The sequence below is a fragment of the Litorivita pollutaquae genome (assembly GCF_003205515.1).
In the GTDB taxonomy this organism is placed as follows: Bacteria; Pseudomonadota; Alphaproteobacteria; order Rhodobacterales; family Rhodobacteraceae; genus Litorivita; species Litorivita pollutaquae.
In genome coordinates, this window is the sequence record NZ_KZ826481.1 from 57,672 (window position 1) to 166,649 (window position 108,978).

At 59.1% G+C, this 108,978-nt stretch carries 91 protein-coding genes and 2 tRNA genes (1 of these 93 cut by a window edge); 51 read left to right on the forward strand and 42 right to left on the reverse strand.

Annotated elements, in window-relative coordinates; genetic code table 11:
* The 3 genes from DI396_RS00290 to DI396_RS00300 form a co-directional block, all read left to right on the forward strand.
* Window positions 1-280, forward strand: partial view of an endonuclease/exonuclease/phosphatase family protein gene (locus tag DI396_RS00290; RefSeq protein WP_110794187.1) — the final stretch only. Its footprint begins 419 nt before the window's first position; only the last 280 of its 699 coding nucleotides appear in the window; its start codon lies beyond the left edge, outside the window; its stop codon occupies window positions 278-280.
* A 171-nt stretch (window positions 281-451) separates the two neighbouring features.
* Complete coding sequence (locus tag DI396_RS00295; RefSeq protein WP_110794777.1) at window positions 452-1,735, forward strand: cation:proton antiporter; 1,284 nt, start codon at window positions 452-454, stop codon at window positions 1,733-1,735.
* Between the two features lie 2 nt (window positions 1,736-1,737).
* Window positions 1,738-2,532 (forward strand): alpha/beta fold hydrolase, encoded by a 795-nt coding sequence (locus tag DI396_RS00300; protein ID WP_235851686.1) that lies wholly within the window; start codon window positions 1,738-1,740, stop codon window positions 2,530-2,532.
* Between the two features lie 80 nt (window positions 2,533-2,612).
* On the opposite strand, the gene DI396_RS00305 is transcribed toward DI396_RS00300, so the two are convergent.
* Window positions 2,613-3,923 carry a DEAD/DEAH box helicase gene (locus DI396_RS00305; protein ID WP_110794779.1) on the reverse strand — a complete coding sequence of 437 codons (1,311 nt, stop codon included), beginning with the start codon at window positions 3,921-3,923 and terminating at the stop codon, window positions 2,613-2,615.
* A 641-nt stretch (window positions 3,924-4,564) separates the two neighbouring features.
* Here DI396_RS00305 and DI396_RS00310 point away from each other — a divergent pair.
* The 4 genes from DI396_RS00310 to DI396_RS00325 all read left to right on the forward strand — a co-directional run bounded on the left by DI396_RS00310 (window position 4,565) and on the right by DI396_RS00325 (window position 9,032).
* Window positions 4,565-4,975: a Fur family transcriptional regulator gene (locus DI396_RS00310; protein WP_110794188.1), complete on the forward strand. Its 411-nt coding sequence runs from the start codon at window positions 4,565-4,567 to the stop codon at window positions 4,973-4,975.
* A gap of 154 nt (window positions 4,976-5,129) precedes the next feature.
* Complete coding sequence (locus DI396_RS00315) at window positions 5,130-6,032, forward strand: DMT family transporter (protein ID WP_110794189.1); 903 nt, start codon at window positions 5,130-5,132, stop codon at window positions 6,030-6,032.
* Window positions 6,033-6,159: 127 nt separating this feature from the next.
* Window positions 6,160-7,437, forward strand: coding sequence for a phosphopyruvate hydratase (eno, locus tag DI396_RS00320; RefSeq protein WP_110794190.1), 1,278 nt, complete (start codon window positions 6,160-6,162; stop codon window positions 7,435-7,437).
* 248 nt (window positions 7,438-7,685) lie between these two features.
* Window positions 7,686-9,032: a sensor histidine kinase gene (locus DI396_RS00325; RefSeq protein WP_162617113.1), complete on the forward strand. Its 1,347-nt coding sequence runs from the start codon at window positions 7,686-7,688 to the stop codon at window positions 9,030-9,032.
* Between the two features lie 97 nt (window positions 9,033-9,129).
* Here the strand turns inward: DI396_RS00325 and pgi are convergent, their stop codons facing one another.
* Genes pgi through zwf form a run of 3 tightly spaced genes read right to left on the reverse strand, consistent with a single transcriptional unit; the run spans window position 9,130 to window position 12,931 of the window.
* A complete protein-coding gene (pgi, locus tag DI396_RS00330) occupies window positions 9,130-10,740 on the reverse strand; it encodes a glucose-6-phosphate isomerase (RefSeq protein ID WP_110794192.1) in 1,611 nt (536 codons plus the stop codon).
* A gap of 59 nt (window positions 10,741-10,799) precedes the next feature.
* Entirely contained in the window at window positions 10,800-11,471 is a 672-nt protein-coding gene (pgl, locus tag DI396_RS00335) for a 6-phosphogluconolactonase (RefSeq protein WP_110794193.1), read from the reverse strand.
* On the reverse strand, window positions 11,468-12,931 hold the full coding sequence (zwf, locus tag DI396_RS00340) for a glucose-6-phosphate dehydrogenase (RefSeq protein ID WP_110794194.1): 1,464 nt from the start codon (window positions 12,929-12,931) through the stop codon (window positions 11,468-11,470). The genes pgl and zwf overlap by 4 nt, the downstream gene beginning before the upstream one ends.
* Window positions 12,932-13,220: 289 nt before the next feature.
* Between zwf and DI396_RS00345 the strand changes: the two genes are divergently transcribed.
* On the forward strand, window positions 13,221-14,183 hold the full coding sequence (locus tag DI396_RS00345; RefSeq protein WP_407936286.1) for a radical SAM protein: 963 nt from the start codon (window positions 13,221-13,223) through the stop codon (window positions 14,181-14,183).
* A 106-nt stretch (window positions 14,184-14,289) separates the two neighbouring features.
* On the opposite strand, the gene DI396_RS00350 is transcribed toward DI396_RS00345, so the two are convergent.
* Entirely contained in the window at window positions 14,290-15,399 is a 1,110-nt protein-coding gene (locus DI396_RS00350) for an anhydro-N-acetylmuramic acid kinase (protein ID WP_235851687.1), read from the reverse strand.
* Between the two features lie 45 nt (window positions 15,400-15,444).
* On the opposite strand from DI396_RS00350, the gene tyrS reads away from it, so the two are divergent.
* Window positions 15,445-16,698: a tyrosine--tRNA ligase gene (gene tyrS, locus DI396_RS00355; RefSeq protein ID WP_110794196.1), complete on the forward strand. Its 1,254-nt coding sequence runs from the start codon at window positions 15,445-15,447 to the stop codon at window positions 16,696-16,698.
* Window positions 16,699-16,791: 93 nt separating this feature from the next.
* On the opposite strand, the gene aroB is transcribed toward tyrS, so the two are convergent.
* Complete coding sequence (gene aroB, locus DI396_RS00360; protein WP_110794781.1) at window positions 16,792-17,904, reverse strand: 3-dehydroquinate synthase; 1,113 nt, start codon at window positions 17,902-17,904, stop codon at window positions 16,792-16,794.
* Window positions 17,905-17,912: 8 nt separating this feature from the next.
* Entirely contained in the window at window positions 17,913-18,461 is a 549-nt protein-coding gene (locus DI396_RS00365; protein ID WP_110794197.1) for a shikimate kinase, read from the reverse strand.
* Window positions 18,462-18,582: 121 nt separating this feature from the next.
* Between DI396_RS00365 and DI396_RS16505 the strand changes: the two genes are divergently transcribed.
* From DI396_RS16505 to DI396_RS00375, 3 genes are read left to right on the forward strand one after another with little or no spacing between them, the layout of a single operon-like run.
* Window positions 18,583-18,732 carry a hypothetical protein gene (locus DI396_RS16505; RefSeq protein WP_204362764.1) on the forward strand — a complete coding sequence of 50 codons (150 nt, stop codon included), beginning with the start codon at window positions 18,583-18,585 and terminating at the stop codon, window positions 18,730-18,732.
* On the forward strand, window positions 18,722-20,296 hold the full coding sequence (locus DI396_RS00370) for a hypothetical protein (protein ID WP_235851688.1): 1,575 nt from the start codon (window positions 18,722-18,724) through the stop codon (window positions 20,294-20,296). Before DI396_RS16505 ends, DI396_RS00370 begins: the two co-directional genes overlap by 11 nt.
* A complete protein-coding gene (locus DI396_RS00375; protein ID WP_110794198.1) occupies window positions 20,293-21,225 on the forward strand; it encodes a site-specific tyrosine recombinase XerD in 933 nt (310 codons plus the stop codon). Before DI396_RS00370 ends, DI396_RS00375 begins: the two co-directional genes overlap by 4 nt.
* On the opposite strand, the gene DI396_RS00380 is transcribed toward DI396_RS00375, so the two are convergent.
* Window positions 21,204-22,016 (reverse strand): metallophosphoesterase family protein, encoded by an 813-nt coding sequence (locus DI396_RS00380; protein ID WP_110794199.1) that lies wholly within the window; start codon window positions 22,014-22,016, stop codon window positions 21,204-21,206. The two genes, DI396_RS00375 and DI396_RS00380, sit on opposite strands and share 22 nt — an antisense overlap.
* A 77-nt stretch (window positions 22,017-22,093) precedes the next feature.
* On the opposite strand from DI396_RS00380, the gene DI396_RS00385 reads away from it, so the two are divergent.
* On the forward strand, window positions 22,094-23,407 hold the full coding sequence (locus tag DI396_RS00385) for an HlyC/CorC family transporter (RefSeq protein WP_110794200.1): 1,314 nt from the start codon (window positions 22,094-22,096) through the stop codon (window positions 23,405-23,407).
* 25 nt (window positions 23,408-23,432) lie between these two features.
* On the forward strand, window positions 23,433-24,026 hold the full coding sequence (locus tag DI396_RS00390) for a nucleotidyltransferase family protein (protein ID WP_110794201.1): 594 nt from the start codon (window positions 23,433-23,435) through the stop codon (window positions 24,024-24,026).
* A 287-nt stretch (window positions 24,027-24,313) separates the two neighbouring features.
* On the opposite strand, the gene DI396_RS16650 is transcribed toward DI396_RS00390, so the two are convergent.
* From DI396_RS16650 to DI396_RS00405, 3 genes are all read right to left on the reverse strand, one after another.
* A complete protein-coding gene (locus tag DI396_RS16650; RefSeq protein ID WP_110794202.1) occupies window positions 24,314-29,794 on the reverse strand; it encodes a Hint domain-containing protein in 5,481 nt (1,826 codons plus the stop codon).
* 1,037 nt (window positions 29,795-30,831) lie between these two features.
* Window positions 30,832-30,915, reverse strand: a tRNA-Leu gene (locus DI396_RS00400).
* A gap of 113 nt (window positions 30,916-31,028) precedes the next feature.
* Window positions 31,029-32,282, reverse strand: coding sequence for a flavin-dependent oxidoreductase (locus DI396_RS00405; RefSeq protein WP_110794203.1), 1,254 nt, complete (start codon window positions 32,280-32,282; stop codon window positions 31,029-31,031).
* 291 nt (window positions 32,283-32,573) lie between these two features.
* Here DI396_RS00405 and DI396_RS00410 point away from each other — a divergent pair, with 291 nt between their 5' ends.
* Both DI396_RS00410 and DI396_RS00415 read left to right on the forward strand, forming a co-directional pair.
* A complete protein-coding gene (locus DI396_RS00410; protein WP_110794204.1) occupies window positions 32,574-33,152 on the forward strand; it encodes a YqaA family protein in 579 nt (192 codons plus the stop codon).
* 25 nt (window positions 33,153-33,177) lie between these two features.
* A complete protein-coding gene (locus DI396_RS00415; RefSeq protein ID WP_110794205.1) occupies window positions 33,178-33,648 on the forward strand; it encodes a disulfide bond formation protein B in 471 nt (156 codons plus the stop codon).
* Between the two features lie 117 nt (window positions 33,649-33,765).
* Here the strand turns inward: DI396_RS00415 and DI396_RS00420 are convergent, their stop codons facing one another.
* Complete coding sequence (locus tag DI396_RS00420) at window positions 33,766-34,032, reverse strand: EF-hand domain-containing protein (protein ID WP_235851689.1); 267 nt, start codon at window positions 34,030-34,032, stop codon at window positions 33,766-33,768.
* A 294-nt stretch (window positions 34,033-34,326) separates the two neighbouring features.
* On the opposite strand from DI396_RS00420, the gene DI396_RS16655 reads away from it, so the two are divergent.
* Window positions 34,327-34,926 (forward strand): RNA polymerase sigma factor, encoded by a 600-nt coding sequence (locus DI396_RS16655; protein ID WP_110794207.1) that lies wholly within the window; start codon window positions 34,327-34,329, stop codon window positions 34,924-34,926.
* 258 nt (window positions 34,927-35,184) lie between these two features.
* Here the strand turns inward: DI396_RS16655 and DI396_RS00435 are convergent, their stop codons facing one another.
* Window positions 35,185-38,877, reverse strand: coding sequence for a vitamin B12-dependent ribonucleotide reductase (locus tag DI396_RS00435; protein WP_110794208.1), 3,693 nt, complete (start codon window positions 38,875-38,877; stop codon window positions 35,185-35,187).
* A gap of 557 nt (window positions 38,878-39,434) precedes the next feature.
* On the opposite strand from DI396_RS00435, the gene DI396_RS00440 reads away from it, so the two are divergent.
* Complete coding sequence (locus tag DI396_RS00440; RefSeq protein ID WP_110794209.1) at window positions 39,435-39,929, forward strand: hypothetical protein; 495 nt, start codon at window positions 39,435-39,437, stop codon at window positions 39,927-39,929.
* Between the two features lie 36 nt (window positions 39,930-39,965).
* Here DI396_RS00440 and DI396_RS00445 read toward each other — a convergent pair.
* The 4 genes from DI396_RS00445 to pdxH form a co-directional block, all read right to left on the reverse strand.
* Window positions 39,966-40,042, reverse strand: a tRNA-Pro gene (locus DI396_RS00445).
* 55 nt (window positions 40,043-40,097) lie between these two features.
* Entirely contained in the window at window positions 40,098-40,583 is a 486-nt protein-coding gene (locus DI396_RS16660) for a DUF192 domain-containing protein (RefSeq protein WP_407936293.1), read from the reverse strand.
* A 115-nt stretch (window positions 40,584-40,698) separates the two neighbouring features.
* Entirely contained in the window at window positions 40,699-41,235 is a 537-nt protein-coding gene (locus DI396_RS00455) for a cold-shock protein (protein ID WP_110794211.1), read from the reverse strand.
* A gap of 116 nt (window positions 41,236-41,351) precedes the next feature.
* The gene (pdxH, locus tag DI396_RS00460; RefSeq protein ID WP_110794212.1) at window positions 41,352-41,957 is read right to left on the reverse strand and encodes a pyridoxamine 5'-phosphate oxidase; all 606 of its coding nucleotides are present in this window, start codon (window positions 41,955-41,957) and stop codon (window positions 41,352-41,354) included.
* Window positions 41,958-42,313: 356 nt separating this feature from the next.
* Between pdxH and fabI the strand changes: the two genes are divergently transcribed.
* The 6 genes from fabI (at window position 42,314) to trpE (ending at window position 49,125) form a co-directional block, all read left to right on the forward strand.
* Window positions 42,314-43,135, forward strand: a complete 822-nt coding sequence (gene fabI / locus DI396_RS00465; RefSeq protein ID WP_110794213.1) for an enoyl-ACP reductase FabI — start codon at window positions 42,314-42,316, stop codon at window positions 43,133-43,135.
* A 2-nt stretch (window positions 43,136-43,137) separates the two neighbouring features.
* The gene (locus DI396_RS00470; protein ID WP_110794214.1) at window positions 43,138-43,737 is read left to right on the forward strand and encodes a LysE family translocator; all 600 of its coding nucleotides are present in this window, start codon (window positions 43,138-43,140) and stop codon (window positions 43,735-43,737) included.
* A gap of 23 nt (window positions 43,738-43,760) precedes the next feature.
* Window positions 43,761-44,264, forward strand: coding sequence for a xanthine phosphoribosyltransferase (gpt, locus tag DI396_RS00475; RefSeq protein ID WP_110794215.1), 504 nt, complete (start codon window positions 43,761-43,763; stop codon window positions 44,262-44,264).
* A gap of 146 nt (window positions 44,265-44,410) precedes the next feature.
* On the forward strand, window positions 44,411-45,586 hold the full coding sequence (locus tag DI396_RS00480; RefSeq protein WP_110794216.1) for an aminotransferase: 1,176 nt from the start codon (window positions 44,411-44,413) through the stop codon (window positions 45,584-45,586).
* A gap of 93 nt (window positions 45,587-45,679) precedes the next feature.
* Window positions 45,680-47,524 (forward strand): SurA N-terminal domain-containing protein, encoded by a 1,845-nt coding sequence (locus DI396_RS00485; RefSeq protein ID WP_110794217.1) that lies wholly within the window; start codon window positions 45,680-45,682, stop codon window positions 47,522-47,524.
* An 89-nt stretch (window positions 47,525-47,613) separates the two neighbouring features.
* Window positions 47,614-49,125, forward strand: a complete 1,512-nt coding sequence (gene trpE, locus DI396_RS00490) for an anthranilate synthase component I (RefSeq protein ID WP_110794784.1) — start codon at window positions 47,614-47,616, stop codon at window positions 49,123-49,125.
* Between the two features lie 285 nt (window positions 49,126-49,410).
* Here trpE and DI396_RS00495 read toward each other — a convergent pair whose 3' ends face one another.
* Window positions 49,411-51,489 (reverse strand): divergent polysaccharide deacteylase family protein, encoded by a 2,079-nt coding sequence (locus DI396_RS00495; RefSeq protein ID WP_162617114.1) that lies wholly within the window; start codon window positions 51,487-51,489, stop codon window positions 49,411-49,413.
* 287 nt (window positions 51,490-51,776) lie between these two features.
* Here DI396_RS00495 and DI396_RS00500 point away from each other — a divergent pair, with 287 nt between their 5' ends.
* From DI396_RS00500 to lexA, 7 genes are all read left to right on the forward strand, one after another.
* Window positions 51,777-52,358 (forward strand): anthranilate synthase component II, encoded by a 582-nt coding sequence (locus tag DI396_RS00500; RefSeq protein WP_110794219.1) that lies wholly within the window; start codon window positions 51,777-51,779, stop codon window positions 52,356-52,358.
* Window positions 52,355-53,374, forward strand: a complete 1,020-nt coding sequence (trpD, locus tag DI396_RS00505) for an anthranilate phosphoribosyltransferase (protein ID WP_110794220.1) — start codon at window positions 52,355-52,357, stop codon at window positions 53,372-53,374. Before DI396_RS00500 ends, trpD begins: the two co-directional genes overlap by 4 nt.
* A 189-nt stretch (window positions 53,375-53,563) precedes the next feature.
* On the forward strand, window positions 53,564-54,379 hold the full coding sequence (trpC, locus tag DI396_RS00510; protein ID WP_110794221.1) for an indole-3-glycerol phosphate synthase TrpC: 816 nt from the start codon (window positions 53,564-53,566) through the stop codon (window positions 54,377-54,379).
* A gap of 17 nt (window positions 54,380-54,396) precedes the next feature.
* Window positions 54,397-54,888, forward strand: a complete 492-nt coding sequence (gene moaC / locus DI396_RS00515; protein ID WP_110794785.1) for a cyclic pyranopterin monophosphate synthase MoaC — start codon at window positions 54,397-54,399, stop codon at window positions 54,886-54,888.
* Entirely contained in the window at window positions 54,885-55,784 is a 900-nt protein-coding gene (locus DI396_RS00520; protein WP_110794222.1) for a GIY-YIG nuclease family protein, read from the forward strand. Before moaC ends, DI396_RS00520 begins: the two co-directional genes overlap by 4 nt.
* Window positions 55,781-56,956 (forward strand): molybdopterin molybdotransferase MoeA, encoded by a 1,176-nt coding sequence (locus tag DI396_RS00525; protein WP_110794223.1) that lies wholly within the window; start codon window positions 55,781-55,783, stop codon window positions 56,954-56,956. The genes DI396_RS00520 and DI396_RS00525 overlap by 4 nt, the downstream gene beginning before the upstream one ends.
* Window positions 56,957-57,090: 134 nt before the next feature.
* Window positions 57,091-57,789, forward strand: a complete 699-nt coding sequence (gene lexA / locus DI396_RS00530; protein ID WP_110794224.1) for a transcriptional repressor LexA — start codon at window positions 57,091-57,093, stop codon at window positions 57,787-57,789.
* A gap of 22 nt (window positions 57,790-57,811) precedes the next feature.
* On the opposite strand, the gene DI396_RS00535 is transcribed toward lexA, so the two are convergent.
* Complete coding sequence (locus DI396_RS00535; protein WP_110794225.1) at window positions 57,812-60,067, reverse strand: ComEC/Rec2 family competence protein; 2,256 nt, start codon at window positions 60,065-60,067, stop codon at window positions 57,812-57,814.
* Window positions 60,068-60,151: 84 nt separating this feature from the next.
* On the opposite strand from DI396_RS00535, the gene gltX reads away from it, so the two are divergent.
* From gltX to DI396_RS00550, 3 genes are all read left to right on the forward strand, one after another.
* A complete protein-coding gene (gene gltX / locus DI396_RS00540) occupies window positions 60,152-61,600 on the forward strand; it encodes a glutamate--tRNA ligase (RefSeq protein ID WP_110794226.1) in 1,449 nt (482 codons plus the stop codon).
* A 74-nt stretch (window positions 61,601-61,674) separates the two neighbouring features.
* The gene (gene gltA, locus DI396_RS00545; protein WP_110794227.1) at window positions 61,675-62,970 is read left to right on the forward strand and encodes a citrate synthase; all 1,296 of its coding nucleotides are present in this window, start codon (window positions 61,675-61,677) and stop codon (window positions 62,968-62,970) included.
* A 277-nt stretch (window positions 62,971-63,247) separates the two neighbouring features.
* On the forward strand, window positions 63,248-64,075 hold the full coding sequence (locus tag DI396_RS00550) for a calcium-binding protein (RefSeq protein ID WP_110794228.1): 828 nt from the start codon (window positions 63,248-63,250) through the stop codon (window positions 64,073-64,075).
* Window positions 64,076-64,454: 379 nt separating this feature from the next.
* Here DI396_RS00550 and DI396_RS00560 read toward each other — a convergent pair whose 3' ends face one another.
* The 10 genes from DI396_RS00560 to DI396_RS00605 form a co-directional block, all read right to left on the reverse strand.
* Window positions 64,455-65,231 (reverse strand): enoyl-CoA hydratase-related protein, encoded by a 777-nt coding sequence (locus DI396_RS00560; RefSeq protein WP_110794230.1) that lies wholly within the window; start codon window positions 65,229-65,231, stop codon window positions 64,455-64,457.
* A 71-nt stretch (window positions 65,232-65,302) separates the two neighbouring features.
* The gene (locus DI396_RS00565; RefSeq protein ID WP_110794231.1) at window positions 65,303-65,776 is read right to left on the reverse strand and encodes a cytochrome c-type biogenesis protein; all 474 of its coding nucleotides are present in this window, start codon (window positions 65,774-65,776) and stop codon (window positions 65,303-65,305) included.
* Window positions 65,773-67,746 carry a heme lyase CcmF/NrfE family subunit gene (locus tag DI396_RS00570; RefSeq protein ID WP_110794232.1) on the reverse strand — a complete coding sequence of 658 codons (1,974 nt, stop codon included), beginning with the start codon at window positions 67,744-67,746 and terminating at the stop codon, window positions 65,773-65,775. The genes DI396_RS00565 and DI396_RS00570 overlap by 4 nt, the downstream gene beginning before the upstream one ends.
* Before the next feature lie 127 nt (window positions 67,747-67,873).
* Complete coding sequence (locus DI396_RS00575) at window positions 67,874-68,455, reverse strand: holin family protein (RefSeq protein WP_110794233.1); 582 nt, start codon at window positions 68,453-68,455, stop codon at window positions 67,874-67,876.
* A complete protein-coding gene (locus DI396_RS00580) occupies window positions 68,446-69,069 on the reverse strand; it encodes a holin-associated N-acetylmuramidase (protein ID WP_110794234.1) in 624 nt (207 codons plus the stop codon). Before DI396_RS00580 ends, DI396_RS00575 begins: the two co-directional genes overlap by 10 nt.
* A 111-nt stretch (window positions 69,070-69,180) precedes the next feature.
* On the reverse strand, window positions 69,181-69,627 hold the full coding sequence (gene ccmE, locus DI396_RS00585) for a cytochrome c maturation protein CcmE (RefSeq protein ID WP_110794235.1): 447 nt from the start codon (window positions 69,625-69,627) through the stop codon (window positions 69,181-69,183).
* 27 nt (window positions 69,628-69,654) lie between these two features.
* Window positions 69,655-70,683 carry an N-acetyl-gamma-glutamyl-phosphate reductase gene (gene argC, locus DI396_RS00590; RefSeq protein WP_110794236.1) on the reverse strand — a complete coding sequence of 343 codons (1,029 nt, stop codon included), beginning with the start codon at window positions 70,681-70,683 and terminating at the stop codon, window positions 69,655-69,657.
* A gap of 63 nt (window positions 70,684-70,746) precedes the next feature.
* Entirely contained in the window at window positions 70,747-71,559 is an 813-nt protein-coding gene (locus tag DI396_RS00595; RefSeq protein WP_110794237.1) for a glutamate racemase, read from the reverse strand.
* Window positions 71,540-72,472: a lysophospholipid acyltransferase family protein gene (locus DI396_RS00600; RefSeq protein WP_110794238.1), complete on the reverse strand. Its 933-nt coding sequence runs from the start codon at window positions 72,470-72,472 to the stop codon at window positions 71,540-71,542. The genes DI396_RS00595 and DI396_RS00600 overlap by 20 nt, the downstream gene beginning before the upstream one ends.
* 81 nt (window positions 72,473-72,553) lie before the next feature.
* Window positions 72,554-75,979: an indolepyruvate ferredoxin oxidoreductase family protein gene (locus DI396_RS00605; RefSeq protein WP_110794239.1), complete on the reverse strand. Its 3,426-nt coding sequence runs from the start codon at window positions 75,977-75,979 to the stop codon at window positions 72,554-72,556.
* 284 nt (window positions 75,980-76,263) lie between these two features.
* Between DI396_RS00605 and DI396_RS00610 the strand changes: the two genes are divergently transcribed.
* From DI396_RS00610 to grxD, 5 genes are all read left to right on the forward strand, one after another.
* Entirely contained in the window at window positions 76,264-77,160 is an 897-nt protein-coding gene (locus tag DI396_RS00610; RefSeq protein ID WP_110794240.1) for a LysR family transcriptional regulator, read from the forward strand.
* Between the two features lie 310 nt (window positions 77,161-77,470).
* Window positions 77,471-79,633: a phosphoribosylformylglycinamidine synthase subunit PurL gene (purL, locus tag DI396_RS00615; protein ID WP_110794241.1), complete on the forward strand. Its 2,163-nt coding sequence runs from the start codon at window positions 77,471-77,473 to the stop codon at window positions 79,631-79,633.
* 95 nt (window positions 79,634-79,728) lie between these two features.
* Entirely contained in the window at window positions 79,729-80,193 is a 465-nt protein-coding gene (locus DI396_RS00620; RefSeq protein WP_110794242.1) for a hypothetical protein, read from the forward strand.
* Window positions 80,194-80,281: 88 nt separating this feature from the next.
* On the forward strand, window positions 80,282-80,518 hold the full coding sequence (locus DI396_RS00625; RefSeq protein ID WP_110794243.1) for a BolA/IbaG family iron-sulfur metabolism protein: 237 nt from the start codon (window positions 80,282-80,284) through the stop codon (window positions 80,516-80,518).
* 138 nt (window positions 80,519-80,656) lie between these two features.
* Window positions 80,657-81,019, forward strand: a complete 363-nt coding sequence (grxD, locus tag DI396_RS00630; protein WP_110794244.1) for a Grx4 family monothiol glutaredoxin — start codon at window positions 80,657-80,659, stop codon at window positions 81,017-81,019.
* Between the two features lie 126 nt (window positions 81,020-81,145).
* Here grxD and DI396_RS00635 read toward each other — a convergent pair whose 3' ends face one another.
* Both DI396_RS00635 and DI396_RS00640 read right to left on the reverse strand, forming a co-directional pair.
* Complete coding sequence (locus DI396_RS00635; protein WP_110794245.1) at window positions 81,146-81,541, reverse strand: cell division protein ZapA; 396 nt, start codon at window positions 81,539-81,541, stop codon at window positions 81,146-81,148.
* The gene (locus tag DI396_RS00640; protein WP_110794246.1) at window positions 81,541-82,080 is read right to left on the reverse strand and encodes a hypothetical protein; all 540 of its coding nucleotides are present in this window, start codon (window positions 82,078-82,080) and stop codon (window positions 81,541-81,543) included. Before DI396_RS00640 ends, DI396_RS00635 begins: the two co-directional genes overlap by 1 nt.
* Before the next feature lie 344 nt (window positions 82,081-82,424).
* On the opposite strand from DI396_RS00640, the gene tkt reads away from it, so the two are divergent.
* From tkt to DI396_RS00655, 3 genes are all read left to right on the forward strand, one after another.
* On the forward strand, window positions 82,425-84,440 hold the full coding sequence (tkt, locus tag DI396_RS00645; RefSeq protein ID WP_110794247.1) for a transketolase: 2,016 nt from the start codon (window positions 82,425-82,427) through the stop codon (window positions 84,438-84,440).
* A 106-nt stretch (window positions 84,441-84,546) separates the two neighbouring features.
* A complete protein-coding gene (locus tag DI396_RS00650) occupies window positions 84,547-85,263 on the forward strand; it encodes a DUF2161 domain-containing phosphodiesterase (protein ID WP_110794248.1) in 717 nt (238 codons plus the stop codon).
* Between the two features lie 127 nt (window positions 85,264-85,390).
* Entirely contained in the window at window positions 85,391-85,810 is a 420-nt protein-coding gene (locus tag DI396_RS00655; RefSeq protein ID WP_110794249.1) for a DUF7282 domain-containing protein, read from the forward strand.
* Between the two features lie 86 nt (window positions 85,811-85,896).
* On the opposite strand, the gene DI396_RS00660 is transcribed toward DI396_RS00655, so the two are convergent.
* Complete coding sequence (locus tag DI396_RS00660; RefSeq protein ID WP_110794250.1) at window positions 85,897-86,241, reverse strand: DMT family transporter; 345 nt, start codon at window positions 86,239-86,241, stop codon at window positions 85,897-85,899.
* Window positions 86,242-86,570: 329 nt separating this feature from the next.
* Between DI396_RS00660 and gap the strand changes: the two genes are divergently transcribed.
* From gap to DI396_RS00670, 3 genes are all read left to right on the forward strand, one after another.
* On the forward strand, window positions 86,571-87,572 hold the full coding sequence (gene gap, locus DI396_RS00665) for a type I glyceraldehyde-3-phosphate dehydrogenase (RefSeq protein WP_110794251.1): 1,002 nt from the start codon (window positions 86,571-86,573) through the stop codon (window positions 87,570-87,572).
* A 79-nt stretch (window positions 87,573-87,651) separates the two neighbouring features.
* Entirely contained in the window at window positions 87,652-87,795 is a 144-nt protein-coding gene (locus DI396_RS16530) for a hypothetical protein (RefSeq protein WP_204362765.1), read from the forward strand.
* Window positions 87,796-87,878: 83 nt separating this feature from the next.
* On the forward strand, window positions 87,879-88,862 hold the full coding sequence (locus DI396_RS00670) for an alpha/beta fold hydrolase (RefSeq protein WP_162617115.1): 984 nt from the start codon (window positions 87,879-87,881) through the stop codon (window positions 88,860-88,862).
* A gap of 61 nt (window positions 88,863-88,923) precedes the next feature.
* Here DI396_RS00670 and coaD read toward each other — a convergent pair whose 3' ends face one another.
* The 3 genes from coaD to DI396_RS00685 form a co-directional block, all read right to left on the reverse strand.
* Complete coding sequence (gene coaD, locus DI396_RS00675; RefSeq protein WP_110794253.1) at window positions 88,924-89,418, reverse strand: pantetheine-phosphate adenylyltransferase; 495 nt, start codon at window positions 89,416-89,418, stop codon at window positions 88,924-88,926.
* Between the two features lie 153 nt (window positions 89,419-89,571).
* Window positions 89,572-90,006 carry a CBS domain-containing protein gene (locus DI396_RS00680; protein ID WP_110794254.1) on the reverse strand — a complete coding sequence of 145 codons (435 nt, stop codon included), beginning with the start codon at window positions 90,004-90,006 and terminating at the stop codon, window positions 89,572-89,574.
* A 109-nt stretch (window positions 90,007-90,115) separates the two neighbouring features.
* On the reverse strand, window positions 90,116-91,033 hold the full coding sequence (locus DI396_RS00685) for a LysR family transcriptional regulator (RefSeq protein WP_110794786.1): 918 nt from the start codon (window positions 91,031-91,033) through the stop codon (window positions 90,116-90,118).
* Between the two features lie 138 nt (window positions 91,034-91,171).
* Here DI396_RS00685 and DI396_RS00690 point away from each other — a divergent pair, with 138 nt between their 5' ends.
* The 6 genes from DI396_RS00690 to DI396_RS00715 all read left to right on the forward strand — a co-directional run bounded on the left by DI396_RS00690 (window position 91,172) and on the right by DI396_RS00715 (window position 96,767).
* On the forward strand, window positions 91,172-92,671 hold the full coding sequence (locus DI396_RS00690) for a CoA-acylating methylmalonate-semialdehyde dehydrogenase (RefSeq protein ID WP_110794255.1): 1,500 nt from the start codon (window positions 91,172-91,174) through the stop codon (window positions 92,669-92,671).
* A gap of 160 nt (window positions 92,672-92,831) precedes the next feature.
* Window positions 92,832-93,242, forward strand: coding sequence for a hypothetical protein (locus tag DI396_RS00695; protein WP_162617116.1), 411 nt, complete (start codon window positions 92,832-92,834; stop codon window positions 93,240-93,242).
* 154 nt (window positions 93,243-93,396) lie between these two features.
* Window positions 93,397-94,542, forward strand: a complete 1,146-nt coding sequence (locus DI396_RS00700; RefSeq protein WP_110794257.1) for an acyl-CoA dehydrogenase family protein — start codon at window positions 93,397-93,399, stop codon at window positions 94,540-94,542.
* Window positions 94,542-95,573, forward strand: coding sequence for an enoyl-CoA hydratase/isomerase family protein (locus DI396_RS00705; RefSeq protein WP_110794258.1), 1,032 nt, complete (start codon window positions 94,542-94,544; stop codon window positions 95,571-95,573). Before DI396_RS00700 ends, DI396_RS00705 begins: the two co-directional genes overlap by 1 nt.
* Window positions 95,574-95,613: 40 nt before the next feature.
* Complete coding sequence (gene mmsB / locus DI396_RS00710; RefSeq protein ID WP_110794259.1) at window positions 95,614-96,486, forward strand: 3-hydroxyisobutyrate dehydrogenase; 873 nt, start codon at window positions 95,614-95,616, stop codon at window positions 96,484-96,486.
* Between the two features lie 80 nt (window positions 96,487-96,566).
* Window positions 96,567-96,767 (forward strand): YgaP family membrane protein, encoded by a 201-nt coding sequence (locus DI396_RS00715; protein ID WP_110794260.1) that lies wholly within the window; start codon window positions 96,567-96,569, stop codon window positions 96,765-96,767.
* Between the two features lie 47 nt (window positions 96,768-96,814).
* Here the strand turns inward: DI396_RS00715 and uvrA are convergent, their stop codons facing one another.
* From uvrA to DI396_RS00750, 7 genes are all read right to left on the reverse strand, one after another.
* On the reverse strand, window positions 96,815-99,730 hold the full coding sequence (gene uvrA / locus DI396_RS00720) for an excinuclease ABC subunit UvrA (protein WP_110794261.1): 2,916 nt from the start codon (window positions 99,728-99,730) through the stop codon (window positions 96,815-96,817).
* A 121-nt stretch (window positions 99,731-99,851) separates the two neighbouring features.
* A complete protein-coding gene (locus DI396_RS00725) occupies window positions 99,852-100,412 on the reverse strand; it encodes a class I SAM-dependent methyltransferase (RefSeq protein WP_235851690.1) in 561 nt (186 codons plus the stop codon).
* A 64-nt stretch (window positions 100,413-100,476) separates the two neighbouring features.
* The gene (lpdA, locus tag DI396_RS00730; protein ID WP_110794263.1) at window positions 100,477-101,868 is read right to left on the reverse strand and encodes a dihydrolipoyl dehydrogenase; all 1,392 of its coding nucleotides are present in this window, start codon (window positions 101,866-101,868) and stop codon (window positions 100,477-100,479) included.
* Between the two features lie 153 nt (window positions 101,869-102,021).
* Window positions 102,022-102,597 (reverse strand): DUF924 family protein, encoded by a 576-nt coding sequence (locus tag DI396_RS00735; protein ID WP_110794264.1) that lies wholly within the window; start codon window positions 102,595-102,597, stop codon window positions 102,022-102,024.
* A 147-nt stretch (window positions 102,598-102,744) separates the two neighbouring features.
* Entirely contained in the window at window positions 102,745-104,118 is a 1,374-nt protein-coding gene (locus DI396_RS00740) for an MFS transporter (RefSeq protein WP_328588327.1), read from the reverse strand.
* Between the two features lie 106 nt (window positions 104,119-104,224).
* Window positions 104,225-105,331 carry a tRNA preQ1(34) S-adenosylmethionine ribosyltransferase-isomerase QueA gene (gene queA / locus DI396_RS00745; RefSeq protein WP_110794787.1) on the reverse strand — a complete coding sequence of 369 codons (1,107 nt, stop codon included), beginning with the start codon at window positions 105,329-105,331 and terminating at the stop codon, window positions 104,225-104,227.
* 140 nt (window positions 105,332-105,471) lie between these two features.
* Window positions 105,472-108,978 (reverse strand): AsmA-like C-terminal region-containing protein (locus tag DI396_RS00750; RefSeq protein WP_204362766.1); only part of this gene is annotated, 3,507 nt, incomplete at its 5' end.

The following is a 108,978-nucleotide window of genomic DNA, read 5'->3' on the forward strand; positions in this document are numbered from 1 at the left end:
GGCGGTCGAACGACATTTACGCGAGCTGCCACCAATGCCGACAGTTCTGGCCGGGGATTGCAACGAGTGGGGATCGCTGCGCGCCCTGGACACCATGGCGCAGAGCCTGCGGTTTTTGCCAAGCAAGCCAAGTTTTCCGGCGCTGCGTCCGGTGGCGGCCCTGGATCGCTTTGGCCTGTCAGATGACCTAACCGCCAAAGATCAAGGCGTACACCGGGTGCGACCGGCACATATCGCATCGGACCATTTGCCCGTTTGGGTGGATCTGCAGCGTGGATAACACCGGTTCTTGCATATGCGGCCTCCGCCCACCCGCCGTAAAACGCGGCGCAGGATTTTATAGAAAATACAACGATGCACTATATAACATAGGGGCGACCTCGACCCTTTTGGTCGCATGGCGGAGGTATCCGCGCGGGATATCAGCCGCCGTAGGGAACAGGAAAACATCATGACGGTACTACAAATTGCTTCGGCGTTGATTGTGCTCGCGGGAGCCTTCGGGGCGATCAACTATCTGTTTTTGAAACTGCCCTCCGCAATCGGGGTTTTGGTCGTCGCCTTGCTGGCCTCGATAGTGTTGCTCGGTTTGGATATGTTATTTCCGGCGCTCAACATGGCCGATGAAATGCGCCGCACGGTGATGAGCGTGGATTTCTCAGATGCGCTTTTGGAGGGCATGTTGGGGCTTATGCTCTTTGCCGGGGCAATGCATGTCAAGCTGTCGGATCTACGCGCGCAATGGCGTGTCGTGGTATTGATGGCAACGCTGGGGGTCGGGTTGTCAACGGCGGTCGTGGGGTTCGGGTTTTCATGGTTGACGGGGATGCCCTTGGCGATTGCCTTGGTGTTCGGCGCGCTGATCTCGCCCACCGATCCGGTGGCGGTGTTGGGGGTTCTGCGCGAAGCGAACCTGCGCAAATCATTGGAAACAAAGATCGCGGGTGAGAGCCTTTTTAACGATGGCGTTGGCTATGTGGTGTTCTTGGTCTTGGTGGGCATCGCCTTTCCGTCGATCTCTGGCCATGGGGCCGATCCGGGCGCCGGGCACGGCAACGCAGAGGCCGCTATACTGACCGACGCGGCACTACTCTTCGTGAAAGAGGCGTTTGGCGGCGCGATTTTGGGCATTGCTTTGGGTTGGATGACCTTCCGCGTGATGCGACAGATCGACGATTACGCGCTTGAGGTGTTGATCACTCTCGGCCTTGCGTTTGGCGGATATGAACTGGCCGTGGCCTTGCATATTTCCGCCCCGATCATGGCGGTTTGCGCCGGGTTGCTGATCGGGGATGTGGGCAGCAAATACGGCATGAGCGACGAAACCCGGCGCTATGTTGATGGGTTCTGGAAGATGATCGACGAGATTTTGAACGCGGTTCTTTTCTTGATGATCGGGTTCGAGGTCTTCGCCGTTGCCTTCGAGTTTGATTTGATCGTTGCAGGCGCGGCCTCGATTGCATTGGCGTTGATTGGTCGGTTGACGGCAGTGGCGGTGCCAGTTTTGCTCCTGCAACCTTTCCGCGCGTTTTCTGGCGGGGTGATCCCGATCATGACATGGGGGGGATTGAAAGGCGGGATTTCCGTGGCCCTGGCGCTGTCTCTGCCCGAGGGTGAATGGAAACCTTTGATCCTGACCGCGACCTATATGGTTGTTATTTTTTCCATTATTATTCAGGGCTTAACAGTCACTAAACTGGCCAACCGCTATGGGCGCGAGCCGGATCTGATGTGATCATGGCTGGCTTTACACGGCGATTGGCGGCCTTTGGGGCGGCGGCGTTTGCGAGCATGACATTTGCGGCGCCAATGACGGCGCAGCAGGATCCTGCTGTGGCCAGTGTTGCGGCCAGTACTGTGGCTAGCGTTGCAGAAAATGCTACGGCGGACTGCGTGATTTTACTGCACGGTTTGGCGCGCTCCTCAAGCTCGATGAATGTGATGGAGCGGCGGCTTCGCCGCGCGGGTTTTACGGTGGTGAACGTCAACTACCCGTCAACAGACGCGCCGATCGCGTCCTTGGCCAAGGCCTATTTGCCACCTGCGATCGCGGGTTGCCGGGATGCGCCTCACATCCATTTTGTCACCCATTCGATGGGCGGGATCTTGCTGCGCCGATGGGCGGCAGAGCACGCGATACCAAAGGCCGGGCGCGCGGTGCTTTTGGGAGCACCAAACGGCGGATCAGAGATCGTCGACACATTCGGAGCGTGGGATCTCTTTGCAGTGATCAACGGTCCTGCGGGATTGGAGCTTGCGACGGGACCAAACGGAACGCCCGCGAAATTACCCGATGCCCTGCCGATGGATGCCTTGTTGATTGCCGGATCGATCTCGCTCAATCCGGTTTATTCGGCGCTGATCGAGGGCGACAATGATGGGAAGGTCTCGGTCACCTCGGCCTTTGCGATGAAGGCCAAGGAAAAGATCATCCTGCCGGTGTCCCATACGTGGATGATGATGAACGGCGAGGTGATCGATGCGACCCTGTCGTTTTTGAAAACTGGCGCATCGAACGTCAAACCACGTTAGAAATGCCGCGCACCCCATGAGCCGCAAAAGAAAAAGCGCAACCCGAAGGCTGCGCTTTTGTCTGCTGTGTCGCGGCAAGGTTAGGCTGCGGCACCGCCGCCATTGCCGCGATTTCCGCCGCCGCTGCGCCGACGGCGTTGGCCGCCCGGCTTGCCTGCGCCTTGGGGTTTCGCACCGCCAGCACCGCCGCCGCGCGGACCGCCGCGCCCACGGCCGCCGCCGCCGCCATTGCGGCCACGTCCACCACCACCTTTGGCTTTCGGCGGAATATCCATTGCCTCCCACGGACGACCCGAGGCCACCGGGATCGAGGTTTTCATCACCTTCTGGATCGCCTTCAATTCATCCATCTCATCGGGGGCGCAAAACGCGATGGCCGCGCCATCCGCACCGGCGCGCGCGGTGCGGCCAATCCGGTGAACATAGTTATCCGGCACATTGGGCAGGTCATAATTGTAAACGTGCCGCACATCGGGAATATCAAGCCCGCGCGCCGCCACATCCGTGGCCACAAGAACCTTGATCTTGCCTTCACGGAACGCCTGCAAAGCGCGCTCACGCTGGCCTTGGCTTTTGTTGCCGTGAATTGCGCCGGCGGCAAATCCGGCCTTTTCCAAGGTTTTCATCAGCTTTTCACAGCCATGTTTGGTGCGACCAAACACCAAAGCCAATTCACCACGGTGCTTGTCGATCAACTCGATCAAAAGGTTGGTTTTCTCGGATTTGGCGATGAAGTGCACCTCTTGGGTAACCTTATCGGCGGCCTTGCCGGGGGGGGACACCTGCACGCGCACCGGATCTTTGAGGTAACTTGAGGCCAGTTCGTTCATCTGTTTTGGCATCGTGGCCGAAAACAGCATGGTTTGACGTTCGGACGGCAGCAACGCGGCAATCTTGCGCAGCGAATGGATAAAGCCGAGGTCAAGCATCTGATCGGCCTCGTCGAGCACCAAAAAGCGCGCTTTGTCGAGGCGCAGGGCACGACGATCCAAAAGGTCGATCAAACGGCCCGGCGTGGCGATGAGCAAATCAACACCGCGTTCGAGGCGCTTGATTTGCGTGTTGATCGATTGCCCGCCGACGACCACGGCGACGCGAATGTGGCTTTTGCCGACAAGCCCCGCGAGGTTGTCGCGGATTTGGTTGGCCAATTCGCGGGTCGGTGCGAGGATCAAGCCGCGCACCGATTTGGGTTCGGGCCGGCCCCCTTCACGCAAAAGCATGGTAATCAGCGGCAAACCAAAGGCGGCGGTTTTACCGGTGCCGGTTTGGGCCAATCCCATCACGTCGCGCCCGTCGAGCGCATGCGGAATGGCGCGGGTTTGAATCGGCGTGGGTTCGGTAATGCCCAATTCGGTCAGGCGCTGCACTAATTTGACGGGCAAGCCCATCATTTCAAAGGGGTTGCCGCCGGTCTGCGGTTTGTCTTCATCATTGATATGGATGCTGTCACTGTTTTGATCGTGCATATCCGCATCATGTGTGTGTGTGTTGTCAGTCATATTTATCCTTGGCGCGCGGGTTTGCGCGCGAAAATCCAAAAGCGCCCCCAAGCGCGGAATGCGCCGGAGATCAGAGGGGTTGCGCATAGACTGACGATGGGCCGGATTGCCCCGCCGCCGCCGATACGCTTCGGACCCACGCGTGATTTTGGGATCAACACCGAATGCTCTACTGAACCGTGCCGCACGAGGTGCCCGTTTGGGCTGGCGGCGTCCGCTTTGGCGGTGGCATCTGCTCACGCGGCAGAAAGCATCGGATAGAGGGCATATGGCGCAGCGCGGGAGCAAAGTCAACTGCTGCGCTGCGGCACAGATGGCGGCGCGGTACAAGCCTCTGCCGATGCCCTGCGCACTTCGACGCGCACGCGGCGCGGTGCGGACTGCCCCTTAAGCGCGTCTGTAGCCCACATAAGACGCCGCCATATTCAGGCGCATGCGCCAATCACGCGGCGCGCGCTTTCCTATAAAACCCTCTGGTCTTGAGCGGACTGGCGCGTTATCTCTGCCGCATGTGACCTAAGAGACCGCCCATGCCCGACACCACGATCATCGACCGCTGCGAAACCGCCGGATTGCGCATGACCGGACAACGCCGAACCATTGCCACCGTTTTGGAAGCCGCGCATGATCATCCCGATGTCGAGGAGCTTTATGCCCGCGCCAGCGGCATTGACCCAAATATTTCTATTGCAACGGTGTATCGGACGGTAAAGCTGTTTGAAGAAACCGGCATTTTGGAAAAGGTCGATTTTGGCGACGGACGCGCGCGGTATGAAGATGCTGACCGCGATCACCACGACCATTTGATCGATTTGGAAACCGGCCGCGTAATCGAATTTGTCGATCCGGAGATTGAAGCCCTGCAAGAGAAAATCGCACGGCGGTTGGGCTATTCCCTCAAAGGGCACCGTTTGGAATTATACGGCACCAAATTGAAATAGCCCGCAGGATTTTGCCCGCCGCGGTGCAAGCGTCATTTTACCCGATGCGGCAAAAGTGGCGCAAAGACCAAGCCACCGTAGCTTTACGGGACTATCCTTTCACGCGCCGCGCTCCTACGGTCGGGGTCCCGACCCTACCCGAAAAGTACCTTTCATGGAAAACTCACGCGGCGCGATCATCATGGTGATGGCCATGCTCCTCTTTGCTCTGGAGGACCTGTTCATCAAAACCCTATCGGCGGATTTATCCATCGGTGTGATCCTTGTTGTGCTGGGTTTGGGCGGCGGCAGCGTGTTTGCCTTGGCGACCATATACCGGCGCGAACGGCTGTTGAGCCGGGTGTTTTTCAGCCGCGCGGTGATGCTGCGCAATATTGGCGAAATGATCGGCACCATGGGGTTTGTCACGGCGATTGCCCTGACGCCGCTGGCCTCGGCCTCGGCAATTTTGCAAGCCAATCCTTTGGTCGTCACCCTAGGCGCGGCATTGTTTTTGGGCGCCGAGGTTGGATGGCGACGCTGGCTGGCGATTTTGATCGGCTTTGGCGGCGTTTTGCTGATCGTGCAACCGGGGTTGGACGGGTTTGAACCGGCTTCGCTTTTTGCGGTGCAAGGCGTCATCGGGCTTGCGATCCGCGATCTGGCCACCCGCGCGGTGCCCAGTTCGGTCAGTTCGATGCAATTGTCGACCTATGGCTTTGTGTCGGTGGTGCCGGTGGGCGCCGCGATGATCGCTTTTGCTGATGGCCCGTCGGCCTTGCCGCAAGCCGCACATCTGGGCGCGCTCTGCGGCGCGATTGTCATGGGGGTATGCGGCTATTACGCCATCGTGGCCGCCATGCGGATCGGCGATATCGCCGTGGTCACACCCTTTCGGTATTCGCGGCTGATCTTTGCGATAATCATCGGATTTTTTGTCTTCGGCGAAGTGCCCGATATGTGGACGGTGATCGGCGGCGTGATCATTGTCGCCTCTGGCCTGTTTACCTTGATCCGCGAGGCGCGGCTGCGCAAACAGGCCCGCAAAGCCGCACAAAGAGCCCGATCACAGGGCTAATCCCGGCTTTTCCTCCCCATTGGCGCCGTTGGTAGCGCAAACCCCCTTCCCTGCCCCTTTTCCTTGTTACAAAGGGAGGTTAGAAGCGCGGCAACATAGTTTGCGATCATCCAAAGGGACCCGCCTCATGAGCATCATCATCGACATTCTCGCCCGCGAAATCCTCGACAGTCGGGGCAACCCCACCGTCGAAGTCGACGTGATTTTGGAAGACGGCACATTGGGCCGCGCGGCCGTGCCGTCGGGGGCCTCAACCGGTGCCTATGAGGCCGTCGAAAAGCGCGATGGTGACAAAGATCGCTACCTCGGCAAAGGCGTGTTGGAAGCCGTCGCCGCCGTCAATGGCGAGATCGCCGAAGCCCTCGTCGGGTTTGACGTGACCGAACAGGTTGCCATTGATCTGGCGATGCTCGAATTGGACGGCACCCCGAACAAGGCCCGCCTTGGCGCCAACGCGATCCTTGGCGTGTCGCTGGCCGTGGCCAAAGCCGCTGCCGATTACACGGCACAACCTTTGTTCCGCTATATCGGCGGCACTTCGGCGCGGGTTTTGCCGGTGCCAATGATGAATATCATCAACGGCGGCGAACATGCCGACAACCCCATCGACATCCAGGAATTCATGATCATGCCGGTTTCGGCCGCCAATGTGAAAGAGGCGATCCGCATGGGCGCCGAGGTGTTTCACACGCTGAAAAAGGAGCTCTCGGCAGCCGGCCACAACACCGGTATCGGCGATGAAGGCGGCTTTGCCCCGAATCTCGCCTCGACCCGTGATGCATTGGATTTCGTCATGAAAGCCATTGAAAAGGCGGGCTATACGCCGGGCAAAGACATCTACCTCGCGCTGGATTGCGCCGCGTCCGAATATTTCAAAGACGGCAAATATGAATTGAAGGGCGAAGGCAAATCGCTCAGCTCTGCCGAAAACGTCGATTACCTTGCCGCGCTCGTGAATGATTATCCGATCATCTCGATCGAAGACGGCTGCGACGAAGACGATTGGGACGGGTGGAAACTGCTCACCGAGAAAATCGGCGACAAAATTCAATTGGTCGGCGATGATTTGTTCGTGACCAACCCCGAACGTCTTGCTGACGGGATCGCCAAGGGCTGCGCCAACTCGATGTTGGTGAAGGTGAACCAGATCGGCACATTGACCGAAACGCTCAAGGCCGTCGATATGGCGCATCGCGCGCGCTATACCAACGTCATGTCGCACCGTTCGGGCGAAACCGAAGACGCCACGATTGCCGATTTGGCCGTCGCCACCAATTGCGGACAAATCAAAACCGGATCGCTGTCGCGCTCGGACCGTTTGGCCAAATATAACCAATTGATCCGTATCGAAGAATTGCTGGGCGAGACCGCCGAATACGCCGGCGCAACGATCCTCAAAGGATAAGCCGGAGTAAGGGGCATGCCGGGCCTATGCCCCGGCGCGCCGCGCCAACCATAACCCTCAAACGCGCCGTATCCCGTGGGGTGCCGGCGCGTTTTCCATATTTTGTCCTAGCATGGGGTGAATGCCACATTTTGCCGCAAGGCACACATCTATGGTGCAGACGTGGCGGATATCGCCGCGTGCCGTGGAAACTGCAAGACGCGATTTTTTATACCTGCTAATGTTGAGATATGATCAAGTTCCGCCGAATGAAGACCCCAAACAATGCGCCGGGTAAAAATGGCCCTGCTCTGCGCTATCGCGGTTTGTTGCCTTCGCATAGCTATGAAGTCGTGCACCGCTTCGCGTTGATTTTGCTCGCGGGGATCACGATTGGATGGGCAACCGCGTCTTACCTGCCGCTGTTGTGGTCCGCGCTTTATATCATCGTCAATGGCGCCTATCAGGCCAGTTTGGTGCGCAATCGCGCGACGAAGGGTGTCTTGCCCCTGTGGCGCCGGATTGTTGGTTTGCTGTCCGGCACCTCAATCTATATCGCAATGATCATCTACCTATGGCTTCATGAAAATTTTGTTCTGCAATTCGCGGCGACTTCGGGGTTGATCGGATATGGCCTGCACAGTCTCGCACGTCCGCAAAAAATCCTGTGGGTCACGATCGTCGACAGCCTCGCCATTGCTTCGATCTATATCTTCATGGTGCTGACCCTTATCATCACGTATCAGGACGGGCCCACATTGGCGGTCTTGGTGGCCTGCCTGTTTTCTGTCGTCACCTATTTCATCACATCGCAATGGCGCGCGTATAAGCGGTCACAAGCCATCGAAGTCGCAGAGCAAAGGTTGATGCGCAACCGCGAGATGGAGGCAGTGGGGCGGCTGACTGGCGCATTTGCGCATGATTTCAATAATATACTCACCGCAATGCGCGGCAATCTCGATCTATATGACGAGGTGACCGATCCGGTAGAAAAACACCGCATCATGCAAGAAGCACAGGCTGCCACCGCGCGGGCCGCCAATCTGACGCAGCAGCTTTTGACCTATAGCGGAAAGGCCATCTTGCGCCCGCAGCACATCGCCACCGGCGCCTTTGTGACCGATTTTGTCGCAATGATGGGGCGGAATTTGCCCGAAGAGATCGCTCTGCGTCTTGAGGTTTCCGACAATCCGCCGCCGCTGAAGGTGGACGTGCAGACCTTGGAAATGGTTTTGACCAATCTGGTGCGGAACGCCGCCGATGCGATTGTCGAACAATGTGACATCGACGGGCGCCCTATCGCGGGCGAAATCACCTTGTCTTGTGCACCAATGGCAATGCCAGCCAGCCGCGCCGCGCCCGCGGCTTCGGAAATTCGCGCCGGCAATTACCTGCGTCTGGCCTTGCTCGACACCGGGCCGGGTATTCCCGCCGATGTTTTGCCGCATATTTGTGAACCCTTCTACACCACCAAACCTCTGGGTCGGGGATCGGGGTTGGGTTTGGCCATGGCACAGGGGTTTGCCGAACAATCCGGCGGTGCGCTCAGGGTCAGCAACCCCTCGGAAGGCGGGGCATTGGTCGAGTTGTTCTTGCCGTTAACACGGGCGGAATGAAGTGCCGCCTTTGGGAAGGTCGCGCGCAGCACAATTTTCCCAAGGGTTTGTTTAACCTCAAGATTGAGCGCAATGCTTCCGGTTTCAGAGAAATAGCTTAACTGCGGTTAGACTGCACATATTCGATCAAAGCACGGGTCGATCCGTCTTTGTCGTCTGCGCCGGTCTCTCCTGCGAGAACCGGCCCCAACTTAGTGGCCAATTCCTTACCCAATTCGACCCCCCATTGGTCATAGGAATTAATCCCGAGGATTATACCTTCGACGAAAACGCGGTGCTCATAGAGCGCGATGATTTGACCCAAAGTGCGCGGCGTCAACTGCGGATAGATCAAGGTGGTCGAGGGCCGGTTGCCGGGGAACACCCGATGGCGGGCTTGCCGCTCCAATTCAGGGCCTGCCAAACCTTTTGCCGCCATACTGCTACGCGCTTCGTCCAAGGACCGACCGCGCATCAGGGCTTCGGATTGCGCCAGACAATTGGCCACCAAAAGCGCATGATGATGGGCCAAATCGGGTTCGTGCCCCTTGGCCGCAACCAGAAATTCACAGGGCACAGTGCGGGTGCCTTGGTGGATCAATTGGTAGAAGGCATGTTGCCCGTTGGTGCCCGGTTCGCCCCAAACAATCGGACCGCTATCACGGGCCAAATCCGCGCCATCCATCGACACGCGCTTGCCGTTGCTCTCCATTTCCAATTGCTGCAAATAGGCGGGAAGCCGCAGCAAACGCTGGTCATAGGGCAGAACCGCGCGGCTGGCGTGGCCCTGGATTTGGGCATGCCATATGCCGACCAAAGCCAACATCACCGGCACGTTATCGTGCAAAGGTACGGTGCAAAAATGTGCGTCCATCTCGGCCGCGCCTTGCAAGAACGCATCGAAATTATCGGCTCCGACGGCGAGCATGATCGACAATCCGATCGGCCCCCAAAGGGAATAGCGCCCGCCGACCCAATCTTCGAATCCGAACACACGGTTTTGGGCGATGCCCCACTCTTGTGTTGCCTCGGTGTTGGACGACAAGGCCGCGAATTGGGCTCCGGTATCAGTGACCTGTGTGGCCATCCATTTTCGCGCGGTTTCGGCATTGGTCATGGTCTCGATGGTGGTGAAGGTTTTCGATGCCACAATCACCAAGGTCGTTGTCGGGTCGAGATGTTGCAATGTGTCATGGATATGCGCCCCGTCGACATTCGAAACGAAATGCACCTTTGGCCCATCATGATACGGCGCCAAAGCCAGCACCGCCATGACCGGACCAAGGTCCGAACCGCCGATGCCGATATTGACCACATCGGTGATCGCGCCGCCCTGCCCCATGAATGCGCCGCTGCGCAGATCTTCCGCGAACCGCGCCATTGCGGCGCGGGTCTTGCGCACCCCGGGCATGACATCGACGCCGTCTACCAAAACTCTGGCCTCCGGCCCTGCGCGCAGCGCCGTATGCAGCACCGCGCGACCTTCGGTTTCGTTGATTTTCTCGCCACTGAACATGGCAGCACGCCGGGATTCGACACCGGCCTCGCGGGCAAGATCAAGCAAGGCGGCGCGGGTCTTTGTGTCAATTTGGGTTTTGGAATAATCAAACAGCATATCCCCGAACCGCGCCGAGAATTCTGCCGCACGCCCCTCCTGCGTAAACAGGTCAAGAATGCTCTGGCCTTGCGCCGTCTCGGCCAATGTCGAAAGCCTGTCCCAAGGGGTCATCGAAGTCTCCGTGATTATCACTTCAGTTAAAAAATCATTTTCGTCAGAATATTAAAAGATCAGGGCGCCCAATGCACGGTGGCGCCATCCAAAATCGCCGCGACCGGCGCATCTTGTGGGCGCATTTTCGCAGCGCGCTCGATTGCCGCGCGTTTTTGCGATCCGGTGATCACAATATGTATATTCATCGCCTCGGACAAAACCCGCGCCGAGAGGGTGATGCGCGGCTCCATCGCCCCCGGTGCACGCATCGGCAAAAGAATCGGTGCATCGCTACGCAACGCCTCTTCCAGAAGGTCGGCTTCGGGAAAGATGGAGGCCGTGTGCATATCGGCGCCCATGCCGAGCAACAGAACCGAAATCGGCAGCGCCGGCGCAATGCCCGCCTCGATCTGCGGCAAGACCTCTTCAGGGGTGTCGGCACGGGCATAAAGCGGAATATAGCGCGCCGCCGCCGCACGCCCGACAAGCAGGCGTTCGCGCAAAAGCCGGGTGTTGGAGCGCAGATGCACTTCAGGCACCCAACGCTCATCAGAGAGCATCACATCGACCCGACCCCAATCGAGATCGACGCTTGAAAGCGCATCGAACACCGGCCCCGGTGTGGTGCCGCCGGGCACCACCAACAGCACGCGCTCTCTTTGTTTCAAAGCTTGGCGCAACTCCCCTGCAAGGTTCTGCGCCAAATCAATCATCATCATTTCATCATCGGAATATTTTTTGAAATTCATGCTCTTATCTCCCGCCACCGGCGTCCGTCACGGTGCATCAACATCAAGGCGTCCTCGGGACCGGAGCTGCCGCTTTCGTAGGGTTCGGGCGCGTCGCCCCGCGCCTCCCATCCGTCAATAAGCGGATCGGTCCAGGCCCAGGCCGCTTCGACTTCGTCGCCGCGCATGAACAAGGTTTGATTGCCGCGCACCACATCCATAATCAGCCGCTCATAGGCATCGGGCACCTCTTCGGCGTCCGGCCCCAATGCTTCGGCAAAGGACATATCAAGTGGCACATCGATCAAACGCATGCCCCCCGGCCCCGGCTCCTTGATCGTGACCCCCAATTCCATGCCTTCATTGGGTTGCAACCGAATGGTCAAAATGTTGCGATGGCGGCCCGCTTCGGGGCCGAAAATCGAATGCGGCGTGTCTTTGAAGACCACGGCGATTTCCGAGGTCCGCCCGCGAAGCCGCTTGCCGGTGCGCAAATAAAACGGCGTGCCCTTCCAACGCCAATTGCTGATCGCAAGACGCATGGCGATGAAGCTTTCGGTTTTGGAGCGCGGGTTGTCAACATGCTCCAGATAACCGGGTTTTTCCGGATCATCGGGTTCAGCAAGATATTGACCGCGCACAATATCCTCGGGCGGCACCGGATCAAGCGCACGGATGACTTTGAGTTTCTCGTCGCGCACCGCATCCGGATCGAATTTCGCCGGTGGCTCCATCGCAATCAGGCACAGCAATTGCATCAAATGGTTCTGGATCATATCGCGCATCGCGCCCGAACGATCGTAATATTCGCCGCGCCCCCCGACACCGACGGTTTCGGCCACGGTGATCTGAATGTGATCGACATATTGCGCGTTCCATAGCGGTTCGAACAACATGTTTCCGAACCGCACCGCCATGAGATTTTGCACGGTTTCTTTACCAAGGTAGTGGTCGATGCGGTAAATCTGACCTTCATCGAAATGCAGCGCCAGCGTATGGTTGAGCGCCCGCGCCGTGGCCAGATCGCGGCCAAAGGGTTTTTCAACCACGATGCGGCTGTCGGCGTCGGCCATGCCATATTGATGCAACCGTTCGGCCAGATCGCCAAACAGGCTCGGCCCGACAGAGAAGTAAAACGCCCGCACCACGCCGATTTTCATCTTCGCGGCCAGCTCTTTCCATCCCTGCGTGCCGCGCGCATCGACGGTGACATAGCTTAGGGTTTCGCAAAACCCGTCTAAAGTGCCCTCTTCGCAGGATCGTCCGGTGCCAAATTCGCGCAGAGCCTCGCGGACAAAATTACGATATCCGTCATCGTCCATCTCGGATCGTGCCGCGCCGATGATCCGCGCGCCCGGTTCCATTTGCCCCGCGCAAAACCGCCGAAACAGGGCCGGCAAGATCTTGCGGCGCGCCAGATCCCCCGTTCCGCCAAAAATCACCAGATCAAATTCATCCACCGGAATAACACGCGAAACCATTTTGACATCCTGTTCTATGCTGCTCGGAAGCTGGCAAGGGACTTTGCCAGCACACAGCCGGAAGGGTTACGGGAGGCATTCGGCACGTATGTTAGCGCTAACCGATGCCAGTTGCCATTTCATACCCAGCGGGTTTGATAAAGTCTAGCACGGTTGCACCCGTTCACAATGGCGTGCTGCACTTTTACGGGGGGTTTATCCATGTGACCGGCTTCGTTAGCTTCATTGAAATCCAAGCCCCTGAAGATCCAGAGCAGAACGGAACACAGACCCGATGAAAGATCACGCCATGCAGACCAACAATCGGGCCATTCATGGCGCGGCCAATGACGGGAAATTCACAGATCCGGCCCTTACCGCCAAAGGCGAGGCGCGGGCGACCGTGGCGCTCGCGGGTGCAAAAACCTTGTGGTTCAACACCGGCACCCTGTGCAATATCACCTGCGCAAATTGCTATATCGATAGCTCTCCGACCAATGACGCGCTGGTCTATATGACTGCCGCCGAGGTGGCGGATTATCTGGATCAGGCCGCCGATCGCAACTGGCCGCTCGAAGAGGTGGCATTCACCGGCGGCGAGCCGTTCATGAACCCGCAGATCATCGAAATGATGCGCGAAGGGTTGTCGCGCGGATATCGGGTTCTTGTGCTGACCAATGCGATGCTGCCGATGATGCGCAAAGGCATGCGCGCGGGGCTTGAGGCGCTGCAGGCGGAATTTGGCGATCTTTTGACCTTGCGGATTTCATTGGATCATTGGCAGGAGGCCGCGCACGATAAAGAGCGCGGCAAAGGCGCCTTTGCGCGCAGCCTGAACGGTATGGATTGGCTCCGCGATCAGGGGATCAAGATGGCCGTTGCCGGGCGATCCGCATGGTTTGAAAGCGACGCCGAGGCCCGCAGCGGATATGCACAGGTTTTCGCAGAACGCGGCTATGACATCGAAACCGCAGATCCGGCGGCTTTGGTGCTTTTCCCTGAAATGGATATGACCGCCGAAGTGCCCGAGATCACCACGCAATGTTGGGGCATCCTTGGCAAATCACAATCGGAGGTGATGTGTTCCTCGTCGCGCATGGTGGTCAAACGCAAAGGCGCCGCGCGGCCTGCGGTTCTGGCCTGCACCCTGCTCGCCTATGAACCGGAGTTTGAATTGGGCGAGACATTGGCCGAGGCGGAGCGCGACGTCGCGCTCAACCATCCGCATTGTGCAAAATTTTGCGTATTGGGCGGCGCGGCTTGTTCGGTCTAACGCACATCGGCAGCCACCGCGCGCGTAGGCATTTCAGGAGCCTCCGGCGGGAATATTTAGGGAAAGCAGAAAGGGGGCGGCTCTTTAAAACCACTGCCCTTTCGTGTTAGGGACGGCTGATTTCGCCGCCGCCGACAAGAGCGCGCACCCCTGTCGTTGACGGCCCCGATGTCGGCAGGCCGCGCGCAACGCGCACCGCCAGATGGGCAAAGGCTTGGGCTTCGAGCATATCGCCGTCGAGTCCGACTTCTTCGACAGGCATCACGGGGCAATCGAGCGAGACCGCCAGCATTTGCATCAGCACCGGATTATGCCGCCCGCCGCCGGTGACGAGGACGCGGGCGGGCGGGATCGGGCAATGTTCCATCCCCCGGGCCACGGCGGCGGCGCAGATGCCGGTAAAGGTGGCGGCGGCGTCTTCATCGGACAGCTCGGCCACCAGATCCATCATGTCGGGAAAGGCGTTGCGATCCAGAGATTTCGGAGGGATGCGCGCAAAGTAAGGCTCGTCGAGCAGCAGCTCCAGCGCGCCCATCGCAACAGTGCCGCCGCGCGCCAATGCGCCGTTTTTGTCATAGGGCTTGCCAAACCGGCGCTGCATCAGATCGTTGATGGGGGCATTGGCGGGGCCGGTATCAAAAGCGAGGAGCGCGCCCGCGACTTCAGGGCCGGATTTGGCGGGGTCGACCCATGTGATGTTGCCGACGCCGCCGAGATTGAGGAAGCAAAGCGGTTCGGTGGCTTTGATATATTTGGCGCAGGCAAAGTGGAAATAGGGAGCCAGCGGCGCGCCTTCGCCGCCCAACTGCACATCGCAGGTGCGAAAATCCCAGACCACGGGCGTATTGAGCGCCGTGGCGAGAGCCGCGCCATCGCCGATTTGCAAGGTGCCGCGGCCGCGCGGGTCATGAGCGAGGGTTTGGCCATGAAAGCCGATGATCTGTGCGTCTTTGAAGCCGGTCAACAGATCAAGATGCGCTTGCATGATGATGTCCGTTGCGGCATCGACCTCCGGTCCGTCCCACTTTCCCAAAGCGGCGCGCAGGGTGCTGCGCTCGGCATCGGAATATGAACGATATGCCGTCTCGCCAAAGCTCTCTATCCGGCTGCCATCGGTGATTATCATCGCCGCGTCGACCCCGTCCAACGACGTGCCCGACATCGCTCCAAGCGCCGTGATTGCTCCGCCCTTCAACATGGTCTTTTCCTTTGCCATTTGCCCGCCTATACATGCCGCGCAAACACAAGCGGGACAAGAGCGATGACCTACCACCCCAAATCGGAATTCATGCGTGTGATGATCGAGCGCGGCTTTTTGGCCGATTGCACCGATTATCAAGGCCTCGACGAGGCGCTGATGAATGGGGTTGTGCCGGGATATATCGGGTTTGATGCCACGGCGAAATCATTGCACGTCGGGTCGTTGATCCAGATCATGACATTGCGTTGGCTGCAAAAAACCGGTCATCAACCGATCACCTTAATGGGCGGCGGCACCACAAAGGTGGGCGATCCGAGCTTTCGCGCCGACGAGCGCCCGCTTTTGACGCCTGCGCAGATCGACGACAATATCGACGGGATCAAAAAGGTTTTCGCCAAATACATCGAGTATTCTGATGCGCCCACCGGGGCGCTCATGCGCAACAATGCCGAATGGTTGGACGAACTCAATTACCTTGATTTCCTGCGCGACATCGGGCGGCATTTTTCAGTCAACCGGATGCTGTCGTTCGAAAGCGTGAAATCACGTTTGGACCGTGAGCAATCTTTGAGCTTCCTCGAGTTCAACTACATGATTTTGCAAGCCTATGACTTTCTTGAACTGAACCGCCGTTATGGCTGTTTGGTGCAGTTTGGCGGCTCGGATCAATGGGGCAATATCGTCAACGGCATCGATTTGACCCGCCGCGTGTTGGACCACGAGATTTACGGGCTGACCACACCTTTGCTTACCACATCGGATGGCAAAAAGATGGGGAAATCGGCCAATGGCGCGATCTGGCTCAACGCGGATATGCTCTCGCCCTATGAGTTCTGGCAATTCTGGCGCAACACCACGGATGCCGATGTTGGCCGGTTCTTGAAGCTTTATACAGAGTTGCCGATCGAGGAATGCGATCGCTTGGGCGCGCTGGAAGGCTCCGAGATCAACGAGGCCAAAGTGGTTTTGGCCAATGAAGTCACGACCCTATGCCATGGTGCAGAGGCGGCGGCGGCGGCCGAATCCACGGCCCGCGAAGTGTTTGAAAAAGGCGGCGTTGGCGATGATTTGCCCACCGTCACATTGAGCGCCGCAGATCTGGGCGATGGCATTTCCATCGTGCAACTCTTGGTGAAATCGGGTCTGGCAAAATCGGGTAAGGACGCCAAACGATTGATCGCAGAGAACGGCGCAAAGATCGACGATGCGCCTTTGACGGATGCCGGATTGATGGTTGATGCGGCAGCTTTGGCCACGCCGGTGAAATTGTCGGCGGGCAAGAAACGCCATGCTTTGGTAAAGCTTGACGGGTGATTTCGGGCACGGTGTCCGAACACGAGGGGGGGGTGTGATTGCGCCTGCCCCGGTTCGGGCGCGGGCCCGACTTGGCCGGCAATGGCGATGACGCTACCGTCCCTTTAGCGCCTCTGCCAAAATCTCGCGCACCAGGGCCGGATCAACATCCGCGCTGACAAAGCTGTCACCGATGCCGCGCGCCAAAATGAACCGCAACTGCCCATCCACAACCTTTTTGTCCTGTGCCATCAGTCCGAGCAAACCATCCGCATCCGGCAATTCGCCACTGATATCAGACAGATCCACCTTCATCTTCATCTCGCGCAGATGCGCGCGCAACCGGCTTGGGTCTTCTTGACTGCACAGGCCCATGCGCGCCGAAAGTTCAAATGCCAATGCACAACCGATTGCCACGCCCTCGCCGTGCAGCAAACGGTCGCCATATCCGGTCGCCGATTCCAACGCGTGGCAAAACGTGTGGCCAAGGTTGAGCAAGGCGCGCTCGCCCTGCTCTGTTTCGTCGCGTTGCACAATCCCGGCCTTCATCTGCACCGAGCGTTTCACCGCATAAATCCGCGCCGCCATGTCTCCGGCGGCAGCCTTGGGGGCGTTGGCCTCGAGCCACTCGAAAAACGCCGCGTCGCCCAACAGCCCGTATTTCACCACCTCGCCATAACCGGCAAGAAAATCCCGCTCGGTCAACGTGCCCAAAATGCCGGTATCGGCCAAAACCAGACTAGGTTGATGGAAGGCACCGATAAGGTTTTTGCCCTGCGGTGCGTTGATGCCGGTTTTGCCGCCCACTGAACTGTCGACCTGCGCGAGCAATGAGGTCGGGATTTGCACGAACCGCACGCCGCGCCGCAAAACCGCAGCCGCAAAGCCAACCAAATCGCCAATCACCCCGCCGCCAAAGGCCACCACGATATCGCCGCGCTCGACCTTTTGCTCCAATAGCCATTCGACCGTGCGGGTAAAATGCGGCCAGCTTTTGGTGCTTTCCCCCGCTGGCAACACCAATGAGACCATGTCGACGCCGCCAGCCCCGAGGCCTGCGCGCAGCGCCTCCAAATGCAACGCCGCCACATTTTCGTCGGACACCACCGCCACGCGCGGACGGCGCAACAGCGGCGCGATAAACGCGCCTGCGGCGTCAACAAGACCCGTGCCAATATGGATATCATAGGAGCGGTCGCCCAAATCCACATGCACCAGTTCGCGCAATTCCTCGGTCATTCGGTTGTCTCCAATACGTCATGGCGGGCGCTGATCGCGCGTAAAACACGGTTTGCCATTTCCTCGATCGAATAGGCCGCATCGGCATGCACTTCGATATCGGCCTGCGCATAGATCGGCACGCGGGCCTCGAAAATCTCGCTCAATGTGGCATAGGGATTGGCGGTGCGCAGCAAGGGGCGCGTTTGCTTGTGCCGCACCCGGCTCCAAAGCAAATCGAGATCGGCATTGAGCCAGACCGAAACTCCGCGCTCGGAGATCATTTCCCGATTGTTTTGGGCCAAAAACGCCCCGCCGCCGGTGGACAGGATACAGCGTCCGCCATCCAAAAGCCGCTCGATCACTTGAGTTTCTTTCTTGCGGAAGAACGCCTCTCCATCGCGGGCGAATATTTCGGCAATGCTCATATTGGCAGCGCGCTCGATCTCGGCATCGGAATCAATGAACGGCACGCCGAGCTTTGCGGCCAGAGCCTTGCCAACGGCGGTTTTACCCGCGCCCATCATCCCCACGAGAACAACGGTTTTTCTCAATTGCTCGCTCATGCCCTGCGCCGCAATCGGCGCTCCCCTGCCAAATTCCTCAATTTGCGCCTGAATGACGTGATCTTCGCCAAAAGGCCAGTTATAACTTGTTTAAAAGACGCAAAAAATGGGCAGGTCAATCATGTTTCGCATTCTCAAATACTTGTTCTTCTTGAGTTTCCTGGGCTTTATTGCCCTCATCGCCTATGCCTATCTCGCGCCGTTCTTCGGGGCTGATTTTGCCCCTGCGCCGACCGAGATTCGCACACCCGTGGTGCTTGATGCCAATTAGAACCCATTCATTGATCTGTTTGGCCGGTGCGGCTGCGGTGATCACCGCTGGGACATTTGGCGCCCCGGCGCAGGCCGAAACGCCCTTATCTGCGATTGACTGGCTCGGCGCGGCGCGCTTGCCGGTGGTGCACCCACCGCTTCTCGGCCCCGGGCAGCTCCCCCTTGCCGATGAGCCTCCGGTCAGCCATGACGCCACCGTGCCCGACGTATCGGTCGCCCCGCTTGATGCGCCAAAGCCCGACGCCGTGGGGCTGTTGCCAACCGCAATGACCGGGTTGCCACAAGACCTATGGCAAAACTCGACCAGCCATGCATTGGTCGCCTTGCTCCGCACCCAAAAGGCCCCGCGCCTTCCCGCCTTACAAGATTTGCTCTATACGTTGCTTCTGGCTGAAGCGAATGCGCCCGCAGACGCCGGCAACGACAGTGCGCTTTTACTGGCACGGATTGACGCCTTGATCGAATTTGGCGCCGTTGAACCTGCGGCGGCTTTGATCGACCGTGCCGGGGCGGATACCGCACCGCTGTTTGCACGGTGGTTCGATATTACGCTTTTGACCGGCGCCGAAGACGAAGCCTGTGCAGCGCTTTTGGCCCGTCCGGCGCTGTCGCCTTCTTATGCGGCGCAGGTGTTTTGCACCGCCCGGACCGGCGATTGGGAAACGGCAGCCCTCACTCTCGACACGGCGCGGGCTCTGAATTTGATTTCATCCAGCGACAGCAGACTTCTGGAGCAATTCCTTCACCCTGACACCACATCCGAGGGGCAGGATTTGCCACCACCGGCGCGGCCCTCGGCGCTGACCTACCGGCTCTTCGAAGCGGTCGGCGCGCCGCTGCCGACGGGCAACCTGCCGCGTGCGTTCGCCATGGGCGACCTGCGCGACACCTCGGGATGGAAATCGGAACTGGAAGCGGCCGAACGGCTGACCCGCAGCGGCGCTCTCGCCGCCAACCGGCTTCAGGGATATTATACCGCGCGCCAACCTGCCGCCTCGGGCGGGGTATGGGACCGCGTTGCAGCCTTTCAACGGTTCGATGCGGCCTTTGCCCGGCGCGATGTCTCGGATATCGCCAAGACCCTGCCCGATGTCTGGGCGGCCATGCGTGCAGCGCGGCTCGAAATTGCTTTTGCCGATCTCTACGGCGCCGAGCTTTATAAATTACCGCTCAGCGGGACGCCGCGCGCTTTGGCCTATCATATTGCGCTGTTGTCGCAAGACTATGAAACGGCGGCGCAATCTGCCCGCCCCGTGACCCGCGCCGACCGGTTTTTAACCACATTGGCCATGGGCACGCCGCGCGATCCCCATAGCCCCCGCGCCGAGGCCATCACCGCCGCCTTTGCCCCGCAGGCCCGCCCGCCCGCTGCGATCACATCCTTGTTGCGCCAACGGCGTCTTGGCGAAGCAATTTTGCGCGCGGTCAAGATTCTATCAGAGGCCAGCGGCGGCGACACCCAAGCCATCACCGAAGCGCTCGCCACCTTCCGCGCGGTCGGATTGGAAGCCACAGCGCGCCGCGCCGGATTGCAAATGATCCTGTTGGACCGGCAAGGATGAGCGCCGCATTGCATTGGATTTCCGCCTTTATCGAGGCGCAGGCCGCCGAATTGGGCGCGGCAGACAACACCCAATTGGCCTATGCCCGTGACCTCAAAGACTTCGCCGAATGGTGCGCGGCCCATGATCACGATTTGGCCGACCTGACCCGTCCGGTGATCGAAGAGTATCTGATTTATTGCGAAGCGCAGGGATTGGCGCAATCCACCCGCGCGCGGCGTCTTTCGTCGATCAAACAGCTCTATCGTTTCACCTATGAGGAACGGCTGCGCGGCGACAATCCGGCCTTGTTGATCAAAGGCCCGCCCAAGGCGCAGCGCCTTCCCAAAATATTATCAATTGAAGAGGTGGATGCGCTTTTGACGGCGGCCAAGAGCTACGGCAAAACGCCGCAATCCCGACTGCGCTGCACCGCTTTGATGGAGCTGCTCTATGCCACCGGGATGCGCGTGACCGAATTGGTGTCGCTACCGGTATCTGCCGCGCGCGGCGACCCGAGGATGCTTTTGGTACGCGGTAAGGGCGGCAAGGAACGCATGGTGCCGTTGTCGCCACCTGCACGGGAGGCCATGGTCGAATGGTTGGTCCTGCGCGACGCGATTGAAGACAGCGCACGGATTGAAAAAGGCACCCCTCCGTCAAAGTTCCTATTTCCGTCGCGGGGCAAGACCGGGCATTTGACCCGCGTGCGGTTCTATACGTTGATCAAGGAATTGGCCGTGCTGGGCGGGGTGGCGCCGGAAAAGGTCACACCGCACACATTGCGCCATGCCTTTGCCACGCATCTGCTGGCCAATGGTGCCGATTTGCGGGCGATCCAAACGCTATTGGGGCACGCCGATGTCGCCACCACGGAAATTTATACCCATGTCCTGGACGCACGGTTGAAGGAACTGGTGTTGGAGCATCATCCCCTGGCCAAGGAGTGAGTCCGGCGCAACGCGGCGGGCAATACATCCTCTGACGGCCACCATCCGGATGTGAGCGCCTGCGCATATCCCTCCGGCAGGCCTGCGGCCCGCATCTGCGCTGCGGCCGCCGGCGCATCATAGTCCAACCGATGAAACGACACCGCCCCTTGTTCCGAGAGCCGGACATATTCGGTTTGCGCCCGCCCATCATGGGGCGGCATGCCGATGACACCGGCGTTGATCCAGTGATGAGACCCAACCTGTTTTTCGAACCCGATACCGGAGTGGCCGCTGATTACGACATCAACGGGGCCAACCTCTTCCTCTATTATATTGATTTCATTTTTAAATTCTGCGTCCACAGTGGAACCCCAGATAAAGCGCGCCACATCCGTCGCAGCGCCATGCACCACCACATATCGCCGGGCCGCATGGGTAAACACCGCCCAATCCGGCAGATCCGCCATCCACGCACGGGCCTGCGCATCGATGGCGGCAGAGGCATAGCCGAACCAGTTCGCCGAAAGCAAATCACAGGCCGTACCGTCCTCAAATCCGCATCCGCAATCTGCCGCGCCGCTGGCCAATTGCCTCTCGCAGTTGCCCGCAATTACGCGCGCGCCTAGGGTGCGGACCACGTCAAGCGTGCCGCAGGGATCGGCACAATAGGCGACGACATCGCCGGTGCAAATATGATGCGCCGCATCGCAGGTTCGGGCGCGCAGGGCCTCGACCGCCTGACGATTGGAATATGGCCCCCCAAAAACCACCACCTCGCCGTTCAACCGGCCCCAATCCGCGATTTTCATGTTCTTCTCCCAACCGCGCCTTGAACGCAGGCGCGCCGCAGCCCATAACCAATGAAAGACTAACGGGAAAAGCAGTCATGGAACAGTCGTTCACGCAGCTCGACGCGGCGTTTTGGATCACATCTGCGGCAATTCTATTGCTGCTGGTATTGTCGGCGTTTTTCTCCGGTTCGGAGACCGCATTGACGGCGGCAAGCCGCGGGAAATTGCGTGCGCAGGCGGACAAGGGCTCCAAAGGGGCGGCGCGGGCACTCGACATCACCGATGACAACGAGCGGTTGATCGGTTCAGTGCTTTTGGGCAACAACCTTGTGAATATTCTGGCCACCTCTTTGGCCACCGCCATCTTCACCCGCGCGTTCGGCGAAAGCGGTGTAGCTTTGGCAACTTTGGTGATGACAATGTTGGTTTTGGTCTTTGCCGAAGTCTTGCCGAAAACCTATGCGATCACCAATGCCGAGGCTGCGGCGGCCGGGGTGTCGCCGGTCATCGCGGTTGTGATCCGGGTGTTTTCGCCGATTGTCAGCGCCGTGCGGCTTTTGGTGCGCGGGGTATTGCGGCTTTTCGGCGTGCAAATCGACCCCGACAGCCACATTCTGGCAGTGCGCGAGGAAATCGCAGGCGCGCTTTATCTGGGGCATTCCGAAGGCGTGGTCGAAAAAGAAGACCGGGATCGCATCCTTGGTGCATTGGATTTGGGCGAACGTGCGGTTGAGGAAATCATGCTTCACCGCAGCCAGATCGAAATGATCAACGCGCATAGCGAACCGGCGGAAATTCTGACGCAATGCCTCGAAAGCAGCCATACACGATTGCCGGTATTCAAAGACGAGCCGGACAATATTATCGGGGTGATCCACGCCAAGGATCTGTTGCGCGCGATGCACAAGCTTGCCTTGGCGCCCGCCGAAGGCAGCGGACCGCAGCCGATGGATGACTTCAAAATCGAACAAGTGGTGATGGAACCCTATTTCGTGCCCGAAACCACAACTCTGGACGACCAGATGCGGCAATTCCTGCGCCGGCGCACGCATTTCGCCATGGTTGTGGATGAATATGGATCGCTTCAGGGATTGATCACGCTTGAGGATATTTTGGAGGAGATCGTCGGCGAAATCACCGATGAGTTTGACGCCGATGTTGACCATCTGATCCGCAAAAGCGAGGACGGCCAGTTTTTGATCGACGGGGCAATGACCATCCGCGATTTGAATCGCGCCACGGATTGGGCTTTGCCCGATGACGAAGCCAACACTGTGGCGGGGTTGGTGATCCACGAGGCGCAAATGATCCCCACCGTGGGCCAAGTGTTCAGCTTTCACGGTTTCCGCTTTGAGGTTACGGCGCGCAAAGACAACCGGATCACGCGGTTGAAGATACGGCCCCTATGACAGCGGCGAGGCGGGATAAAACACCATGAGCGCCGCTGCCATCCTGATACTGGCGGCAGGCGCGTCGTCGCGGATGCGCGGCGGTGACAAGATAATGGAAGAGGTCGCAGGCGCGCCGTTGTTGACGGTATTGACCACGCGTGCCTTGGCGGCGGGATCGGAGGTCTTTGTCGCCCTGCCTTCTGCAGATCATCCGCGCGCGGCAGCTTTGAGCGGATTGGATGTCACGATCGTACCGGTTCCGGACGCAGCGGAGGGCATGGCGCGCTCGATCGCCTGCGGAGTCGCGGCCTTGCCGGTCGACACCTCGGGCGTGATGCTTTTACCCGCCGATATGCCCGAGCTCAGCCAAGCGGATTTGACCGCAATCCTGCGGGCCTTTGCCGGCGGGATGGCACGTCATGTGGTACGCGGTGCAGCGACAGATGGCACAGCGGGACATCCGGTGGTGTTTCCGGCGCGGTGTTTTGACGATCTATCTGCATTGCAAGGGGATCAGGGCGCGCGGTCCATCTTAAACGCGGAAACAGATATTTTGACCGTTGCCCTGCCCGCGCAGCACGCATTGACTGATCTGGACACGCCCGAAGAGTGGGCGGCATGGCGGGCAAAACAGTAGCCGCAGTTTTCACCCTGCGCACTGCCGGTGCTGCGGCGGGTGTTTGCACAGCATAGCGCGCCCGCAGCCCGTATAGGAATATATCCGACCACTGCGGCGCTCAAGCGGCGCGCCAAATCCTTGTCGCCCGCCCCCAAACGACGACACCCCGATGTCTGCTTCCGCACAGCCTGCGACAGCATCCATCGGGGCCCGCCGATACTCTGCCGCAGCGTGGCAGCGCCGCTGGCAGAATATTCAGTGGGGACCGATGGGTTAAAACCACCAGCCCCACGCTGCATATGCGATCACTTCAACAGAAGGCGCGCTTCGTGTTTCTTCAGCGAGCGACGGGCCGATTGATAGGCTTCGATGCCCTCTTGGCTGCGCAATTCGGGGAAGAGTTCGAAAATCTCGTTCCGCTGCGCATTGCCAAGACCGTCAAGCGTTTGCTCGCCGGGTTGGAAGCTTTCCGTCCATGCGCCGTTCGACAAGACAACCTCGTGGTGATCGAACATGAAGTGGATATAGGTCGTGCTCGACGCCTCCACCACGTCCACGCCGGCCATCCCGGTAAGGTGTTTCGCCGCCGCCAGAACCTCGCGCTCCTCAAAGTAGAGCGCCGTTTTGTCGTTGTTGACAAGCACACGGTGGTTCGGGCTGACCAGCATGTCGCGCTCAGGCAAGTTATTGCCCAGCGATCCGGCACGGATCAGAACCGGTTTGAGATGCGGCGCATGCTGTAACTCTTGCCCCGTGAGGCCGCGATTGCCGAGCCAACGGATCTCTTGGATACCGTTGTCGCGGGTGATGATCCGGTCACCAACCATCAACTCTTCGACCAGACGTTCGCCTTTTGGCGTGGCGATCACGGTGCCCGGTGTAAAGCAGGGGATGACATTCTCGATGTTCGCGAAGGTCATCGTGCCCGTCACCGTGCCCGACCCGTCGCGGAATTCGACCGTGCCGTTTTCCGAATTGGTTGGATCATAAACCACGTTGATCGATTGGCTCGGCGTGTTCAAACCACGCAGATCAAGCGTATCGTAGTCATCGCCGCCCTCATTGCCATCCACGACATCGCCGATGTTGCCACCAATGAAGGTATCGCGATCATCGCCGCCGGCCATATCGTCGGCGCCGTCACCGCCAATGAGGGTGTCGTTTCCGGCCCCACCCACCAGAGTATCTTCCTGATCGCCGCCATCGAGGTAATCATTGCCCTCGCCGCCGAGAATCAAATCTTCGTCGATGCCGCCGTCGATCACATCGTCACCGGCGCCGCCGACAAGCGTATCATCGTCGTCTTCGCCAAGGATCGTGTCGTTCCCGGCACCGCCATCGACGTAATCACGGCCATTTTCCGGCTGTGGATCGATATCGTCGGGCGCTTGCCCCCAGGCCAGCGTGCTATCGCCGGCGTTGATGAAATCATTCCCTTCGCCGCCGTAGATTTCGTCGGAGCCATGACCGCCGATGATGCTGTCGTCGCCGTCGCCGCCGTCGATATAATCATCATCGATGCCACCGTCGATGGTATCATTGCCGGTGCCGCCTTCGATGCTATCTGCATCATCGCCGGTCGAAATCAGATCGTTGCCCGCGCCGCCAAGGACCGTGTCCTTATTGTCGTCGGGATCGGGATCCGACGCATAGCCCGGCACCGGGAAGGGATCGTCATTCTCGTAATCCGAGAAGGTGTCGAACCCACCCTCGATGGTATCGTCGCCATCGCCGCCGTCGATGAAATCATTGCCGTGGAAGCCGTCGATGTAATCGTCACCCGCGCCGCCATAGACCACATCGTCGTCAATGCCGCTTTCGATCGAATCATGGCCTGTGCCGCCATAGATCGTGTCAGCATCATCGCCGGTGGTGATCGTATCGTTGCCTGCACCGCCATCAACAAAATCGCGGTCGTCATTGGGATCGGCATCCGGGCTATCGACAAACGGGAAGTAGTTGTCGATTTTCGGATCGTCATTGCCGGCGCGGATCACATCGTCGCCGTCATTGCCTTCCAAACTATCCGAGCCTTCATTGCCCGACATCGTATCGCTGCCGTCGCCGCCAAGGAGCGTGTCGTCGCCGACACCGCCAGCCATGCTGTCGTTGCCTTCATTGCCCTCGACGATATCGTCGCCTTCGCCGCCGCGCACTGTGTCATCGCCCAGACCGCCAATGACGGTGTCATTGCCTTCCTGACCACGGATCGAATCGTTGCCTTCGCCACCATCGATGCTGTCATCGCCGTCGTCGGCATAGATCACATCGTCGCCGCCTTCGCCGATGATGTCGTCATCGCCTTGGCCTGCATAAACGGTATCATTTCCATCGCCGGCTTGAATAATGTCGTCATTCGGACCTTCGCCCGGCAGAATTTCATCGTTGTTGTCGACCATGTCGCCTTCGGGGTCGCCGGTATAGGCAATATCGATCAAGTCATCGCCAATGGTGCCCGAAACAATGCCGTCAAGCGGTTGCTCGCCCACTGTGATGATGACGGTCGCGGTATCAGTTCCGCCCTGCCCGTCCGCAACGGTATATTCGACCGTCGCTTCGCCTTCGAAACCCGAAGTGGGATCAAAGGTGATCGTGCCGTCGGGGTTGATGGTGACATCGCCGTTCGGCGACGTCGCACCGGTGACGGTCAAAGGATCCCCGTCTACATCCGTGTCATTGCCGAGCACATCGACGACAACCGGCGTGTCGAAGGGCGTCTCGGCGCTATCGTCGATGGCAACTGGATCGTCGTTAACCGGCGCAACTGTCACGGTGACTTCGCCAGTATCTGTGCCGCCCTGCCCGTCATCAATCGTATAGGTGATCCTCGTTTCACCATTAAAGTCGGGCGCCGGCGCGAAGGTCAGCGTGCCATCGGGGTTGATGGTCACATCGCCGTTCGGCGACGTCGCACCGGTGACGGTCAGATCATCACCATCCGCATCGGTGTCATTGCCAAGCACATCGATGGTCACCGGTGTGTCCTCGTCGGTGCTGGCGCTATCGTCTTGCGCGACGGGGCCTGTGTTCTCCGGCAGGATCAGGTTCTCTATTTCGGTGAAGCTCATGGAGCCGGTGACTTGACCGCTGCCGTCAAGGAATTCGACGGTGCCTGAGGTGGAATTACCGTCTGCATCAACGGTTTGGTTGATCACGCGCAGCGGGCCGCTTTCCGACAGATCCAGCGTATCATTGTCATCGCCGCCGCTGCCGCCATCGACCACATCGCCCGCATCGCCGCCGATGAACATATCGGCGTCGTCATTACCGGACATGGTGTCGGCACCTTCGCCGCCAAGGATGGTATCGTCGCCTTCGTTGCCGATAATGACATCGTCGCCTTCGCCGCCATCGAGCACATCATTGCCCGGCGTGGCGATGCAGTCGTCGCCAGCGGCAATGGTGTTGAATGCCACATCGGTGACCCAGATCTTTTGATCGGTGATTTCGCCGTTGTCGTAATCGATCTCGATGCGGGACACGGGACCTGCCACTTCGACAAGAACAGATCCTGTGGCATCGGTCGGATTGAGCAGGCCGGAATCCACATCCAGACCGGTCACAGTGTTGCCGCTGACCAATTGATTGCCCGAGGGGGTCAAGGTCACATCGACCTCGTTGCCCGCCGCGTCATAGCCGCGGATCGTTACGATATCGAGATGCGGGTCGGTCAGGTTGCCCAAATCCACATCATTGAGACGGAAGGTCACATCGGTGGCCCCATCGGCATAAAGCGCATCGGTGGCGTTGAATGTCAGGCTGGTGGTCGAGGTGTTGTCCACGCCGCCTTCGCCGCCACAGCCATAGAGCTCGATACCGCCGTTGCCGGTCATCGGTTCGCCCGCCGCAACATATTGCGCATCGGAACTGGTAGAGATGGTCGCGCCGGTGTCTTGGGCCGTAAAGCCAACCGTGACATTCACGCCGCCCGCATCAATCACCGTGCCATCCGCAACGCTGCCGACGCTGGTCCAATCGAGGATCTTCGCATCCACCGTGCCAACAGGGCCGGTGGGCACCTCGCCGTCCCCCACCAAGGTATCATTGCCCGCGCCGCCGATCAGCAGGTCATCGCCCGCCTCGCCATAAAGCGCATCGTCCCCGTCGCCGCCGTCGAGCGTGTCATTGCCCGTGGCGCAATCATCGCCCGCATCCTCCACCGGCACATCGAAATAGACATCGGTGATATGGATTTCGCTGTCGCTGAACCCGGTCTGATTGTGGGTGATGACCAGATTGGCCACGGGACCCGCGATATTTACAAGAATCGAATGATCCGGATCGGTATTCGCGCCGGAGCCACCATTGCTGTTGGCGGTCTCATCCCCGCCCGCGCCGTCTTCATCGGTCAGGGTCACGCCGGCACCGGCGGTGATGTTCACATCAAGCAGGTTGCCTGCGGCATCATAGGCTTTGATGACGACTTCGCTGTCATGGTCGATGTCATTGACGCGGAAGGAAATATCACTGACCGGCGCGGAGAACCCAAGCGCGTAATCGACGCATTCGTTGCGCAGGTTCAGCGTCGAGCTGAGCGACGAAGTGCCATCAATGGTCTGACCGTCTGTATCGATCGAATGCACTTTTTGCTGGTCGGTCGAAAAGGTGGTTTCAGGGAAGTAATGGCTGCCGGCCACCGAGAAGGTTACATCAACATTGCCGGTATTTTGGGTGAAACCGCTTAGAGTGTCGCCGTTATCGATGGCACCGAAGGACAGTAAACCGGTATCCGGCGCCAGATCCCATTCAAAACTTTCACGGACCGATGCACCCGCATCGCCGGACGGTCCGGGCAAGTTGCTATCGCCATAGATTACGTCATCGCCTGCGCCGCCCGAAACGGAATCGTCGCCGTCGCCTGCGTACACCTCATCGTCGCCTTCGACGGCCAGCACCGTGTCATTGCCATCGCCTGCGGTGACGATATCGTCCTGGGGGGCTTCGCCCGGCAACAGAGCATCATTGTTGTCGATCATGTCGCCATTGGGATCGCCGGTATAAGCCACATCGATCAGGTCATCGCCTTCGGTGCCTTCAACGATCCCGTCGTTGCCGTTAACCACATCCTTGTCGAACACTGCGACATAATTGATATCGCCTTTGAAAAAATGGTCGTATTGGCCATCATTATATTCACGTGCACCAAAGGTGAAATTTTCATCGTCATCATCGCCAATGGCCATATCAAGGCCAGTGGTTGCGAAGTCTTGAGAGAAGGATGTGCCGTCAGTGACATTTTCAACGACGAATGTGCCGCCGGTGGTCGCATCCCAGGAATAGGCCACGCGCACATCATCGCCTGCATCAAAGAAATGGTCGGCGGTGGAGAGCGACACCACTTCACCATTCGAATAATGCATGGCTTCGACGGCGCCATCATTGGTCACCTGAATGTTGAAATAGCCTTCGGTATCGCGGTCACACCATTCCCCACGGTTGACCAATGTATCAGGGCTGGTGCCGACATGGGAGGTTTGGGTGAACTCGACCATGATCGTTCCGGCGTCTGCGTCAAAGGGGGCGTCTGCGCCGCGCACTTCGAAACGGTCGTCGTATCCGTCAAGGCGCAGCGCGCCATCAGAGATTGTCGCGCCGCAGTGGAGATCGCCATTTTGGGCAATATCATCGGCCAACCCGGTGTCGAGCGTTTCAGCCCCCCCCGTAAAATCCCACAGACCGATTAAATTATCTGCATTCGGGGCATCAAAATCATTGTCAGACGTATCTACAGGATCACCGCCACCGTGATGTGTGCCATGATTGTGCCAAAGCCACCAAAAAGTCATTGCTCTCTCCATTCCCAAGACGCAAATCGCGTCAAGGACACCCCAAAAAGTGGGGGTCTAAAATCTTACCCTGACGCGTTTTGACGGCCGAACAACCGCATGAAATTCACGCCTTTGCGCCGGGATGGGGAGAGAAGCACGCACCAATATGGCGCGCGAAAAAGACCGACGACAGCCGCACAGCTGACAGTCACTCTTCAATTAAATGTGGTCCACCTGCCGTTTGGCAGGAGAATGCGGACGCACACTTCAATCCCCATGCAGCAGCGCATGGATCAATGGTGCGGCCGCCCCCGTGGCCTAGAATTTGTACCCCCCAGTTGGGCACCTACTCTTTTACCCGAGCCTTTATCCCGCGACAAAGGGGAAAATCTTACGATGGTGAGCGGTGCCTTCATCTTCGTTACCAATTCTCTACCGTTTGGGAGGGTAAACCCGCCCAATTGACCCGCTTTTGTTTCGACGCCTGCCCCCTAGGGGAGTCACAAAATTCCTTGAAAACAGTGTTTAAGATCATGTTAACCATGCACAGAGGGCGTGCCGCTTTGGCGTCCATTGTTTCACCTTGAGAAACAGAACAGCACAGGCATGCGCCGCCTTGAAATCTTCACAATTGGTTAAGGAAGAGGCACCCAATATTTCCATATTGGAACCAAAGCCGCAATTGCCGCAGGATTTTGCCGAATTTGTGGAATGTCTCCGGCAATTTACCGAATCAATTTTATCAAAATTTGACGGCAGGCAAGTTCAGCGGGCTTGATACGCCCCACAACCTCCGCTTGACAGAGGTGCGAAAAAGCTCCCCTAGCGTGCAGCAACCGGAGCCTGACGACGCGGCTAATCTTGCACAGGCCCGCCTTGCCATGCCGGAGATCCGGCAAATCCGATCCGTCTCATGCGAAAGAAATCAATTGAAAGAAAAGCGCGCCACATTCGACCTCGGCGGGCGCGGTGCCGATGCGCTTCGGCGCGGTTTGCGGCGCTTCCGGCCGCTCCGCAACAAATGGAAAATCCAAAATGCATACAAAACAGGCTGCTGGTACCCAAGGCCGGACTCGAACCGGCACGCCTCGCGGCGGGGGATTTTGAATCCCCTGCGTCTACCATTCCGCCACTTGGGCAGCCTGCGGGGGGTTTAGCGTGCTCGGCGCACGGCGAAAAGAGCAAAAATGCTCAAACGGCCGGATTTATGCACAAAATGTAACAAACTGCCGTGCCGTCACCTGTGCCCGTGCTAAATCGGGATCAACGGGCCGCGTGCATTCAACCCCGCCACATCCATTCCGGCCAGTTTTTTATAGGTGCCCGCAACCTCTTCTAACTCGGCACGGCTCATCACATCATCAACCGCGCCGAAGCCCTGCGGGGCTTTATGCGCGACGATATCCAACACTTTATCAGGGCCATCGCCGCGATTTGCCAAAATCAGCGCATTCACCGCCTGGCGGCGCAGCTCCTCATAGCGCAGCAATGCCTGCGGCCCCCGCCCAGAATCGCGCAGCTCGCGCGCCAAAACGCGCGCATCCAAAACCGCCTGACTCGCGCCATTCGATCCGATCGGATACATGGCATGGGCCGCATCGCCCAAAAGGGTCACCCGCCCTTGGCTCCATTTTGGTAAGGGGTGGCGGTCCACCATCGGATATTCCCATATCCCCTCGGCCTCGCGGATGAGAGACGGCACATCCAGCCAATCAAACACCATCCCCTCAAAACCATCAATGAAATCGGATGCATCGCCACTGCGATTCCAGTCCTGTTCGCGCCAATCATAACTCGCGGGCATTTGCCGGTCCGCGATCCAGTTGATCAAACAGGTGCAATCGCCAAAATCCTGAATCGGATAGCAGACGAATTTCGCCGCCCGTTGTCCGATCACCGCCATGGTCCGGCCAGAGGCGTAATTGGGCGCGCGGGTCACGCCACGCCACATCATCACCCCGCCCCAATGGGCCGCGCCTTCATCGGGGTATAGCTTGGCCCGGGCCACTGAATTGATCCCGTCTGCCGCCACAAGGACCGAACCGGCAATCCGCCCCCTGCTGACACCGGTGTCGCGATCCTCAAGCTCGATTTCGATGCCGTCGGATGTCTCGCGCCATTCTTTCAGCGCCGCTCCCATGATCACCGCCTGCCCGCCTGCGCGTGCAACCAATGTATCATAAAGCATCATTTGCAATTTGCCGCGGTGGATCGAATATTGCGGCCATTTGTAACCGGCCAACATACCGCGCGGCTCGCGCCAGATTTCACCGCCTTGGGCGCTGTAATACCCCACCTCTTCGGTGCGCAACCCGAGCGCGTCGATTTCAGCCTCAAGGCCCAAGTCATATATTTCGCGCACCGCATGGGGTTGCAAATTGATCCCGACACCCATCGGACGCAGCGCAGGCACGGCTTCGAAAATTCGGAACGGAACGCCCAATTGATGCAGCGAGTGGCCCAATACCAACCCGCCAATGCCGGCCCCTGCGATCAATACGGTCATAACATTTACCCCTAAACCAGCACACTTGCGGCCTCTTATAAGGGCAAGGCGCACTAACTAATTAACTCAGACAACCATTCATCACAAGATATTTGCCCCAATTGAACCCCTGCTGCAACGGTCGTTGTATGATCGCGCGCCGGAAAACCCGAGCGGCTCAGCTCTTGACCTTGCCCCCTCGCCTGTGCGCTAAGAACATAAACCGTGCAGAGCGCTGCGCGCCGCGCCGGATGCAGAGCCCGTCGCGTCATGGGCCACTGACGAGCATACAACACGATAGGACACAACCGGATGATCAGGCGGCTCTATGATTGGACGCTCACAATGGCCGACCACCGCCATGCGCTTTGGGTCTTGGCCTTTGTGGCGTTTATAGAAAGTTCGGTGTTTCCGATCCCGCCGGATGTGATCATGATCCCGATGATTTTGGCCGCGCCGCATCGGGCGTGGATTATCGCAGGCGTGGCCTTGGTGGCGTCGGTTCTGGGCGGGGTGTTGGGATATGCCATTGGCGCCTTCGCCTATGACAGTATCGGCCAGCCGATCCTTGCCGCCATGGGCAAAGCAGAAGCGATGGAGGCCTTCAACACCCGTTTCAATGATGTCGGCTTCTGGGCGGTTCTGGCTGCCGGGGTCACGCCCTTTCCCTATAAGGTTATCACCATCATGTCAGGGTGGACAGCGATGCCTTTTGCGACGTTTATGGCAACTTCGGTTCTGGCACGGGGGATGCGGTTTTTTATTGTCGCGGCGCTGCTGTACAAATTCGGCGCGCCGATCCGCGACTTTATCGAAAAGCGTTTAGGGATGATGTTCACGCTCTTCATGGCAGCGTTGATCGGCGGTTTCTATGTGCTGAAATTCCTCTGATCCGGTGCAACTCGGGAGATCATCGATGTTAAGCTTAAACCGCAAGCAATTGATTATACTGGCCGCCGGCGGATCTGCCCTTTTGATGGTCGCGGCGCTCGGGTTTCAATATATCGGGGGCATGGCCCCGTGCAAACTTTGCATCTGGCAACGCTATCCGCATATCGCGGCGATTGCCATCGGAGCGTTTGCGATGATGATACCGGGCCGCGCCTTGCCGGCTTTGGGCGCTTTGGCGGCGCTCGGCACGGCGGCGGTGGGGCTCTATCATACGGGCGTCGAACGCGCATGGTGGGAGGGGCCATCGACATGCACCTCCTCGGGCGCGGCGGGAAAATCTGCCAGCGAGCTTTTCGATCAAATCATGGCCGCGCCCCTTGTGCGCTGCGATGAGGTGCCTTGGGAAATGTTTGGCCTGTCGATGGCCAGCTGGAACATGCTCGCGGCGTTGGGATTGGCCGCCATCTGGGGAATGGCCGTGAAAGCATCGCGTTAAGATCGACACTTAACACCTTGATATAAAACAACCCCGCGCACCAATGGTGCACGGGGCTGCGTCGGGACCGGGAGGCATCTGGGGGATTGTGAGCCGGCCCCTATGCCTGCGGCCGGGTTATTCGGCGGGCTTCGGCAGAATGCCGGCCTCTTGTGCCGCAACCATTTCGTCATCATCCAATGCGCCGTCTTTGTTCTCATCCGCCGCCGAGAAGCTTTCGGCCGTTACATCGCCATAGACGGCTTGCACTTCATCAAGGGTCATCACGCCGTCGCCGTTGGCGTCGATCTCGGCGGCCTCTTGCGCCATGGCGGGCAATGTCATGGCGCCCATAGCGGCAAGAGCAAGAGCGGTCAGGCGGGTGGTTTCGATCAGATTTTTCATTTGGTTTTCCTTACAAAATTGAACAGATGCCCGCCGCCATCCGGGGCGGGCAAAGGCGCCATTTGGCCGCCTTCACCCTTGCAGGACGCAGGCCGGTGCATTTGCGTCCCGCTGCCGGATGCGCTTTCCACAAATTTGCGACGCGCCGCCGATCCGGAGCCTGCCAATTGGCGAATTGCCGCCGAAAACCGCCTGTTTTCATCGACTTGCCGTGAGCGGCGGAAACACCCCATCTGGTCGAGGCGCTGCAATTGGACCATCTATTGGCCAGTGGCACACCCGGAGGACCAAGACATGACAGCCGTGATTTCAAAACCGATAGACACATCACCGGATTCTCTAACCGCCCCCTGCGCCGGTGCCGAAGCACCGTCCACGGTGCGTAACCTGCCCGCCGAACTGGCGGCGATTATTCCCGATCTGGAACGGTTGGCACGTCACCTGGCCGGCTCGCCGGATCTGGCACAAGAGGTGGTGCAGGACACCGCCTTGCGCATATGGGCGCGGATGCGCAGCGGGGCAGAGATCGACGATCTGGGCCCCTATGCAAGGAGTGCGCTGCGCAACGGCCTACGCAGCCGTGGCCGCCTACGCCGTCCCCACGAGGCCGGCAGCGAAATCAACCCTGATATGATCCCCTGCCCGCCTACGGCGTTTCGCACGCTGGCCTGCGCCGAGGTGCGTGCGGCGATGGCCCGCCTGCCCCGCGAACAAGCCGAAGTCTTGCGGTTGGTGGCAGAAGGCGAAAGCAGCCCGGCGGCATTGGCAGCAAAGCTGGGGGTGCCCAAAAATACGGTGATGTCACGTTTGGCGCGCGGGCGCATCGCGCTGCGGCGCGCCTTGGATTTGCCGCCCGATGCCCCGGTGACGGCGCTGTTCGCCGAAGAAGATTGATCGCCGCGCGCCCTAAGCCAGCAGCCAAAGCCGCACAGCCCGAGCCGGCAGGTCACAGATCCGGATCCGCCGCACGGCGTCGCGGTCACGCAGATCGGCGCAGCCGGTCTTGCGGAGTGAACCCATAGGTCAAACAAAGATGGGGGGCCAAAAGGCCCCCCAGTTTCGCCGTTCAAGCTCAATCGTTGTTACCGCTCGGAATTGTTTTTGCCTGCGGCCTGAACGTCGTGGGGGCGAACGCATCCGCCCCGCAAACCCTTAAGAGCAACCAGAGGTTCCTCCGCAGGTATTACATTTCATGCAAGTGCCGTTGCGCACGAGGGTATAGTTGCCGCAATCGCCGCAGGCCTCGCCCTCATATCCTTGCATCTTTGCCTTGGCGCGTGCATCCATTTGCCCGCCTGCGGAAGCGACCGTGCCCGTTGATACGGCCGTGGCGCCCATGGCCGCACCACCACCAGACACACCGCCGGTTTCCGGCACCAGAGCGTTGAGTGCGGCCACCGGATCGCCGGTGGCATCCAAAGCCGTGGCGCCCATGTGTTGCCCGCCCTGCAGCACCACCAATTCTTGCGGCATGCGCTTGCGCAAATAGCCGGTCGACGAGATTTGCTTGAGCACTTCGAGCGAGCGCGAGGCGGCATCTTCGCTCATCTCTTTGACGTTGCTCACGCCCTCTTCCTCACCGCGGCCCAGATCATCAAAGGCCGCGCCTTGCGGTTTAACATGGGCCAAATCGGTGCGATCCAAATAGGAAACCGCCAGTTCGCGGAAGATATAGTCGAGGATCGAGGTGGCGTTTTTGATGCTGTCGTTGCCTTGCACCATACCGGCAGGTTCGAATTTGGTGAAGGTAAAGGCATCGACAAATTCTTCGAGCGGCACCCCGTATTGCAGCCCCACCGACACGGCGATGGCGAAGTTATTCATCATCGCGCGGAAACCCGCGCCTTCTTTGTGCATGTCGATAAAGATCTCGCCCAATTGGCCGCCTTCATATTCGCCGGTGCGCAAATAGACTTTGTGCCCGCCGATGACCGCCTTTTGGGTGTAGCCCTTGCGCCGTTCGGGTAGCTTCTCACGGCCCCGTGCGACTTCTTTGACGATCACCTTCTCGACAATCTTCTCGGCCAGAACCGCAGCTTTTTCCTGGATCGAGCCATTTTCCAACACCTCGAGCGCCTCGTCGTCGTCCTCGACCAACGCGGCGGCCAAAGGTTGGCTCAATTTCGATCCGTCACGGTAAAGCGCATTGGCCTTGATGCCCAAAGACCAGCTCAGCTCATAGGCTTTTTGGCAATCCTCAATCGTGGCGTCATTGGCCATGTTGATGGTTTTCGAGATCGCCCCCGAGATAAAGGATTGCGCGGCGGCCATCATGGTGATGTGGCTGTTGACCGACAAATACCGCGTGCCTTTTTTCCCGCACGGATTGGCGCAATCAAAGATACCGTAATGTTCGGTTTTCAAATGCGGCGCGCCCTCAAGCGTCATCGTGCCGCAGACATGGTCATTGGCCGCATCTACATCGGATTTGCTAAAGCCCAGATGCGCCAGCAAATCAAAGCCCGCATCGTTCAATTTGGCTTCGGGAATGCCCAGAACATTGGTGCAGAACTCCGCGCCAAGGGTCCATTGGTTGAACACAAACCGGATGTCAAAAGCGGTGGCGAGGGCGGCTTCGACCTTTTCGATCTCATTCGCGCCGAACCCGTGCCCGATCAGCGAGGTGTGATTGATCCCCGGCGCATTGCCCAAAGAACCATGACCCACCGCATAGGAAATGATTTCCTCGATATGCGCCGACCCGTAGCCAAGCTTTTCAAGCGCCGCAGGCACCGATTGGTTGATGATCTTGAAATATCCGCCACCGGCGAGCTTCTTGAACTTCACCAAAGCGAAATCCGGCTCGATGCCCGTGGTGTCGCAATCCATCACCAAACCGATGGTTCCGGTCGGGGCAATCACCGACACCTGCGCATTGCGGTATCCGTGTTCGACGCCCAATTCCAATGCTTCGTCCCATGCCGACATGGCCAGATCGACAAGCCGCGCATCGGGGCAATTGGCGTGATCCAGTGCAACAGGTTTGATGTCGAGGCTGTCATAACCATCCGTCGCGCCATAGGCGGCATTGCGGTGGTTACGAATAACGCGCAGCATATGTTTGGCGTTCTTATTGTATTTCGGGAAGGCTCCCAATTCACCGGCCATTTCAGCCGAGGTGGCATATGACACACCGGTCATGATCGCGGTCAAAGCCCCGCAAAGCGCCCGGCCCTCGTCGCTGTCATAGCTGTAGCCCATGTTCATCAAGAGGCCGCCGATATTGGCATAGCCCAGCCCAAGCGTGCGGAAATCATACGACCGCTGTGCAATGGCTTTGGACGGGAATTGCGCCATCAACACCGAGATTTCCAAGGTCACCGTCCACAAACGCGTGGCGTGCATGTAATCTTCAGCTTGGAATTCGCCATCCTTGAGGAAGGTCAGCAGGTTCATCGAGGCCAAGTTGCAAGCCGTATCATCGAGGAACATATATTCCGAGCAGGGGTTCGAGCCGCGGATTTCGCCATCTTCGGGGCACGTGTGCCATGCGTTGACGGTGTCGTGGTATTGGATGCCCGGATCGGCGCAGGCCCATGCGGCATGGCCGATGTCTTCCCACAAATCGCGCGCTTTGATGGTCTTGGCGACCGATCCATCGGTGCGGCGGATCAATTCCCAATCGCCATCACTTTCAACCGCTTTGAGGAAAGCATCGGTGACGCGCACCGAGTTGTTGGAATTCTGGCCGGAGACAGAGGCATAGGCCTCGCTGTCCCAATCCGTGTCATAGGTCGGGAATTCGATCGCGCCATAGCCTTGCTTGGCATAATCGAGCACGCGCTTGACGTATGTTTCGGGGATGCACACTTTTTTCGCGCCGCGAATGGCGTCTTTGAGCTGCGGGTTTTTCTTCGGATCGACGCTGTCTTCGGTCGATCCGTCCCAGGCTTTGATGGCATCAAAGATCAGGTTGAGCTTTTGCTCGTGCATCTTCGATCCGGCAACGATCGAGGCGACCTTCTGCTCTTCTTTGACCTTCCAGTTGATGTATTCTTGGATGTCGGGGTGATCCGCATCGACAATCACCATTTTTGCCGCGCGGCGCGTGGTGCCACCCGATTTGATCGCGCCCGCCGCGCGGTCACCGATTTTCAAGAACCCCATAAGGCCCGATGATTTGCCGCCCCCCGACAGGCTTTCACCGTCCGCACGCAGGGACGAGAAATTGGTGCCGGTGCCAGAGCCGTATTTGAACAGGCGCGCCTCGCGCACCCAAAGATCCATGATGCCGCCATCGCCCACAAGGTCATCAGAGACCGATTGAATAAAGCAGGCATGCGGTTGCGGGTGCTCGTAGGAAGATTTCGATTTGGTCAATTTTTTGGTTTCGAAATCAACGTAGTAATGGCCCTGCGCCGGACCGTCGATGCCATATGCCCAATGCAGGCCGGTGTTGAACCACTGCGGCGAATTGGGCGCGGCCTTTTGCGTGGCCAGCATGAACCGCATTTCGTCGAAATAGGTTTTGGCGTCTTCTTCGGTGGTGAAGTAACCACCCTTCCATCCCCAATAAGCCCATGCACCGGCAAGACGGTCGAAGACTTGCTTTGAGGAAATTTCGCCGCCCATTTCGGCGCCGGCATCCGGCTCGGACCGCCACAGGAATTCCGGCACGCCGCTCTCTTTGACCTTGCGCAACCGGCTCGGCACGCCAGCTTTACGGAAATATTTTTGGGCAATCACATCAGAGGCGACCTGACTCCAGGACGCGGGCACTTCGACACCGTCAAGTTTGAAGACAACCGATCCATCCGGATTTCGGATTTCCGAAACCGTTTTAACAAAATCCAGCCCCGCGTAGGCATCTGTTCCGGCTTTGGTAAATTTTCTTTCGATCTTCATTCTATGTGCCGCCTCATCTTCAGCAAGTTCCCATTCCCCGCAAAACACAGCGCATCAAATACGCCCGCGTTCTGCTGCTGCCGTTCGGAAACTGTACGCAAAAGAAATCCGCCCTGACGCCATCCAAAGATGACATCAGATACAAGCCAGCCAGTGCCGGTTGTCTGTGAATACTCTGTCCCAGTTCGCTCTGCGTCGCCACTACATATTGTGGTCCGTCGATCAGCTAGCCACAAGGTGGCGTATATTGGTCTAGGCATCAATGTATTTTTTACCCTCTGCAGGCAAAAAACCCCATTGACCCGGCGATCCCAAGGGGGCGCTTTTTTGCTGTGGTGATTCATCCCCGCGATTACCCCCTGATTTATCCACATAGGCGCGTGCAACCACAGGTGGCGAAATCCTGTTGTATCCCGCAGGCTTATGCGGCACGCTTCACCGATCAGGTGAAGTTTTGCGCTGGCGGCCGGCAAGCGTTCTGTCCATTCGCATCCAGCGGCGCAAAAATAATCACGCCACGCCGCGCGGCGTCCCAAACATGGAAATTATGACCTCTCATGCCCCTGCGCCGATTCTTTGTGCTATTGCTGCTGCCTTTTGCCGCCGCCTGTGTCGAAACCACTGGCGGCACACATGACAGCACACAACATGTAGGGAGAAGCTGGGTAGACAGCACCGGCATGCCAACCCTACGGGCCCATTACGACCGCTTTCCCACCGGTCTTGCTCTGGCGGCGCGCGCCGCATGCGGCGATCCGGCAGAGACCTTCATTACACACAGCGACTTATGGTTCGAATGCCAATCGCTCATGCCGCCGGAACCTACGGCGGGGTTGATCCTGAAATATGATGGCACCATGGACGATTTGCCCAAGCTGGTGATCTCCTTCCGGTTTTCCCCCACCTCCACCGGCGGGTTGACCTTGCACCAGCAAAACTACGCTTTGGTCCCGCAACGCGGCGGCGGCGCCGTCCGCATTGCGCAGCCCAGTGCGCGGATTGACGCAACAATGCGCGCCTTGATCCGCAAAAGCGGCGGCACCCCGATTTAAAACCGGAGCATTACGTTGGTGGGTTGGGAGATTTTATGGTCGGGACGGTAAGATTCGAACTTACGACCCCCTGTACCCAAAACAGGTGCGCTACCAGGCTGCGCTACGCCCCGATCCATAGAGGCACCGTCTAGACGCTTGCGGCGGGATTGAAAAGCGCAAATCGACCTATTCGCAGGGCCAAAGTGCATGATTTTTTGCAAAAGCAGGGTGACGCATCTCGGCACCGGCTTCGATCCCCAATAATCCGGCCAATCCACCGTTTATTTCAAGCACCGCACGAATGCCGCGCCCCCCGTCAATCGGGGTCAAGTCATGGGGAATCGCATTGGCATGCACGGATTTGACCACGCCCCGCGCATCCAGAAAAATCATATCGAGCGGTATCAACGTGTTTTTCATCCAAAACACGGCATGGGTATCGGTGGGGTAGACAAACAACATGCCGGCGCTTTTGGGCATGGCCTCACGGTCCATCAATCCACGCGCCCGCTCTGCTTCGGTTTGCGCCAATTCAACGGAAAAGCGGGCGGTGCCGAACGCGCCGCGCAGATAGGCGGTTTCACTGTCACAGCTCTGGGCCACCTCGGCATGGGCCGGCGCGGGAAACAACGCCAAAGACAAAGGAACTGCCGCTGCAATCGCCACGGCCAGCGCCGCCAAAAAGGCGATCAGCGGCACGGCACGGTGCGGTTTACGGCGGGCCTTCGGGTACAGGCGGGCCCTAAGTGTTTCCACGCCCGCGCCGTCCCGAAGCCGCCGCATCCCCTTAAGCCTCGGCTTTTTTCAACGCAGCTTCCCAAGCACAGACCTCGGCGGCCATACGACCGCGTTTGCCGTCAATCACGCGAATGGCCAAGGCTTCGCCCGGCTGCAGATCGGCGAGGCCGGATCGGCGCAAGACCTCGATATGGACAAAGACATCCTCGTCCCGTCCAAAAACATTGGCAAACCCGAATCCTTTGGCTTTACCAAACCATTTGACACGGGCTGGCTCCAATGGCGCGTTTCGGATCACTTCGGGATCAATATCGTCAAAATCCGCAAGGCTGCCGCCTTCGATTCCCTCAGGAGGATCAATACGCAAAACCTCGACCGCCTGAACGCCGCGCTCGGTATCTTGGGCGAGAATCGCAATGCGGGCATCATCGGCAACGGAGCTTTGTCCGAAATTCCGAAGCACGTTTGCATGAAGCAAAATATCGGGTCCGCCTTCATCGGCGATTACAAAACCAAATCCCTTTACGGGATCAAACCATTTCACCTGACCGTCTATCTTGCGAGTGCTATTTTCTTGTTCTGTCACTTTCGCTACCCACCGGTTCTTGCTCTACAGGCGCTGCCACTAGCACCTAATTTTCGCCAAAACACAAGCCAAAACCCCTCGAAAAACAACGCCTTGCATTTCACGTCACGTGGAATTCACGGGTTCAGGCGGGTGATTTTCCACCTATCCGCGAGTGTATTTCGGCGCCACACGAAACGGTCGTGTAATCGGAATGCACCATCTGCCCAGAATTCAATCTCAACGGGGGCGATTCGGAAACCTCCCCAAAAGGATGGACGTGTCGGCGCATTGCCGTGCTGCAGCGTGACCTTCGTCAGCTTTGCCATCAGGCTCGCACGGCTCTCAAGTGGCTGGCTTTGTTGCGACGCCCAGGCCCCCAAACGGCTTTTGAGCGACCGAGAGGCATAATAGTCGTCGGCCTTTGGCCCATCTTCGCGGGACACGTGCCCGCGCACGCGGATCTGTCGGCGCAGACTTTTCCAATGCATCACAAAAGCCGCCTTTTCGGTCGCGGCGATTTCGTTGCCTTTGGCGCTGCCGTAATTGGTGTAGAAGACAAACGCATCCTCTTCGATCTCTTTGAGCAAAACCATCCGCGCATTGGGCATGCCGCTTGCGTCCACCGTAGCCAAAGCGATGGCGTTGGGGTCATTCACCTCGGTGGCCTCGGCTTGCGCGAGCCACCTGCGGGCAATCACGAACGGGTCATCCCCGGCAAAAATTTCACTGCGGTCAGTCATACAGATTCCAATTCCATTACGCCTTCGTTGCCTCACAGGCCCCAAAATGCGGTATCTATTGCCACAAGCCGAACCTCGGGGCGGCGTGCCGCATGTTGAAGCGGGTTTACGCCATCCTCGGCGCGCGGATTGCGCAGTTATAGGGCAAGAACTGAGGCTTGTCCGGTGATAGGCTAAAACCAGCCGAAAGGTTCACTCATACGCCCATAAAAGGGATCCCCCACACCAGAGCAATCCCCCGCCCCGCAGATAATATGCAGGCCGCATGTGCCGTTATATGCCATCGCGCAGACTTGATGCGCCAGCCCTGATCGCCTAAACCGAGGGGCACGTTGCAAATTGGTGGAAGGGAAACTATGCCAAATCAACTTATGGCAGGCAAACGCGGCCTTATCATGGGGCTTGCCAACGATAAATCTATCGCTTGGGGAATCGCGCAGGCCTTGGCCGATGCGGGCGCCGAATTGGCTTTCACCTATATGGGAGATGCGTTCAAAAAACGCGTCGCCCCCATGGCCGAATCCATCGGCGTAACGCAATTGTTCGATTGCGATGTCTCGGACATGGCTTCGGTCGATGCGGCCTTTGCCGAGATTGAAAAAGAATGGGGCAAAATTGATTTTCTGGTCCATGCCATCGGTTTCTCGGAAAAGAGCGAATTGCGCGGCCGTTATGTCGACACCAGTCGCGACAACTTCCTGATGACCATGGACATCAGTTGCTACAGCTTCACCGCCGTGGCGCAGCGCGCTGAAAAACTGATGAGCGACGGTGGATCGATGCTCACCCTAACCTATTACGGCGCCGAACAAGTCATGCCCCATTACAATGTCATGGGCGTGGCCAAGGCGGCGCTTGAGGCGTCGGTAAAATATCTCGCCGAGGATCTGGGCAAGGACGGCATTCGCGTCAATGCGATCTCCGCCGGTCCGATCAAAACGCTGGCCGCCTCCGGCATTGGCGATTTCCGCTACATCCTGAAATGGAACGAGCTGAATTCGCCGCTGCGCCGTAATGTGACGCAAGAAGAGGTCGGCAAATCCGCGCTGTACCTTCTGTCCGATCTGGGATCAGGCGTGACCGGCGAGAACCTGCATGTAGATGCGGGCTATCACGTCGTCGGGATGAAGGCCGTCGATGCGCCCGACATCGACGTGGTCACCGGCCGCAAGGACTAGCCATGATCGACGCCGCATCGCTCATTGCCTTTAATCTGGCCCTTCTGGGGGCGCTGGCCTCTCCCGGGCCGGCGGTCATGGCGATGTTGCGGGCGGCGTTATCAGACGGGCGGCGCGCCGGGTTCCTGTGCGGGCTTGGCCTGACGATCGGCGCTGTCAGCTGGAGCCTCTTGGCCGTTCTTGGCCTGACGGCTCTGTTTGCCGTCGCGCCTTGGGCTTTTGTCACGCTGAAACTGGCGGGGGCGGCCTATTTGATTTGGCTGGCGGTGTCGCTGTGGCGCAATGCCCGCACCCCGGCCAATTTCGATGCGCCGGCGGGGGTGAATGGGCTGAAACTGGGGTTGCTGACCAATTTCGCCAACCCAAAGGCCGTGGTCTTTGTCGCGGCGATCTTCACCACTGTCTTCCCCGCCATGCCCACAGGCATCGACGCGGTGCTGGTGCTGGCCAACCACTTTGTGTTGGAACTCCTGTTTTATTCGATCGTGACCTTGGGGTTAACCATTCCGGCCATCCGGCACCTCTATCTGAAATCCAAATCCGTGGTTGACCGCGCTGCGGCGGCGACGCTGGGCGTCATGGCCCTGCGCATCGCAAGCTGACCGCCTCTATTAAGGACCCTCAAATGACCGAATTCCTGCCCCATGAAAAAGGTTTCCATGTCAGTTGGGACCAGATCCACCGTGACAGCCGCGCGCTGGCGTGGCGCCTTGACGGTCATGGCCCCGATGACGGCGCGTGGAAGGCCGTGGTGGCCATCACCCGCGGCGGCATGGCACCGGCGATGATCGTGGCGCGCGAATTGGATATCCGCACCGTCGATACGATCTCGGTGAAATCCTACGACAACCAAGATCGCACCGAGGCTGTGGTGCTCAAATCCCCCGACGCCGCGATGATGGGCGATGGTAGCGGTATCCTCGTCGTCGATGACCTCGTGGACAGCGGCAAGACGCTGGAATTGGTCCGCAGCCTCTATCCCAAAGCGCATTTTGCCACCGTTTACGCCAAACCCTCCGGCCGCCCGCAGGTCGATACCTTTATCACCGAAGTCAGCCAAGACACGTGGATCTTCTTCCCTTGGGACATGGCGCTGCAATATGTGCAACCCTATCGCGGCAAGGATTGAGCCGCTCGGGTTTCTTTGAGGTCGGAGCCTCCGGCGGGGATATTTACGGAAAATAGAAAGTCGCGCGGCGCTGCTTTCTGCTTTCTTCAAATATCCTCGCCGAAGGCATAAAGTTCTTTTAGACTGCGTCGCAGGAGCCCCGCCCCATGCCATTTTCCAGCACCTCTGCCACTTTTGCGCCGCCCGTCATGGAAGCGCGCCGATGGCTTGACGGCGTGGATTTCCCTGCTGATCGCCCGTTGATCAACGTCAGTCAGGCCGCCCCGGTCGAGCCGCCGCATCCGGACCTGCGCGCCGCAATTGCGGATGCGGCGCTGCATAATGATACGGTGCATCTATATGGTCCGGTCTTAGGGTTGCCGGAGCTTCGCGCCGAAGTCGCAGTTTCGGTCGGCCGGACCTATGACGGTGCGGTCTCGGCGGCACAGGTGGCGATCACCTCAGGCTGCAATCAGGCCTTTGCCGCCACGATTGACGCGCTTTGCGGAGCGGGCGACGAGGTTATTTTGCCAACGCCATGGTATTTCAACCACAAAATGTGGCTTGATATGTCGGGTGTGCGGGCCGTGCCATTGGCCACCGACACGGGGCTCATCCCCGATGTCGCGGATGCGGCGGTTTTGATCACGCCGCGCACCCGGGCCATCGTTTTGGTGACGCCAAACAATCCGGGCGGCGTGGAATACCCTCCCGCGCTTATCGCGGCATTTGCCGCCCTCGCGCGGGCGCGCGGGATCAAGTTGATCGTCGATGAGACCTACCGCGATTTTCATTCCCAATCGGGCGCGCCGCATGATCTGTTTGCCGATCCCGATTGGGCCGATGTGCTGATCCAACTTTATTCGTTTTCCAAGGCATACCGGTTGACCGGTCACCGGGTCGGCGCGATGGTGGCGGCTAAGGAGACCTTAGCCGAGGTAGAGAAATTTCTCGATACGGTTGCGATTTGCCCCAATCAATTGGGCCAACATGCCGCGCTTTGGGGGATGCGCCATCTGGGCGATTGGCTCGCAGGAGAACGCGCCGAGATTCTCGCGCGGCGCGCGGCCATTGAGGTGGGGTTTGCGCCTTTGGCAGCGCAGGGGTGGCGGTTGATGGGCGCGGGGGCCTATTTTGCCTATGTCGCGCATCCCTTTGAGATGCCCTCACATGAATTGGCGCCGCGATTGGTACGCGAGGCGGGAATATTGATGCTGCCGGGCACGATGTTCACCCCCGAAGGCGACCCCGCCGGCGCGCGGCAATTGCGCATCGCCTTTGCCAACATCGATGCGGCCGGCATTGATGATATGTATCGCCGCCTCGAGGCGCTTGCGCTCTAACCGTGCGCCGCGCGCATCGCCCCTTGCCCCCTTGCGCGCCACGGCTTACACATTCGCCAGCGAATTCAAGACAACCCACGAAGGGGATGCGCAATGGCGAGCAGCGGCGGCACAACGAAAACTCTGGTTTGGATCCTGATGGGCCTGTTGATCCTTGGGCTGGGCGGCTTTGGCGCCACCAACCTGTCGAGCGGTGTGCGCTCTATTGGCAGCGTCGGATCACAAGAAATCAGCGTCGATGATTATGCCCGCGCGTTGCAACGCGAATTGCGCGGCATTCAGGCGCAAACCGGCGCGCCGGTCACCTTTTCCCAAGCGCAGGCCGCCGGTTTGGACCAGCGTATTCTGTCGCAACTGGTCAACAGCGCCGCGATGGATGACGAGACCATGCGCATGGGCCTGTCCATTGGCGATGCAAACCTAAGCAAGCAAATTTTCGACATCCCCAGTTTTCAAGGTGTTGATGGCAATTTTGACCGCGAGGGCTATGCCTATGCTCTGCGCAATGCCGGATTGACCGAGGCGGAATTCGAAGAAGACCTGCGCCAAGAAACCGCCCGCACATTGGTGCAAGGCGCGGTGATCAGCGGCGTTTCGGTGCCCGCCGCCCATGTCGATGCATTGGTTGATTTTGTCGGGGCACGGCGCGATTTCACTTGGGCAAAGTTGACGCAGAAGAACTTAACCGAACCGACCCCTCCCCCCACGGCGGATGAATTGCGCAGCTATCATCAAAGCCACCTGCCCGATTTCACCTTGCCGGAAATGAAGCGCATCACCTATGCGTGGATCACACCGGACATGATTTTGGACACGGTTGAGGTCGACGAAGCGGCCTTGGCGGCGCTGTATGACGAGCGTAAGGCCGAGTTCAACACCGAAGAACGCCGTTTGGTCGAACGTCTGGCCTTTGCCGATGAGGCCGCCGCCGAGGCCGCGAAAGCCGCGATAGAGACCGGCGACAAAAGCTTTGAAGATCTCGTGAGCGATCGCGGATTGGAATTGACCGATGTCGATATGGGCGATGTCGCACGCGGCGATTTAGGCGCAGCAGCAGATGCGGTCTTTGGCTCGGATGTCGGACAAATCACCGGACCGTTCACCACATCGCTCGGGCCGGCCCTCTATCGCGTGAACGCAATTTTGCCCGCAGAGGCAAACAGCTTTGACGAGGTCAAAGACAGGCTGCGCGATGAATTGGCGCTCGACCGGGCCCGCCGCGTGATCGAAGCGCAAGCGGAAGCCATCGATGATATGCTGGCCGGCGGCGCAACGCTTGAGGACGTCGCCAAGGAAACCGAATTGGTTTTGGCGCAGGTCGATTGGCACGCCGAGAGCGGCGACGACATTGCCGCCTATCCGGAATTTGACGCCGCAGCAGAGGCGATCACTGCGGACGATTTCCCCGAAGTGGCGGAATTGGAAGACGGTGGAATTTACGCCATGCGCCTCGAAGAAATTCTGGCGCCGCGCGCGCAAACCCTCGATGAGGTGCGCGACGCGGTGGCCGCCGCATGGGAAGCGGCAGAAACCGAATCCCGTTTGCGTGCACAAGCCGAAGCCTTGCTGCCACAGCTTGAAAATGGCGTGGATTTCGCCGGTGTCGGATTGACCGCGACAGTGGAAACCGATGTGTTGCGCAACGGGTTTATACCCGGCACGCCGGAGGATTATCTTGAGCAGGTCTTTGACATGGCGCTCGGCGATATCCTGATTACCAATGCCTTTGGCGGGGTGATCATCACGCGATTGGATGCGCAAAACGGCCCGGATATGGACAATGGCGATGTTGCCGCTCTGGCCGCCTCTTTGCGCGAACAGGCCCAAGCCGCCGTGGCACAAGACATCTACGAGGCCTATATTCGCGACATTCGTTCGCGGGTGGATGTGAACCTCAACACCCAAGCGGTGAATGCGGTCAACGCTTCGCTGCAATAACCCATTGCGGCGCGGCCTGCCCGCGCCGCCACATGATCTGCCTTGGCGCGCCGCGCGCGAAGGCGGCCCAAGACAAAGACCGGATCACGATGGAACTGACTCCTTCTTACGACGCGTTTGCCGAACGGTTTGACGCCGGTGAAAATCAAATCGTCTATACCCGCCTTGCGGCTGATCTCGATACACCGGTGACCTTGATGCTCAAGCTGACCGGCGCGGGCAAGGATACCTTCATGCTCGACAGCGTGACGGGTGGGGAAATTCGCGGGCGGTATTCGATCATCGGGATGAAGCCGGACCTGGTCTGGCAATGTCACGGCACATCGGCGCGAATCAATCGCGCGGCCCGGTTTGATGCCAACGCATGGGTGGATGAGGCCGCCGATCCGCTGACCTCGCTGCGCGCCCTGATTGCCGAAAGCCGGATCGATATTCCCGAAGATCTGCCCGCCGCCTCTGCGGGGGTTTTTGGATATCTGGGATACGACATGATCCGTTTGGTGGAACATCTGCCCGATCTGAACCCCGACCCGCTTGGATTGCCCGATGCGGTGATGATGCGCCCCTCGGTGATCGCCATCCTGGACGGCGCCAAAAGCGAGGTGATCATCGTCTCGCCGGCCTATGTGGGTGCCGGTCAATCGGCGCGCGCGGCCTATGCACAGGCCGCCGAACGGGTTTCGGATGCGGTGCGTGATCTGGAACGCGCCCTGCCCCATCATGCGCGCGATCTGGGCGAGGCGCATGAGGATGCCGAACCGGTGTCGAATTTCTCAAAACCTGCCTATTTGGAGGCGGTCGAGAAAGCCAAGGAATACATCCGCGCCGGCGATATTTTCCAGGTTGTGCCTTCACAGCGTTGGACGCAGAATTTTTCGCAGCCGCCCTTTGCCCTATACCGCAGCCTGCGCCGCACCAATCCTTCGCCCTTCATGTTCTATTTCAATTTCGGCGGCTTTCAGGTGATCGGCGCCAGCCCCGAAATATTGGTCCGCGTGTTTGGCAAAGAGGTGACCATCCGCCCGATCGCCGGTACCCGCCCGCGCGGGGCCACGCCGGAGGAAGACCGTGCCTTGGAAGCGGATCTTTTGGCCGACAAAAAGGAATTGGCCGAACACCTGATGCTGCTCGATCTGGGCCGCAATGACACCGGGCGGGTGTCGAAAATCGGCACGGTGCATCCCACCGAGAAATTCACCATCGAACGCTATAGCCATGTCATGCATATCGTCTCCAATGTGGTCGGTGAATTGGCCGACGATCAGGATGCGCTTTCAGCGCTGCTCGCCGGTCTGCCCGCCGGCACGGTGTCGGGCGCGCCAAAGGTCCGCGCGATGGAGATCATCGACGAGTTGGAGCCGGAAAAGCGCGGCGTTTACGGCGGCGGTGTCGGATATTTCAGCGGCAATGGCGATATGGATATTTGCATCGCCCTGCGCACCGCGATCGTGAAGGATCAAAAGCTCTATATTCAAGCTGGCGGCGGCGTGGTCTATGACAGCGATCCGGAGGCCGAATACCAAGAGACCGTGCATAAATCCAACGCCATCCGCCGCGCCGCCGCCGATGCCGCGCGGTTCACCGGCAATGGCAATGGTTAAGGCGCATAAGTATTCCCGATAGGGCGACGCCGGCCGGTCACAGCCCCAAGAAGTCATTTGAATGGACCGCATAGGCCTTGCCGGCCTCGCCCCTATATGAGCCCGCCGCTGCGCCGGTCACCGCAGCGCAGGGTGCCATGCGCAATCTGACAGCCGGCAGGCGGCGTTATGCTCGCCCCGCCATAATGGCATCCCTCTGCCTGTCATGTTGCGCGATGCGCCAAAACAGGCGGCTAAAACGGGTTGGTATGATGCGACGGACCGACGTGAGCAACAGTAGGGCTCTCATTCAGGTGCGGCGGCTTTCAATATCCCCGAGATGGGCGCAAGCGCCACCCGTTCCGCGCGGTCGGCCTGTCCCCATATATGCAGCGCCGAAATCGTATCGGCCCGCAACCGGCCAATCATCACCACGCCTTCGCCGTCTTGCGCGGCATGGAACGCCGCATGATCGAGAAAACGGCGGATCACCCGCGGGCCTTGCCCCTCGGCATCGACATCCCGGAACACCGTGGTCGTCGGCACGCCCTCATCCGCAGCGATTTTCACACCTGAATTCAACCCCTTGGATTCCAAGATCAACCCATGCCCGGTGGCCGACAGGATCGAGGCCAGTTGCAGGCTCATATCGCGGTTGCCTTGCAATCCATTGCCAATGCCCTCAATCACCGCGACTGCCTGTGGCACCCGGCGCAGCAACGCGGACATGGCGACCTCGGTATCGGCGGCGGTCGACGCTGGCGGAAGGTCGGTCAGGGCCAAGACCTCATATCCGGCATTGCGATAGCCCTCTGCGGCCTGTGCCGCGCCGTCCCATGCGGTGTCGATGGCGATGGAAATCGGGTATGGGAAATGGCCAAGCGCCTTTTGTCCCATGCCGTTTCGACCAAGGCCGGTTTTGCCATCGTCGATCAACACAATCGACATCAAGGGTTTGCCTTCGGGGTTTTCAAATGGTTCGGCATAGCGCTGCCAACGCGGGATATCGGCGTTCTGGGCCGTCTCATCCTGCGGCGCTGTGGTCGCATTCGGCAAGGCGGATTTGCCTGCACCGACAGCGTTACGCTGTGTGATCAATGAGCTGCCGCCGCCGAGGGTGCCGGCCGGTTTGCCAATTTTCGGCCGCAGCGCCGCGACGACATCGCCGCCGGTCCCGGAGAGGCCGCCGCCCGCTGCCGCCCCTGATTCTGCCGCGCCTTCTGCAGGCTGGGGCGCCGCATCTGCGGCTTCGGCGCGGGTCACGGGATCATCTGTGCGCGGTAAGCTGGAAACTTTGGGCAGGGCGGCGGCGCGTCCTGTCCCATCTGCGGTCTGCGCCTTTGGCGCAGTGCCCGCAGCGGGGTCAAGCCGGGGGCTGAGCGCGGCGTCAGCCTCCGCAGCGCGATCGGGCACCGCCGATCGGGACTGTGCCTCCGGCTCTTGATCCGCATCGGATTCAGGCTGCGCATCAAGATCCCCCGCCCCCGTTTGCGCGCCTGCGGCGGCGGGCGATTGGGGGGCATCGGTCATGGCTTGCGGCGCGCGGTCGGCGGCTGCGTTATCTGGTTTTGCACCCTGCTCGCCCGTGGTTTTATTGGCCTCGGATGCACCGGCACCGGTACCGGGACTGGAGGTCGTAGGTGTTCCAACCGGTGTTTCAATTTGCGACAAATCGCCAGCGGGAAAAGCGCTTTGCGGCGCGTCGGCTTTCGGGGCAGCAGGCTGCGCAGGATTGGTCGAGATCGACAGATCGCCTTCAACCGGCGGCGCAGGCGGGGCGGCGGCTTGCGGGCTGGGATAGACTGGCGCTTCGCCTTCGACTGCATTCGCGGGACTGTTGCCTGCGCTTGGCGGCACCTCCTCCGGTGCGTTGGGCGCGCGCGCAGCAGAACCGACCTGCGGCACGGCAGCCGGTGCGGTATCAACACGGGCCGAGGCCGAAGAATCGGAAACCGGCAGATTTAAATTAGGGGCACTGCCGCCCTGAGGGGCGGCATCAACCGATGGCAGCGCCGTGCCAGTTCCGGTTCCGGTCCGCTCACCGAGCGAGCCCTGCCCGGCGGACTGCCGATTCGAGCCGGTTGGTGCGGTGTTGGAGGAAGTTTGCGCCGCATCTTGACCGGCGGTCTGATCCGGATCCGCATTCTCAAAGGTGGTGCGCGCATCGCCTTGCGCACCGTCCGGCGCGCCGGTCTGCCCTTCATCGTCAGATGCCGGTTCGGATGAGGTGTCGGATGTTGGAGCGAGAGCCTGCGCGGGCGCATTTTGCACGTCTGCGGGCCGATCCGCAGTTGGCCCAACGGGGCCAAAAGCCACCGACAGACCCGCCGCAGCCAAAACCGATACCACCGCGCCGAGACTGACACCTGAGAGAAATCCTCGCACTACCGTTCCTCGCCTTTTGTCCTCACCCGCCGCCTTGGCAAACCGCCTGCGACATATCATTGTTACCAAGCGATGACAGCATTGAACACCGCCGCCGGATTGTGCGGCGCATCTGTGCCATGATCCACTCGGCGAGGCCCACTATACGAACCCGCTGCACGAAATTGAGCAACAGTTCCGACCGATCTCGTCCCCTGCCCCTCTTGACGCTCCGGCGTAAGCCTGAACAAGTATAACGCGACATTAAGGCGGGCCTCCAGCCCCGACAATCCGCAAAGTGGGACAAGATGCTGCTCCTGATCGATAATTACGACAGTTTCACCTATAACCTCGTGCATTATTTGGGCGAATTGGGCACCGAAGTGGTGGTCAAACGCAATGATGCCATCGATGTGCAAGAGGCGATGGCCATGAAACCGGCGGGGATTTTGCTATCTCCGGGGCCGAAAGATCCGGCGCAGGCCGGAATTTGCCTTGCGCTGACCCATGCAGCGGCGGACACGGCGACGCCTCTGATGGGGGTGTGCCTTGGGCATCAAACCATTGGCGAGGCCTTTGGTGGCAAGGTGGTGCGCCACAGTGAAATCGTCCATGGCAAGATCGGCCATATCAAACATGGCGGCGCGGGGGTGTTTGCCGGTTTGCCCTCGCCGTTTGATGCCACGCGCTATCATTCGCTTGTGGTTGACCGGGCCACGTTGCCCGATTGTCTGGATGTAACAGCGGAATTGGACGACGGCACGATCATGGGGTTGCAACATAAAACATTGCCGATCCACGGCGTGCAATTCCACCCCGAAAGCATCGCCTCCGAGCATGGGCACAGGTTGCTGCAAAACTTCACCGATCTGTTGCAGGTGGCGGCATGAGCGATATTCTCAAACCATTGATCGGCACCGCCGCCGATCGCCCCCTAACCCGCGCCGAGGCCGAGACGGCCTTTGGGGAATTGTTTGCCGGCACGGCAACACCCAGCCAGATCGGCGGGCTGCTCATGGCGCTGCGCACACGCGGCGAAACGGTCGATGAATTCGCGGCCGCAGCGGCCGTCATGCGGGCCAATTGTGTGCCCGTGCGGGCCCCCGACGGCGCGATGGACATCGTCGGCACCGGCGGCGACGGCAAGCATACGCTGAACATCTCGACAGCGGCGGCCTTTGTTGTGGCCGGTGCCGGCGTGCCGGTGGCCAAACATGGCAACCGGAATTTGAGCTCGAAATCCGGCGCATCGGATGCTTTGGGCGCGATGGGTGTCAATGTCATGGTCGGGGCGGATGTGGTGGAAACCGCGTTGGACGAGATCGGCATCGCCTTTATGATGGCGCCCATGCACCATCCGGCGAACAAACATGTGATGCCGACGCGGACGGAATTGGGCACCCGGACGATTTTCAACATTCTGGGGCCTTTGACCAATCCGGCAGGGGTCAAATTCCAACTGACCGGCGCGTTTTCGCGCGATTTGATCCGGCCGATGGCCGACGTCTTGCGGCAACTGGGCAGCACCCGCGCATGGTTGGTGCATGGATCGGACGGCACCGACGAATTGGCGATCTCCGGCATCTCTTGGGTCGCGGCCTTGGAGGCGGATGGCACCATCCGCGAGGTGGAAGTGCATCCCGAAGATTTCGGCCTTCCGGTGCACCCGTTCGAGGACATCATCGGCGGCACGCCGGAAGAAAATGGCAAAGCCTTTGCGGGGCTTTTGGCGGGCGAGAAATCCGCCTACCGCGATGCGGTTTTGCTCAATGCGGCGGCGGCATTGACCGTGCAGGGCGCGGCGCGCGATATAAAAGAAGGCGTGGCCATGGCGGCGCAGAGCATCGACAGCGGCGCGGCGCGAGCCAAGATCGAGGGGCTGGCGCGGATCACTTCGGCGGCGTGAGCGCGGCGCGGCGTAGGAGCCGCGCGGGCCGGAAATCGCGGGATCGCTTGGGGCGCAGCTGCGCCTCCGGCGGGGATATTTTGGGAAAATAGAAAGCGCGGCACGACACAGATCAGCACGGCCCTTTTATCGCCATCAAAGGCGAAGGTCGGGCTTTCCTTTGCGGGCGCTGCGCGCTAGGTCTTGAACATGACACAGACAATTCTTGATAAGATCAAAGCCTATAAGCTTGAGGAAGTGGCGGCGGACAAAGCCGCAAAGCCGTTGGAAGCCATCGAAGCCGAGGCGCAGGGCGCATCGCCGGTGCGCGGATTTTCCGACCGGCTGTTTGAGGCCTCCCGCACCGGATACGGATTGATTGCCGAGGTGAAGAAAGCCTCGCCCTCGAAGGGGTTGATCCGGGCGGATTTTGATCCGGCCGCGATTGCAGCGGCCTATGCGGCCGGGGGGGCGGCGTGCCTGTCGGTTTTGACCGATACGCCGAGCTTTCAGGGCGCAAAAGAGTATTTGGTCGCAGCGCGCGAGGCATGTGATTTGCCGGTTTTGCGCAAGGATTTCATGTATGACACCTATCAAGTGGCCGAGGCGCGGGCGCTTGGTGCCGATTGTATTTTGATCATCATGGCCAGCGTATCGGATGCGCAGGCCCAAGAGTTGGAAGATGCGGCGACCACTTGGGGCATGGATGCGCTTTTGGAGGTGCATAATGCCGAAGAGTTGGAACGGGCCAGCCGGTTGTCTTCGCGGTTGATCGGGATCAACAACCGGAACCTGAACACATTCGAGACCTCTTTGGACACCACGCGGACCCTTTCAAAATTGGTGCCTGCGGAGCGGATGATCGTCTGTGAAAGCGGATTGTCGGGCCCAGAGGATTTGTCGGACATGGCCATGTATGGCGCCCGCGCATTCCTCATCGGCGAAAGCTTGATGCGGCAAGAGGATGTCGAGATGGCCACGCGCAATCTGCTCGCCAATCCGCTTAGCCCGTCGGGTATGATGTGACGGAAAGCGATCAGGCCATGACCGACACCCATGCCAGCGGGCTGACCCATTTTGACGGTAAGGGCGATGCCCATATGGTCGATGTATCGGACAAGCCGGTGACCGCGCGGGTGGCGGTGGCGACCGGCCATGTCACCATGGCGCAGGGCACATTCGAGATCATCAAAGACGGCCGCGCCAAGAAGGGCGATGTTTTGGGTGTGGCGCGATTGGCCGGGATCATGGGGGCGAAATTGACGCCGACATTGATCCCGCTTTGCCATCCCTTGCCGGTGACCAAAGTGGCGGTAGAGCTGTCTTTGGACCCTGCCCTGCCGGGCGTGCGCATCGAAGCCACGGTCAAGACCACCGGTCAGACCGGCGTTGAGATGGAAGCCTTAACCGCCGTCAGCACGGCGGCGCTCACGGTTTATGACATGGCGAAGGCCGTGGACAAAGAAATGGTGATTGGCGGCATTCGCGTATTGCTCAAGGACGGCGGCAAATCGGGACGGTTCGAGGCATCATGAGCACAAAGGGCCGGTCGCTTCAGCTATTTTTTATCGACGGGCGGCCCGACGGGATGCTAACCGCCGAAGTGTTCAATTGGACCGGCCATGTGTTGCGCAGCCCGCGCACGCAGTTGCGCGAGACCTTGGCGCGGCGCGAGGCGCAGCACACCGGCGTTTATGTGTTGATCGGCGAAAAAGACGGCGCACCGATGGCTTATATCGGCGAGGCCGAAGAATTGGCCGCGCGGCTGCGCGATCATGCGGCGAAAAAGGATTGGTGGGAGACGGCGGTTTTGATCACATCGGCGGCGGACAACCTGCATAAGGCGCATGTGAAATACCTTGAATCGCGGCTTGTCGAGATCGCCAAAAAGGTCAATGCCTCGGCGTTGGAGAATGCCAATATTCCGCCGCGCAGCAGTCTGACCGAAGCAGATCGCGCCAATATGGAATCCTATCTGGATACCTTGCAAATGGTGTTGCCCGCCATTCGGGTGGATCTGTTTTTGGACAAAACGCGGGTCACGAAACCAATGCGCGCGCCTGCGGGCACCGAGCCGGTTTTCGAGCTGCGCTCCGAAAAGATGGGGTATCATGCAACGGCGCAATTGGTTGAGGGCGAAATGGTGGTGCAAGCCGGATCGATCGTCGCCCGTGTCTGGCGCGGAAAGAACAAGACCCCGCTAAAATCCCAACACCTCTTAAACGAACTTATTGAGAGCGGTATCATTTCCGTGTCAGAAAAAACGGGGCGGATCATCAAAGACTATGCCTTCTCAAGCCCGAGCCAAGCGGCAGAAGTCGTTGTGGGCCGCTCCGCCAATGGCCGAACGGAATGGAAATTGATGGGCACCCAAAAAACCTATGCCAAATGGGAAGAGGACACTTTAGGAGAAACCGAGGCCCTGCAATGATATCCGTCCCCGAAGCGCTCGATCTGCTTTTTGCTCTCGCCAAACCGCTTGGCCATGACATTGTGCCTCTGCGCGCGGCCAATGGTCGGGTATTGGCCAATGATGTGACGGCGACGCGCACGCAGCCGCCCTTTGCCGCATCGGCAATGGATGGCTATGCGGTGATCAAGGAAGAGGCCGTGCCGGATGCGACATTCAAGGTGATCGGCGAATCGGCCGCCGGACACGGGTGGCGCGGCGATGTGCGATCCGGCGAAGCGGTGCGGATTTTCACCGGCGCCCCCGTGCCCGAAGGCGCGACACGGGTGATTTTGCAAGAAGACGTGATGCGCATTTCCAACGAGATCACCCTCACCGGCGATATCGGCAGCGGCGACAATATCCGCGCCGCCGGCGGGGATTTCAAAGCGGGCGATGTGATCAAGGCCCCCCGGCGGATTGGTCCTGCGGATGTGGCGTTGATGGCGTCGATGAATATCGCCGAGGTGCCGGTGATGCGCCGCCCCGATGTGGCGTTGATTTCCACCGGCGATGAATTGGTGATGCCCGGCGAAACGCCCGGACCGGACCAAATCATCGCGTCCAACACATTCGGTCTTTATGCGATGTTGCAAGACCTTGGCGCGATGCCGCGGCTTTTGCCGATTGCACAGGACACCCCGGCATCTTTGGAAATGTGTTTCGATCTGGCCAAAGGTGCGGATCTGGTTGTGACGGTGGGCGGCGCTTCGGTTGGTGATCATGATATCGTCGGCACGGTTGCGGCCTCGCTTGGCATGGAACAAAGTTTTTACAAGGTGGCGATGCGCCCCGGAAAACCATTGATGGCGGGGCGGATGGCGGATGGCGCTTTGATGCTTGGCCTGCCGGGAAATCCGGTGTCGGCGATGGTTTGCGGCACGGTGTTCTTGGCGCCGATGGTGCGGGTGATGATGGGGTTGCCGCCGGCACCGGCGCCGCGCCGCCGCGCCCGTTTGGCCGCCGATATGCCCGCCGGAGGACCGCGCGAACATTACCTGCGCGCGAAAGTCGACGGCGACGAGATTACCCCCTTCAACCGCCAAGACAGCGCCCTGTTGGGTGTGTTGGCCGAAGCCAATGCGCTTTTGGTCCAGCCCCCGAATTCGCCCGCATTGCCGGCCGGAACGCATGTGGATTACATCCCCCTGTGATCGCCCTGCTCTCAACTTTGGCACCGGTCAAAACCGTTCCGCTCTTAATGTATGTGAACAAAAGTTGACACAAAAAGAGAACAAGGGTAGAACGAACCGCAAAACACAGGCGATTTTATGATGAGGATGTGCAGATGCTGACGAAGAAACAGCTCGATCTACTGGAGTTTATCCAAAAACGGCTGCAACGCGACGGCGTCCCGCCCAGCTTTGACGAAATGAAAGAGGCGCTTGATCTGCGCTCGAAATCGGGCATTCACCGGCTTATTACAGCGCTGGAAGAACGCGGGTTCATCCGGCGTTTGGCCCACCGGGCGCGGGCAATCGAGATTGTGAAACTGCCCGAAAGCCTTGGCGGTGCGCCCGCCGGTTTTACCCCGCAAGTGATCGAAGGCGACCGACCCAACGGGCCGCGCCCTTCGGATGCGCAAACGCTCGAAGCGGTATATGCGATGGAATTGCCGGTGATGGGGCGTATCGCGGCCGGTGTGCCGATCGAGGCCATTTCCGAAGTCTCGCACCGCGTGGCCGTGCCTGCGGGGATGATTTCGGGTGCGTCGGATCATTATGCGCTTGAGGTTCACGGCGATTCGATGATCGACGCGGGCATCAATGACGGCGATGTCGTGGTGATCCGCGAAACCAAAGTCGCCGCAGATGGTGATATCGTCGTGGCCTTGATCGAAGGGGCCGAAGCAACGCTCAAACGGTTTTACCGCAAGGGCAATGCCATCGCTCTGGAGGCGGCAAACCCTGCCTATGAAACCCGCGTATTCCCTTCGGATAAAATCGATGTGCAGGGCCGTCTTGTCGGATTGATCCGCACATATTGAGAGGCCGCTTGCGCCTGCGCGACTATGGCTCAAGGCGGGCAGTCCGCGCGGTTTTTCCTTTTTGGTGACGTGGCGCGACCTTAGGCGGCGGCGGGCGCCATAAACGCGCACCGATCCGGGATCCGGCGGTGAGCATTCTCAACCCCGCCTCATTTTGATAAAACGCCACTGCGCCGCTGGCTGACAACATCTTTGGCGTCAGGATCAAACAAGGGCTTTGCGCCGTGAACAAGGTGCCCGCCGTCAGCGACATCAATAGCGCGGCGGGCTTGGGCGGTTGAGCCGCAGGTGACATTGGCGGCCGGGCTGCGGTGGGCACCGGCAACGCGCGCTCGGGGTTCCGGTTCATCACCACAATCTCGCCCGCCCCGCATCCGGTAAAACCGGTCACTTGCGCCTTACCGCGCAGATGACGAATGCGCAGCCCCGCGACCTGCAGCGCGCCGCCGAACTCTTGCCCTTGCCAACGTGCGGCGGCCGCTTGCTGATCCTGTACATCGCCGTCATTCTCAAGCCAGTTTTGTGCGGTAAATCCAGCCACTTGATCACGGCTGAGGGCGCGGCCCTGCGCCGTCATGACCCCGACCAATGCCCCGTCGCGGGCAATCAACACCGCCGGACGCGCCGCCATGTTCCAGATCGCCAAGGCAACCAGCATCGGCACAATTCCCATAACACGCGCCCGCCCCTGCCAGAGCACGACGAACAGCCCGCCAAGCGCCAGCAACGGTAAGACTGCGGCAGGGGGCGCGGCGATCTGCCCAACCGCGCCGTCCAATCCGGCCACCCAATGCGCCACCATGAGGATCCAGCGCAGGCCAAGCCCCATGACCCAAAGCGCAGGGGCCTCCAACCCGAAGGGCATCAACGCCGCCGCCGCCACAGCAGCCGGCATCACCACGGCCCCCATCAACGGCACAGAAACCAAATTCGCCAGCAAACCGAAATACGAGACCTGGTTGAAATGCGCCGCAGAAAATGGCGCGGTCGCCAGTCCGGCCACGGCAGAAGAGATGAACACCGCCACCGGCACCGAGACCCATCGCGGCACAGCCCCTGCCCTGCCACGCAGGGCAGCAAAAACCGCAACCAGGGCAGTCGTCGCGGCAAATGACATTTGAAACCCCGGTTCGGTCAATCCTTCGGGGCGCAGTATTAGGATCACCAGAGCCGCCAAAGCCACCGCGCGCAACGACAGCGCACGGCGCTCGACCATCACCGCAACCAAAGCCACGGCAACCATGACAAAGGCGCGATCGGTCGCAATATTTCCCCCCGATAAGGCCAAATACCCCGCCGCCCCGGTTAATGCGATCACCGCCGCGCATTTTTTCACCGGCAGACGCAGCGCCAGCCATGGCACGAGACAAAGCCCCAATCGCGCCGCCCCCAAGAGCACCCCCGCCAAAAGCCCCATATGCAGACCGGAAATCGCCAAGAGATGCGCCAGATTGGAGCGCCGCAGATCGGTCAGGGTTGGTTCGGGCATGGCGGCACGGTCACCGGTCATAATTGCGGCTGCAAATCCGCCCGCCTCTCCGGGCAGCCGCGCCCGCACCCGCGCGGAGATCGCCAGACGCAGTGCCGTCACATTTTGCCACCCCTCAGACGGTGCCAATAAAACCACGGGGTTGCGGGTATACCCCACTGCGCCCAAGCTGCGAAACCACGCGTGGCGCCGGAAATCGAATCCCTCTGGCTCGGTCGGCCCGGGAGCGGCAGAAAGATGACCGGTCGTTAAAATCGTCTGGCCGACCTTTGGCGCGAATTGCGGCGCTGGACCGTGCAACGTCACGCGAATCCGCGCCGGCGTGCGATCCGGTGGCAGATTACGCAACACTGCCTGCCCGAGCGTCAGGCGCATGGCGCCGCTACTGGATCTGTCGATGTCAGAGATTTTCCCTTCAATCGGGCCGTAGTACCGCCAATCCATCACCGGTGATGCCACTACATGCGCGCGTAGGCCTGCGGAGCAAAACCCCGCCGCACCCAATGCCATCGCCATGCAAAGCACGCCGACCGCCGCGCCTTGACCGCTGCGCGCGTTGTGCCGGTATTGGACGGTCGCCCCCAAAGCACCTACAGCCACCGCCGACAGCGCCAGCAAATAGTGCCCGACCGCCGGTTCGCGCGCAAAGAGGAAATACCCGCCGATCCCGAGCGCAAAACAGACCGGAACCCAGCCGAACAGTGCCCCGCGTTGGCGGGCAATGGCCTCGTCTATGATCCCGGCAAAACGCAGCCGCTTTCTCCCCTTTGGCCAACGGCGCGCGGGCACGCGGGGCGCTTGTTCTCCTCGCAGCGGGCCGATAGATATGCGGCAAAGCTATTGCTCCTTAGATTACCGAAAGGTTAACCTCCTGTGTCCACATCCGATGCCCCTCTCGCTCACGCCCCCGTTGTCACCCGCTTTGCGCCTTCTCCGACAGGGTATTTGCATATTGGTGGCGCCCGTACCGCGTTGTTCAACTGGCTTTATGCGCGCGGGCGTGGTGGTAAGTTCCTGCTCAGGATTGAAGACACCGACCGCGCCCGATCGACACCCGAAGCCACGGATGCGATTTTGCAAGGTCTGGCGTGGCTCGGGCTTGACCATGACGGCGAGGTGATCAGCCAGTTTGACCGCGCCGACCGGCACCGCGCCGTGGCCTTGGAATTACTCGACAAAGGCTCGGCATATAAATGTTTCTCCACTCAAGAAGAGATCGAAACCTTTCGCGAAGCGGCGCGGGACGAGGGGAAATCCACCCTATTCCAGAGCCCGTGGCGCGATGCCGATGCCGCAACCCATCCCGATGCCCCCTATGTGATCCGGCTCAAGACCGAAACAAGCGGCACAACTGTGATCCGCGACGAGGTCCAAGGCGATGTCACGATCCGAAATGACCAGTTGGATGACATGGTGTTGTTACGTTCTGATGGCAGCCCTGTGTATATGTTGGCGGTGGTGGTCGATGATTATGATATGGGCGTGACACATGTGATCCGGGGCGATGACCATCTCAACAATGCGGCGCGGCAAATGGGGATTTACAAGGCCATGGGATGGGATCTGCCGACCTATGCGCATATTCCGTTGATCCACGGACCGGACGGTAAAAAATTGAGCAAGCGCCACGGCGCGCTCGGTGCACATGAATATCAGGCGATGGGGTATCCCGCCGCGGGTATGCGCAATTATCTGGCCCGCCTCGGGTGGAGCCACGGCGATGATGAATTCTTCACTGATGCGCAGGCCCTCGCATGGTTCGATCTTGATGGGATTGGCAAATCTCCGGCGCGTCTGGACTTCAAAAAGCTGGAAAATATCTGTGGGCAACAGATCGCGGCGGCGGATGATGCTGCACTGCTGCATGAGCTTGAAGCGTTTTTGCACGCAACAGGGGCCCCTTCTTTGAGCACCGCAAAAAAACAGCTCTGGCTTGCGGGGATGTACTGCCTCAAGGCACGGGCCAAGACATTCCCGGAACTGATTGATAAGGCCGCATTTATAATGGCAGATCGGCCCATTCAGCCCGAAGAGAAAGCCGCGAAAAACCTCGATTCAGTATCCCGTGGTATACTGAGAGAATTGACGCCGCATCTGCAAAATGTTAGCTGGTCCCGTGACGATCTTGAAGCGGCGCTGAACGGGTTTTGCGAAGCCCGCGAGATCAAGTTTGGTAAGCTTGCCGGCCCGATGCGGGCCGCGCTTGCCGGACGGGCCGCAACACCAAGTGTGTTCGATATGATGCTGGTTCTGGAACGCGAGGAAAGCCTTGCCCGTCTGGACGATGCAGCCAGAATGGCGTCCGAGAAAGAGCAGGGTTAACCTCCTCTATAGGCGCCATGACTTACGAACCTGATTGCGGTCCGCGCGTCAGGTCTTACAGGAAGGGAATAATAATGGCAGAATCGACGAAATCAGCAACGCTGACTATTGATGGGAAAAGCTACGAGCTTCCGATCTTCTCCCCCACTGCGGGCCCCGATGTCATTGACATCCGCAAGCTCTACGCCGAGGCGGATGTGTTCACCTACGATCCCGGCTTCACTTCGACCGCGTCCTGTGACAGCACCATCACCTTTATCGATGGCGGCAAAGGCGAATTGTTGCACCGTGGCTATCCGATCGACCAATTGGCCGAAAAATCCCACTACCTCGAAGTCTGCTACCTGCTGCTCTACGGCGAATTGCCCACGGCAGCCCAATTGGAAGATTTCGAATCGCGCGTGACCCATCACACGATGGTGCATGAGCAAATGCATAAATTCTATTCCGGCTTCCGCCGCGATGCGCATCCGATGGCCATCATGGTCGGCGTTGTTGGCGCGATGTCCGCGTTTTATCACGACAGCACCGATATTTCCGACCCATGGCAGCGCGAAGTTGCCTCGATCCGCATGATCGCCAAAATGCCGACGATTGCCGCCATGGCGTTCAAATATACCATCGGTCAACCCTTCGTATATCCGCGCAATGATCTGGATTACGCCTCCAATTTCCTGCGCATGTGCTTTGCGGTTCCGGCGCAAGAATATGAGGTGAACCCGATCCTCAGCCGCGCGATGGACCGTATCTTTACGCTGCATGCCGATCACGAACAAAACGCCTCGACCTCGACCGTGCGTTTGGCATCGTCCTCGGGCGCAAACCCCTTTGCCTCGATCGCAGCCGGCATTGCATGTCTTTGGGGACCGGCGCATGGCGGCGCGAACCAGGCTTGCCTCGAAATGCTGCAAGAAATCGGCACCGTGGATCGCATTCCCGAATTCATCGCCCGCGCCAAAGACAAAGACGACCCCTTCCGTTTGATGGGATTTGGTCACCGCGTTTACAAAAACTTCGACCCGCGTGCGACCGTGATGAAGCAATCGGCCGATGAGGTGCTTGACCTTTTGGGCGTTGAGGACAACCCGATTTTGCAGGTCGCCAAAGAGCTTGAGAAACAGGCCCTGAACGATCCCTACTTCGCGGATAAGAAATTGTTCCCGAATGTCGATTTCTATTCCGGCATCATTCTCGAGGCCATGGGTTTCCCAACCTCGATGTTCACCCCGATTTTTGCGCTGTCGCGCACCGTGGGTTGGATTTCGCAGTGGAAAGAAATGATCTCGGATCCGACAATGAAAATCGGTCGTCCGCGCCAGCTTTACACAGGCGAAACCCAACGCAATTACGTCGAGGTTGAAGACCGCTAAACGCGCTGATGCGTTTGCCTCCCGCGAATCATGCGCGCCCAAGCCACCGGTTTGGGCGCGCTTTTTGTTGGGCGGTTGAAAGATAGGCGAAATCGCCCGTCGCATCCTCACCCATCACCGCAGCCTTTATCCGATTGTCGCCTTTCTGCGGACAATACCGGCGATTACCTATGATTGCCTCGCACTTATAGCCCTCCTTCCAATCTTCGCTTTGTGGTCTCCCCCCGCGCCATTATATTAACAAAATATTAACACATTTTTCTTTTTGGGGGTTCTTATGCTTGCTCTGCTTTATCTTGGTCCGTGGGTGATTACTGCGGGTCTTCTTGCCGCGTTCGGCGTGTTTGATGACGATGATGACACCGCAGACTCCGACCCCGAAGAGGACACCATCGTCGGCACCGACGGCGATGACGAACTGACCGGATCAGAGGTCAATGACGAGGTGATCGCCAAAAGCGGCAACGATGAGATCTGGACCTTTGCTGGCGACGATACCGTCTATGCCGAAGAGGGTAACGACACGATCATCGGCGGCGAGGGCGACGATTCCCTGCGCGGCGGTGACGGGGCGGACTTCATTTATGATGTGGAGGGTGCCGATACGATTGTTGCCGGTGCGGGCGAGGATACGGTCTATTCCGCCGCCATGGCCGACGGGTTCACCGAAGAGGAAACCGACAGCTATCTTGCCGATGACAGCGCCACCTTTGACGCGCTGATCGGCGCGCATTTCACCGGCGCGGATTTTGCACGGGATCCGGATTCGAACGACGGTGACGTGATCAAATTGGGCCGCGGGGATGATGCGGTCGTGGCCGGTGCAAATGACACGGTGACCGGTGGCGCAGGCGCAGATGCCTTCGGCATCTTCATGCCCGATGACGCGGTCGAGGACGGATATGTCACTGTCACCGATTACGACAAGGATGAGGATATTCTCGTGGTTTGGGGCGATGCCAGCGACGTGACCTTGGCCGAGGGCGACGATGGCGGCACCGAAGTGCGCGTCGACGGCGCTTTGGTGGCCTTCCTTGAAGGGGTGGATTTCACCACCCTCAGCGCCAGCGATATCGTCTTCGCCGGTTTTGACGCGCGTCCGTAAATCCCCCTGCATGACATATGGGGCGGGCGCTGTGATGGAATATCGCCCTGCCCGCTTTTTCGCCCCTTGTGGCTCAGCGCTGCCCAATGACGCGGGCGCGCGCGGCGGCGGTGAGCTGGCCGCGCCACGGGCGATAAATCTTGCCCCTTGGATTTTGGTGGGCACAACTACGCTGCATCAGACCGGCCAGCGGCGCGCGCTTTTGCCCCGCTGTCCCCCATGGCGGTGTCATCGCAGCCCTTGGCATCGGTTGTGCCTCATGAGCACCGCCCAGACCCAATGCACAAACATGGGGCTTAAAAGCCCCTTCCTTTAAGCTAGACCGCCGCCCGATTTCAGGCGGCGCTCTTGGCATGGCATCACTCGGGGAAGGACGCGCTTAACGGCCCTGATATTTCGCGGGGCGCTTTTCAAAAAAGGCAACAACGCCTTCTTTGAAATCATGCGTCATACTACAAGTGCCTTGCCGGCGGCCTTCGTCGGCCAATTGCGCGTCCAATGTGTTGTCCCATGTGCCGCGAATCGAAGCTTTGATATGCCCATAGGCGAGGGTCGGCCCCGCCGCCAGCGTTCTGGCACGTTTCATCCAATGCTCTTCGAAGGCCACGTCGTCCACGGCTTCCCAAATCATTCCCCAATCCGAGGCTTGCTGCGCGCTGATCGGTTCCGCGAACAAGGCCGCGCCCATGGCTTTGGGCATGCCCATCGACCGCGGCAACCAATAGGTGCCACCTGCATCAGGAATAAGGCCGATGCGGCTAAAGGCTTGGAGAAAATAGGCGCTTTGGGTTGCGATCACCACATCTGCCGAAAGCGCTAGGTTGGCCCCCGCCCCGGCCGCCACGCCATTGACCGCCGCAATCGTCGGAATCGGACAATCGGTGATCGCCTTGAGCATCGGCAAATATTCTTCGCGCAGGGTGCGTTCAAAATCAATCGAGGCGGCATCTCCGACGTCGGATAGATCCTGCCCCGAGCAAAACGCCGGTCCCGTTCCAGTGATCACCAAGGCCCGCGCCTCTTTGCCGCCCATCGTCACCGCAGCGGTAATCTCGGCGCGCATTTGCGACGTCATCGCATTCATCGTATCGGGGCGCGCAAAACGGATCACTGCAACCGCATCCGTCACATCATATTTAAGAGTCTCGAATTCCATGGCTATCCCTCGCGTAGTATGTTGCGGTCATCCAACAACATCCCCGCAGACAAGGAAAGCGCAACGAGGCGTCACTCGTCCATAATCTCGCGCAACCGCGCATCCTCTTCCGCGCTCAATCCGGCGGTTTCGCTCTCTGGCGCCCGGGCCCGCGCGCGCAGATAAAAACCACCCATGCCCAAGGCCAGCAAAAGCATCAGGGGACCGGCTTGCCACAAAAGCCAATTGCTGCCCGTGGCGGTCGGGTTGAGCAGCACATATTCGCCGTAGCGCCCGACGATGAAATCCACCGCTTCGGCGTTGCTGTCCCCCGCCACCAACCGTTCGCGCACCAAAAGACGCAGATCACGGGCCAATTCGGCGTTGCTGTCGTCGATGCTTTCATTGCGGCAGACAAGGCACCGAAGCCCCTTGGAAATCTCGCGGGCACGGGCCTCCAAGGCGGGATCGGACAGGATTTCATCAGGCTGCACCGCTTGCGCCACCGGCGCCATCGCCAAAAGCGGCAGCGCCGCAAGCAACATTATGCGTATGAAACGGATCATTCGGCAGGCACCCCCGTGGCCGTGGCCCTGCGCGCCCCTGCGGCGACACGGAATCGCCTGTCGCTCAGGCTGAGCGCCCCGCCAAAGGCCATCAAGATGGCACCGCCCCAAATCCAATTGGCCAAGGGTTTGTAATAGCTGCGCACGGCCCAGCCACCGCCCTCTTGCGGATCGCCGATCACCACATAGATGTCGCGTAAAAATCCCCCGTCAATCGCCGCCTCTGTGGTGGGCATTTTCGCCACCGGATAGATGCGTTTTTCGGGGTGCAGCGTGGAAATCACCCGGCCGTTTTTGGACAGGGTGAAATCCCCCATGGTCGAGCGATAGTTCGGCCCCTGCACGCTTTCGACACCATTGAGCACCAGATCATAGCCCGCAATTGAAAAAGGTTCTCCGGTTTGTACAACACGGATGTCTTCGGCTTCCCATGCAGTCAATCCGGCGATGCCGGTGATCACAATGCCAAGCCCCGCATGCGCCACTGCCTTGCCCCAATCGGCACGCGGCAGGCGCAGCATCCGGCGCAAACGCTCAGCAAATCCGCCCCGCCCCGTGCGCGACAAAAGATCGACGGCCGCACCAGAGACCAGCCAGGCGCCAAGGAACAATCCCACCGGCCCCACAGCCGAGCGACCTGTCTGCAACGCAAAGGCCAATGCGCCCACCGCCAGAGCCAAAACAAACGCCCCCCGCAAGCTACGCAAGGCTTTGCCGATCCGCGCCCGTTTCCAAGGCAACATCGCCCCGATAGGCAAAATCAATCCCAACACCACCATGAAAGGCGTGAAGGACGTGTTGAAAAACGGCGCCCCTACCGACAGTTTGCGGTCAAACATCAACTCAGAAACCAAGGGCCAAATCGTGCCAACAAAGACCACAAAGGCCGCCACGCCGAGCAAGATATTGTTGAGCAATAGCGCGCTTTCGCGGCTGACCATGGCAAAGACACCTTTGGCCTCCATCGTGCCGGCACGGGCGGCAAATAAGGTCAGTGCCCCGCCCATGAATCCCGCAAGGATCAACAACAAGAACACACCGCGTTCGGGATCCGAGGCAAAGGCATGCACCGAAGTGATCACGCCCGAGCGCGTGATAAAGGCCCCGATCAGCGAGAAGCCAAAGGCAATGATCGCCAATAAGATCGTCCAGCTTTTCAGGCTTTCACGTTTCTCGACAACGATGGCCGAATGCAGCAGTGCAGCCGCGATAAGCCATGGCATGAATGAGGCGTTTTCTACCGGATCCCAAAACCAGAACCCGCCCCAGCCCAATTCATAATAGGCCCACCAAGAACCAAGCCCGATCCCGATGGTCAGGAAAATCCAGGCCGCCAAGGTCCACGGCCGCACCCAACGCCCCCATGCCGCATCCACGCGCCCTTCGATCAAGGCGGCGACGGCAAAGGAAAACGTCATCGAAAGCCCGACATAGCCAAGGTAGAGAAACGGCGGATGGAAGGCGAGGCCGGGATCTTGCAGCAGCGGGTTGAGATCCTGACCGTCAAAGGGCGGCGTGACCAGCCGCAGGAACGGATTTGATGTGAATAAAGAAAAGGCAAAGAATGCAGCGGCAATGAGGCTTTGCACGGCGAGAACCCGCGCGCGCAAGGTCGGCGGCAGATTGCCGCCAAACACCGCCGCCGCCGCACCAAAGGCCGTCACAATCAACACCCACAACAACATTGAACCTTCATGGTTGCCCCAAACACCGCTGAATTTATAGAGCAGCGGTTTGGCCGAATGCGAATTGAGGACCACCAAGCGCAGGCTGAAATCGGAGGTCACAAAGGCATGGGTCAGTGCGGCGAACGCGGCCAGTGTTAAAAGGAACTGCGCGATCGCGGCAGGTTCGGACATCGCCATCCAACCTTGCCACCGTTTATGCGCGCCAATCAGCGGAACGATCGCGCCAAAGAGCGCGGTGAGAAATGCGAGGATAAGGGCGAAGTGGCCAAGTTCTGTAATCATGGCCCGCTTATACGCCGCCGCAGCCCCCCGCGCCAATCACATTCGCAACGCGGGGCGGATCACATTGTCGCGGGTGCGGGGGGCCTGCCGGCCACGGGAGAGGGCCGGTCGCGCAAGGCTATGGCCGCTATGGACCTGCAAGATCCTTCTGCCACGCGTCCAATGCGGCGTTCTCGTCTGTTGTAATCACCGCCATTGAGACCGTTGCATCAGCGCCGGTGTCACCCGCGCCCGGACGGATCTCTGACATTTGTCCGAGGGTGGAGAGGTTCTCCATCACAACTGGTGCCATAGCCGTTGTTGCGGCGATTGAGCGTTGGAACTGCTGCCCTTTTACCTGATATCGAGCCCCGAAATAAAACGACACGATGGCACCCAACAGCCACCAAAGTGGCTCCGGCACCAAAGCGACCCCCTGCATCCGGCTGGCGAACCAGATCGGATCAACCATAGCAGAGACAAACAGCCCCAGAGTGCCAAGCGCCAACATCGGGCGCGGCAAGCGGTTAAGCGCATCCATCAACCGGTCAAACCGGCTTGCGCCCGCACCGGAAAATTCCGCGCCGAACTGTCGCAAGACAGTCCCTTGTAACTCGGCCTCGCGCCGTGCGGCGGCCTCGCGGTTCTCGACGAAGACACCGGCGGTTTCACGAATGACATTACGCCCCCCGCCGAACAGCCCCTCAAACATACGTCCAATCAACCCCATGATGCCACGCGCTCCTGAAATTCTGCAGGTGAAAGATGATAGCGCGGGGCGATGAAGTCTTCGGCGCGGCGAATCCACCCGCCTTTACCCCCTGCCCGCGTGATCACATATTTGCGGCTTGCGGCGCGGTGGTCGGCAAGGCGGAAATAATAATTGCGCCGCGCAATCCCATAAGCATCGGCCAGATGCTGCGGTGCTTGAGCCTGCGCGATTTTGGCCGCACGGATCGTTTGAGGGCCGATCACCCCGTCGACCGAAACCTGCTGCCCCATTTGCCGCAAGAGCTGTTGCAGGATTCGCACCGCATTACTGCCGGCGTTGACATACATGTCGAATACGCTGGCCTGAATCGACACAGGCAGGGCATCGATGCGCGGACGGTGGAAATAATGATCTACGAAAATCTGCTCGGCGCGGGCGCGGGTCATCGCCCGCACATCGGCCACCGAAACCACACCATCACCGGTTAAATCCAATCCCAGCCGCCGCATCGTGTGGATCGTCACGCCATATTTGGTCGCGCCGCCCGGGTCATCGGGATCGTTCACAAAGCCGCCTTCACGGGCGACAATTTCTTTTGCAATCTGCGCGACAGTCTGCTCGACAGGGGCCATCTTGCGTGCCTTTCGTGTCAGGGAAATTCCTGATCGAAGGCTCGGACAAAATGGTTAACGCCGCCCCATCAGGGCGCGCGCGCAGAGGTGTGGCACCGGCGGCTTAACTGTTCAGCTGCCGTTCGGTTCTTGGTAGACGCCTTGATCTTTCAACGCATCCACGACCTCTTTGGGCATGTAATCCTCATCATGTTTAGCAAGGATTTCAGTGGCTTCAAAGATTCCATTGATGTAGTTTCCGGTGCCGATCATGCCTTGGTTCTCGGCAAAAAGATCGGGCAGCACCCCGCGAAACGTGACGGGGATCGACGCGCCGCCATCGGTCACATTGAACCGGATCACCTCGCCTTGGCCCCGCTCCAAGGTGCCCTCTTCGACAAGTCCGCCGATGCGAAAAACCTCACGCGGTTGCGGCGGCTCGGCGATCACTTCACTGGGGGAGCGAAAGAAATTTATACCGTCTCTCATCGCATAGCCGATAAGCCCCGTGGCCAAGAGCAAAGCCAGAGTGGTGATGATCAAGACCTGCCCGCGGCGTTTTTTCTTGAGACCCTTCATGGTGTTCTCCTAAATCTCCGGCTCGGCTCACGGATAGACCGGCGCGAGCATCAGCCCTGCCGTTTCGTCCTCGCCGAGCATCAGATTGGCATTTTGCATGGCTTGGCCCGAGGAGCCTTTGCACAGATTGTCGAGCGTACCGACGACAATCGCGCGCCCCGGCCGGCGGTCCGCCACAACCCCGATATAGCACAGATTCGTCGCCCGCACGTCCTTCATCGCAGGCACCTGTCCGAGCGGCAAAACATGGATGAACGGCTCGTCCGCATAGGCGGCGACCAAAGCATCCTGCACCGCCTGCGCATCGCCTTTGACATAGCCGGTGGCGAGGATGCCGCGGCTGGCGGGGATTAAATGCGGGGTGAATTGCACCTCGACGGGGCGGCCCGCAATCAGGGAAAACTCCTGATCAAATTCGCCCAAATGCCGATGGGTGCCGCCAACCGAATAGGCGGTGGCGTTTTCAGTCATTTCGGCGGTAAGCAGCAATTCCTTGGCCGAGCGTCCGGCGCCCGATGCCCCGACTTTGAGATCCAAGATGATTTCGTCGAGATCAATCACACCAGCACCGATCAAGGGCCGCAAGATGAATTGCCCGGTGGCAGCATTGCATCCCGTGCCCGCCACCAAACGCGCGGATTTGATGTCCTCGCGGTAAAACTCGGTCAGGCCATAAACCGCCTCTTGTTGCATTTCAGGCGCCGCATGATCATTGCCATACCACTTTTTATACGCCGCCGGATCGCGCAACCGGAAGTCCGCCGAAAGATCGACGATCTTCAAGGTCTCGGGCAATGTGCGGATCACCTCTTGCGAGGTTTTATGCGGCAAGGCGCAAAAACACAGGTCAATCGCAGAGAAATCAATCTCCTCGATCGTCACCAGATCCGGCAGGTTCAAATGACGCAGATGCGGGTAGACATCCGACATTTTCATCCCTGCTTTGGAATTGGCGGCCAACGCGGCCACCTCCATTGTCGGATGCGTGGCGATCAACCGGACCAATTCGGCGCCGGTATAACCGGACGCGCCCAGAATGGCGATTTTATGGGTCATGGTGACCTCTTTCTCAAAGGGCCGCAGGGCGCAATGCCGCGTTGCGGGAAGTATTTCACAAGATCAAGCGGTTTGAAATTCGACTTTTCGTCGCAATATCTGCGTGGCTTGGCTCGACACTTTGCGTGGATCACCTGTGGTCAGGAATAGGTTGTCCTGCCCCGCGCCGATCATCTTGGGGTGCCGATCAAGATAATCCGCAAGGCTTTCGGCAACAAGATCAGCCTGTGAATAAACCGTCACCTCGGGACCGAGCGCCTCTTGGAAGGCGTCTTGCATCAACGGATAATGCGTGCAGCCAAGGATCGCGGCTTGCGGGTTCGGCAATTTGCGTTTGAGCGCATCAACGTGGCTGCGCACCAAGGCTTCGGCGAGAATGATATCGCCGTCCTCGATTGCATCCACCAAACCGCCGCAGGCCTGTCCTTCGACATCGACGCCAATGGCACGAAACGCCAATTCGCGTTGAAACGCGCGGCTCGCAACCGTGGCCGGGGTGGCAAACAACGCTACATTGCCCACGGCGACCTCGCGGGGCGGGGAATTGTCGCCCCATTTGCGTTCGGTCAGGGCCTCGATCAGCGGCACAAACACGCCAAGCACCCGTTTGTCAGAGGGCACCCAGCTTTCCTGCATCCGGCGCAGGGCGGCGGCGCTGGCGGTGTTGCAGGCAAGGATCACCAGATCACACCCCGCATCCCACATCCGTTCCACCGCAGCCGTCGTCAGGTTGAAAATATCATCGGGCGTGCGCACACCATAGGGGGCATGAGCACTGTCGCCGAAATAAACAAACGGCACATCGGGCAACCGTTTGGCCGCCGCATCCAGAACGGTCAAACCGCCCAAACCACTGTCAAAAACGCCTACGGCCATTGCTGCCCCGCCTGTTCCAAACCCGCTCTGCCGAGGGTTTCGGCGCGCGGTGTTTCGCTTCGAATTCATGGCCATAGTCAAAATTGGCATATGGCTCTGGCGACAGCTCATACGTCGATCTGCGCAAGAAATCCATCATTGCTTTGCCGTTGGCACGCCGCGCCACCAATTCCTTGCGCGGCAGAGGTTTTCCGATCACTACGCGCAGCGGTCCATCGACACGGGTGCGAAATTCACGGATCAAAAGCCCCATACGCAAGGACGGATGCAGATGGCTGGCAATCTGAAAAAGGCGCGAGGTATGACCGTCAAAGTAAACCGGCACCACGGCGGCGTCGGATTTTGCGATCATCTTGGCGGTAAAACTGCGCCACAGCGGATCCATCGGCACCCCAAAAGGGCGCGCGGCGGTCGACACGGTGCCACCGGGAAAGACGCCGATCGCACCGCCCTGCCCCAAATACCGCAGGGCTTCGGCCCGAGTGGAGATATTTTGCGCCAAAGCCGCGCGATTGTCGTCAAAACGGATCGGCAAGATGACGCGGTCGAGATCGCGCGCCTTGCGAAACACCGCATTGGCCAGGATACGGAAATCACCACGCCGTGTGGCCAACAAATGCCCCAACATCAACCCGTCGAGGATGCCATAAGGATGGTTTGAAACGGTGATCAAGGGACCGGTTTTCGGCAAGTTATCAAGGCTGCCGCCGATCACCTCGAGCGAGACACCGTAGCGCTCTTTCATTACCGTCCAAAAGCAGGCACCAGCCGCGACATCAATGTCATATCCCGCCGCGCGGCGAATCAATCCAAAGCGCCCTGAAGCCGCCTCCATCGCGCGAATGACGGCACGGCCACCGCGCGTTTCCGCGCTATGGGCGTAGGAGATATCACGGGCGACATGACGATTCATGGCGCGGTTCTAGGCTTTGGCGCGCCCCAAGGGAAGGAGGATTGCGCCTCCTCCCCGTGGGGCACACTCGCCCCTAGCGCCCTATTCGGCGGCTTTGGCCTGCTCCGATCCGCCACTGCGGATCGCCGCCAACAATTCCTCACGGCGCTTGGCGGCTTTGGCTTCATTGGCCTGTTTGACCGGACCGAAGCCCCGAATTTGCAAAGGCAGTTCTGCCAAGGCCACGGCGGGCTCCTTGATCCGGGGGTTGTAGGTGTCGAACAAGGCCCTCATATCGGCCTCATATTGCGCAATCAAAGCCCGCTCCATTTTGCGCTCTTGCGTGCGCCCGAACGGATCCAAAGCCGTGCCGCGCAGGCGTTTCATATGCGCCAGAATCCACAAAGGACGCCGCATCCATGCACCGAAGCTGCGCTTTTGCGGACGCCCGTCAGTGCCCTCTTTGGCAAGAACCGGCGGGGCAAGATGGTAGGTCATTTTGAACGCCCCCTCAAACTCTGCCTCGGCCTTTTTGCGGGTATCGATCAACAGCCGTGCAACCTCGTATTCATCCTTATAGGACAAGAGCTTATGATAGCCCAATGCCACCGCTTCACGCAGATCATCAGGCGCCGCTTCAACGAATTTCTTATACCGTTTGGCCAATCCGCGTCCCTGATAGTCAATCAAATGTTTGCGGCGATATTCGATCCGCTCATCCAAGGTTTTCGGAAGCGCCACAACGGTCGGCTGCATCACTTTTTCGGCGGCTTGCGGATGCACCACGGCCCAGCGGCCCACTTCAAACGCCCGCAGGTTTTGATCCACCGCCGCACCATTGAGGGTGATCGCTTCGGCAATCGAGGATTTATCAAGAGGGATCAAACCCTTCTGCCATGCCGCGCCGAAAATGATCATGTTGGAAAAGATGCTATCGCCCAATGTGGCGCGGGCCAGTTCAGAGGCATCAAACAATGTCACCCGGTCTTTCATCCGCGCCGTCAGCGCCAATTCCAATTGCTCGGCGGGCAACTTGAACTCTGTATCGCGGGTGAAATCGCCGGTGATGATCTGGTGATTATTGACCACCGCACCGGTGCGCCCCATCGCCGTAAGGCCAAGGGTTTTGCTGCCTGCCGACACGACCAGATCGCCGCCGATCAGCGCATCACATTCGCCCGTGGCGACGCGAATGGCGCTGATATCGGCGGGGGTATTGGCGATACGGCAATGGATATGCACCGCGCCGCCTTTCTGCGCGAGGCCCGCCATTTCCATCATGCCGGCGCCTTTGCCCGCGATCTGTGCCGCTTGGGCCAGAACCGCGCCGATGGTAACGACGCCGGTGCCGCCGACGCCGGTGATCACAACGTTATGGGTGCCGTGGATTTCGGGCAATGTCGGTTCGGGCAGAACCGGCAGGTCCAAAGGTTTGGCCGCGCCTTTGCCTTGTCCGCCTTTGCGCGGCGTGGCCCCTTCTAAGGTGACAAAACTGGGGCAGAAGCCTTTGACGCAAGAGAAATCTTTGTTGCAGGAGCTTTGATCAATCGCGCGCTTGCGGCCCAATTCGGTTTCCTTGGGCACGATCGAGACACAGTTCGATTGCACCCCGCAATCGCCGCACCCCTCACAGACATCGGTATTGATAAACACCCGTTTGTCCGGATCAGGGAAGGTGCCGCGACGGCGGCGGCGGCGTTTTTCGGCGGCGCAGGTTTGCACATAAACAATGACCGAAACACCTTCGCATTCGCGCATCTTGCGTTGCACATCGTCAAGATCGGCGCGCTCATGGCGGGTGACGTCGCGCGGGAAACGGTCAAGGTCGACGTCTTCCTTTTCATCATAGACCAGCGCGACATTTTGCACCCCCATCGCCACCAGTTCATGGGCAATGCGATCGGCAGTCAACCCGCCCTCATTCGCTTGTCCGCCGGTCATGGCAACGGCATCGTTGAACAAGATTTTATAGGTGATGTTGGTGCCCGCAGCCAAAGCCGCGCGGATCGCCTGCACACCGGAATGGTTATAGGTGCCGTCGCCCATGTTTTGGAACACATGTTTGGTGTTGGAAAACGGGGCTTCGCCGATCCAATTGGCCCCTTCGGCGCCCATATGGGTGTTGCCCATGGTGTCGCGCTCCATCCATTGCACCATATAATGGCACCCGATGCCCGCATAGGCGCGGCTGCCGTCGGGGACTTTGGTCGATGTATTATGCGGACAGCCCGAACAGAAATACGGCAAACGCGCCGCCAGCTCGGGGGCGTTATCGGCGCGCTTGGCCTCGGCGATTTTGACAAGCCCGGCTTTGACGCTATCGGTCTCGCGGCCCTCTTCGATAAAGATTTCTCCAAGCTTTTCGGCAATCAGGATCGGCCCGATTGCGCCCTGCACCGGAAACAGCACCTCGTCCTGCCGCTCGCCCTTGCGCCAGCCGTAAACACGGCGGCCACGACGGTCGTCGAAAATCGCCTCTTTCACCTGCACTTCGATGAGCTTGCGTTTCTCTTCAACCACGATGATCAAATCGAGCCCCTCGGCCCAATCATGAAAACCGCGCATGTTCAGGGGCCACACCTGACCGATCTTGTAGGTGGTGATGCCAAGGCGTTCGGCCTCTGCCTCGTCGATGCCCAACATGGACAGCGCATGCATCAAATCCAGCCAGTTCTTGCCCGCCGCGACAAGGCCGATTTTCGCGCCGGCTTTGCCCCAAACCCGTTTGTCAATTTTATTGGCGTGGGCAAAGGCTTCGGCGGCATGGCGTTTGTAATCAATCAGCCGTGCTTCTTGTTCGGTGGGCGTGTCAACGATGCGGATATTGACCCCGCCAGCAGGCATTGTGAAATCAGAGGGGGTGACGAGCTGCATGCGGTTCGGATCGCCGTCGACGACCGCAGTCGCCTCGACCGTGTCTTTCATGGTTTTCAGGCCAACCCACAGGCCGGAATACCGGCTCAGCGCCCAGCCGTAGATGCCGTAATCAAGAATTTCCTGCACGCCGGCGGGGCTGACGATCGGCATATAGGCGTCCATGAGCGCAAATTCGGATTGATGCAGCACCGTCGAGCTTTCGCCGGTGTGATCATCACCCATGGCCATCAACACGCCGCCAAGGGGGCTGGTGCCGGCCATATTGGCGTGACGCATGACGTCGCCGGACCGGTCCACGCCCGGCCCTTTGCCATACCAAAGGCCGAAAACCCCATCGAATTTACCATCCCCGCGAAGTTCGGCCTGCTGCGCGCCCCAGATCGCGGTGGCGGCAAGATCCTCGTTCAGTCCCTCTTCGAAGAGGATGTCGGCAGCGGCCAATTCTTTGCCCGCCCGTTGCATTTGCAAATCGACCGCGCCGAGCGGCGATCCGCGATAGCCGGTGACATATCCGGCGGTGTTATGCCCCGCCGCCCGGTCGCGCGCCTTTTGCATCAGCATCAGCCGCACCAAAGCCTGCGTGCCATTGAGCAGCACAGGGCTTTTCTCAAGATCGAATTTGTCCCTCAAAGATACTGTCTGCTTACCCATAGCGCGTCTCCCTTCGCTGGATTGGCTGATGTTGCGGTGCGCCCTCCTCCAGGGTGTGCACAGCATTTGTATATATCGATAGCGCCCGGTTTTCCGGCATCCGCCGTTGGTCGCGCTCATCAACTAGGTTATTGATGAAGTATAGTCCGATATTAGGTCACAACATTTGACCTAACAAGGGTATTTTTCACCTAATCCGTTGCAAACACTTCACAGCCACGATTAAAGCCCCATTAGAATGAAATTTCGTATATACGGTTACCCGTCGAACAAAGGTTGCGCGGATGGATTGGGATAAACTTAGAATATTTCACGCGGTTGCGGACGCCGGTAGCTTGACCCATGCGGGGGATCGGTTGCACTTGTCTCAATCGGCGGTCAGCCGTCAGGTGCGCGCCCTCGAAGAGCAGCTCAACGCGACGCTTTTCCATCGCCATGCGCGCGGACTGATTCTCACCGAACAGGGTGAATTGTTGTTTGATGCGACCCGCGCGATGATCAAACGGCTCGACACCGCCACGGCGCGGATTCGCGACAGCGAAGAAGAAGCCTTCGGAGAATTGCGCGTGACCACAACGACAGGGTTCGGCTCGCTGTGGCTGGTACCGCGACTGTCGGCGCTTTATAATAAATACCCCGAGCTCAAAATCGACCTGATGCTTGAAGAACGGGTGTTGAATTTGCCGATGCGCGAGGCCGATGTCGCGATCCGCATGAAAGAACCGTCACAGGCCGATTTGATCCGCAAACGACTTATGAGTGTACGCATGTGCCTCTTTGCCTCACGTACCTATCTTGCACGATGCAGCGTGCCCCCCTCGCTCGAAAATTTGGCCGAGCACCGGTTGATTTGCCAAAACCCTTCTTCGGCACAGGTCGGCGCAGGCGCAGCATTGGTGCAAGAGTTGATGGGCCATGATGTTCCCTCTGTGCTCACGGTAAATAACTATTTCGGGGTTATGCAAGGTGTTCTGAGCAATCTGGGCATCGGGGTCTTGCCCGATTATCTGGCACAGGATTTCCATGACCTCATCCGGATCATGCCAGAGGTCGAATCGAGCGAAGTTCCGGTTTTCCTCGCCTACCCCGAGGAGTTGCGCCATTCCAAACGCATTGCCGCGTTCCGTGACTTTGTTCAGGACGAGATCATAGCATATAGAAAACAACTTCGGGAACAATGAGTTAGCTAGGTTTCGCGGACCGCTATGCGCAGGACGCATAGCGGCCATCCAGCACCTGCGGCATTATGGTCCTTGAACGGCGCGCGCCATCTCCCTAAATCGAGCGGGACGGTGATGATTATCACCTTCAACCTCCCTGTTGGACTACGGCCGAGCTTATAGCTCGGCCTTTTTTTTGGCGAGTCCCCCGCCCCGCCGCGCCGCAATGCTCTACCCCCTTCCCCCTTTGGCTTTCATCCCTTAAAGAGACGCCAGAATTACCACGCGCGCGCGGGATATGCTGCGCCGACGCCTTAAGGGGACACCGCCAATGCAAGATCCGAGCATCACCGAAGACCTGATCGCATCCCATGGGCTAAGCCCCGATGAATATGCGCTGATCCTCGAGATCATTGGCCGCACGCCAAGCTTTACCGAATTGGGCATTTTCTCGGCGATGTGGAACGAGCATTGCTCTTATAAATCCTCGAAAAAATGGCTGCGCACCTTGCCCACCGAAGGCCCGCAAGTCATTTGCGGCCCCGGCGAAAACGCCGGCATCGTTGATATTGGTGATGGCCAATGCGTGGTGTTCAAAATGGAAAGCCACAATCACCCGTCATACATCGAACCCTACCAAGGCGCCGCCACCGGCGTGGGCGGGATTTTGCGCGACGTCTTCACCATGGGTGCCCGCCCGGTGGCGGCGATGAACTCGCTGAGCTTTGGCGAAACCTCGCATCCGAAAACCCGCCAATTGGTCAACGGTGTGGTCGAAGGCGTTGGCGGTTATGGCAACTGTTTCGGCGTGCCGACCGTCGGCGGCGAGGTTCGCTTTGATCCCGCCTATAACGGCAACTGCCTTGTGAACGCTTTTGCGGCGGGCATCGCCGATACGGACGCGATTTTCTACTCGGCGGCCTCGGGCATCGGCATGCCGGTGGTGTACCTTGGCGCGAAAACCGGGCGCGATGGCGTCGGCGGCGCGACGATGGCTTCGGCGGAATTCGATGATACCATCGAAGAAAAACGCCCCACCGTTCAAGTCGGCGACCCTTTCACCGAAAAACGCTTGATGGAAGCGACATTGGAGCTGATGCAAACCGGCGCGGTGATCTCGATTCAGGATATGGGCGCGGCGGGCTTGACCTGCTCTGCTGTGGAAATGGGCGACAAGGGCGATCTTGGCGTGCGTCTCGACCTTGAAAAAGTCCCATGCCGCGAAGAAAACATGACCGCTTACGAGATGATGCTGTCGGAGAGCCAGGAACGCATGTTGATGGTTCTGCGCCCCGAAAAAGAAGCCGTGGCCAAAGCAGTATTCGACAAATGGGATCTCGATTTTGCCATCGTTGGCGAAACCATCGCCGAAGACCGGTTCCTCATCATGCACAACGGCGAATGCAAAGCCGATCTGCCGCTCAAAGCCTTGTCCGGCAATGCGCCCGAATATGACCGGCCCTATAGCGCCCCCGCCGCGCCCGAGGCCTTGGCCGATGTGCCGCAAATCGACGCTATCGACGGGCTGCGCGGTTTGATTTCCTCGCCCAATTACGCGTCGAAAGAATGGGTTTATGCGCAATATGACACGATGGTCATGGCCGACACCGCCCGCACCCCCAGCATCGGCGCAGGCATGATCCGTGTGCATGGCACCGATAAACTTCTGGCCTTCACCTCGGATGTGACGCCGCGCTATGTCAAAGCCAACCCGTTCGAAGGCGGCAAACAGGCGGTGGCCGAAGCCTATCGCAACCTCTGTGCCGTTGGCGCGACGCCTTTGGCAACGACGGACAACCTGAACTTCGGCAACCCCGAAAAACCCGAAATCATGGGGCAATTTGTTTTTGCGATCAAAGGCATAGGCGAAGCCGTGGCGGCCTTGGACATGCCCATCGTATCGGGCAACGTCTCGCTTTATAATGAGACCGACGGATCGGGCATCCTGCCCACCCCGACCATTGGCGCGGTGGGCATTGTCGCCCACGCAGATGAGGCCATTTTGGGCGAGGCGCGCGACGGTCATGTGGCCTTGCTCGTCGGTGAAAGCGGCACACATTTGGGGCAATCTGCCTTGTTGGCCGAAGTGTTCAACCGCATCGACGGCGATGCGCCACATGTGGATCTGGACGCCGAAAAGCGCAACGGCACATTCATCCGCGCCAACCACGCGATGATCAAATCCTGCACCGATATCTCGGACGGCGGCCTTGCTTTGGCGGCTTTCGAGATGGCCGAAAAGGCCGGCGTTGGCGTGCATCTGAACAGCGACGACACGGCGGTTTTGTTCGGGGAGGACCAAGGACGTTACTTGATCGCCTGCAACTTCGACCAAGCCGAAGCCTTGATGCTCGCCGCCGGTCAGGCCGGTGTGCCGATTGAAACGGTGGGGAAATTCACCTCTGACAGCGTCAAATTCGGCGCTTCCGAGGCCCCGTTGGCCGAGTTGAGCACGCTGTTCCGCAGCGCGTTTAGCGACGCGGTCAACGGTTGAGGCCGCAGGGCGCGCGGATGCAACGCCCTGCGCACGCCCCTGCTGCGGATGATGACTTTCAGCCCGACTGCGCCCAATGCGCAGGGCTGTGCTGTATGGCGTTGTCCTTTGATGCGGGCGATGCCTTTGCCATCGACAAAGAGGCAGGCGTGCCCTGCCCGAACCTTGATATTGATCACCGCTGCACCATCCACAACACACTGACAAAAGACGGATTTTCGGGATGCGTCGCCTTTGATTGCCTTGGCGCGGGACAACGGGTTAGCCGCGATATCTTTGACGCGAAAAGCTGGCAGGACCATCCTGCCTTGCTGCGCCCGATGATCGACGCGCTGCGCCAAATGCGACAAGTGCAAAGCATGCGCCAATTGCTCACCAGCGCCGCAGCGCTACCGTTGAGCGCGCCCCAAGAGGCGATGCGCCAAAACCTGCTCTTTCGGATTGCTCCGGCCTTGACCGATGCCGCCGCACTTGGGGAAATCGAAACCGGCCCGCTGCCCGCCGCAGTTGGGGATTTTTTACAAACGCTGCGGCCAGCGGCGGCGGGGCTGCGTAAGTAGGCGCAGCGCGCTTTACATAGGCAAACCCCCTCTTGCGCCGGTCCGCCGCGCCGCCTACATCTTGGAAGACTGCAAAAGGAGACCGCCCATGGCCATTACCGCCGCCGAAATTGAAAGCCTCATCCGCGAGAGCTTTCCCGACGCCAAAATCAATGTGTTTGGCGACGACGGTCAACATTTCGCCGCCGAGGTCATAGACGAGAGCTTTCGCGGGAAGAACCGTGTGCAACAACAACGCGCAGTTTACGCCGCGCTCAAAGGTCGGATGGACGGCCCTGCGGGCGCGTTACACGCGTTGGCGCTGACCACCAAAGCACCGGAATAATGCAGGGGATTTTGTCCTTTTTAAACGACATCTGGCCGGTTCTATTTGCTTTGGCACTGGTCGGGATCATCACATATGGCGCGCTGATGCCTTATATCAGGGCCGAACGCCGCCGCCTCGAATCTATGGAGCAAGACAATGACAGACGCAAAAACCCAGATTAGCGAAACCGTGAAAGCCAATGATGTGGTGCTGTTCATGAAGGGCACCAAAGAGATGCCGCAATGCGGATTTTCCAGCCGCGTCGCAGGTGTTTTGAACTTCATGGGTGTGGAATTTTCCGATGTGAATGTTCTGGCCGATGAGGCGCTCCGTCAGGGTATCAAAGATTACTCCGACTGGCCCACCATCCCACAGCTTTATGTCAAAGGCGAATTCGTCGGCGGATGCGACATCATTACCGAAATGACCTTGTCCGGCGAATTGGACACATTGTTCGAAACCGAAGGCGTTGGATTTGATAAGGAAGCGGCGGATAAAATCCGCGAAGCCAACGGTTAATCCCGACGCGTTCACAATATAAAACGGGGCTGGCACTGTTGCCGGCCCCGTTTTTATTTGCATCCGCGTGACCGGTTATTCGCACTGGCGCGACGACCCCGTAGGTGCGGGCGGGCGCGGCGCGGATCAGGACGCGGCGCGTTCCTCGACAGAGGCGGCCAAGGATTCAGCACGGGCGGCTATTTCGGCCAATGTATCGGTCACCTCTTGCGGCACCACCGGCACTTCGATGCGTTCGGGCGCCGGTGCGGGCGCGGCGCGCAGCTGTGCCAGTTCCGCATCGCGTTCGGCCAACAGATCCTGCGCCGCGCGCAATTGATCCTCTAGCCCCGCAGTTTTATCCGCCAGCATCAAGCCGGACATCAATAACATGCGCGGTTCCGGCAGGCGGCCGATTTGTTGACCAAGCGTCGTTGCCTCTGCGTCCAAAATACGCGAGGCGGAGATCAGGTAATGCTCCTCGCCCTCTTGACAGGCCACTTCGAACAGGCGGCCACCGATTTGAATTTCCACTTCTGGCATTAGGCGTCCTCTCCAAATTCTGTCGCGCGTTCAATGGCTTCGCCCAGATCCGGCGCGACGATGGCTCCGGCGATCAAGGGCTCCAGTTGACCCAAAATCGCCGCCACCTCTGCGCTATCGGCCGCGCGGGCGGCGCGCAGGGCTTCCAATTCGCCGAGCATGGATTTGTTGATCAAATGCGGCTCTGCAACCCCGGCCTGATTGGCGTCACGCAGGGCCTGATTGTTGTCACGCAACATCGCATTGACCTTGCGCAACCGTTGCAGCTCGCTGTCGAGTTGCTCCATCTGCGCCCGCTGCTGCCCCTGCACCTCTGCTGCGGCCTCTCCTGCACGTTCTTGTTTCTCATGCAGAGATTTAAGCCGTTCTTGCAACTGCGCATTGACCAGCTTCTCGTCTTCAAGCTGTTGGCGCAACGCCTCTACTTCACCGGTATCCGGTTCAGCAACAGGCGCGGCGACGTTCAATCCCTCCACTCCCGTGCCGATCCGCTCCAACGCTGCGGTGATCCGGCGGTGTAGCTCTTCGATCTGACTCATGTCATTCACCTGTTCTGCCCGTATTGGCCATTTGGGGCCGTTTCCAACCCGTCTCGCCCGCATCCCCTCGGGCGGCTATTCATTGCGGATCACGGCCCAAGCCGCACCGTCTTTGCAAGAGGCAGCCGCGCCGCCGCCCCCCAGCCAGAAGCCATCTGCCGCTGTGGGCCTGGCCCGATTTTGGCGCGAATCGCTTCGTTACGCCCATTCTGCGGCAGGTTGGGCCTCGGGTCTAGCTTTCGCCGCCCCTTTTACGCCAATGGGTTAGACGGCGCGCTTGATCTTCGCGGGGGGGATGCTAAGAGCCATTGTTAACGCTCACGCCACTTAAAAGGACTTGCCCCTTGGACATTGCTGCTCTGCGCTCTGCGAACCCCGACCACTGGATGAAGGCTGCCGCGATCCGCGCCTTGACCCTTGATGCGATTGCCGCCGCCAATTCCGGCCATTCCGGCATGCCGATGGGCATGGCCGATGTGGCAACGGTTCTGTTTGAAAAGCACCTGAAGTTTGATGCGAAAAACCCGCTGTGGCCGGATCGTGACCGGTTTATTTTGTCGGCGGGTCATGGCTCGATGCTGATTTATGCGCTGCTCCACCTGACCGGATACGAACAGGTGACCTTGGACGAAATCAAGAACTTCCGCCAGATGGGCGCAAAAACCGCCGGTCACCCCGAGAATTTCTTGCTCGACGGCGTAGAGGTCACAACCGGCCCGCTTGGCCAAGGCATCTCGACCGCCGTGGGCTTTGCCATGGCCGAAGAAATGCAGCGCGCTCAATATGGTAAGAAAATCGTCGATCACCACACTTACGTGATCGCTGGCGACGGCTGCCTGATGGAAGGCATCAGCCAAGAGGCCTTGGGCCTTGCGGGGCGGCACGAACTGTCGAAATTGATCGTCTTTTGGGACAACAACAACATCACCATCGACGGCACCGTCGAATTGTCGGACCGCACCAATCAGGTGCAGCGTTTCAAAGCCTCCGGTTGGCATGTGCAAGAGATCGACGGGCATAACCCCGCCGAAATCGACGCCGCGATCATCGCCGCCAAAAAGGCCGGCAAACCCTCGATGATCGCCTGCAAGACCCATATCGCATTGGGCTCCTCGGCGCAGGATACATCCAAAGGCCACGGCGCGCTGACCGATCCCAAATTGATCGCCGATACCAAGGCGCTTTATGGATGGACCGCAGGCCCCTTCGAGGTGCCCGCCGAGATCAAAGCGCAATGGGAAGCCATCGGCGCACGCGGCGCGGCGGACCGCACCGATTGGGAGGCACGGTTTGCCTCGATTTCCGAACGCAAGCAGGCCGAATTCGACCGCGTCTATGCCGGCGACGCGCCGAAAAAACTATCGGCCACGATCAAGGCGTTGAAAAAGCAGATTTCGGATGAGGCGCCAAAGGTTGCAACGCGCAAATCGTCGGAAATGGTGCTTGAAGTCATCAATCCGGTGATGAGCGAAACCGTCGGCGGATCGGCGGATTTGACCGGATCAAACAACACCAAGACCGGCGATCTTGGCGTGTTTGACCCCGAAAACCGCGAAGGCCGCTACGTCTATTGGGGCATCCGCGAACACGGTATGGCGGCGGCGATGAACGGTATGGCGTTGCATGGGGGCCTGCGGCCCTATGGCGGCACGTTCATGTGCTTTACCGATTATGCGCGCCCCGCGATGCGCCTTGCCGCATTGAGCAAAATCCCGACGGTTTTCGTGATGACCCACGACAGCATCGGCCTTGGCGAAGACGGCCCGACACACCAACCGGTCGAACATCTCGCGATCAGCCGCGCCACGCCGAACACCTATGTGTTCCGCCCTTGCGATACGGTCGAAACCGCCGAAGCATGGGAAATTGCATTGACCGCCAAGGAAACACCATCCGTTTTGTCGCTCACACGGCAAAGTCTGCCGACGTTGCGCACCGAGCACAAGGTCAAAAACCTGACCGCACAGGGCGCCTATGTTTTGGCCGATGCCGAAGGCAAACGTCAGGTGATTTTGTTGGCCACCGGATCCGAGGTCGAGATCGCCATGGCCGCGCGCGATAAATTGCAGGCCGAAGGCATCGGCACGCGGGTCGTTTCGATGCCCTGCTGGGAGCTTTTTGCCGCGCAAGACGAAGCCTATCGCAAACGGGTTCTTCCCGGCGGTGCGGTGCGGGTCGCAGTCGAGGCCGCCACGCGGTTTGGTTGGGATCAATGGCTCTGCGGCGAGCGCGGCAAATATGCCAAAGCCGGTTTCGTCGGCATGGACAGCTTTGGCGCCTCTGCCCCTGCGGACCAGCTTTACGAAAAATTCGGCATCACGGCGGAAAATGTCGCGGCAACGGCCAAAGGGTTGCTTTAACCCCCGCCCGATCCGCACAGGTCACATATGACGCAAAGGCTCCGCTCCGGCGGGGCCTTTTTCTTTGGCGCTGTTCCCCCGTAGATCGGGGCGTTACTATGCCCCCATGAGCCGCAAGACCCCGATCAAAGCCAACACCGGCCCCGCCAGACCTGCCAACCCAGCCAAACCGCGCGAGGAAGATCTTTATGCGCCGGTTAAATCCTTGCTCGAGGGCCAGGGATATGAGGTCAAAGGAGAGATCGGCGCGGTGGATGTCATGGCCATGCGCGGGGATGATCCGCCGGTGATCGTCGAACTCAAGACCGGATTCTCGCTAACCCTCTTCCACCAAGGCATTGACCGCCAAGCCGTCACAGATCACGTTTATATCGCAGTGCCCTATTTGGGCACGAAGCAATTTTTGGGTGCGCTGAAAAGCAATCTCAAACTGTGCCGTCGGCTTGGGCTTGGGCTGATCACGGTCCGTTTGCGCGACGGGCATACGCAAATCCACCTTGATCCCGGCCCGTATCAGCCCCGCATTTCAAAACCCAAGCAGACGAGGTTGCTCAAGGAATTTGCCAAACTGGAGGGCGACCCCAACACCGGCGGGCAAGTGCGCCGGGGGATCATGACCGCCTACCGGCAAGATGCGATGCGGCTGCAAGTGCATCTGGCACAGTGTGGCCCGATGAAAGCCGCCGATCTCGCCAAGGCCACTGGCATCGCGCGGGCGCAAAAAATCATGGCGGATAATCATTACGGTTGGTTCGAGAGGGTCAGCCGCGGCATCTATGGCCTGTCGCCTCGGGGATCTGCGGCTAACCCTCAAGATAATTAGGATTATAATGACATTATATCAAACACTTAGGTGAAATCACGCTCCCGTGAAGAAACTTATGTCGATGACGGGGTGTTGTCTCCTCGAAGGCCAGCAAGACCGCTGGTTCAGACTAAGGAGACCTATTATGAAGACGTTTACAATGACTCTCGCCGCCGCTGCCACCGCCGCTACAGGTGCATTTGCCGATGCCCACATGGGCGCAGCAATGATCGAAGCGGGCAATCAAAGCCTCGCCGGGAACGGCACGGTTCGGGCCGATAAAGTCGTGACACCTGTCGACGGATGGTTGGTCATTCACCGCGTCGATGACGGCAAGCCCGGCCCCGTGATCGGCCATTCGAAACTCGATGCGGGCGACAACATGGCCGTCTCGACCCAGCTCCTCATGGAAACCGTGCCGGGGGAAGAATTGATGTTGATGATCCATACCGAGGACGGCGGCCTGGAACAGAACGTGTTCGAATACACGCTGGGATCCAGCAAGGACGTGCCATTGGTGATTAACGAAATGCCGGTGATGACCACGGTCACAGTGACCCAATAATATGTGAACCACAAACATGTGGATCATCGCGCATCAGCTTGATCGCGCTTCGTTTGGCCCGCAGCATCGCTGCGGGCCATTCGTGTTCAATGGGCGACGGAGGCCGAAAACAAGTGGATCACAGCTACCCCGCCAAGGATCATTGCCATTCCTATGATCGCGGCGATATCAAGGGTTTGCTTGAAAACTATGAGTCCCATAAGAGCGACGAGGACGATCCCCATGCCGCTCCAGATCGCATAAACGATGCCAAGCGGCATGCTGCGCAGCGCCAGCGACATGAAGTAGAACATCCCGCCATAACACAGCGCCATCAACACCGTCGGAACGGCGCGGGTGAACTGCTGACTTTGTTGCAGTAATGTGGTGCCGACCACTTCGAGAAAAATCGCAATGCTGAGGGCAATATAGGCCGGAAGGGCGAGGGTCATAGCGGGGTCCTAGGTCTGGAAGTCTGGTCTGGTCTGGTTGTCGCTGCGCCATGCGGCTCTGTCAATCATTGCGCAGGATCCGCAGCGATTAACCGATTCTTAAATGCGGCCGCCTTCCGTTGGTAAAAGACGGGCTGCACCGATGTTAGCGCAACCCCGCTAACATTCTTGTGGAACGCCAGAACGCGGGCAAAGATGTTGGTCGCTAACAGGCCACAGTTAACGCTAACACAATGGAAAATAATGAAAAAACGTGAAAGACTGCTTTCGCAACCAGGGCGGGCCACCTATATCACCGCCAACCCCAAACCCGATCAGGAGACCACCGCATGACCATCACCGTCGGTATCAACGGATTTGGCCGCATTGGCCGCTGCACCCTCGCCCATATCGCCCAAAGCGGGCGCAACGACGTGCAAGTGGTCAAAGTGAACGCCACTGGCCCGCTGGAAACCGCCGCGCATCTGATGCGCTACGACAGCGTGCATGGCCGCTTCGGACACGACATCAAGATCGGCGAAGGCACGATGGATTTGGGTCGCGGTCCGATGCAAATGTTTTCCACCTACGACATGGACGAATTGGATTGGTCGGGGTGCGACGTGGTCATGGAATGCACCGGCAACTTCAACGATGGCCTGAAAGCAAACAAACATTTCGAGCGCGGTGCCAAAAAGGTTCTGCTCTCCGCCCCCGGGAAAAACGTCGATAAAACCATCGTCTACGGTGTGAACCACCGCGATTTGGCGGCCAATGACAATATGGTGTCGAACGGGTCTTGCACCACCAATTGCCTCGCGCCTCTGGCCAAGGTGCTCAACGATGCGATTGGCATCGAAAGCGGCATCATGACCACGATTCACAGCTATACCGGCGATCAACCGACGCTCGACCGTCGCCATAACGATCTTTATCGTGCCCGCGCCGCCGCCATGTCGATGATCCCGACCTCGACCGGTGCCGCCAAGGCGCTCGGCGAGGTTCTGCCCGAATTGGCCGGTAAACTGGACGGCACATCGATCCGCGTGCCGACCCCGAATGTTTCGGCCGTGGACCTGACCTTTATCGCCGCCAAGGATGTTACAGCCGGTGACGTCAACGAGGTGGTGCGCGAAGCCGCCGCCGGTCATATGGGCGCGGTTTTGGGTTATGATCCCGAACCCAAGGTGTCGATCGATTTCTGTCACACCGAGCAAAGCTCGATCTTTGCCCCCGACCAAACCAAGGTCACCGGAAAACGTTTGGTGCGGGTTCTGGCATGGTACGACAACGAATGGGGGTTCTCGTGCCGCATGGCCGATGTCGCCGCAGCGATGGGCCGCCTGATCTAAATGAAGCCTCACTTGATTTGCAAGGCCTCCTCGGGTAACCCCTTGGAGGCCTTCTTGTTTATGCGCGTGCGGCAGATCCATGACCAATAAAATCGCTATCGGGCTTGGCCTGTCGATCCTTGGCTTGATCGCGTTGGACCATTTTTTGGCCGATGGGTTCAATACGCTGTTCTTGCTGCGCAAGCTGGCCGATCTCATCGAATGGCTGGCCTTCTGGCGCTAGGGTACGCGCCGTGGCCTCAATCGCCCCGCAAGTCCTAGTACTGATCTACACTGCGCCCTCATTACCCGCCAAGGAGTAAAAATGTGACCGTTTTCTGGATTACTCTCTCGCTCGTGGGTGTGGCCGCCCTGTTTGTTCTGAACGGCGCACGGCAAACCCATGCCTTGATGATCAAGGTGCGCGCCATCAATCCGATGCAGGGCAAAACCGTGACGATTTCAACCGGCCAACTGCACTATGTCGAACGCGGCACGGGCCCTTCAATTTTGCTCATTCACGGGCTGGGCGGTCAGCAGGGGAATTTTGATCTGGGTATGATTGATGCATTGGCCAAAGATTATCGCGTGGTGGCGATGGATCGCCCGGGCATGGGCTATTCCGAGCGCCCCGAAGATATGGCCGCAAACCTGCGCGCACAGGCTGATTATGCTGTTGAGGTGATTGATGTTTTAGGGCTTGGGAAACCTTTGGTCGTCGGGCATTCCTTGGGCGGAGGTACGGCGCTGGCCTTGGCGCTGGATCATCCGCAAAAAACCCGTGGCCTCGCCCTACTGGCACCAGTGACCCGCGCGGTTGACAGCGCGCCGGAAGCGTTCAAAGCGCTTGGCATTAAAAACCGCGCACTGCGATGGCTGGTATCAGAAACTTTGGCCGCCCCTGCCAGCGTGAAAAACAGCGCCAAAACCATGGATTTGATCTTTGGCCCCGATGCGGTGCCCGAAGAATACACGCGCAACGGCGGTCTTTTGGGGCTGCGTCCGGTCTGTTTTCGCAACACCTGCCGCGATTTTCAGCATGTGCAAGATGACCTCCCCGAAATGGAGGCCCGATATGACGAGATCAAAGTACCGGTCGCTCTGCTTTTTGGCACCGCAGATCGGGTTTTGGACCATACCGAGCACGGGGTTCACCTTTGTGCAATGCACCCGCATTTCTCGCTCGATCTGATAGAGGGCGCGGGCCATATGTTACCCACGGTCTATCCCGAAGCCTGTGCGGATTTCGTGCGTAAAATCGATGCCTTAACGACGGTGCCGACCGGCGCAAACCAGTCGACAGATAGATAATGCATGGCGCAAACGCCCGCTCGATCCCAGGCGGACCGACAAGCCACAGGTCAGATCACAGCTATTTTTCGAGCTTTTCCAACAATTTATCACGCACAGCCGCAGGAACGAATTTGCTCACATCACCGTCGAGCCGCGCAATTTCTTTGACCAGCTTCGAGGCAATCGCTTGATGTCGGGCTTCGGCCATGAGAAAGACGGTTTCGACCGAGCTGTCGAGGGCACGGTTCATGCCGACCATCTGAAATTCATATTCGAAATCCGCAACAGCCCGCAGCCCGCGCACAATCACATTCGCACCCACATCATGGGCGCAATGGATCAATAGGTTTTCAAAAGGATGGGCGACGATTTCGGTGCCGGTCCGTTCGGCAATTTCCGCAATCACCGGCTGGATCATTGTCACGCGCTCTTCAAGGCTGAAAAGCGGGCCTTTGTCGCGGTTGATCGCAACGCCAATGACCAAACGGTCGACCAAAGCCGCCGCGCGGGAAATAATGTCAATATGTCCGTTGGTTATCGGATCGAATGTGCCAGGATAAAGGCCGATGCGCATAGAAGCACTCCCATAGGAAAGGTGGCTTCACGCAACATTATTGCGCGAAAGAATGCAAGCAGGTTTGTTCGTTTTTTCTGCACTGCGCAGATATGACATCGCAAAACCGGTCAGGACAGGGCGGACGCCTGCCATATCGGCGGTTGGACGCGCCTAATGGCCCATGATCATGCCTTCGAGGGCGTTCCGTTCCATCGCCAATTCTTGCAGCCGGGCCTTGACCACATCGCCGATGGTGACGATACCGACCAGTTGCCCGCCTTCGACCACCGGCACGTGGCGAAACCGTCCTGTCGTCATCCGCTCCAACACATCATCAGAGCTTTCATCGCGGCTACAGGTGATGGGGTTGCGGGTCATCATTTGTTCGGCGGCTTCATTCAAACAAGCCGCCCCGCGCAACGCAAGACTGCGCACGATGTCGCGTTCTGACAAAATGCCGTCGGCGCTCATGCCATCTTTGGACACCACCACGCCGCCAATGCGCCGCTCCGCAAGGATTTGGCTGACCTCGGTGATCGTGGTTTCGGGGGTCACCGTGATCACCCCATCGTCGCCCTTGGATTTAAGAATTTGATGCACCAGCATGATATTCCTCCCTTGCCTTGCTTCTTCCAGCCTCATCCGGCTGCGACATTCTGTCAAGTGCGGGCTTGGGGTCGTCATGATTTATGCGATTGCTCTGCCCCGTTTCCGCTCAACTGAAGGCCGGTTGCCCTGCGACCTCCGCCTCAAGGCGCGCAACTTCGCGGCGCAGCCCCTCGGTCAGCGCCACCGCGAACCGGTTGAGCCGCTCCAACCGGCGATCATCCGCATGACGGATCAAATAGAATGCCCGGGTCAAAGACAGATCCTCGGTAAGAATACGCCGCATCCCCTGCCCCGCCGGCAGGGCGAAATCATGCATCACGCCAATGCCGCCACCCTGACGCACCCAATTGAATTGCACCGACACGGAATTCGAGGCCAATTGCGCCCGGGAGATCCCGATTTCTCCGAGGTAATCAAGCTCTTTATCGAAAATCAGGTCGGGGATATATCCGACCATCCGGTGGGTTTTGAGATCCGAAATAGTCTGGATCGGCGGGTGTTGCGCCAAGTAATGCTCCGAGGCGGCCAGATGCAATTTATAGTCAGAGATTTTCTGCACCGTGAGGCGGCCTGCGCTTGGCGGGCTGACGCCGATGGCCATATCGGCCTCGCGCTTCGACAGGTTAAACACACGCGGCAACGCGACGATTTGCACCTCAAGGTCGGGGTTTTCGGCGGTGATCTGCGCGCAGACCTGCGGCAGCAGAAAGTTTGCCGCCCCGTCCGGGGCGCCGATGCGAATCTGGCCGGACAATTCCCCCGCCTGTCCGGCCACGGCTTCGATGCCCGCGACCATCGATTGTTCGGCGCGCTCGGCGTGCTCCAACAGCCGTTGGCCGGTGTCGGTCAACGCATAGCCCTGCGGTGATTTGACAAAAAGCGCCGCACCCACGGTGAATTCCAACCGCGCGATACGCCGGCCGACGGTTGCGGCATCCACCCGCAATACCCGCCCCGCCCCCGATAGGCTTTCCGCCCGTGCGGCGGCGAGAAATACCCGCATATCATCCCAGTGCAGCCCCATTCGGATCTCCCAATCAAGCCATCCCGTCAGGCCGCCCAACTTTGCATTCTTGCAAAACCTATTTGGAATATTTCATCCTTTACACCGAAAATTGCAAGCCTATCCTGCGCCCACCCCGTCAACTTTGGAGGACATTCCATGCAAGAGCTTACACATTACGTCAACGGCCAGCACGTCAAAGGCACATCCGGGCGCTTCACCGATGTGATGAACCCCGCCACCGGCGAAGTTCAGGCCAAAGTACCATTGGCGACCAAAGCCGAGATGGACGAGATCATCGCCAAGGCCGCCGAAGCCCAGGTCGCATGGGGCGCCACCAACCCGCAGCGTCGCGCGCGGGTGATGATGAAATTCGGCGCATTGATTAACGAGAATATGGATGAATTGGCCGAATTGGTCAGCCGCGAACATGGTAAAACCCTACCCGATGCGCGCGGCGACGTGCAGCGCGGGCTTGAGGTTGTCGAAGTTTGCATGGGCGCGCCTGCGATGCTCAAAGGCGAATTCATGGACAATGGCGGCCCCGGCATCGATCTTTATTCCATGCGTCAGGCCTTGGGCGTTGTCGCCGGCATCACGCCGTTCAACTTCCCCGCCATGATCCCCTTGTGGAAAATGGCACCGGCCCTGTCGTGCGGCAATGCGATGATCCTGAAACCCTCCGAGCGTTGCCCGTCGACCTCGCTGCGGCTCGCGGAATTGCTGACCGAAGCGGGATTGCCCGATGGCGTTTTGCAGGTCGTCAATGGCGACAAAGAGGTCGTCGATGCGATCCTCGACAATGAAACTATCCAAGCGGTTGGCTTTGTCGGATCGACCCCGATCGCACAATATATCTATGGCCGCGCCGCGACAAACGGCAAACGCGCGCAATGCTTTGGCGGCGCAAAAAACCACATGATCATCATGCCCGACGCCGATATGGACAAAGCGGCGGATGCTCTTGTCGGATCGAGCTTCGGTGCGGCGGGCGAACGGTGCATGGCGATTTCCGTGGCCGTTCCAGTCGGCGAAAAAACCGCCGATGCGTTGATCGAACGGTTGATCCCGCGCATCGAAAAATTGAAAGTCGGCCCTTATACAGCAGGCGACGACGTCGATTACGGTCCGGTGATCACCGAGGCGTCCAAAACCCGCATCGAAGGTTTGATCAGCTCGGGCGTGGAACAAGGCGCGACTTTGGTGCGCGACGGTCGCGGGATGAGCTTGCAAGGCTATGAAAACGGTTACTTCGTCGGCCCGACCCTGTTCGACAATGTGACCTCGGACATGGACATCTACAAAGAAGAAATCTTTGGCCCGGTCCTGACCCAAGTGCGCGCGCAAAACTACGAAGAGGCGCTCAAACTGACCATGGACAATGAATACGGCAACGGCACCGCGATCTTCACCGCCGATGGCGATGTGGCGCGCGATTTCGCCAGCCGCGTAAACGTCGGCATGGTCGGGATCAATTTCCCGATCCCTGTGCCTTTGGCCTACTTCTCCTTTGGCGGTTGGAAAAAATCGGCCTTTGGTGATTTGAACCAATATGGACCCGATGCGTTCCGGTTCTACACCAAAACCAAAACCGTCACCGCACGCTGGTTCTCCGGGATCAAAGAAGGTGGTGAATTCAACTTCAAGGCAATGGACTAAGTTCCTGCTGCGATTGATGAAAACCTGCGCGGGCATGGATCTTTGCCCGCGCGATCTACCGGCCTTTGCCTTGACCCTTGGCGACAAAGACGCCAGCATTCGGGCCTAAAGGCGCGGGCCCTCACGGCTTCGCCGAATGCGAACCCCAAGGACAGAGTAAATGGCGGGCAGCTACAGAATATTAGAGGCGCACAACCTGGCCTATTTTCGCTTTCACGGCACGGTCACCACACCCCAATGTGTCGCGATGCTGAGCGCCTATGCTGCTGATCCGCTTGCCAATCCCGAGCAAGCCCATTTCAGCGATCTGTCCGAGGTAACCCAGATCAAAGCAGATCATCAAACCATGCTACAAATGATCTTGCAAATCGCCCAGATCAGCCGCTACGAACGCAGCACCGCCCTATCTGCCGTCTATTTACCAAATTCCGGCTTTCACGAAATCATGGGGGTTTATCGACGGCTTTGCGATGAATTCCTCTCCGTGCGGGTCCAGGTTTTCCGCGAGGAAACCGCCGCATTAACCTATGTGGGGCATCCGGATACGCGCCTTTCTACGCTTTTGGCATAGGATGGCGGCAAAGATATTCACGAGGAATCGTAAGGTAATGCGCGTTTGCTGACCTTGCAAAAATAACTTGAACGTTCACAATTAAACACACGTTCAATTCACACGACGGGCCACCGGATGCATTATAAGCACAGTGGCGACAAGGAGGACAGTCATGGATTTTGCCCTATCAGAAGAACAAACGGCCATTTTCGATATGGCCCGCGATTTTGGCCAGGAACGCATTGCGCCAAACGCCGGCGCGTGGGAGGCCGAGGGCACGATCCCGAAAGAGCTTTGGCCCGAAATTGCGGCGCTTGGCTTTGGCGGCCTTTATGTGAGCGAAGAAAACGGCGGCTCCGGATTGTCGCGTTTGGACGCGACATTGGTGTTCGAAGCGCTGTCCATGGCCTGCCCTTCTGTGGCGGCCTTTTTGTCGATCCATAATATGTGCGCCAAAATGATCGACAGCTTTGCCAGCGACGAGCTGCGCAACCGCGTGTTGCCCAAAGCGGTCAGCATGGAAACGGTGCTGTCCTATTGCCTCACCGAACCGGGTTCGGGGTCGGATTCCGCCGCGCTCAAAACCCGCGCCGAGCGGACCAATGAAGGATACTGCATCAACGGCAGCAAGGCTTTCATCTCTGGCGGCGGGTATTCCGATGCCTATGTGGTCATGGCGCGCACGGGAGACGCCGGACCCAAGGGGGTATCGTCGCTCTACGTCGAAGATGGCACCGAAGGATTGTCCTTTGGTGGATTGGAGAGAAAAATGGGCTGGCAAAGCCAACCCACACGCCAAGTTCAATTTGACAATTGCAACATATCTGCAGGAAATCTGATCGGAGAAGAGGGCAAAGGTTTCAAATATGCGATGATGGGCCTTGATGGTGGACGATTGAATATTTCGGCCTGCTCTTTGGGGGCGGCGCAATCGGCCCTGACCCAGACTTTGCAATATATGTCGGAACGCCAGGCTTTTGGTCAATCAATCGACCAGTTTCAGGCCCTTCAATTCCGCCTCGCGGATATGGAAACCGAATTGCAAGCCGCCCGCACTTTCCTGCGTCAAGCCGCATGGAAACTGGATCAGGGCGCGCCGGACGCCACGAAATTCTGCGCTATGGCCAAAAAATTCGTTACCGAAGCGGGCAGCAAGATCGTCAACCAATGCCTGCAATTGCACGGCGGATACGGCTATCTGGCTGACTATGGCATTGAGAAACTGGTGCGCGATCTTCGGGTGCATGAGATCCTTGAGGGCACCAATGAAATCATGCGGGTAATTGTCGCCCGCTCCTTGATGGCAGAGCGTGGATGATGAGCGATATTTCCATTCGAAAAGAAGGCGTTGCAGGGCGGATTACCCTCACCCGGCCAAAGGCGCTGAATGCGCTGAGCTATGAAATGTGCACCGCGATCGAAGGCGCATTGGATGCCTGGGCCGAGGATGATGCGGTGCAGGTGCTGATCATCGATGCCGAAGGCGACAAAGCCTTTTGCGCCGGCGGTGATATCGCCGAACTATACGCCACGGGGCGCGCGGGTGATTTCGACTATGGCCGCAAATTCTGGGCCGATGAATACCGGATGAACGCCAAACTCTTCGAATTTCCAAAACCTGTCATCAGCTTCCTTCAAGGGTTCACCATGGGCGGCGGCGTGGGCATCGGTTGTCACGGATCGCACCGCATCACCTGCGAAAGCAGCCGCATCGCCATGCCCGAAACCGGCATTGGGCTGATCCCTGATGTAGGCGGCTCGTTGCTATTGTCTCAATGCCCGGGCCGGATCGGCGAATATCTGGGGTGCACCTCTGGGCGGATGACAGCCGCGGATGCAATTTATGCTGGTTTCGCAGACTATTACGTTCCCGCACTCAAGTGGGCAGAATTGAAGTCTGCCCTCGCCATGAGCGGTGATCTCACTTGGATCGATAAAGCCGCAGAGCCCGCCACGCCAAGCACGCTCAAGGATGATGCAGAAACAATCGAACGGTGCTTTGGCGGCGAAACTCTGGGCGATATTTTTGATGCATTGAAGGCCGAGACCGGTGATTTCGCGGCGCGGACGCTTGCCACGATGCAGCGCAATTCACCGCTGTCGATGGCCGCGACGATTGAAATAATCCACCGTCTGCGCGGCAGCGATGACATCCGCCGCGCGCTCGAATTGGAATACCGGTTCACCGCCCGCGCAATGGAGCATGGGGATTTTCTCGAGGGCATCCGCGCTGCGATTATCGACAAGGACAAAAACCCTACATGGCGCCACAATGGCCCGGACGTGCCCGCCACGCAGGTCAGTCATATGTTGATGCCGCTGGGGGCGGACGGGCTTTCATTCACATGAGTTGGAACGGGGCCGATGCCCCTAAGGAGAGGAACGTAAAATGAAAATCGGATTTATCGGTCTTGGGAATATGGGCGCGCCAATGGCGGCCAATCTGGCCAAAGCGGGCCATGAGGTCATCGGATTTGACGCAGCAGGCACCACGGCCTCTGGCGTTGCGGTTGCGGCTTCGTCAGCCGAAGCTGCGCAGGGGGCCGAGGTGGTGATCACCATGTTGCCGAACGGCGCGATTTTACGGTCAGTGGCGTCCGATGTAGTCCCGGCGATGACGCAGGGCGCGGTTCTGGTTGATTGCTCGACCGTCGATGTCGAAAGCGCCCGCGCCGTCGCGGATCTTGCGACAAAGGCCGGACTGGGGTTTGTTGACGCGCCGGTTTCGGGCGGCACCATCGGGGCCGAAGCCGGAACGCTGACATTCATGGCCGGCGGGGCGCAGGAGGCTTTTGATCGCGCGGCGCCACTCTTTGACATCATGGGGCAAAAAGCCGTGCATTGCGGCGATGCAGGAGCCGGACAGGCGGCCAAGATTTGCAACAATATGATCCTTGGCGCCACCATGATCGCCACCTGCGAAGCCTTTGCTTTGGCAGATAAATTGGGGTTGGAGCGGCAGAAAATGTTTGACGTGGTCAGCACATCGAGCGGCTACAGCTGGTCAATGAATGCCTATTGCCCTGCGCCCGGCGTGGGCCCGCAATCTCCGGCAGACAACGGCTATGAACCGGGCTTTGCCGCCGATTTGATGCTCAAGGATTTGCGGCTCTCGCAACAGGCCGCAGAGGCCGTCGATGCCGATACGCCGATGGGTGCCGTGGCCGCCGCCCTATATGCGCAATTCGTCGAGGAAGAAGACGGCAAGGGCCGCGATTTCAGCGCCATGTTGCCCCGTTTGGCCGCACGCGGACGCGGATAACCGTAAGTTTGATCTAGGTCAGATACGTACGCATTCCAAACATGTAATGTATTCACATCTAAATGTGATGGAGTGAAAACATGCGAAATGTTGGTAGTATCGACCGGATCTTACGCATCGTGATTGGCGCGGCGCTGATCTTGGGGTTTTTCCTCGGTATAGGCGGCGCATATAATTGGGTGTTGCTGGTAGGAATTATCCCGCTTGCGACGGGACTTATGGGGACCTGTCCGTTGTATCGGCTCATCGGAGTGAACACCTGCCCGATGGACAAACGGTAACCCCCGACAAAGACAAAGGGCGCCCGATTGCGGCGCCCTTTTTTTGATTACTCTGCGGCCACCGACCCGGTTTTGAGCATCTGCGCCAAATAGCGGCCCGTGTGGCTGCGCGACTCTGCGGCCACCTGCTCCGGGGTGCCCGTGGCCACGATTTGCCCGCCCCCATCGCCGCCCTCGGGGCCGATGTCGATGATATGATCGGCGGTTTTGATCACATCGAGGTTGTGTTCGATCACCACCATCGAATTGCCCTGATCAACCAATTCATGCAGCACATCGAGCAGCTTTTTCACATCCTCGAAATGCAGCCCCGTTGTCGGTTCATCAAGGATATAAAGCGTGCGTCCGGTGGAGCGTTTGGCCAGTTCCTTGGACAGTTTTACGCGCTGCGCCTCGCCGCCGGACAGGGTGGTCGCCTGCTGCCCAACCTTGATATAGCCAAGGCCGACCCGCACCAATGCATCCATCTTTTCGCGTATGCTTGGCACGGCTTTGAAAAACTCTTGCGCGTCCTCGACTGTCATATCAAGAACGTCTGCTATGCTTTTGCCTTTAAATCGAATTTCCAATGTCTCGCGGTTGTAACGCGCGCCTTTACAGGTTTCGCATTCGACATAAACATCGGGCAAAAAATGCATCTCGATCTTGATCACGCCATCGCCTTGGCAGGCCTCGCAACGCCCACCTTTGACGTTGAAACTAAACCGCCCGGGCTTGTATCCGCGCGCCTTGGCCTCGGGCAGACCAGCGAACCAATCGCGGATCGGCGTAAACGCACCGGTATAAGTGGCCGGATTGGAGCGAGGCGTGCGGCCGATGGGACGTTGATCGATGTCGATCACCTTGTCGAGATGCTCCAATCCCTTGATCGTTTCGCAGGGCGCCGGCGTTTGGCGCGCCCCGTTGAGCCGCATCGAAGCGGTTTTAAACAAGGTTTCAATCGTCAGGGTCGATTTGCCGCCGCCCGACACGCCCGTGACGCAAACGAATTGCCCCAATGGGAAATGCGCCGTGACATTTTGCAGATTGTTGCCGGTCGCGCCTTTGACAGTGATTTTCTTTTTGTTGCCCTTGCGGCGCTTGGCCGGCACGGGAATTTCGCGTTTTCCGCTCAAATATTGCCCAGTCAGCGACGCCGCGTCCGTGATGATTTCTTCGGGTGTGCCTTTGGCGACGACCTGCCCGCCGTGGATTCCCGCACCAGGGCCGATGTCAAAAACATAATCGGCCTGGCGGATCATATCCTCGTCATGCTCGACCACGATCACGGTATTGCCTTGATCACGCAGGTTTTTCAGCGTCCCGATCAAACGGTCATTGTCCCGTTGATGCAGGCCGATCGACGGTTCATCCAACACATAAAGCACGCCGGTGAGGCCCGATCCGATTTGTGACGCAAGACGAATACGCTGGCTCTCGCCGCCCGACAGGGTGCCGGCATTGCGGCTCATGGTCAGATATTCGAGGCCGACATTATTGAGAAACCCGAGCCGTTCGCGGATCTCTTTCAAAATCGCGCGGGCGATTTCGTTCTTTTGCTTGGTCAGGTGTTTGGGAACGGTTTCGCACCATTCATAAGCCTCGCGGATCGACATTTGCACCACTTGACCAACGTGCAGGCAGGCCTCTGCCCCGCCGTCCGCAGGGTCGCCGCCCGCAGGGCCGATTTTCACCGCCAGAGCCTCGTCGCGCAAACGATAGCCACCGCAATCACCGCAGGGGCGGTTGTTCTGATACCGTTCGAATTCCTCGCGAATCCAATTGCTGTCGGTTTCGCGATAACGCCGTTCCATGTTGGGGATGACGCCTTCGAACACCCGGCTGACTTGATAAACGCGGCCGCCTTCGTCATAGCGGAATTGAATTTCCTCGTCGCCGGAACCATACAAAAACACCTGCTGCACATGGGCGGGCAAATCCTTCCATTTGGCGTTCTTGTCAAACTCATAGTGTTTGGCGATGGCCTCGATGGTTTGCAGAAAATAAGGCGATTTGCCTTTGCGCCACGGCGCCAGCGCACCATCATAGACCTTGAGATCGGCATCGGGAACAACAAGCCGTTCGTCGAAAAACAGCTCTACCCCCAATCCGTCGCATGTCGGACATGCGCCGGTTGGCGCGTTGAAGGAAAACAGCCTTGGTTCGATCTCCGGAATGGTGAAGCCACTGACAGGGCAGGCAAATTTTTCCGAAAATGTATAGCGTTCCGGATCGGGGGCGGTGCCATCCTCGCCCGCTGCGGGCGCGGTTTCCAAGATTGTAATGCCATCGGCAAGATCCAGCGCCGTGCGGAAGCTGTCGGCCAGACGGGTTTCCAACCCCTCGCGCACAACGATCCGGTCGACGACCACATCAATATCGTGTCGAAATTTCTTGTCCAATGTGGGCGGCTCGTCGAGTTCGTAAAACGCCCCGTCGACCTTCACCCGTTGAAACCCCTGCTTGCGCAGCTCCAAAAATTCCTTGCGGTATTCGCCTTTGCGGTCGCGCACGATCGGCGCCAGAAGAAAGGCGCGGGTGCCCTCCTCCATCGCCATGACCCGGTCGACCATATCCTGCACCTGCTGCGCCTCGATGGGCAGACCGGTCGCGGGGCTATAGGGGGTGCCGACGCGCGCATAAAGCAGCCGCATATAGTCGTAAATCTCGGTCACCGTGCCCACGGTCGAACGCGGGTTTTTCGAGGTGGTTTTTTGTTCGATCGAAATCGCAGGGCTGAGGCCGGAAATATGATCCACATCTGGTTTTTGCATCATATCAAGGAATTGGCGCGCATAGGCCGAGAGGCTCTCGACATAGCGCCGTTGCCCTTCGGCATAGATGGTATCAAAGGCGAGCGACGATTTCCCCGATCCAGACAGGCCGGTGATGACGACCATCTGATCGCGCGGAATATCCACATCGATGCTTTTGAGGTTATGCTCGCGCGCGCCGCGCACTTCGATGTTCTTCAGTTCAGCCATGATCTACCCTACTCACCCGTCTCCCCCTATCTAGTCCAAGGCGCGGGCAGGTCCAATGAAAAAACGCGAACAAAGTGTGAACTTCTCTGTGAGCGCCCAACCTATCATGGCGCATCCACGTTCAGGTCTTTTGCGCCAAAGCCCATGTCAGGATCGGGAAATCCGGATCGTCGGTCAAATCATCGGTTTCTGGGTCATACTCCGGCGGCCAATCGGGTTCCATATTACGCCGCGCGGCGTGGCGGTTGCCCCATTGTTTGGACTCGATGGCATCCTCTGCGAACCCGCATTCGATCAGCAGGTTTTTCATCCCCCGCGCCGACCAGCGCGAACAATCAACCGGTGCGCCGTGATAGGGAATGAAGAATGGCACCGCGACAAAGAAATGCGCGCCCTTGCGCATCATCTTGCGCACATTTTTTGTGGCGGCGTAGGGGCGGTCAAGATGTTCCCAAACCTGATTGGCGATCACCAGATCGAATTTGAACGGCGTGCCGCTTTCATCGCGCGGCGCATCGGCACAAATATCATATGCAGGATAGCGGAAGGCCCGATAGCTTTTGAAGTCAAAGCTGCGCCCCCATTTGCCCGAAATCTCCGCCACATCGAGAGACGGCGGATCAAGCCGCCGCATCCAGTCACGCGCCGATTTACTCATTACAATCCGGTTAAGACTTGGCACCGCGCACTCCTATTACCCGCGTATCTTTACCGATCGGCGCATGAAAAGAAACCCGTTGCGCGCCCTAGATATGGATCGCGCTACCATAGGCCTCCAACACGCTTTCGTGCATCATTTCGGACAAGGTCGGATGCGGGAAAACCGTGTTCATCAAATCCTCTTCCGTGGTCTCCAATTGACGCCCGATGACGTAACCCTGGATCAATTCGGTGACCTCGGCCCCGACCATATGCGCGCCTAGAAGTTCGCCGGTTTTGGCGTCAAACACGGTTTTCACCATGCCTTCGGGTTCACCCAAGGCCACGGCTTTACCATTGCCAATAAAGGGAAATTTCCCGACCTTGACGTCATAACCGGCCTCTTTGGCCTTGGCTTCGGTGAGGCCGACAGAGGCCACTTGCGGGTGGCAATAGGTGCAACCGGCGATGCTTTCGGGTTTGACCGGATGCGGATCACCACCGGCGATCAATTCGGCCACCATGACGCCTTCGTGTGAGGCCTTGTGCGCGAGCCATGGCGCCCCCGCGATGTCGCCAATGGCATAAAGACCATCCACGCCGGTGCGGCAATATTCATCCGTGACAACATGGGTGCGGTCAATTTTGACGCCAAGCGCCTCAAGCCCGAGCCCTTCGGTATTGCCAACAATGCCGACGGCGGAAATCACCGTGTCGAATTCCTGCGTGGTGACCTTACCACCTGCTTCGATATGGGCGGTGACTTTGCCTTTCGCGCGGTCAAGCTTTTTGACCATGGTTTTCTCCATGATTTTCATGCCCTGTTTAACGAATTGCTTTTTGGCAAAGCTGCTGATGTCAGCGTCCTCAACCGGCAACACACGATCCATCACCTCGACCACGGTCGTGTCGGCGCCGAGCGTGTTATAAAAGCTCGCAAATTCAATACCGATGGCGCCCGACCCGATGACCAGCAATTTCTTCGGCATCCGCGGCGGATTGAGCGCGTGGCGGTAGGTCCAAACCAGATCGCCATCGGCCTCAAGCCCCGGCAATTCGCGGGCCCGCGCGCCGGTGGCAATAATGATGTGTTTGGCGGTCAAATCCTCGCTGCCCTTATCGGTTTTCACCGTGACCTTGCCCTTGGCGGGCAGGCTGGCATCGCCGAGGATCACTTCGACTTTGTTCTTTTTCAGCAGGTGTTTCACCCCGCCTTCCATCTGCTTTGCGACCCCGCGCGAGCGTTTGACCACCGCAGGCAGGTCATAATCAATATTGCCCGCAGACAGGCCGAATTCCTTGGCGCGGTGCATCAAATGGAACACTTCGGAGGAGCGCAGCAAAGCCTTGGTCGGGATACACCCCCAGTTGAGGCAAATACCGCCAAGGTTTTCGCGTTCGATCACCGCAACCTTAAGCCCCAATTGCGCCCCACGGATGGCCGCGACATAGCCCCCCGGGCCCGCCCCGATCACGATCACATCAAACGCCTTGGCCATCCTAAGATCCTCCGATTCCGAAACTAGTTTGACGTTAAACTACTCCAACGACCAGTTCAACGCACGCGAATTCCACCCGCGAAAACGCGCAGGCGGATCGCAGGTCAGCGTCGGAAAATGCAGCGCTTTAACGCGCCCGCGCCGGGGGCCGGATTACCCCGCCTCCATCGCGCGCATGGTGCTGCTATAGCCACCGGACTCAACATAGGACATCTCTGGTTGGGTGGGTGAACGGGCCAAGGCCGCATTGCGGTAGGGGAAGCGGCCAAAGCGACGGATCACCTCACGATGCGCCTTGGCATGAAGCAGGTTGCTCTCGCCAGCCGATGGCATCCGTTCATGCATCAGCCGCACACACCGGTCCTGATCGCACAGGTTTTCGGAGTGCATCAAAGGCAGATAGAAAAATTGCCGCGCCGGCTCATCAATACGCATGTCCCATCCGCGATCAATCGCTGCCTTCGCCGCCGCCAAAGCCACGCGGTCGGTCGAAAAGGCCTTGGCGCTGTCGCGGAACATGTTGCGTGGAAATTGGTCCATCAAAATCACATAGGCCAAGGCGCCGCTGGGATAGGTCAGCCATAGGCCAAAACGCCCGTTGCTCGCGGCCTCCCACATGGCGCCGAAGCCTTCGCGGATCCGTTGGTCAAGCGCGTCATCCTGCGCGTACCATCCCTGCGGCCCGACATCATCGAGCCAGAATTTTAAAATCTCATCCGCGCCGGTCATGGGTCCACTCCTACCCTGTTGCGTCACAACAGCAGTAGCCCCGCCAAATTGCAATTAAAAGTCAAAAATTACAACATTTCAGAAACATTGTGTCGCAAACGTGACGTTAGCGCTAATAATTGCAATGCGCCGGGTCCAATATGCGGATCATTGCGCCGTGTCGGTGTCGTCTTCCTCTTGGGCCTCAAAGGACACCTCTTGCGCCACCTCCACCGCGACCGAGGTCGAGGTCGGCATGACCGGTGCATAGGGTGCATTGTTTTCGACATTGGGCGCCGGGCGCTGCGTCATCCGGTAAAGCGCATAGGCCGAGAGCAGCATCAGCAAGAAACAGATCATCCCGAAATACCCCGGGGGGCCAAAGGTCTCCATGATCAACCCGACGATAATCGGGCCGAAAATCGCGCCAACGCCATTGATGAACATCATCCCTGCCGAAGCGGCGGCCATTTCGTCATGCTCCAAAAAGTCATTCGTATAGGCCATGAGCAGCGAATAAAGCGGGTTTGCGGCCCCGCCGACCAAAACCGCCGCAAGGACAAGCAGGGGAAAGGCCGTGCCCACCACCATACCGACAAAGGCGCCAAGCCCGCCAATCAACGCGGTGATCATGATCAACCGCCGCCGGTCCATCCGGTCCGAGAGCCATCCGAGCGGGAACTGCGCTGCTGTTGCCCCGACATAAAACGCCGCCACAAACATCGAGATCTGCGCCAAGCCCAGCCCGGCCATAGAGCCGTAAACCGCCGCCATGCCATATTGCGCGGCAAACACCCCGCCCAAGAGAAACATGCCCACCGAGCCAAGCGGTGATACGGTCATCACTTCGCGTAGGGTCATCCGTTTGGTGGTTTCAAAGGCCGGAGTCGGCGAGATCGACAATAGAATCGGCGCGAAGGAAATCGAAACCAGCACAGAGGGGATCACAAAGAGCACAAATCCTGACGGATCGGCGGTCAGCAACAGCCCCTGCGCGGCGATGATGCCAAGGGTCTGGGTGACCATATAGAGCGACAGCGCCTGCCCGCGGTTCTCGTTCGAGGCCGCATTGTTGAGCCAGCTTTCCGCAGTCACATAGACACCGGAGAAACAAAATCCCAAAATCAACCGGCCGATGGTCCATGAAACCGGATCGGTCAGCACGGGAAACAGGATCAAGACGGCCGAAATGAACGAGCCGAGCGCGGCAAACACCCGCACATGACCGACACGGCGGATCATTTCGGGGGCCATGCGTGAGCCGCCAAGGAAGCCGGCGAAATAGGCGGACATGATGATCGACATCTCAAAGGTCGAAAACCCTTCAATTTCGCCGCGCACACCCAAAAGCGTGCCCTGAAACCCATTGCCGATCATCAAAAGCAACATGCCGAGAAGCAGCGCCCATGCGGATTTAAAAACTTGGCTCATGGCAGGATCGATCCTTCGGCGGTCAAGGGCAATGGTCGGGGTGGCATGTCGTCGTCGGTCCACGTCGTCTTTTCGGGGCGCCGGGCGGCGCGGGGTCGGTACACACGGGATCGGGGCACCGTCATCCCCGGCACAGGCCGAGCACCGGCATGGCGCAGGGCCACGCTGTCACGTCATAGGGCCGGGATCAACACGCTCCTCCTACGGGGGCGGCATTTCATGTGTCATAACCGCCCTTTGGCAGCAAAAGCGACGCATCGCCATAGGAAAAAAACCGGTAACCCGAGGCGACTGCGTGTTGGTAAATCTCGGTGATCCGATCTTGCCCCATCAAGGCCGCGACCAACATCATCAATGTCGATTTCGGCAAGTGGAAATTGGTCATCAAGGCATCGGTGATTTTAAACTCAAAACCGGGATAGATGAAAATATCGGTCTCGCCGCGCCAAGGGGCAATCGCACCGGTGGCGCGCGCCGCGCTCTCGATGAGCCTTAGGGCCGTGGTGCCGACGGGGATCACCCGCCCGCCCGCCGCTTTGGTTGCGGCAATCTCTTCGGCGGCGATCTCGCTGACCTCGCCCCATTCGGCATGCATTTTATGTGTGGTGACATCCTCGACCTTGACCGGCAAAAACGTCCCCGCCCCGACATGCAAGGTCACATAGGTGAATGCGACGCCTTTGGCGCGCAGGGCATCCAAAAGCGCATCGTCGAAATGCAGCGAGGCGGTCGGCGCGGCCACCGCCCCCGAGGCGCGGGCAAAAACCGTTTGGTAGTCGGATTTGTCTTGCGCGTCGGCGGGGCGTTTGGCGGCGATATAGGGCGGCAGGGGCATGGCGCCGGCTTCGGCGAGCGCCGCATCGAAATCCTCACCGGTGAGGGAGAACTCCAACACCCCCTGCCCGTCTTCCTTGGCGATCAATCGGGCGCTGAGGCTGTCCGAGAACACCACCTCCTCGCCCTCACGGATTTTCTTGAGCGGTTTGAGCAGCGCGGTCCAGCGCGCGCCCGCGCCACCTGCGCGCGGCTCGAGCAGGGTGACTTCGATCTTGGCCGAAGTGGCACCCGCATCGCCGGTCCGGTGGCGCGCGCCGGTCAACCGCGCCGGGATCACTTTGGTATCGTTGAGAACCAACCTGTCCCCCGCGCGCAAGAACTGCGGCAAATCATAGGCATGGTGATCAAAGATCGGGGCGCCAAGCGCGGCACCATCGGCCACCAACATCCGGCTCGACGACCGTGGTTTGGCCGGACGCGTGGCGATCAAATCATCCGGCAGATCGAAATCAAAATCAGCCAAGGTAAGCGGAGCAGTCTCGGTCATCGGTGCAAGGTCCATTAACAAGGTCCATTAAAGAACGGGCGGCAAAAACGGAGGGCAGAACGCAGCGCGAAACGGCGCGACCGCCAATGCCCTGTCTGCGGCCTCTAACGCGCGGCAGCGACGGGATCAACCGACTGCACTCAATTGGGGAGTTCGGGCGCGGGGCGGCGGAAGATATCGCGGAACATCCCCGGCGTCAGGATCGACAGCGGGTTGACCGAAACTTTGGGTTTGTCTGCCGTGCCGCGCAATCGGAAATTAAACCCGATCAGCCCCTCGCCCTTACGCGACAGGATCTGACCAATCCCGTTGAGCAGGTAGAGCGGTGAAAACACGCCCTGCATATCCATCGCGCCGGTTTCGAGGTTATAACGCCCGTCCATCGACACGCCCAACGACGCGCCCGTGGCGCTTGAGCGTGTGACGATCACCTCATGCGGCGTCAACCGGAACCGCCCATCGACCTCGCCGAACAGAATACCCGTGCCCGAAAGTTGCTCCAACATGCCGACAATCGATACCGCATTGAGCAGTTCGGCCAAGGCCGGTGCATTGCGCAGCCGCACATTTTTCGCCGTCAGCGCACCGTTATAGCTGCCTGCTGATTGTGATGGGACCAATTGCAGCAAAAGATCGCCACCCGAAGCTTTGTCCAACAGTCCAGAGGCCGCAAACACCGCGCCGGCGTCCTTGGCTTTGATCTCGAAAGCGCTGCGCCCGTTTTGGGGCACCACACGCCCCGTTACCGGGGCTTTGCCATTCACGCGGCCGGAGAAATTGCCATCCATACCGCGCGCGGTGGTGAATTCACCGCGAAACGGCACAAGTGTGATACCATCGGAAATCGTCAACCGATCAAGGCGCACAGAGATCGGCCCGCCGCCCGCACCCGGTGTCGCCCCCGATCCGCCGCCGCCGACCGTGGTCTTACGCATATCCAAAGTGCCACCGCGCACTTCGACACTCGGGATCTTATCGGGGCCGCGGCCGATGATATCCACTGGCGCATCCAGCCAATTGCCCGCTTGCACGCGGCTAAACCGGGCGCGATCAAGCGCCCCTGCATCGGTCAGCACAACATCGCCCGCCGCCTTGAGCCCCGGCGCATTCAACCGCAGCTCTTCAATGCGCGCGGGATTGCCAAGCACCCCTTTGACCGCCAATTGGCCGCCGGTCGATTGCGCAAGCCTCCAGTTCAGGGGCTGGAGCCGCATGCCAAGCCCTTTGAGGTTTGAGGTCATCTCGAAGGCGGGCGCAGTACTGCGGGCAAAATCAATCACGATATTGCCCCGCCCCGCACCGCTCAGCGCCCCTGCGGGAAGGCCGATATTAAAGGTATCGGCGAAACGTTCGGACAGCTCAATAGAGCCCTCTGCGCGGCTGATCCCGACAACCGCCCCTCCCTGTGCGGCGGCTTCGGCCTTGGCGGTTTTGCCCAGTGGCGCGCGCCATCGCCCCTCAACAGGAAGACCGTCGAGCCGGCCCGCGCCGCTGACCACCAATTCTTCGGGCGTGGCACGTACGGCAAGTCGCGGCGCCGCAAGGCTGTGTCCTTTGATCACGGTGTCGCTGCGCACATTGACGACCTCGGCAGTGATATCAAAACCGATCTCTTCGGGGGGAAGCTTTTTCTTCAGCCGCAGCGAGATATCGCCTTGGGCGCTGGCCCGCCCGTCGGCCAAGGTCACCGGTTGTCCCGCTTTACTCAGGAACTCAAAGGGCTTCATATCCAACACCGACAGCGCCGCCGTCACCGTGCTTTGTGTGTTGATCTTGACCTCGGCGGGGCCTTCTTTGACTTTTACATCCGGCACGATGAAGCGTGTGCCGGCAACGGCAATCTGTCCGCCTTGCGGTGCGGTGATCTGCCCGGCTTCGGCACGCAGCGCAAACCGCCCGTGTTCAAGCGCCGCATAGCCCGCCGCGCCCTTCACCGGCGGCAAGGCCTTATGGAACCGCACGTCGGACCCGCTGAAGCCGAAACCGATCGCAAGTTCCGGCGCGACCTCGGGTTTAAGCCGCACCCCGATTTGCATGTCGCGCAACATGCCCCCCGAGACATTCTCTTCAACCCAAGTGCGGGTCTTGGTCGCGGCACTTGGCGGCCAGAGCGCCAAAAGCCGCTCCGGCGCCATTTCATCCATCTGACCGCTCAGAAATAAATCCCACCCTGCGGCCTCGGCGCGCAGCCTGCTTTTACCGACAAATTTATGCTCCTGATCGATGATGGTCAAAGCGCCGACATCAAATTCAAACGGGTCCAGCCGCAAGCGGGTATCGACATTCATCGCATCAAAGCTGATCGCTTCGGGGTAAAGGTCATCCGGATTTAGCGCCAGTTTTGTCGCCCGAAATTGCCCCAGCACGGCATTGGGCCAGCCCTCTTCCATCTCCACCAGATATGAGGTGCCCTCGACCCGCGCGCTGCCCCATTTACTGTCCACGGAAAGTTCGTGAAACACCACCTTGGCCTCATCGGGAAGATAGGTGAAATAACTGCGCGCGCCGTCAAATGCGATCGGGCGCGTGGCTTGGGTCGGGCGCACCACGCCTGCGCCGATTTGCAAGGTACCGTTGAGCGGGCCCAAGGCGCCGCCCTCCTGCGCCGAAGCCCGCAACGCCCCCGAAATCGGGGCTTCGATCACGCCAAGCCATACCAAGGCCGGGAGTTGGCTGGCGATATCGGCCGCCTCTATATCTTGAATGGTGACACTCAGATCGGCAGCCGTCGATCCGATGCGGCTGGTATAGCCAAGCGCCAGCGTCGCCGCCCGTGCCCCGCCGCCCAGCACGGCCAGATCCCCGCGCAGGCTGACCTCATCGCCATCGCGGGTCATGCCGATCCGCCCGCCGTCCACCGACCAGGCGCGCCCGGCCCGCGCATCGACATAGCGCAGGGTCAGCGCCTCGGCATCGACGGAGGTGAGCGACGACAGCTCCGCCAGGGCAAAGATCGCATCGCCCTGTTTGATCAAGGCCGGGAGCGAGGCCGCAACGCCGCCACCGAAATTGCCAATCGCCAAACCAAAGCGCCCGTCGGCCTCGCGGCGCAGCTCCATTTGTCCGCCGCTGAGCCGCACCGAACGCGGGCGCAATTTGCCGTCGAAAAGCGGCGACAACGCGAATTGTGCCCGCACGTCATCCAACGTTATCAAGGGCACACCGTTTGCGTCCGAAACCGTCACATCGCGCAAACGCATGCGCGGGTGCCAATCTTCCTCCACCAAAAACGACAATTCCCCGAACGTGACCTGCAATTGCGGCGCGGCTTGGGCAAGGCGCAGCTCGATCCGCTGGCGCAGCCATTGCGGCGCATCGATCACCCGTCCGAGCATCAACCAAACCGCCACCGCCATGGCCCCGGCCAATAGCGCAACCACCAGCAAGGAAATCAGTCCAAAGCTGCGCGCGCGGCGGCGTTTCTTGCCTTTGATCACCGTAATCGCGGGGGCCGCTACGGTCTGCGACGCAAAGGGCGACAAATCTAGGGCGGTGCTTTCGTCCGTGTCGGCTTCGGCTTCGGCTTCGGCTTCGGCTTCGGCTTCGGCTTCGGCTTCGGCTTCGGCTTCGGCTTCGGCTTCGGCTTCGGCTTCGGCTTCGGCTTCGGCTTCGGCTTCGGCTTCGGCTTCGGCTTCGGCTTCGGCTTC

What these genes read in the sequence shown, in the direction of transcription:
- DI396_RS00295 (WP_110794777.1), top strand. Translation starts at nt 452, where the DNA reads ATGACGGTACTACAAATTGCTTCGGCGTTGATTGTGCTCGCGGGAGCC.
- DI396_RS00300 (WP_235851686.1), top strand. Translation starts at nt 1,738, where the DNA reads ATGGCTGGCTTTACACGGCGATTGGCGGCCTTTGGGGCGGCGGCGTTT.
- DI396_RS00305 (WP_110794779.1), bottom strand. Translation starts at nt 3,923, where the DNA reads ATGGGCTTGCCCGTCAAATTAGTGCAGCGCCTGACCGAATTGGGCATT.
- DI396_RS00310 (WP_110794188.1), top strand. Translation starts at nt 4,565, where the DNA reads ATGCCCGACACCACGATCATCGACCGCTGCGAAACCGCCGGATTGCGC.
- DI396_RS00315 (WP_110794189.1), top strand. Translation starts at nt 5,130, where the DNA reads ATGGAAAACTCACGCGGCGCGATCATCATGGTGATGGCCATGCTCCTC.
- eno (WP_110794190.1), top strand. Translation starts at nt 6,160, where the DNA reads ATGAGCATCATCATCGACATTCTCGCCCGCGAAATCCTCGACAGTCGG.
- DI396_RS00325 (WP_162617113.1), top strand. Translation starts at nt 7,686, where the DNA reads ATGAAGACCCCAAACAATGCGCCGGGTAAAAATGGCCCTGCTCTGCGC.
- pgi (WP_110794192.1), bottom strand. Translation starts at nt 10,740, where the DNA reads ATGACCCCTTGGGACAGGCTTTCGACATTGGCCGAGACGGCGCAAGGC.
- pgl (WP_110794193.1), bottom strand. Translation starts at nt 11,471, where the DNA reads ATGAATTTCAAAAAATATTCCGATGATGAAATGATGATGATTGATTTG.
- zwf (WP_110794194.1), bottom strand. Translation starts at nt 12,931, where the DNA reads ATGGTTTCGCGTGTTATTCCGGTGGATGAATTTGATCTGGTGATTTTT.
- DI396_RS00345 (WP_407936286.1), top strand. Translation starts at nt 13,221, where the DNA reads ATGCAGACCAACAATCGGGCCATTCATGGCGCGGCCAATGACGGGAAA.
- DI396_RS00350 (WP_235851687.1), bottom strand. Translation starts at nt 15,399, where the DNA reads ATGGCAAAGGAAAAGACCATGTTGAAGGGCGGAGCAATCACGGCGCTT.
- tyrS (WP_110794196.1), top strand. Translation starts at nt 15,445, where the DNA reads ATGACCTACCACCCCAAATCGGAATTCATGCGTGTGATGATCGAGCGC.
- DI396_RS00365 (WP_110794197.1), bottom strand. Translation starts at nt 18,461, where the DNA reads ATGAGCGAGCAATTGAGAAAAACCGTTGTTCTCGTGGGGATGATGGGC.
- DI396_RS16505 (WP_204362764.1), top strand. Translation starts at nt 18,583, where the DNA reads ATGTTTCGCATTCTCAAATACTTGTTCTTCTTGAGTTTCCTGGGCTTT.
- DI396_RS00370 (WP_235851688.1), top strand. Translation starts at nt 18,722, where the DNA reads ATGCCAATTAGAACCCATTCATTGATCTGTTTGGCCGGTGCGGCTGCG.
- DI396_RS00375 (WP_110794198.1), top strand. Translation starts at nt 20,293, where the DNA reads ATGAGCGCCGCATTGCATTGGATTTCCGCCTTTATCGAGGCGCAGGCC.
- DI396_RS00380 (WP_110794199.1), bottom strand. Translation starts at nt 22,016, where the DNA reads ATGAAAATCGCGGATTGGGGCCGGTTGAACGGCGAGGTGGTGGTTTTT.
- DI396_RS00385 (WP_110794200.1), top strand. Translation starts at nt 22,094, where the DNA reads ATGGAACAGTCGTTCACGCAGCTCGACGCGGCGTTTTGGATCACATCT.
- DI396_RS00390 (WP_110794201.1), top strand. Translation starts at nt 23,433, where the DNA reads ATGAGCGCCGCTGCCATCCTGATACTGGCGGCAGGCGCGTCGTCGCGG.
- DI396_RS16650 (WP_110794202.1), bottom strand. Translation starts at nt 29,794, where the DNA reads ATGACTTTTTGGTGGCTTTGGCACAATCATGGCACACATCACGGTGGC.
- DI396_RS00405 (WP_110794203.1), bottom strand. Translation starts at nt 32,282, where the DNA reads ATGACCGTATTGATCGCAGGGGCCGGCATTGGCGGGTTGGTATTGGGC.
- DI396_RS00410 (WP_110794204.1), top strand. Translation starts at nt 32,574, where the DNA reads ATGATCAGGCGGCTCTATGATTGGACGCTCACAATGGCCGACCACCGC.
- DI396_RS00415 (WP_110794205.1), top strand. Translation starts at nt 33,178, where the DNA reads ATGTTAAGCTTAAACCGCAAGCAATTGATTATACTGGCCGCCGGCGGA.
- DI396_RS00420 (WP_235851689.1), bottom strand. Translation starts at nt 34,032, where the DNA reads ATGAAAAATCTGATCGAAACCACCCGCCTGACCGCTCTTGCTCTTGCC.
- DI396_RS16655 (WP_110794207.1), top strand. Translation starts at nt 34,327, where the DNA reads ATGACAGCCGTGATTTCAAAACCGATAGACACATCACCGGATTCTCTA.
- DI396_RS00435 (WP_110794208.1), bottom strand. Translation starts at nt 38,877, where the DNA reads ATGAAGATCGAAAGAAAATTTACCAAAGCCGGAACAGATGCCTACGCG.
- DI396_RS00440 (WP_110794209.1), top strand. Translation starts at nt 39,435, where the DNA reads ATGCCCCTGCGCCGATTCTTTGTGCTATTGCTGCTGCCTTTTGCCGCC.
- pdxH (WP_110794212.1), bottom strand. Translation starts at nt 41,957, where the DNA reads ATGACTGACCGCAGTGAAATTTTTGCCGGGGATGACCCGTTCGTGATT.
- fabI (WP_110794213.1), top strand. Translation starts at nt 42,314, where the DNA reads ATGCCAAATCAACTTATGGCAGGCAAACGCGGCCTTATCATGGGGCTT.
- DI396_RS00470 (WP_110794214.1), top strand. Translation starts at nt 43,138, where the DNA reads ATGATCGACGCCGCATCGCTCATTGCCTTTAATCTGGCCCTTCTGGGG.
- gpt (WP_110794215.1), top strand. Translation starts at nt 43,761, where the DNA reads ATGACCGAATTCCTGCCCCATGAAAAAGGTTTCCATGTCAGTTGGGAC.
- DI396_RS00480 (WP_110794216.1), top strand. Translation starts at nt 44,411, where the DNA reads ATGCCATTTTCCAGCACCTCTGCCACTTTTGCGCCGCCCGTCATGGAA.
- DI396_RS00485 (WP_110794217.1), top strand. Translation starts at nt 45,680, where the DNA reads ATGGCGAGCAGCGGCGGCACAACGAAAACTCTGGTTTGGATCCTGATG.
- trpE (WP_110794784.1), top strand. Translation starts at nt 47,614, where the DNA reads ATGGAACTGACTCCTTCTTACGACGCGTTTGCCGAACGGTTTGACGCC.
- DI396_RS00500 (WP_110794219.1), top strand. Translation starts at nt 51,777, where the DNA reads ATGCTGCTCCTGATCGATAATTACGACAGTTTCACCTATAACCTCGTG.
- trpD (WP_110794220.1), top strand. Translation starts at nt 52,355, where the DNA reads ATGAGCGATATTCTCAAACCATTGATCGGCACCGCCGCCGATCGCCCC.
- trpC (WP_110794221.1), top strand. Translation starts at nt 53,564, where the DNA reads ATGACACAGACAATTCTTGATAAGATCAAAGCCTATAAGCTTGAGGAA.
- moaC (WP_110794785.1), top strand. Translation starts at nt 54,397, where the DNA reads ATGACCGACACCCATGCCAGCGGGCTGACCCATTTTGACGGTAAGGGC.
- DI396_RS00520 (WP_110794222.1), top strand. Translation starts at nt 54,885, where the DNA reads ATGAGCACAAAGGGCCGGTCGCTTCAGCTATTTTTTATCGACGGGCGG.
- DI396_RS00525 (WP_110794223.1), top strand. Translation starts at nt 55,781, where the DNA reads ATGATATCCGTCCCCGAAGCGCTCGATCTGCTTTTTGCTCTCGCCAAA.
- lexA (WP_110794224.1), top strand. Translation starts at nt 57,091, where the DNA reads ATGCTGACGAAGAAACAGCTCGATCTACTGGAGTTTATCCAAAAACGG.
- gltA (WP_110794227.1), top strand. Translation starts at nt 61,675, where the DNA reads ATGGCAGAATCGACGAAATCAGCAACGCTGACTATTGATGGGAAAAGC.
- DI396_RS00550 (WP_110794228.1), top strand. Translation starts at nt 63,248, where the DNA reads ATGCTTGCTCTGCTTTATCTTGGTCCGTGGGTGATTACTGCGGGTCTT.
- DI396_RS00560 (WP_110794230.1), bottom strand. Translation starts at nt 65,231, where the DNA reads ATGGAATTCGAGACTCTTAAATATGATGTGACGGATGCGGTTGCAGTG.
- DI396_RS00565 (WP_110794231.1), bottom strand. Translation starts at nt 65,776, where the DNA reads ATGATCCGTTTCATACGCATAATGTTGCTTGCGGCGCTGCCGCTTTTG.
- DI396_RS00570 (WP_110794232.1), bottom strand. Translation starts at nt 67,746, where the DNA reads ATGATTACAGAACTTGGCCACTTCGCCCTTATCCTCGCATTTCTCACC.
- DI396_RS00575 (WP_110794233.1), bottom strand. Translation starts at nt 68,455, where the DNA reads ATGGGGTTGATTGGACGTATGTTTGAGGGGCTGTTCGGCGGGGGGCGT.
- DI396_RS00580 (WP_110794234.1), bottom strand. Translation starts at nt 69,069, where the DNA reads ATGGCCCCTGTCGAGCAGACTGTCGCGCAGATTGCAAAAGAAATTGTC.
- ccmE (WP_110794235.1), bottom strand. Translation starts at nt 69,627, where the DNA reads ATGAAGGGTCTCAAGAAAAAACGCCGCGGGCAGGTCTTGATCATCACC.
- argC (WP_110794236.1), bottom strand. Translation starts at nt 70,683, where the DNA reads ATGACCCATAAAATCGCCATTCTGGGCGCGTCCGGTTATACCGGCGCC.
- DI396_RS00595 (WP_110794237.1), bottom strand. Translation starts at nt 71,559, where the DNA reads ATGGCCGTAGGCGTTTTTGACAGTGGTTTGGGCGGTTTGACCGTTCTG.
- DI396_RS00600 (WP_110794238.1), bottom strand. Translation starts at nt 72,472, where the DNA reads ATGAATCGTCATGTCGCCCGTGATATCTCCTACGCCCATAGCGCGGAA.
- DI396_RS00605 (WP_110794239.1), bottom strand. Translation starts at nt 75,979, where the DNA reads ATGGGTAAGCAGACAGTATCTTTGAGGGACAAATTCGATCTTGAGAAA.
- DI396_RS00610 (WP_110794240.1), top strand. Translation starts at nt 76,264, where the DNA reads ATGGATTGGGATAAACTTAGAATATTTCACGCGGTTGCGGACGCCGGT.
- purL (WP_110794241.1), top strand. Translation starts at nt 77,471, where the DNA reads ATGCAAGATCCGAGCATCACCGAAGACCTGATCGCATCCCATGGGCTA.
- DI396_RS00620 (WP_110794242.1), top strand. Translation starts at nt 79,729, where the DNA reads ATGGCGTTGTCCTTTGATGCGGGCGATGCCTTTGCCATCGACAAAGAG.
- DI396_RS00625 (WP_110794243.1), top strand. Translation starts at nt 80,282, where the DNA reads ATGGCCATTACCGCCGCCGAAATTGAAAGCCTCATCCGCGAGAGCTTT.
- grxD (WP_110794244.1), top strand. Translation starts at nt 80,657, where the DNA reads ATGACAGACGCAAAAACCCAGATTAGCGAAACCGTGAAAGCCAATGAT.
- DI396_RS00635 (WP_110794245.1), bottom strand. Translation starts at nt 81,541, where the DNA reads ATGCCAGAAGTGGAAATTCAAATCGGTGGCCGCCTGTTCGAAGTGGCC.
- DI396_RS00640 (WP_110794246.1), bottom strand. Translation starts at nt 82,080, where the DNA reads ATGAGTCAGATCGAAGAGCTACACCGCCGGATCACCGCAGCGTTGGAG.
- DI396_RS00650 (WP_110794248.1), top strand. Translation starts at nt 84,547, where the DNA reads ATGAGCCGCAAGACCCCGATCAAAGCCAACACCGGCCCCGCCAGACCT.
- DI396_RS00655 (WP_110794249.1), top strand. Translation starts at nt 85,391, where the DNA reads ATGAAGACGTTTACAATGACTCTCGCCGCCGCTGCCACCGCCGCTACA.
- DI396_RS00660 (WP_110794250.1), bottom strand. Translation starts at nt 86,241, where the DNA reads ATGACCCTCGCCCTTCCGGCCTATATTGCCCTCAGCATTGCGATTTTT.
- gap (WP_110794251.1), top strand. Translation starts at nt 86,571, where the DNA reads ATGACCATCACCGTCGGTATCAACGGATTTGGCCGCATTGGCCGCTGC.
- DI396_RS16530 (WP_204362765.1), top strand. Translation starts at nt 87,652, where the DNA reads ATGACCAATAAAATCGCTATCGGGCTTGGCCTGTCGATCCTTGGCTTG.
- coaD (WP_110794253.1), bottom strand. Translation starts at nt 89,418, where the DNA reads ATGCGCATCGGCCTTTATCCTGGCACATTCGATCCGATAACCAACGGA.
- DI396_RS00680 (WP_110794254.1), bottom strand. Translation starts at nt 90,006, where the DNA reads ATGCTGGTGCATCAAATTCTTAAATCCAAGGGCGACGATGGGGTGATC.
- DI396_RS00685 (WP_110794786.1), bottom strand. Translation starts at nt 91,033, where the DNA reads ATGGGGCTGCACTGGGATGATATGCGGGTATTTCTCGCCGCCGCACGG.
- DI396_RS00690 (WP_110794255.1), top strand. Translation starts at nt 91,172, where the DNA reads ATGCAAGAGCTTACACATTACGTCAACGGCCAGCACGTCAAAGGCACA.
- DI396_RS00695 (WP_162617116.1), top strand. Translation starts at nt 92,832, where the DNA reads ATGGCGGGCAGCTACAGAATATTAGAGGCGCACAACCTGGCCTATTTT.
- DI396_RS00700 (WP_110794257.1), top strand. Translation starts at nt 93,397, where the DNA reads ATGGATTTTGCCCTATCAGAAGAACAAACGGCCATTTTCGATATGGCC.
- DI396_RS00705 (WP_110794258.1), top strand. Translation starts at nt 94,542, where the DNA reads ATGAGCGATATTTCCATTCGAAAAGAAGGCGTTGCAGGGCGGATTACC.
- mmsB (WP_110794259.1), top strand. Translation starts at nt 95,614, where the DNA reads ATGAAAATCGGATTTATCGGTCTTGGGAATATGGGCGCGCCAATGGCG.
- DI396_RS00715 (WP_110794260.1), top strand. Translation starts at nt 96,567, where the DNA reads ATGCGAAATGTTGGTAGTATCGACCGGATCTTACGCATCGTGATTGGC.
- uvrA (WP_110794261.1), bottom strand. Translation starts at nt 99,730, where the DNA reads ATGGCTGAACTGAAGAACATCGAAGTGCGCGGCGCGCGCGAGCATAAC.
- lpdA (WP_110794263.1), bottom strand. Translation starts at nt 101,868, where the DNA reads ATGGCCAAGGCGTTTGATGTGATCGTGATCGGGGCGGGCCCGGGGGGC.
- DI396_RS00735 (WP_110794264.1), bottom strand. Translation starts at nt 102,597, where the DNA reads ATGACCGGCGCGGATGAGATTTTAAAATTCTGGCTCGATGATGTCGGG.
- queA (WP_110794787.1), bottom strand. Translation starts at nt 105,331, where the DNA reads ATGACCGAGACTGCTCCGCTTACCTTGGCTGATTTTGATTTCGATCTG.